This window comes from Thermithiobacillus plumbiphilus (genome assembly GCF_038070005.1).
Lineage (GTDB): Bacteria > Pseudomonadota > Gammaproteobacteria > Acidithiobacillales > Thermithiobacillaceae > JBBPCO01.
The window spans coordinates 1-111467 of record NZ_JBBPCO010000002.1; the positions used below are offsets into that span (position 1 = coordinate 1).

Below are 111467 nucleotides of genomic sequence, written 5' to 3' on the forward strand. Positions count from 1 at the left end.
GGCCTTCAAGCCCTATAATATAGCGCGATTGAAAAGTGGGCCTTGTGCCCGCTTTTTTGTTTTAGCCCTGGAGAGGATCATGCGCACAGTCGAGAACGGCAATGACCTTGAAAATCTCTTTCGGCCTACTGTGGAGCGAATGGGTTACGAGCTGGTCGACATCGAATTCGTTCGCTCTGGCCGCCAGCCGCTACTGAGGCTCTATATTGGTTCTCCTCAAGGCATCACTGTGGATGACTGCGCGGCCGTAAGCCGGCAGATCGGAGCACTGCTTGATGTCGAAGATGTGATTTCGAGCGCTTATCTTCTTGAGGTATCGAGTCCTGGGCTGGATCGACCCTTGAAAAGACCGGAAGATTTCGAGCGGTTCGCTGGTCATCAGGTCAGTTTACGCTTGCACTTGCCCATGGATGGGCAGCGCCGGTTTGTTGGTGAGTTACTTGGCCTGCAACAGGACTGCGTGCTGCTGAAGGTGGATCAGGATATCAAGCGCTTTCCTCTGGCAGATGTTGCGAAAGCCCGGTTGGTGCCGGAGCTGTGACGGCGGGTCCGTTCAGGACAGGAGCATGAAATGAGTCGAGAAATACTGTTTGTGGCAGATGCGGTCGCCCGTGAGAAAGGGGTGGACAAGGAGGTCATCTTTCAAGCGCTGGAAGCCGCGCTGGTATCCGCTTCCAAGAAGAAATATGGTCAGGACCTTTCCATCCAGGTCAGTATCGACCGTAAAACCGGCGAGTATTGCACGGTCCGCACCTGGGATGTCGTGGCAGACGAGGATGCCGTTACACAGCCGGAGTCGCAGTTGACACTGGAGGAGGCGCAAAAGCGCAAACCCGGTGCCAGTGTTGGTGATGTGCTGCAGGAAACACTGCCTGCCGTGGATTTTGGACGCATTGCCGCGCAGACCGCCAAGCAGGTGATCGTTCAGAAAGTGAGAGAGGCGGAACGCGACCAGGTCGTGGCGGACTTCTCATTGCGTCGCGGCGAGCTCATCAGTGGCGTGGTCAAGCGCATGGAGCGCGGTAGTGCCATCATTGATCTTGGTCGTACCGAGGCCTTGCTGCCGCGTGAAGAAATGATTCCGCGCGAGTCGATCCGACCCGGCGATCGCATCCGCGCTTATCTGCAGGATGTCCGGCGTACCCAGCGTGGTCCGCAGCTCTTTCTTTCCCGCACCGCGCCAGAGTTCCTGCTCAAGCTCTTCACCCTGGAAGTTCCGGAAATTTCCAATGGCATGGTGGAGCTCAAGGGCGCCGCCCGTGATCCTGGCGTCAGGGCGAAGATCGCGGTCCGCTCAAACGAGTCAAAGATAGATCCGGTGGGGGCCTGTGTAGGCATGCGGGGCAGCCGCGTGCAGGCCATCACCAATGAACTGGCCGGCGAGCGCGTGGATATCGTGATCTGGGCTGCAGATCCTGCGACCTTTGTCATCAACGCGCTCTCTCCCGCAGAAGTCTCCAGCATTGTCGTGGATGAGGATCTGCACAGCATGGATGTCGTGGTGGATCCGGAACAGCTGTCCCAGGCCATTGGCCGCGGCGGGCAGAATGTCCGGCTGGCCAGTCAGCTGACCGGGTGGGAAATCAACATTCTCACCGAAACCGAAGCTGGCGAGAAGCGCGAGAAGGAACAGGCCACATACTGTCAGCTCTTCATCGATGAACTGGATGTGGATGAGGATCTTGCTGCGGTTCTCGTGCAGGAAGGTTTTACCAGCGTGGAAGAGGTCGCCTATGTGCCTGTCTCGGAAATGTTGCAGATCGAGGGCTTTGATGAGGATATCGTCAATGAGCTGCGACGCCGGGCGCGTGATGTGCTCCTGAATCGGGCAATCGCGCAGGAAGAACAGGTTGAACTGAGTGAGCCTGCCGCCGATCTGTTATCACTGGATGGCATGAATGAGCCGCTTGCACATCTCCTTGCCAGCAAGGGGGTGAAGACGGCCGAGGATCTGGCTGAGCTCGGCGTTGAGGAGTTGCAGGAACTGACAGAAATTGATGCAGAAAAGGCTAAAAGGCTTATTATGGCCGCTCGGGCCCCGTGGTTTGCGGAACCCGCCGAGTAACTGCTGGAGGATTGGTCATAGGACCAATCTGGTCCGGTTGAAGATGATGCAGGAGAGGGATATGTCTTTGGTAACAGTCGCAAGTTTTGCAGAAGAGCTAAGCATGTCTGCACCCAGGTTGCTGGAGCAGTTGCGGGCTGCTGGCGTAGAAAAACGCGCTGCGGAGGACCCCCTTTCTGAGGAAGACAAGCGGCAGCTCCTGAGCTTTCTCCGGAAAACCCATGGCGAATCCGCCGCGGCTGCAGGGCCCCGGAAAATCACCCTGAAACGTACCAGCACCACGCAGATCAAGCAGACCGGGGTTTCCGGCAAGGCCCGTACGGTCAAGGTGGAAGTCCGCAAGCAAAAGGTTTACGTCAAGCGTGATTCGGTCGTGGCGGATGAGGAAGTCAGGCCCGGCGAGGATCTACCGCAGGAAAACACTGCAGTGGAGACGGCTGGCGATGAAATGATGGCTGTTACCCATGAAGCAGCGCAGGGTGAAGCCACGGCGCAGGAGACGTCTGACGCCGTAATGGCTGATCAGACCACGCCGGAGTCCGCCGCAGAAAACGAGGCGGATGCTGTGACTGCTTCAGATACCGGAGATCTTCCTGCCGCAGCGGATGCCGCGTCGGCGGCGCAGAATCCGGAAGCTAAGGCAGCTGTTCAGGAAACCGCTGTTGCGCCTGCTGCGGCCCCAGCTGCTCCGCGCAGCGATGCGGGCGCCAGGACTGCCGGTGCCGCGCAGCGGCCGGCCGCTGCTCCTGCGCCGGCCAGCAAGGGTAAACCAAAGAAACCTGCGGGACGCAGCTTCGAGGAAGAGGAGCGCCTTCGCAAGGGGGGGAAGAAATTCGGCAGGTCTGCCGCGACGCTGGCTGACGATGCGAGCCAGATGCGCCGGCGCAAGGATGCCCGTAAGCGGGACCGTGACCGTGATCAGCTTCATGGTTTCGAAAGACCGACCAAGCCGATCATTCACGAGGTCGCCATCCCTGAAACCATCACCGTGGCAGAACTGGCCAGCCGTATGGCCGTGAAGGCAACCGAGGTCATCCGGCAGATGATGAAGCTCGGTACCATGGCGACCATCAATCAGGTCATCGATCAGGAAACGGCAGCCATCGTGGTCGAGGAGATGGGACATACCGCCCGCCTGGTTCAGGTGGAAACCCCTGAGGATATGTTGCTGGATCGGAATGGTGGCGAGATTGCCGGCAGCCCCCGGCCACCGGTCGTTACCGTGATGGGCCATGTCGATCATGGCAAGACCTCCTTGCTGGACCGGATCCGCGAGGCCCGTGTTGCTGCCGGTGAGGCGGGTGGCATCACCCAGCATATCGGTGCCTATCACGTGCAGACCGAGAAGGGTACCGTGACCTTCCTGGATACGCCCGGCCATGAGGCCTTTACCGCCATGCGGGCTCGTGGCGCCAAGGTCACCGACATCGTGATCCTTGTGGTCGCAGCCGATGATGGGGTCATGCCGCAGACCATCGAAGCAGTCAACCATGCCAAGGCGGCTGAGGTGCCTATCGTGGTGGCGGTCAACAAGATCGACAAGCCAGCCGCTGATCCTGACCGGGTCAAGCAGGAACTGAGCAACTATGGCGTCTTGGCCGAAGACTGGGGTGGTGATACGCAGTTCATTCCCGTATCCGCCAAGACCGGTGACCATATCGACGACTTGCTTGACGCCGTTCTGCTGCAGGCGGAAGTGATGGAGCTAAGGGCGCCGGAGCAGGGACCGGCGCATGGTGTGGTCATCGAGTCCCGGCTTGATCGTGGCCGCGGTCCGGTGGCAACCATTCTGGTCAAGACCGGCACCCTGAATCTGGGCGATGTCATCCTTGCCGGTGCGGAATTCGGTCGTGTTCGCGCCATGCACGATGACCGGGGGGCGGCCATCAAGTCCGCTGGCCCGAGTATTCCTGTGGAGGTCCTTGGTCTTTCCAATGCTCCGGCCGTGGGTGAAGAGGTCGTGGTGGTTGCGGATGAGCGCAAGGCCCGCGAGATTGCCCTGTTCAGACAGGGCAAGTTCCGCGAGGTCAAGCTTGCCAACAGCCAGAAGGCCAAGCTGGACCAGATGTTCGAGCAGATGCAGGAAGGGCAGGTCAATACCCTGAACCTGGTCATCAAGGCGGACGTACAAGGCTCGGCAGAAGCCTTGCGTGATTCGCTGGAACGTCTGTCCACGAGCGAGGTCCGAGTACATGTGATTCACAGCGGTGTCGGTGGCATCACGGAAACGGACGTGAATCTGGCCAGCGCTTCGCAGGCTGTCGTCATTGGATTCAATGTCCGGGCCGATGCATCCGCCCGTCGTCTGGTCGAGCAGGAAGGCGTGGATGTTCATTATTACAATGTCATCTACGATGCCGTCAACGAGATCAAGGCCGCCATGAGCGGCATGCTGGCCCCCGAGATCCGGGAAAATGTGCTTGGCCATGCCCAGATCCGGCAGGTGTTCAGGGTTCCCAAGGCGGGCGCCATTGCCGGTTGTATGATCACCGATGGCGTGATCAGGCGCGGTGCCCATGCCCGGGTGCTCCGGGATTCGGTGGTGATATTCTCGGGAGACTTCGACTCCCTGCGCCGCTTCAAGGATGACGTCCGCGAGGTGCGCGAAGGATTCGAGTGTGGTATCGGCCTGAAGAATTTCAACGATATCAAGGAGGGCGATGTGATCGAAGCTTATGAAACGGTAGAGGTCGCTCGCACAATCTGACATGCCCAAGGAATTTAGCCGTTCACGGCGGGTTGGCCACCTGCTGCAGCAGGAGATTGCCGCGATACTGCCCGAGGTCCGTGATGTACGGGCCGGACAGGGCATTCTCCCCACCATCAGTGGCGTGGATCTGTCACCGGACATGAAGTCGGCCCGCATCTTCTTCAGCGTGATGACGGGACCGGAGCACGCAGAGGATGTGCGCCAGGCCCTGCAGAATGCCAGTGGATACATACGCCACCAGCTCGGCAGGCGGCTTGATCTGCGCCGCATTCCAAACCTTGTCTTTGCCTATGACACGAGCTTCGACGAGGGCGCGCATATGTCGCGCCTGCTGCATGATGCCCGGCGGATGTCAGACCAGGATGAGGTGGATGAGTGAGTCCGTACTATCTGGCGGGTGAGGCAGGGGCTTTGTCCCGTGGCGTTCCCGGCCTGATTCGATGGACATGGCGTTGGCGCCGGAGCAGGTTGTGAAGGACGGTATCCTGCTGCTGGACAAGCCGCTGGGCATCAGTTCCAACCGGGCATTGCAGCAGGCCAAGCGCCTTCTGGGGCTGAAGAAGGCCGGGCACACCGGCAGTCTCGATCCGCTGGCCAGTGGTCTGTTGCCCCTGTGTTTTGGTGAGGCGACCAAGTTCTCGCAGTTTCTGCTGGACGCCGACAAGGTGTACCGGGCCACATTCAGGCTTGGTGTGTCCACCACTACCGGGGATGCCGAAGGTGAGGTGCTGAACACCCGTTCGGTGCGACTGGTCGAGGATGTTCTGCACCGGGCCATGGCCAGCCTGCGAGGGGAAATCCTGCAGGTACCGCCGATGTATTCCGCCCTGAAGCATCAGGGACGGCCCTTGTACGAGCTGGCCCGCGAGGGCATCGAGATCATTCGTGAGCCGCGCCGGGTGCGAATTCACCGCTTCGACCTGCTTGCCATGGGCGAGGATACCCTCGACGTGGAAGTGGCCTGTTCCAAGGGAACCTATATCCGCAGCCTTGCTGTGGATCTGGGCGAAATCCTCGGTTGTGGCGCTCATGTCAGCGCCTTGCGGCGTCTGGCCTCCGGTCCTTTCCGGATCGAGCAGGCGCTGACGCTGGATGAGCTGGCCCTGGCAGGACCCGCTGCGGCGGGCATGCTGCTGGCAGTTGATCAGGTGCTTTCGCATCTGCCGGCGGTGTTTCTTGACGAGGCGGAGGCCAGGGCCATCGTGCTCGGTCAGAAGCTACGCCAGCCCGGTGGCGAAACGTTTTCAGGCGCCGTCCGGCTTTATGGTCCGGACAAGGTCTTTCTGGGCCTTGGAGAGGCTGCCGGGGAGGGTCGGATCGCGCCGCGGCGCCTGCTGCAGCAAATAAGCTGTTGTGGGAACAAGGGGCCGCACGTACAATAACAATTTGCATTCGAGTTTGCTTAAAGGAGATGTAGCATGGCGATGAGCGCCGAAACCAAAGCTGGCGTGGTACAGAATTATCAGACGCATCCGGGCGATACCGGATCTCCGGAAGTGCAGGTTGCCCTGTTGACCGCGCGGATCGAGGATCTGTCGGGTCATTTCAAGGCCCATAGCCATGATCATCATTCCCGTCAGGGCTTGTTGAAAATGGTTGGCCAGCGTCGCAAGCTGCTCGATTATCTTCGGCGTACGGATGTGAATCGCTATCGTAGCCTGATCGAGCGTCTGGGCCTGCGCAAATAAAAGGGGAAAGAGCTTGACCGTATATCGCCAAAGCATTTCCTTGGGGGGAAGGACCCTCACCCTAGAGACTGGTCGCATGGCTCGCCAGGCCGATGGCGCAGTATTGGTCAGCCTGGATGACACGGTCGTGCTGGTCACGGCAGTTGGCCGCAAGGAGGTCAAGCCTGGCCAGGATTTCTTTCCTCTGACCGTGAACTACCAGGAAAAGAGCTTTGCAGCCGGCAAGATCCCGGGCGGTTTCTTCAAGCGCGAAGGTCGGCCGAGCGAGAAGGAAACCCTGACCTCGCGCCTGACGGATCGTCCGCTGCGTCCGCTCTTCCCCAAGGGATTCCTCAACGAGGTGCAGGTCATCGCGACGGTGTTGTCCGTGGATCAGAACAATGATCCGGACATTCCCGCGATGATAGGCGCTTCCGCTGCGCTGGCGATCTCCGGTCTGCCCTTCGATGGTCCCATCGGCGCTGCCCGCGTGGGATACGTGAATGACGAATTCGTCCTGAATCCCACCTATGCGCAACTGGCCGATTCCCGGATGGACCTGGTAGTGGCAGGCACGCGTGATGCCGTGATCATGGTGGAATCCGAGGCCAGCGAGTTACCGGAAGACCTCATGCTGGAGGCGATTCTCTTCGGGCACCGGGAAATGCAGTCGGTGATCGAGCTGATCCAGCAGCTGGCGGCGGAAGCTGGCAAACCGCGCTGGGAATGGCAGCCTGCCCCGAAGGATGAGAGTCTGCAGGCCGAGCTGGTTGCCCGAGCCAGTGCGGCCGTGACCGAGGCCTATGGCATTCGCGAGAAGCAGGCCCGTCATGCGCGTCTCGAGCAGATCCGTGAGGAGCTCGTTGCGGAACTGGCGCCAGAGGATGCCGCGCGCGCGGAGGCCGTCCGCAAGGAATTCCACAGCCTGGAGAAGTCCGTGGTCCGGGGCCGCATCCTGGCCGGCCAGCCGCGCATCGATGGGCGCGATACCCGCACGGTGCGGCCGATCAGCATCGACGTTGGCGTGCTGCCGCGCACGCATGGTTCCGCACTCTTTACCCGCGGCGAGACTCAGGCCATGGTGGTGGCGACTCTCGGAACCAAGCACGATCAGCAGATCATCGATGCGCTGCAGGGGGAAATGCGTGAGCGGTTCATGCTGCACTACAATTTCCCGCCCTATTCCACCGGTGAAACGGGCATGGTGGGTAGCCCGAAACGGCGCGAAATCGGTCATGGTCGTCTGGCCAAGCGCGCGGTGGCCCAGGTCCTGCCCTCTGAATCCGAGTTTCCCTATGCGATGCGCGTCGTCTCGGAGATCCTGGAATCCAATGGATCGTCCAGCATGGCAAGCGTCTGCGGCGCCTCGCTGGCGCTGATGGATGCCGCGGTACCCATCAAGGCGCCGGTGGCGGGTATTGCCATGGGCCTGATCAAGGATGGTGACAAGTTCGCTGTCCTGACAGACATCCTGGGTGATGAAGATCATCTCGGTGACATGGATTTCAAGGTGGCCGGGACCGCCCGGGGCGTGACCGCCTTGCAGATGGACATCAAGATCCAGGGCATTACCCGCGAGATCCTGTCCCAGGCCCTGGCCCAGGCCCAGGAAGGCCGCATGCATATCCTGGGCAAGATGAATGAAGCCCTGCCGCATGCCCGCACGGACCTGTCCATGCATGCCCCACGCATCATCTCGATGCGCATCAACCCGGAAAAGATCCGCGACGTGATCGGGCCTGGCGGCAAGATCATCCGCGGGATCATCGAGGAAACCGGGGCATCCATCGATATCCAGGATGATGGCACCGTGCAGATTGCGTCGGTGGATGGGGAGGCTGGCATGGCTGCCCGCCGCCGCATCGAGCTGATCACGGCCGATGTCGAGGTTGGACGCATCTACGAAGGCAAGGTCGTGAAGATCATGGATTTCGGTGCCTTTGTGAATATCCTGCCTGGTCGAGATGGCCTGGTGCATATCTCTGAAATCAGCAATGAGCGCGTGGCCAACGTCCAGGATCACCTCAAGGAAGGTGACATGATCCGCGTCAAGGTGCTGGAAGTGGATCGCCAGGGCAAGATCAAGCTGAGCTTGAAGCGGGTGGATGCCTGAATCTGGGATTTCCGCCTAAAAGGCGTCGGGTTCGCCCGGCGCCTTTTTATTTTGGGTCGAGGTGAGTGGGGAATGAGTGCGGAGTTGTATGAAGAATTGCCCTATGAACGGACGATTCTGGAAAATGGCGTTGAGGTCCTCTCGATGCCGGTACCACATGCGCGAAGCGTGGTGCTGGGCTTCTGGCTTGAAAACGGCAGCCGGTATCAATCCCCTGAGGAGGATGGCTTTGCGCATCTGTTGGAGCACATGCTTTTCAAGGGCGGCGATCATCTCGATGCGGCGGCTCTGAGCGACGCCATGGAACCGCTGGGGGGCAACATCAATGCCTACACGGACCGGGAGCTCACGGTATATCACGCCACCGTGCTGAGTGAGGATCTGCCGGCCGCCTTTGGCATCCTGCAGGAGCTGGTGGTGCATGCCTCGCTGCCGGCCAGTGAGCTGGCGCTGGAAAAGCGGGTGGTGGCCCAGGAGGCCGCCATGGTGGCCGAAGATCCCGAGGAATGGGTGCAGGAGGAACTGAGCCGGCGCATGTGGGGCGGTCATCCCCTGGGCTGGCCCATTCTGGGACGCAGCAGCATCATTCGGCGCGCCAGCCGGGCCCGGCTGCTGGATTATTACCGCCGTCACTATGTTGGAAAGCGACTGAAGGTGGTTGCGGCCGGTCAGGTGGATCATGCGACACTGCTGGCACTGGCACAACAGGGTCTCAATGCCTTGGCAGCTGGAGATCCGGTGCCCGGTACCGAGCAGCCGCGCTTCATGCCCGGGCGATATCGTCTGAAACGCCAGACCCTGCAGGCGCATCTGGCCTGGGCCGCTGCGGGCTTTGCCGTGGATGCGCCCGAATATTATGTGGCGAGCATGGCCAATCTGATTCTGGGCGGAAGCAGTGGCAGCCGGCTGTTTCGCGAGATCCGCGAGCGTCTGGGGCTGGCCTACTCGGTATACTCCCAGTTGGAGTTCTACCGGGATTCGGGTGAGTGGCGGATTTATGCGGGAGCCAATGCCAGTGACTGGCAGCGATGCGAGCAGGCAGTTGGGGCCGTATTGCAGACGCTCATTCAGGAGGGGCCGACGCCAGATGAGATGGAGCGCTCCCGGCGTCATCTGCGTGCCCAGCTCCTCATGAGCCTGGAGGATGTCGAGGCGCGGATGTCGCGCCTGGCGCGTCAGCGCATTTATCTTGGCAGGACCGTGCCGGTGACCGAATCACTGGCGCAACTCGATGCGGTGCGGCCGGAGCAGATCAGCACTCTCCTGCGGGCACAATGGGCGAACCTCTGTCAGATCGTTTGCCTGCCAGTCAGTCGCCGCGAGAGCTAGAACTGATCCTTCCAGCGGCGCAGGGCGGCAAAGACGGCGACAGGGTCAGTGATGTCGCATGACGGATCAAAGGTCCGGGCGGCTTTCTGAACCGCTGCAATCCGGGTGCGCAGGAACGGATTGCCGTCTTGCTCGATGTCCATGCGGGAAGGGATGCTGGGCAGGCCGGCCTTGCGTATCGAGCTGACTTCTCGCTCGCGGTCCAAAAGCGCGGCATTGTCTGGCTCGACATGCCGGGCGAATCGTAGATTGGACAATGTATATTCGTGGGCACAGTACACTCGGGTATCGCCTGGCAGGCTGCCGAGGCGTTCGAGGCTGTCGTGCATCTGCGCCGGCGTGCCTTCGAAGAGCCGGCCACAGCCGGCGGAGAACAGGGTGTCGCCGCAGAACAGGGCATCCTCGACCAGGTAAGCCACATGATCCAGGGTATGGCCGGGTACCGCGATGACCTCCATGGGGATGCCTTCGATGAGCTGTCTGCCTGCCGAGAGGGGATGGGTCAGTCCTGGGGTCCGTTGGCGTGGACCATAAACCGGGATAGCATAGTGAGCAGCAAGCTCACGCACGCCGCCCACGTGATCGGCATGGTGATGCGTGACAAGAATGGCCGCGGGTGCATGTCCGGTCTTTTGCAGATAGTCATGTACCGGACCGGCATCGCCGGGATCGACGATGAATACACCCGAACCGCCGGCCCGAAAGCAAAAGATGTAGTTGTCCGCAAAAGCGGGCAGTAGATCGACATTTACCATGATAGTGCCTCCAGGGGATGCTTACGCCGAAATTTCTGGTGCCGCAGCTAAACAGTATGTCAGTGACGGACTGGTGGCAAACACCGACCGGCAGGGGGCTCGCTATCGCCAGCCATCGCGCGCTGTCCCCCTGGATCAAGCGCCTGGCCCCGTCCCGGGTGATGCAGCTCGGCCTCCCGCTCCTGTGGGATGCGCGCATGCCGGTGGAAGACTTCTGGCTGCTCTGTGACCCTGACTATCCAGCGCTGAGCCGGGTGGGCCTGCCTGTGCTGAAAGTCGCCGCCGATCCCTGCCGGCTCCCCTTCGACGCCGGAAGTTTCGATCTGTTGGTGCTGCCTTACCTGCTGGAGCGCAATGTGGATCCCTATCAGGTCTTGAAGGAGTGCTATCGTGTCCTGGCACCCGAGGGATATCTGGTGGTGCTGGCCTTCAATCCGCACAGTCTGTTCAGCCTGATGCGTCACTGGCAGTTATGGCGGGGCAATCTGCGCTGGCCCTGGCAGCAGCCCTTCATGCCCGTCGGCCAGGTGCGGCGCCTGCTGATGGAGCTTGGCTTTGAAATGCGCTCGGGCAAGTACTTCCAGTATCGTCTGCCGCTTTTGCCGCTGCATCTGCAGGCACGCAGCCAATGGCTGGAATTTGCCGGGGATCGCTGGTGGCCGACAGGGGCCAACGCCTTCATGCTGCTCGCCCAACGCCGCGAGCCTGGCTGGATACCGCCGGGTCTGTTGAAGAATGGGCTGGTGCCCGGCCTGGCTGGCGCGAAATGGAGCCCGGCGCCGGTGCGCGGCCTGTGCCGGGACAGCGATGATGAAGTCTTGCTCAGCGTGGAGAAAAAGCTTGGCTGCAAACCTCGTTGAAATCTTTACCGATGGCGCCTGTCGGGGCAATCCGGGGCCTGGAGGGTGGGGGGCGCTGTTGCGCTGGTCCGATCAGGAAAGGGAGTTGTCCGGCTATGAAGCAATGACCACCAACAACCGGATGGAGCTGATGGGGCCGATCCAGGCGCTGGAGGCGCTTAAGCGCCCCTGTCAGGTAAGTCTGACCTCGGACAGCCAGTATCTGCGCAATGGCATCATGACCTGGATTCATGGCTGGAAGCGCCGTGGCTGGCGCACGGCAGACAACAAGCCGGTCAAGAATCAGGACCTCTGGGAGCGTCTCGATGCCGCGGCGCAGCGCCACCAGGTGGAATGGCACTGGGTCAGGGGACACAACGGGCATCCTGAAAATGAGCGGGCGGATCGTCTGGCGAATATGGCCATCGACAAGGCTTTCGCTATGGACAGAAAGGAGCGGGCGTGACAAGACAGGTGGTGCTGGATACGGAAACGACGGGCCTGGAGGTGCAAAAGGGCCACAGGATCATTGAGATCGGCTGCGTCGAGGTACTCAATCGCCGGATCGGCGAACGTCACTTTCATTGTTATCTGAACCCGGAGCGGGAGATCGATGAAGGGGCCATGCTGGTGCATGGCATCAGCAATGAAATGCTGCAGGACAAGCCGCGTTTCAGGGAGATAGCAGCCGATTTCCTGGCCTTTGTGGAGGGTGCCCAGCTCATCATCCACAATGCGGCCTTCGACATGGGTTTTCTGGATCGCGAGCTGTCGCTGATGGGCGAGAAAACGCTGTCCGAGCGCTGTGACGTGATCGATACCCTCAAGTTCGCGCGCGCCCGCCACCCCGGCCAGAAAAATGATCTGGACAGCCTGTGTCGCCGCTACAGCGTCGACAACAGCCGCCGCGACAAGCACGGCGCCTTGCTGGACGCCGAGATCCTCGCCCAGGTCTATCTGACAATGACGGGTGGGCAGGTCAGCATGCTGCTCGATGCGGATACGGCTCAGGATGCCAGGGGAGCGCCCTCGAAGGCGCAAATGGCGGCACGGTTGAACGATCGGCAGGTCGGGCCGCTGCGCATCCTGCAACCGAGTCCCGATGAGCTGGCTGCCCATGCCAGTTACCTGCAGGGACTTGACAAGGAGAGCAAGGGACAATGCGTCTGGCTGGCGGAGCGATGAAAATCAGGTCCTGAGGCAGGTGATGATTGATGGTGATCGTGATCATGGGTGTGGCGGGTTCCGGCAAGAGCACCATCGGACAGGCCCTGGCTCGGGATCTGGGCTGGGGTTTCATCGACGCGGATGACCTGCATCCGCCTGCAAACATCGAAAGGATGCGCGCCGGCCTGCCGCTGACGGATGCCGATCGGGCGCCCTGGCTGGCCGCACTGCGTGAGCTGATCGCCCGCTGTCTTGCCCAACAGCATCATGTCGTGCTTGCGGCTTCCCTGCTGAAGGCAGCATATCGGGAGGCGGTCGGGGTCGATCAGGATCAGGTACGGCTGGTCTTTCTGCATGCCGACCCCACCCTGATCCGGCAACGTCTCGAGAAGCGCCAGGGGCACTTCATGGCAGCAGTGATGCTGGACAGCCAGCTTGCCACGCTGGAAGTACCCGATACAGGTTTGAGGGTGGACGCCTCGCAACCACAAGCACAGATCGTGACAGCGATTCGCCGGGGAGTGTCACTCTAAGAACGGTCAGAAAGGGAAAGGCATGGACTTCGGAGCGCACGGCCTGTGGGCCTGGCTGGGGCTGGTATTTGCGCTGGGCTTGCGCCACGGCATCGACCCCGATCATCTGGCGAGCATCGATGCCCTGACCCGGCTTCATGCTGATACACGGCCGCGTCTGGCCCGGCGCGCAGGCTTGTACTTTGCACTGGGACACGGTCTGGTGGTCACGCTGGTGGCGGTCCTGGTCAGCACCCTGATGCAGCAGGCCCGCATACCTGGATGGTTCGAAGGACTGGGCATCTGGAGTTCGGTGATTCTGCTGACCGTGCTTGGCTCGGCCAATATCTGGAATGCCCGGCGAGGCGGGCAGCAAATCATCGGCTTGAAAAGCAGGTTGTTTGCTCCTCTGCTGCGGGTGCAGGGGCCGGGTGCGGTGATACTGGTGGGGGCCCTGTTCGCCCTGGCCTTTGATACCCTGAGCCAGACTGCAGTCTGGACACTGGCGGCCGGTTCCCATGGGCAGTGGGCGGCGGCGCTTCTGGGGCTGAGCTTTACTCTGGGCATGGTGTTGCCGGATGGCCTGAACGGTCGACTGCTGGCCGGGCTCCTGCGCCGCAATGGCTCGCCCGCCCGTGCCGCGGGCTTTGTCGTCGGCCTGATCAGCCTCGCGATGGCGGCATTTGAAGCCTATGGCTTCCTGCTGCCGCGGCAAGGGGCCTGGATGGCAGGAAGAGAATGGCTTCTTAGTTTGTTCCTGCTGCTGCTCCTGCCATTGCTCTTGCTGGGCAGGCGGTCGGAGAACAGTTGAGGTGTTTGGAATAGCAGTATGGCCATGCAGACGGGCCTGAATTCAAGCCCGTCCGGCACGGTTCTTGTCGATGATGGCAAACAGGATCAGCAGAAAGGCCATCAGTCGAAGAATGTAGAGTCCAGTGTAGTAAAACTCCTGCCCCTCATCCACGAACGCCAGTCCGATGCGATTGATGCCCAGGATGACAAAGGCCATGGCGAAGAACAGGAACAGCCGATCACTGCTTTTCTTCCAGAACTTGAGAAAAAACAGCCCCGCAGCCAGATGTGCCATGGCGATGGCGCCGGTCAGGAAACCATACATACTATGTCCCTTTTCCCGAGGTATAGCCGGAGAATGTGTTCATTCGGTGTCCCAGATCAATCCGTAGAGCAGAAAGGAAAGACCTATCAGGGCAGGCAATAGTCTCTCCAGACTGAAGTCGATAACATTGGGCAACATCACCATGTCGACATAAAGCAGTACATTGTTCAAGCCGAGGCCGACAAAGCAGAGGCTGCTCCACAAGAGAAGACGGGCACGGCTTTTCCAGTAACCGCGCAGCAGCAGGATGGCACAGGCCACGCTGGTAGCGGCACACAGCAGGTACACGATTTCGGCAGCACTCATTCAGGCTTGTCCTTTCGTAGCCGGAAGGCATCGGCAAAGACCCGGATATTGTCGATGGGCTTGGAGAAGATCAGGTTGATGACGCTCATGCGTCTTTCCGCATAGATGTGCGATAACCCTGCGACCTTGCGGTTCAGTTCCGTGTCGGATTCATTAAAGTAATAGTGGTGCTCATCATTCGAGCTGGTGCATGCCAGCATGCGCTGGGCACAGAGATCCTGCAGGCGGTTTTCTACCGATTGCCTGTCACCACGTAATTCCTGGGCAATTTCTATAGCGGTCCAGGATCGTCCGGTGTCGCGATGCAGCAGCAACAGTATCTCGAGCTGCTCGACGGAGTGGATGTGCTTTATGAGAAAATCGTTGATTTCTTGCGGAAAACCATCTGATGCCACTGGAGCTCCCCGGTTGCACCCAGTTCAATAGCCTCTGAGTTTTTTCGTCAGTCCAAGGTGGAGTATCAACCTTACACGATTTATCCTGAAAAGCCCACCCCGGAGTAGGCGGGGCAGCAGGACTGGACCCGGTCCCGAGTGCCGCTCTGGCAGGCAAGGCGCCGTATGTGCAGGTAGCTGAACAAATCAGAATTTTGCCCTCGTCTCGGGGTCTATTGTATTTATAGTGCATACTTCTGATCTGGGAAATTTCTCTCGCAGGATCGGAACAAGGAGCGGACATGAGCGAAAAACGCATTGATCTGCCCGTAGAGGGCATGACCTGCGGCGCCTGTGCGGTACGGGTCGAACGGCAATTGAATCGCTTGCCGGGCGTCGAGGCGGCGGTCAACTATGGCAACGAGCAGGCCAGCGTGCGCTTTGACCCGGCCCAGACCCAGCTTTCGGAGATGCTTGCGGCCATCGAGAAGGCGGGTTATGCCGTGCCGAACGCCCGGGCGCAACTGGCGATCGAGGGCATGACCTGCGCCACCTGCGCAGGCAGGGTGGAGCGCGCGCTCAAGCGTCTGCCAGGCGTGCAGTCCGCCGAGGTCAATCTCGCCAGCGAACAGGCCTTCGTGACCTATGTTCCCGGCGCGATCAGCGTCGATGAGATGATCCGCGCCGTAACCAACGCCGGCTACGGCGCTACGCTACTGGAAGGCGATGCCCAGGCCCAGGCCGAGGCGCGTCAGGCCGAAACCCTGCAGCGCGAGATGCGGCGCTTCGTGATCAGCGCCCTGCTGACCCTGCCCTTTGTGATCCAGATGCTCGCCATGCCCTTTGGCAATGCCTTCATGCTGCCGGGCTGGCTGCAGTTGCTGCTCGCCACGCCGGTGCAGTTCTGGGTGGGCTGGCGCTTTTACCGCGGCGGCTATCATGCCCTGCGCGGCGGCAGCGCCAACATGGATGTGCTGGTAGCACTCGGTACCAGTGCCGCCTATGCCTATAGCGCCGCGGTGCTGCTGGCTGGCACGGGCGGGCATCTCTATTTCGAGGCCAGCACCGCCATCATCACCCTGGTGTTGATGGGCAAGCTGCTCGAAGCCCGCGCCAAGCAGCAGACCACCGCTGCGATCCGCGCCCTGCTGGCGCTGCAGCCGGATACCGCCACCCGGCTGGAGGCGGATGGCCGCGAGGTGGCCGTGCCGGTGGCGCAGCTGCGCGAGGGGGATCGCTTCGTGGTGCGGCCCGGTGAGCGCATCGCGGTGGATGGCGCCGTGCTGGAGGGACAGGCTCGGGTGGACGAGTCCATGCTGACCGGCGAGAGCCTGCCGGTGAGCAAGCAGACTGGCGACAAGGTCTATGCCGCGACTACCAACCAGAATGGCCGTCTGGTGGTGCAGGCCACTGGTGTTGGCGAGCATACCGCGCTGGCTGCCATCGTCAGGCTGGTGCAGGCCGCCCAGGGCTCCAAGGCGCCGGTGCAGCGCCTGGCCGACCGCATCAGCGCGGTCTTCGTGCCGGTGGTGATCAGTATAGCCCTGCTGACCTTTGTCGGCTGGTTCTTCGTGGCCGGATTCACGCCGGCCCTGGTCAATGCCGTGGCCGTGCTGGTGATCGCCTGCCCCTGCGCGCTGGGGCTTGCCACGCCCACCGCCATCATGGTGGGGAGCGGCCAGGGCGCGCAAAGCGGCATCCTGATCAAGAATGCCGTGGCCCTGGAGCAGGCCAGCCACATTCAGACCCTGGTGTTCGACAAGACCGGCACCCTGACCGCCGGCAAGCCGGCAGTGGTGGACATGCTGGCGTTGGAGGGCGCCACGGAAGACGAGCTGCTCGTCTGGGCGGCCAGCGCCGAACAGGGTTCCGAGCATCCGCTCGGGCGCGCCATCCTGGCGGCGGCGCAGACGCGCGGCTTGGCCTTGCACCCGCTGACGCATTTCGAGGCGCTAGCGGGCAGGGGCCTGGCGGCGGAGATCGACGGACATCGGGTACAGGTCGGTTCCGCCCGGCTGGTACCCTTTCCCGCGGCGCAGCAGAGCAGGCTTCAGGATTGGGAAGGCCGGGCTCGCACCGTGGTCGGCGTGACCCTGGATGACCGGCTGCTTGGCTTCATTGCCATTGCCGATCCCTTGCGCCCCAGCGCCGCGCCCGCCGTGGCACGCCTGCGCGAGATGGGCCTGCGCGTGCTGATGCTTACTGGTGACAACACGCGCACGGCCGAGGCCATTGCCCGCGAACTGCAGCTCGATGGTTACTTTGCCGAGATGCTGCCGGCGGACAAGAGTGAAAAGATTGCCGCCCTGCGCGCCGAAGGCCAGATCGTCGGCATGGTTGGGGATGGCATCAACGACGCCCCGGCACTGGCGGGCGCGGATGTCGGCATTGCCATCGGCTCCGGCACGGATGTGGCCATGGCCGCTGCCGATCTGACGCTGATGCGCCCGGATCTCCTGAGCGTGGTCGATGCCCTGCGTCTGTCCCAGGCGACACTCGGGAAAATCCGGCAGAATCTTTTCTTTGCCTTCATCTATAATGTGCTGGGCATTCCGCTGGCGGCACTCGGGTTCCTCAATCCGGTGATCGCGGGCGCGGCCATGGCCATGAGTTCGGTTTCCGTGGTGAGCAATTCCCTGCTTCTGAAGCGCTGGCGCGCGATCAGCCAGGCAGGCGAACCGGACATCCAGACAATACATGAACCCCAGAGCAAAGGAGCCTGAAAATGGAAGAAGCCAATCTCAAGGTCAAGGGCATGACCTGCCAGCATTGCGTGCGCGCAGTCAAGAACGCTATCGAGCCCATGGCTGGCGTGAAAGCAGTCTTTGTCGACCTGCCCAATGGCGAGGTCAAGGTGCACTATGAACCCGGTCAGGCCGATCCTGCCGCCTTTCGGGCCGCCATCGAGGAAGAGGGCTACGAGGTCCTGCAATAGGTGGTCAGTGCGCTCGAAAATCGCGCGGCCCGGGCAGGGTTGCCGCCAGGCACCCTGCGGGGTCCGGAGCCAGCGCCGGCAAAACATCCGGAAATCAGCCTGATCCGTTACTCCCAGGGGCATTTTGAAGAGCAGAAACTGAGTGAGCTGCCAGATGACTGCATGAAGGTCGGCCAGGAGGGCGTGATCTGGCTCGATATCCAGGGCTCACCCGACACGGCACTGCTGGAATCCATTGGCCAGCACTGCGGCTTGCATCCTCTGGTGCTGGAGGACATCCAGAACCCGGTTCAGCGACCGAAGGCCGAGAACTATGAGCAGCAGGTCTTCATCGTGTTGCGGGCGCTGGTCTATATCGAGAAGAAGGACCGGGTCGCCAGTCATCAGATCAGTCTGGTGCTCGCGCCCGGTCTGGTGCTGAGCTTCCATGATGGCGACCGGCCGGTATTCGAGGCGGTGCGCCAGCGGCTGCGCAATAGTCGGGGTCGCTTCCGCTCGCTCGGTGCCGATTATCTGGTCTATGCCCTGATCGATGTGGCGGTGGACCAGTACTTTGCGGTATTGGAGCGCTTTGCCGGGCGGCTTGAGACCCTGGAAACGCGCGTGCTGCACCATGCCACACCACAGACCCTGCAAACCATCCAGCGACTCAAGCGCGATGCCATGGCGCTGCGCAAGACCGCCTGGCCCATGCGTGAGTTGCTGGCTGAGCTTGCACGCGGGGACTTCGAGCAGTTTCGGCCGGAAACCCTGGTCTATCTACGCGACGTCTATGATCATCTCGCGGAAATCATCGACAATATCGAGAATTATCGGGATATTCTCTCCGGCACCCTCGACATCTATCTGTCGAGTGTCAACAACCGCACCAACGAAGTCATGAAGGTGCTCACCATCATCGCCACGCTGTTTATCCCACTGACCTTCGTCACCGGCATTTTCGGTATGAATTTCAAGTACATGGCGATTCTGGACTATCCCTGGGCCTTTCCGGCGACACTCATCATCATGGGCGCGCTCGGGGTCTTGCTGCTCGGTTACTTCTGGCGCAAGGGCTGGCTGGGGGGAGGGGGCGCGCTACGCGAGCGGCGCTAGCTGGGTGGTTCCGGATTCTCCTGTAGCGTGATCAGACGCGCGCCGCGGCGGTAGGTGAAATAGGACCAGCCCCACTGAATCATCACCGAGAGCCGGTTTTCAAAGCCGATCAGAAAATAGATGTGCGCGATTAGCCACAGTATCCAGCCGAGGCGACCATCGAAGTGCAGGCGGCCGAAGTCGGCAATGGCGGCGGCCCGGCCGATAGTGGCGAGTTGGCCCTGGTCGCGGTACTGGAAATGCGGGAGCGCGGGCTGTCCCTGGATCAGCTGCTCGATCTGCTGCGCGACGTAGTGCCCCTGTTGTTTGGCCACCGGCGCGATGCCGGGCAGGTCCTGGTCACGGATGTGGGCGGTGTCGCCGATCACGAAGATCTCCGGGTGGTCCCGCAGGCTCAGGTCCGGTTCCACCCACACTCGCCCGGCACGATCGGTATCCGCCTCGAGCCAGCGCCCGGCCGCCGAGGCGGTCACGCCAGCCGCCCAGAATACGCTGCGGGAAGCGATTTTCTCGCCACTTTTCATCCGCACGCCGGTTTCATCGATGCAATCCACCTTCTCGCCCGTGCGCACTTCCACCCCGAGCCGCTTGAGATCGCGCAGGGCTTTCTCGATGAGATCGTCCGGAAAGCTCTGCAGGATCTTGTTGCTCGACTGGATCAGGATGATGCGCGCCGAGCGCGAATCAAAATGCCGGTACTCGCTCGGCAGGGCACTATAGGCAAGCTCCGCGATGGAGCCCGCCATTTCCACACCGGTCGGCCCGCCGCCAACCACCACGAAGGTCAGCAGCGCCTGACGGCGGGCCGGATCGTCCTCCAGTTCCGCGCCTTCGAAGGCCAGCAGCAACTTGTTGCGGATGGCACGGGCGTCTTCCAGGGTCTTCAGGCCCGGCGCGAAGCGCTCCCAGTCATCGCGGCCAAAGTAGCTGTGGCGGGCACCCGTGGCAATGATCAGATGATCGTAAGGGATGGGCGCATGGTCCCTCAGCATGACCTCGCGCCGAGCCTTGTCCACGCCGGTCACTTCACCCATCAGCACCTCGGCATTTTTCTGCCGGCGCAGGATGGCGCGTATCGGTTCGGCAATATCCGAGGACGACAGCGCGGCAGTGGCAACCTGATAAAGAAGGGGCTGAAAAAGATGGTGGGCATTGCGGTCGATCACCGTGATCCGCACTGGCGCCTTGCGCAGGGCCTGGGCGGCGCTGAGGCCGCCAAAGCCGCCACCGACGATGACAACATGAGGCTGTGATTGCGGGGCTGCATCCATCCCCGCATTATTCACGGCGGATACCGGGATGGTATCCGCCTTTTTGGCGGAAACCTTTTAGCGTTCCAGTTGCCGCACCGTTTCCTCGTTCTCCAGGGTCGAGGTGTCCTGGGTGATCTCCTCGCCGCGGGCGATGGCGCGCAGGAGACGACGCATGATCTTGCCGGAGCGGGTCTTGGGGAGATTGTCGGTGAAGCGGATCTCATCGGGCCTGGCGATCGGGCCAATGGCATCGGCCACATGCGCCCGCAACGTCTGCGCCAGCGCATCCATGTCCTCACCGGCGTGCGACTGGCGCAGGACGACAAAGGCGCAGATCGCCTCGCCCTTGATCTCATGCGGGCGTCCGACCACGGCGGCCTCGGCGACGGCCGGATGCGCGACCAGGGCCGACTCGATCTCCATGGTGCCGAGACGATGGCCGGACACATTCAGCACGTCATCGATGCGACCCATGATCCAGTAATAGCCGTCCATGTCGCGGTGAGCACTGTCGCCCGCCACATAAAAACGGTTGTTGAACTTGGCCCAGTAATTTTCGATATAGCGCGCCTCATCGCCCCAGACCGTGCGCAGCATGCCCGGCCAGGGGCGCGTCATCACCAGATAGCCACCCGCCTCGGTGCTCTGGATGATCTCGCCTTCCTCGTCGACGATATCGGGAAAAATGCCGGGCAGGGGCCTGGTGCAGGAGCCCGGCTTCAGCGGCGTAACGCCCGGCAGCGGGGAAATCATGTGGCCGCCGGTTTCGGTCTGCCACCAGGTATCGGCAATCGGGCAGCGTTCCTTGCCGATCACTTTGTAGTACCACATCCAGGCTTCCGGGTTGATCGGCTCACCCACGGTGCCGAGCAGGCGCAGTGATGAGAGATCATAGCGATTCGGCCACTCGTCACCGAGCTTCATCAGGGCGCGGATGGCTGTGGGGGCGGTATAGAAAACATTGACCCGATGATGTTCGATCATGTCCCAGAAGCGCCCGGCGTCCGGATAGGTCGGTGCCCCCTCGTACATGAATACCGTCGCGCCGAGCGCCAGCGGTCCATAGACCACATAGCTGTGCCCGGTGATCCAGCCGATGTCGGCGGTGCACCAGTAGACATCGGTGGGCTTGAGGTCAAAGACCCAGTGCGTGGTCAGCAGCGACCATAACAAATAGCCACCACTGCTATGCACGATGCCCTTGGGCTTGCCGGTGGAGCCGGAGGTATAGAGGATGAGCAGGGGATGCTCGGCATTGACTGCAAGGGGCGCGCAGTCCACTTGGGCCTTCGCCGCGAGATCATGCCACCAGAGGTCGCGCCCCGACTGCATGTTCACCTCCTCACCCGTGCGCTGGAACACGATCATGTGCTCGACGGCATGGCTGCTACGCGAGAGTGCCTGATCGGCATTGTGCTTGAGCGGCACCACCTTGCCAGCGCGATAGCCGCCGTCAGCGGTGATCAGGAGCCTGGCCTGGGTATCCTCGATGCGGTCCTTGAGTGCCTCGGCGGAAAAGCCACCGAACACCACGGTATGAATGGCACCAATACGGGCGCAGGCCAGCATCGCGATCACGGCCTCGGGGACCATCGGCATGTAGATGGCCACCCGGTCGCCCAGGTGAATGCCAAGGTCCTGCAGGGTTGCCGCGAAACGGCTGACTTCCCGATGCAACTGGGCATAGGTCAGGGTCACGACCTCACCCTGCTCGCTCTCCCAGATGATGGCCGCCTTGTTGCGGGTCGGGCTGTCGAGATGGCGGTCGAGGCAGTTGACTGATACGTTCAGTTCGCCGTCACTGAACCATTTGTAGAAGGGGGCCTGGCTGTCATCCAGTACCTGATTAAAGGGCTTGTCCCAGTGAAGGTGATCCCGCGCCAGCTTTCCCCAGAATTCGGCCGGGTTCTCGGCAGCCTGGCGGCACAGGGCCTCATACTGGGCTTGATCCATGTTGGCTTGCCGGGCAAATTCCTCGGGGACAGGAAAGGTCCGTGCCTCGGTCAGTATGGATTCGATCTGCGTGCCGCTCATGGTATCTCCTGCTTTATTGAGGTAGAGGGCAATGGTAGTGACTTGTGCTGGTTTCGCCAAGCCCCGTGCGCGGTCCAGCCGCTACCAAGGGTGGATAGGCTCATGATGCACATCGGCTAGAATGATGCGACAACTCAGGGAGGGGACGCATGGACAGGAAATCGCCGAGAATCAGCGTGGACATCATCATAGAGAAAGCGGATGACCCGGCGCGTCCGGTGCTGCTGATCGAACGGCATTTCGAACCATTGGGATACGCCATTCCGGGCGGCTTTGTCGATTATGGCGAAACCCTGGAGGCCGCGGCCTGCCGCGAGGCGCTGGAAGAAACCGGGCTGCGGGTGGAACTCGAACGCCTGCTGTACTGCTACTCCGATCCCGCTCGCGACCCCCGGGGCCATACCATCAGCGCGGTCTTTCTCGCCAGCGCCATCGGTGAGGCTCAGGCCGCGGATGATGCCAAGGCCCTGGCCTGGTATGCCCGCGGTGACTGGCCGGCGGATCTGGTCTTCGATCACCGCCGGATCCTGGAGGATTATCTGCGGTTCCGGGAAACCGGCATGCTGCCCGCGCCCGGAAGCTGTCCGGCCCTGAGCTGAAAGGGCTCAGGGGCCAGGGGATGGTTCAGGCTCAGGTGCTGGTCTGGGTCTGGATGGACTTCAGGCGGGCCACGAAATCCCCATACTTGGAATGAAAGCGTAATTCCACCGGCAGATGGCGTTCGTCCTGGCTGTAGCAGATGCTCGCCACGCGCTTTTTATCCGGGTTGTCCTGCTGGACATCGACCTGTTCGACGCAGCGCACCGCAAACTCACCGGCACTGGTGTGGATCCGGTTGACGCCGAGATCCTTGATCTGCAGGCGCTTGTTGCTCTTGCCGTCCACCACCATGAAGGGATCCTTCACGCTGGCAGGAAAAAAGCGTATCTGCTGGATCAGCGTGTTCGGGTCATAGGTGTCGCGGGTGATGGCCACGTCCTTGCTGCCATCCTTCTCGTTTTTCATGTGGGCCTGCATCTGTTCCCAGTCGAAGCGCACTTCCCGCGGAAAGGGCTCGCTGCCCTTGTTCTGGTGCGTGTAGCGCAGTACCTGCAGGCGATCCCCGGTCAGTCGGAACAGCGAGGTCTGATCACTGTCGAGCCGATAGAAGATGTTCACCGCCCGATTGGTGTTGGCGGTCACCGTCAACAGATAAGTGCCATTGGGCTGGCGCTTGAGGGTCTGCTGCAGGGTGCCGGCCGGCAGACCGTTCCAGCTCACCTGATATTCAAGCTGTTCGTAGACCGGCAGCTGGGTGCTTGCTGTCTGTCCGGCTGCTGCGCCGCCCATCAGCATCGTGAATGCCAGGCCGGTTGTCAGGAAGTACTTGAACAGATTCGCCATGAGTGGCTCCTTTTTGGGTGTCTTGGTGCTTAACGCATGGGCCGCCCAGCAGTTTACCCGGGCCAGATCATCGGTAGCGGAGGACTTTCAGCGCCATTGACCAGCACCCGGCCGTTTTCAAGGCGCAGGCGGCCCTCGCTGATCCATTGTAGCGCCATGGGATAGAGCCGGTGCTCCTGTGCCAGTACCCGAACGGCCAGTGTTTCCGGAGTATCATCCGCCAGCACCGGGATGGCGGCCTGGGCGATGATGGGGCCACCATCGGTCTCTTCATTGACGAAATGCACCGTCGCGCCGTGAATCCTGACCCCGGCTTCCAGGGCCCGCTCGTGTGGGCGCAGGCCGGGAAAGGCGGGCAGCAGGGATGGATGGATGTTGACCAGTCTGCCGGAAAAGCGCTGGACGAAACCGGGCGTGAGCAGACGCATGAAGCCCGCCAGCACCACCAGGTCCGCTTCGTGGGCGTCGATACAGCGGGTCAGTTCCGCGTCGAAGGCTTCCCGATCCGGGAAGTCTCGGTTCCTGACAACCTGGGTGGGAATGCCCTGGCTCTCAGCCCGTTGCAGCGCCGCAGCGCTGGCAACATTGCTGATGACAACACCGATTTCGGCGCTCAAGCGGCCACCTGCAATGGCGTCGATAATGGCCTGCAGATTGCTGCCGCGCCCGGATACCAGTGCCGCGATCCGCAGGGGCCGCCGAACTTCAGCCAAGGATTTCCACTCCGGCACCCGCGCGCGCTACGACCTCGCCGATGCGCCAGGCCTGCTCGCCGGCATCGGCAAGTACCTGCAGGGCCCGCTGGGCTTCGCTGGCCGCCAGGATCGCCACCATGCCGATGCCGCAGTTGAAGGTGCGGTACATCTCGCGACTGTCGATGTTGCCCTCGGTCTGCAGCCAGTCGAAGATCGGCGGGCGCTGCCAACTTCGTGCATCAATGCGGGCGGCGAGATTCTTGGGGAGAACCCGGGGCAGGTTTTCCGGCAGGCCGCCACCGGTGATGTGCGCCATGGCATGTATCTTCACCGCCTGGCCAAGGGCCTGCAGGGATCTTGCGTAGATGCGGGTGGGCGTGAGCAGCGTGGCGCCGAGCGTGCTGCCGCCAAAGGCGCTGTCGAGTGCCTGGCCGCTGCGTTCCAGCACCTTGCGCGCCAGCGAGAAGCCGTTGGAATGCAGGCCGCTCGATGCAATGCCGATTAGCACGTCGCCTTCGCTCACGGCGCTGCCGTCGATGATGGCGTCCTTTTCCACCACGCCCACCGCGAAACCCGCCAGATCGTAGTCCTCGGTGCCGTACATGCCCGGCATCTCGGCGGTCTCGCCACCGATCAGCGCGCACCCGGCCTGCTCGCAGCCCTTGCCGATGCCGGAAATGACCTTTTCGGCGGTATCCACGTCGAGCCGGCCGCAGGCAAAATAGTCCAGGAAATACAGCGGTTCGGCGCCGGTGACCAGCAGGTCGTTGACACACATGGCGACCAGATCGATTCCGATGCTATCATGAAGCTGCATTTGCTGGGCGAGCAGGAGCTTGGTACCCACGCCATCGGTGCCGGATACCAGCACCGGCTGGCGGTAGCGATCGACCGGGATCTCGAAAAAGCCGCCGAAGCCGCCCAGACCACCCATCACGCCGGGCCGCTGCGTGCGTCGGGCAATCGGCTTGATGCGCTCCACCAGCGCGTTGCCCGCGTCGATGTTGACACCGGCATCACGATAAGAAAGGGAGGATTTGTCTTCGGCCACGGGCTGCTCCTTACAAAGAACGGTTGCGCAATGGTAGGAGTCCGGCTAGCGTCTGTCAAAAGCCGCGACACGCCGGTGCCTGGCAGCCAGAGGATGCGGTACCCTGCGAGGCCTCCTCAAACATGAACCTACCTAATACGATTACCATTCTGCGTCTCCTGCTCGTGCCGGTAGTGGCTTACGCGCTGTTGATCGGGGATGTCGCCAAGGCGCTGATCCTCTTCCTGGTGGCGAGCATCAGTGACGGGCTGGATGGCTATCTGGCGCGACGCCTGAATCAGCGTACCCGGCTCGGTGCCATCCTTGACCCCCTGGCGGACAAGCTGCTGGTGGTGAGTGTCGTCATTCTGCTCACCTGGACCGGATTGCTGCCGCTCTGGCTCACAGCCCTGATCATCCTGCGCGACGTCATCATCGTCTCGGGTGCCCTGATCTATCATTACTGGATCGGTCCGGTCCAGATCGCGCCCAGCTATGTCAGCAAGGTCAATACCACGGCCCAGTTCATCCTGATCGTGCTGGTACTGGCGGTCGGCGCTGACTGGCTGGGCCTGACAGAGTTGCTGCCATATGCCTTCGCCATCGTTTTCGCGACAACGCTGCTGTCCGGAGTGGATTATGTACTGCACTGGAGCCGCCGGGCGGCGGAAAGCCGCAAGAGGAAAGCCTGTAAATGACGACACCCCGCGTAATTGTGCTGGTTCTGCTGGCAGCCGGCATCCTGGTCCTCTACTATCTGGGACCTCTGCTGTCACTTTTCGTTGGCTCGGCACTGCTGGCCTATCTGTTGCTGCCGCCCGTGGATTATCTGTCCCGCACCTTGCCCCGCTGGCTGGCGGTGGCCGCCGTTTTCGGCCTGTTCATTGCGATCCTGATCCTGGCAGGCATGTTGCTGGTGCCCCTGATCGGGGAACAGATCCAGGTATTTCTGGCCAACTGGCCACGCTATCAGGCCATCCTGCTGGAGCGCCTGAACGCGATATACCTGGCCCTGGGAAGCCCCGGGTCGCCAGAGGCCATACTGGCCAGTCTTCAGGGGCAGGTAGGCAAGGTGGGTGGCTGGTTCGCGACCGGGTTGGGTCATGTCTGGAATTCCAGCATGGCCTTTCTCGCCTGGACCCTGAACCTCGTTCTGGTGCCAGTGATCGCTTTCTATCTGCTGAAGGACTGGCACGGGATCCTCGCCAGGATCGATGAGCTGCTGCCGAGGCCACAGGCGCCGCGTCTGCGCGCCCTCTTTGCGGAGACCGACCAGGTACTGGGGGAGTTCCTGCGGGGACAGCTGCTCGTCATGCTGGGGCTGGGCAGCATGTATTCGCTGGGGCTGATGATCCTGGGCCTGAATCTGGCACTGCCCATCGGCATCTTTGCCGGTCTGGTCAGCTTCATTCCCTACCTTGGCTTGATACTGGGTGGCGGTATTGCCCTGGTGATGGCGGCGCTGCAGTTCCATGATGCCATACACCCCTTGTGGGTATTGGGTATCTTCGCCGGCGCACAGCTGATCGAATCGACCCTGCTGACGCCCTGGCTGGTGGGAGACCGTATCGGTATTCATCCGGTTGGGGTGATCTTCGCGGTACTCGCCGGGGAGCAGCTTTATGGCGTTACGGGCATGTTGCTGGCATTGCCTTTGGCGGCGATCCTGACCGTCTGGTGGCGACCGGTGCTGGGTCGCTATCGCCTGAGCCGCTTTTATCGGGGAACAGGTCCTGCGCCCACGCTCGCTGAACCATCCCCAGGGGACGGTGCGCCGTGAGCTTCAGCCCTTCCCTGCAATTGCCGCTGGATCTTGGCTTTCCTGATGAACTGCATTTCGAGGGCTATTACCGGTCAGCGGGCAATGCCGAGGCACTGGAAGCGGTCAGCACACTGGCCCGGGCGGAAGCACCGGTGCACAGCGTTTATCTCTGGGGGCCATCCGGTACGGGGAAAACGCACTTGTTGGTTGCCGCGGCGCGGCAGATGGCGGATGCCGGCTGGTCCCCGTATATCGACATGGTCGATTTTGCCGCCCAGATGCCCGCCGGGGAGCCTTCACAGTGGCTGGCGGGCCTGGAGCGCGCCTCTCTGGTCTGCTTTGACAGGATGGAGAGCATCGCCGGCGATATTCGCTGGGAAGAGGCGGTGTTTCACTGCTTCAATCGCCTGCAGGCGCAGGGTGGACGGCTGCTGATGGCAGGCCGCCAGGCGCCGGCAGCCACTTCCTGGGCCCTGGCGGACTGGGCCAGCCGTGCCAGTTGGGGGCTGGTACTAGGCCTGCCACCCTTGCAGGACCAGGACCGGCTGGGCATCCTGCAGCTGCGGGCAGCAGCGCGTGGTCTGGAGCTGCCCGGCGAAGTGGGAGAGTTCCTGTTGCAGCGTTATCCCCGCGATATCCGCCAGCTCAACCGCATTCTCGATGAACTGGACCGGGCCGCCCTGGCGGCAGCGCGCCGCCTGACCATCCCTTTTGTCAGGTCGGTACTGCGCTTCTGAGCCGTCTGGCCTTATGGCGCACATAGACATTGCAGCCGGCAAACATGGCGCTGGCGAGCAGGACCTCCAGCAATGCCGGCAGGCGCTGGGCGGCATCGGCATAGACGAGTACCACGCCTTCGGCCAGGTAGGCCAGCGACAGCATGCTTGCCCAGGCATAGGTGTAGATGCGGCCGTGCAGCATGCCCCGCAAGGGAAACAGCAGCGGCACGGCCTTGATGGCCAGCCACACCACCGGCGGGGCGTAGCTGGATGGGGCCCAGCGGGTTTCCCAGATCAGGGTGAGAATGATGAGACCGAAATAGCCGGTCAGGGCGGCGCCATGGGCGAGCCTTTCCATGGGGGAGGCTGATGTCACGGATAGTCCTTGCTGGGGTGTAAGGCTTAAGGAGTTGTCTGGGCGGCAGGCAGTATTTCAAGTACCTTTTCCGGCGGGCGGGCGATGACTGCCCGGGCATCATCCACCACCACGATGGGCCGCTCCAGCAAGGCAGGGCGCTGGATCAGGGCACGAATCAGGGTTTCCCGGACCAATCCCTGATCATCCAGATTGGCAATCTGATAGAGATCATCCTGAGTCCGCATGATCTGGCGTGGCTCCTTGCCAAGCAGATCAAGCAGCAGCTCGATCTCGGTCTCGCCGGGTGGTGTCTTCTGGTAATCGATCACGGTCGGTTCTATGCCGCGCTCGCGGATCAGGCGCAGGGCCTCGCGGGATTTGGAACAGCGTGGATTATGATAGATTCTGACCTGCATGGATGACCTCTGGCTGGCGACAGGCCGGCTTTTACAAGCTTCCGGCAGCGCGCCTATAATAATCACGAAATGCGCTTGCCGCAAAAGTAGTCACATGACCTTGGGAGTGTACTGGATGCAGAACTGGCGTGAAGCCGTGCTGGGCCTATGCCTGGCCTCCTCCATGGCGAGCATGGCGGGTTGCGCAAGCGCCCCCGTGCAGGAAATGAGTGATGCCCGCGCGGCGATTGCCGAGGCCCAGCGCAGCGGTGCCGCGGAGCACGCGCCACTCGGCTTGAGCACTGCGGAGTCCTTGCTGAATCGCGCCCAGATCGAGATCGAGGTGCAAAATTATTTGATGGCGCGGGAATATGCCAGACAGGCCAAGGATGCCGCTGTCCAGGCGCGCATCAAGGCCCAGGTGGGCCGGGCAGAGCCTGGCGAGGCCAGACCCTAGCGCCGGATCATCCTGCTGCTGTCTTGATGGGTACGTATTGCAAGAGCTGAAAATGACGGGTTCGGCGCCGGTTGAGGCCAAAATATACCCGCTGTCCTCGATCCAGCCCTGAAACCTCCTCCTCGATGCGACCAACACCCCCGGCGTCGATGTTCGGGCTTGCTGGCGCGATGATGCAGACCCGGCCCGCCGTACGCACCAGAATGACCTCCAGCGTCATCGGGGACTGGCTCTCCTCATTCAAATACAGTCTGGCAGCCTGACTTTCCTCACCCAGACGCTGCAATCCCATTTGCATGCCACCACGCATATTCTGCCTGATCCAGCGGACCTCGACGATGCTCAGGTCCGTGAGCCTCATCGCATCGGCAAGCTCAGGCGCCTGACCGGCGAACAACTCCCTGCTGCGGGCGTCCATCTGTATGGTCAGCAGCTGTCCGACCTCGATGCCGGATGTGCTGGCGTGATCGCAGACCAGACGCATGCCTGTCTGACTCAGATCCACCATGTGCCAGTCGCTGTGCGGCGCTTCCGCTGTCCTGTCTTCTGCCAGTGCGAGCGGGATCGAACCCTGATCGCCTGAGCGTCCGATATTCCGCCGGATGGCCTCAAAGCCCTGGACAATGTGTACCGGTGTGCTCCAGACATTTCTGCGCACCGAGGCACGGATCTCCGGCAGGAGTGCCGAGCCGATCTGCCGGAGCAGTTCCTGACGATCCGTGGCGGACAGCTGGGCCAGGGTTTCATGGATGAGTGCGGGATCGGCGCCCTCGTTGAGCAAGCGCAGGTGTTCCGGCAGGAGATCTTCCAGGGCGCGGGCATCCAGTACCAGGCAATCGGGCAGCATGGCTTCAGCTTCCGTGGCCGAGAGGTGCAGATGCCAGGGTGCCTGGGGCGGGCGATCACTGGAAAGGTCCACGAGGAACTGGGCTGGCAGGCTGTCGGCGCCTACCGGAATGGTACATTGGCGATAGGGCAGCAGGGGCAGGGCTGCGGCATAGCGGTGTAGATAGGCGGCGATCCAGGGCAGCAGGCCGGGCGCCTGTCGGTAGGCATCGATGGCGCCCATCAGCAACAGCTGGGTAAATACCTGCTGGATGCAGACCGTTTCTCCACTACTGTCCTGCTGTGCCCGCAGGGTCAGGCTGAAGCGCTGGGCAATGCGAAACAGTCTGTAGCTTTCCTGCCAGAGCTGGCCCGGAATTTCCTGATATCTTTCCAGTAACAGACGCATGATCAGGACGTGCAAGCGCAGGGCCTGCAGGATGGCGTCAGCGAGCTGGGCCCTGCCAGACACCGAGTCATCTTCAGCAACCTGCTCGACTACCCCCCGAAAGGCGCGGGTGAGCTCTTCCAGAGAGCGCAGCAGGTCCCAGCGGCCTTCGTGCTGACCCTGGCTTTCCAGGCGGCTGGCGTGCTCTTGCCAGTGGGCCAGTCGTGATTCAAACCATTGCTGAAAATGCCTGGCGACCTCCAGGCGGTGGGTTGGACGCAGACGCGTCTGATTGAGCCTCGTTACCAGATCGAGAAAGCGCGCCAGATCCCCGGAGAAGGGGGGCGAGCCGCCCGGATGCTTGTGCAGGAAATTCTGCATGTGCACCCGGCTGCTTATCCAGCCCCCATATTGCAAGGAAAATGATTTGCGGGAATACGAGGTCATGGCTTCTTGCCTGAAAGTTTTCCTGCAGTATAGGAAATATTTCCAAAAGCGCATAGCAATGCTATTGGGCCTGCCAAAGAGTTGTTATGATCCTCCGGAATCCGGGCCGTGGGTATTCAGTGCAGCGGGGAGACAGCATGGAAGCACAGGCAGAACAGCAGTTTCGCATTCTGGTGGTCGAGGATGAGGCAGGCATTCAGGAGCTGGTGCGCGTCAATCTTGCAAGGCAGGGTTATGAAGCGCGTTGCGCCTCCAGTACCGAAGCTGCAGCGGCCCTGCTGGCGGAATGGCAGCCGCACCTGCTGCTGCTTGACTGGATGCTGCCCGGAGAGAGCGGGCTGGACTGGTGCCGCCGCCTGCGCCGCCAGGAGATGACGCGCCATCTTCCCATCGTGCTGTTGACCGCGCGTGGTGAGGAGGGCGACCGTGTCCGCGGGCTGGACTACGGTGCCGATGACTACATCAGCAAGCCCTTTTCCATCAAGGAGCTGCTGGCCCGCATCAAGGCCCTGCTGCGCCGCTCCTACCCCGAAGGCGAACAGGCAGTGATTGCTGCCGGTCCGCTGCGGCTGGATCAGAAATCCCACCGCGTGCACGCCAATGGCAGCGAGGTCCGGCTCGGCCCCACCGAGTTCAGGCTGTTGCGCTTTCTGATGCTGCATCCCGAGCGTGTCTTTTCCCGCGAAACGCTGCTGGACCGGGTCTGGGGACAGCAGGTCTATGTCGAGGAGCGTACCGTGGACGTGCACATCCGGCGCCTGCGCAAGGCCCTGGAGCCCTTTGGCTGCGAGGATTATATCGAAACCGTGCGCGGCGCGGGCTACCGTCTGCGCTCCCAGGCCCCCCAGTTGCAGGATGAGGCTGATGGTGCTTCCAGCTAGCCTTGCCGGGCCGCTGGGATTTGCCCTGCTGGGCATTTTGCCTGCTGCACTGGGCTGTACGAATCCTGTCTGCCGCGGCCTGGAGATCCTGGTCTTTCTCCTGCTGGTATTCTGGATCGGCTGGCACCGAAGCCAGGTCATCAAGCTGCAGCACTGGTTCGCCGCCCCGGATAACGTGCTGCCACCTGAAGCGAGCGGGCAATGGGAGGAGCTGTTCTCCATCGGTTATCGCTGGCGCAAGGGGGAGGAGCAGCAGCGTCACAGGCTGCGCCAGACTTTGGAGCAGCTCCAGCAAGCCATGGATGCCCTGCCGGATGCCCTGCTGCTGCTGGATGCGCGCGGCGAAATGCTCTGGGGCAACCGCAGCACGGCCACACTGCTCGGGCTGCAATGGCCCATGGATCGCGGGCAGTCCTTGGATCATCTGGTCCGCCATCCGCGTTTTCGGGCCTTCATTGAGCAGGGAGAGGCTGGTACCCTGCAGATTCCGTCTCCCGTGGCACCGCAGAAGACCCTGGAAGTCAGTCGCTTTCCGCTGCCCCAAGGCGATAGCCTCATGGCCTTTCGCGATGTCAGCCGGTTGCTGCAACTGGAACAGATGCGGCGGGATTTCGTGGCCAATGTCTCCCATGAGCTGCGCAGCCCCATCACCGTGCTGAGCGGTTTCATCGAAACCCTTCAGGAGACTCCCGGCTGCAATGATGGTGAGGCGGCCTCCTATCTGGACCTGATGGCACAACAGACCACCCGCATGCAGTCCCTGGTGGCAAACCTTCTGATACTGGCAAGGCTGGAAAGCGAGGCATTGCCCCGCCATCATGAGCCTGTCCTCCTGTCGGGCCTGATCCGCCAGACCCTGGGTGCCCTTCAGGAACAGTCGCAGTCAAAGGCCCTGAGAATCGAACTTGAGCTCGATGATAGTCTCTATATCTGTGCCGAACTTGTGGATCTCACGAGTATCGTTCGTAATCTGATCGAAAACGCGATCAGCTATACGCCCGCCGGTGAGCGCATCAGGATTTCCTGGACGCGCAATCCCGAGGGGGCGCTGTTCATCGTCGAAGATAGCGGGTCAGGCATTGCGCCGGAGCACTTGCCCCGCTTGACTGAGCGGTTCTATCGGGTGGACGAGGGCAGAGCCCGGGGTAGTGGCGGCACCGGTCTTGGGCTTTCCATTGTCAAGCACGCCGCCGCCCGTTACGATGCGCGCTTACAAATCGAAAGCCAGCCAGGGCTTGGCAGTACATTTCGCGTACATTTTCCCAAGGCACATCTCTGTCGTGGCGAAGTGCCGGATTGAGCGCATTGTCGGGCTGTTTCATTCTGCAAGAAGAGATCATGAAAAACATTGTATTCGGGGTCTCGATTTTCGCATTCACATTGGAACTGTCTGGCTGTAGCAAGCAGGTAGACAGACCAGATCAATGGGGCTGGTTCGACGGCCATTTATCGTGACAGAGGGGGGTGCTGAGCATCAGCCAGCCGAGCACGCCTAGTTGGTAATGCCATGCTGCAAGGCCATCACGCAGCGCGCTACCCTTGGGAAAAATCCTTTGAGCTCCATGGCGGCATACGCGGCAGCGATCAGCATGGCCATCAGCCAGTGCAATCCCACAGACAGCGGTCCGTAACCGCGCTGCGTGGTGGAGCTTAGTTGCTCACGTCAGTCTTGATGCGGTCACGTTTTGGCGAGAAAATATTGCCTGGCGGACCAAGCCTGGGCAGCCACCTGCACCGGGTCCCACGGGCTGCTGAACGGTGGCGTATAGCTGAGGTCCAAGTCGTTGAGCTGCTCGACGCTCGCATTCTGGAAAAGCGCCGCGGCAACGATGTCGATCCGCTTGGAGATCTCCGCCTTTCGGTGTCCGAGGATCTGCGCGCCAAGCAGCCGGCCGGTCTGGCAATCGCCCGTCATGCGGATATGGAGCGTCACCGCGCCCGGGTAGTAAGCCTTGTGGTCGTTGGCTTGCGTTGGCACGGTCGATGGATCAAAACCGCCGCCACGGGCTTCGTGATCCAGGAGGCCCGTTCGGGCGATCGCAAGGTCGAAAACCTTGAGACTCTGGCTGCCGAGCGCGCCAGCGAACTCCCGGTTGCCGCCGACCGCGTTCTCGCCCGCAATCCGGCCTTGCTTGTGTGCGATCGTACCCAGCGAGATATAAGCCGGCTTGTCGAGCAGGCGATGATAGGTCTCCCCACAGTCGCCGGCGGCGAGCACATCGGGCAGGCTTGTTTGCATCCGCCGCGTGACCGCGATGGCACCGCGTACCCCGAGTTCTGCGCCCGCTCGGCCGGCCAGATCGCTGGCTGGCCGCGCACCGACCGCCAGGATCACCATATCCGCGGGGTGCTGGGTGCCCGCTGAGTCCGTCACCCACAAGCGCGAACTCGCGCTGTCCCCGGACCGTTGTTCGATCTGCGTGGCGCTGAGGCCGGTCAGGACACGCACTCCATGCCGCTGCAACGCGTCCTTGACCAAATCGCCAAGCGCTGGGTCGACCGTCGGAAGCACCGTTTCAGGGCGGCTGAGCAGGGTTACGGCAATACCGCGCTGGGTGAGCGCGTCGGCCATCTCGAGCCCGATGTAACCGGCGCCGACGAGCACCGCGGTCCGCGGCTCCCGCTCCGTCAGGTGCTTGTGAACCGCGAAGCTGTCATTCATCGTGTGCAGCAGGAACACGCCGTCCAGCTCGCTTCCCGGCAGCTCGGGGCGCATCGGCGCCGCCCCCGTTGCCACGATCAGGCGATCATACCGGATCGTCTGCTCCGTTCCCGCGTGCTCGACCAAAACCGCTTTCCCCCGCGCGTCGATCGACCGTGCCGTATGCCGGCGCAAGATTCGTATTCCGGGAAACTCGGTGCGATGAGCGAGTTGACGCCAATCAGGCGTTTCTCCGCTGAGATAATAAGGCAGTCCGCAGATGCTAAAGTTAGGATAGTCGTCCGCCAGCATGAGCGTTATTTCGACGCCCGGATTGAGTTCGTGGGCGCGCAGCGCCGCACTAATGCCGGCATCGCTGCCGCCAATTATCAGTAGGTGCATGGTGCCTCCTCCAGCAGTGGCTTGGCCAATGAGATGCTCCTCTAGATGAGCTTTGGATATGGGCGGTGACCATGAAAACGCAATTTTGTTAGATTGCAGTTAGCCTTTGGGGGGTTCCACTGGCTTTTGACTCAGTATCCATTCGGCCATGGCCTTGGTTTGCCCTTGTGTAAGCTGCGGATGGGCCGGCATGGGTATTCCTCCGGTTAGGTCATTCCAATTGCCTGCGCCGCCAACTTTGATTTTATCGGCCAATTTATCCACTGCCGTGCTATCACCCTTGTAACGATATGCAACCCAGGCATAGGCAGGACCTACCATCTTCCGGTCTACCGCATGGCAGCTCATGCAATCCGACTTTTGCATAATAGCCTGTCCGCTTTCAGCCGTAGACATACTGCTTTCTTTGTTTTTCCCGTCGGGAATGTCGATATTGCCTGGCCTTCCCGCAACGTTGATGCTTTCAGAATCTGCCGGCTTCGGCCCACTATCTACTGGGCCCGCAGCACCGCGTACATCTGCATTTGGTGACGCGTTAGTTTTACTTGCTTTCTCCGCTGGCGATATCGCTGGTGGAGGTGTATTCGCTTCATTTTCTTCCTGCTTTCCGCAACCTGCAGCCAAACTAAAACTGACTCCTAGCAACACGCAAGTCGCCAAATATTGAAAACTCGTCTTATTCTGCATGGCAGATTTCCTCTTATCACTAATCTCGGATTGGTATTTCATTTTGCCACATGACTTCTTTGAACAACCAAAGCTTTCTCAGCACTGTTCCCATGGCAGCCCCAAGAATCGCCAGCCTCCTAGCGTGCTACGGTGATTCTGCCCGTCCAAATCGCCTTCGAATCCCTCAGCGATATTGTAAACTTGTGTAAAACCCGCTTCACACAAAGCGAGCCCGGCTTCCATGGAGCGATGACCACTGCGGCAAATAAGCAAAACAGCAATATCTTGTCGCCCTTGTGCCCGGGAAAGCACATCAGCAACAAAGTTTGGATTGATTTCCCAATCCGGATCATCTCGCCACGCGATGTTTATCGCGCCCACCGAATGTCCTACGAAGAGAAATTCCACACAGGAACGCACATCTACTAGAATCGCTTTGGAATTTGCTTTCTGAAATTCCCAGGCCTCATGGGGAGTAAATGTATTCACTAGCTTATTCTCCATCTTCGCTGGCCTTTCCTGAACAGAACAGGGGCCCTCATACATCAAGGAGGTAGCCATTCCATCCTCCTGCACGGCTTTTCGAAATATATTGATGACACCGCTCAGGTGGCTTCCCTGATGGCGCAGTTTTTTTTGTACCGAAGAGCATAATCACGATCAGCAAGATAATCACCCCGTGTCCTATACTCAAAGCGACCATAGCAACTCCCCAAATTTCACTCTCCCGATAACGGCGGCCCGCAAGGCTTTATACGGGCCTAGCTCAAGCAGGCGTGAACTCAAAATTCAGCCTGGAGTCGGCTAAATAGGGCAAGTTTGTTCCTGTTTACGCCCACGCCCTGATTAAATTCACCAGCTGCTCCCTGGAAATAACCGCTGTCACTGTCCTTGACCTTGGCGTAGTCCGCACCGAAATTCAAAGCTAGCACCTTTGTGAATCGATACGTCCCCATGGCGAGCACGTCGGTGCCCACTGTCCCGCTACGACCAGCAGCCTTGGAGCCGCCGAGCCAACCCGCGCCCAGATACCCGCTCAAATTACTGGTGATTGGGAAACTGTACTTGGCTTGCACTGTGGCCAGGCCGTAACCATTATTCGAGATGTTGACGGTATCCCCATCGAAGCCGGTGTCAGTGGGCCCTTGAACGGTGAGAATACCGGTATAGCCCCAATACCCATTGGTTTTGGCCAGTGCCATCACGGGCTGGAAGCCTGTCCCGTTGGATTTACCCGTTGCATAGGTGCCCATTAGTCCAAAATCGCCCGCTCCGGCGTGACCAGTCAACTCCAGCTTGGCTGCAAGACCGCTGGCATCATTATTAGTGCCCAAGAGGTCTTTGTCGGTCTTCGATCCTTGTAAAAATCCGTTCAAAAGGAGCCCCTCAGTAAGAGAAAAGCGGGCACCGACCCCATAATTTAATTGCGTTCGCCGGGGGTTGCTCTGGTCATCCGAAGCTGCTATCTGGGCCAGGCTCCCACCTACGTTCACTTGATTGTTGCCGCCCAGTGGCAGTACGTAATCTGCCGTGTAAAGGGAAAAGTCTCCCGGCACGCGGCTGGTTTCAGCACCTTGCGCGAGGTTCGCGGCTCCCAGACGCAAGTTACCGCTGCCGGCGGGCAGATACAGCAAACCCGCCAAAGGGTTGAAGTCCCAATCTGCCGAGTACTGGGTATCCCCGAACTTGTCGCTGAGCGGAACCAGTCCGGCCTCACCAGTTATCCCATTCTTGAACTTGTAGGTCATTTCGGCATGGCGTACCCGAAGGGGATTGGAGGTAGTTATTATATTGTCCCGGGTATGCCCCAACTCGAATTGTAAATGGGTGCTGAAGTTTTCATCGAACTTCAGGTCGATGTTCTGACGGATTCGTAAGCGACTGGCCGCCGCATCCTCAAAGGTCCCATCCGGCGCCACATTACTATTCTGGACGTAGTAACTATTAATGCGGTATTGCCCGCCAAAGGCTGCTTCAACTGCGGCCGCGTTCTGCGCCACGAGAGCTGTCGTTAACACCAAGGCAGCTGAAATAGACTGAGCCAGGATACCCCGACCTTGCACTGCAAGGTGTTTTGAAAGACAGATCATGTAAATCCCCTTTTAAGTAGTTGCCAATAGATGATCGCAGGTGCAGCAAAGCTGCCTGTAGCAAGTGCAAAGCAAGTCGCATGCCGTTTTAGCAAGCAAAGTAAAGTATTGCTTTTAAAGGGTAATCTGCCTTTTGCCGGCTAGTGCATGTTGCAAAACGGAAACATGGCTACCGCTCGGTTACCTTATGGTAACAAGACAGAACGGGTCATCGGTTCCAGCGCTCCCGCGCGGTCTGGTCATTTTTCTGGGCGCTGACCCAGCGGGGGCCTTGGGGGGTCTGTTCCCGCTTCCAGAAAGGTGCTTCGGTTTTGAGGTGGTCGATAATGAAGTCACAAGCGGCAAAGGCATCCCGGCGATGTTCGCTGATGGTGGCCACCAGAACAATTTGCTCTCCAGCCAGCAACTCGCCTGTTCGGTGGATAACCAATACCTCCTGTAGGCTCCAGCGCTGATGTGCCGCTGCCTCGATGCCGTGCAATACTTTTTCCGTCATCCCTGGATAGTGTTCTAAGCGCATCGCGTGGACCTGAGCATTAGCACTAAAATCCCGCACCGTGCCTAGAAAGGCCACGATGGCTCCTGCAGCAGCGTTGTGCTGACGCAACGTTGAGATTTCTGCATCCAGATCGAAATTGGTTTGCTGAATCCGAATCATGCCTTTAGCCTCCGGTGACTGGTGGAAAAAAGGCGATTTCGTCGCCAACGGCCACAGTGCCTTGTCCTGCCACCATGGCGTGATTTACGGCAACGCATACGACCGCGTCCGCACCGAAAACTTCTGTCCAGTTTCCGCCTCGGCCCCTCAGGTAGGCCAGGAGAGTTTCGACGGTATGGACATGTCTTGGTAATTGAATCTGTTCACTGTCTATCCCCAACTGCTCCCTGAATTGTGCAAAATACAAAATTTTGATCATGTCATTCTCCGCATACAGGACACGCTTGATCCTTTCTCATCCGGATCCGATGACTGCTGTTATTTAGAGCATCGAACAGCAAAAGCTCCTCCTGAAGACGGGATGATAGCGCCAGGATCTGCTTGAGAGTCTCCAGGGCTTGCCAGCACCCCAAAAGCCCTGCCATCGGTCCTAAAATACCCCCCTCCACGCATCCCTGTGTGGCATCACGGTTGGGCAATCGTGCGACCAAGCATTGGTAACAAGCGTCGCCCGGCCGGAATACCGCCAACTGTCCTGTAAAGCGCGACAGTGCACCGGATATGAGTGTTTTTTTCTGACGAGCACAAATGGCGTTGAGTAGGTAACGTGTCTGGAAGTTGTCACTGCCGTCCACGATCCAGTCGTAAGCCTCAATGACTGCACTGGCATTTTCGGGCGTCAGCCGCGGGTGCGTCATGATTTGCACCTCAGGATTGTTGTCCAGGATGCGGGCCTCGAGCCGCTGTACTTTCGAGTAGCCGATATCTAACTCACTGTAGATGACTTGACGCGGCAAATTGGTACGGTCCACCAGATCACTGTCGGCAAGGCCGAGCATACCGATGCCGGCCGCGCCCAGATAACTGGCCACGGGCACGCCCAGTCCACCGGCGCCCACTACCAGAACCTTGGCCGCCAACAGCCGGGCCTGCCCCGATTCCCCGACCTCCTCCAGCAGGATCTGCCGGGCATAGCGAACGAGTTGCGCATTACCCAAGGGAGTTGAGACTGTAACCACTTTTGCCTCCTCGTTTCTCCAGCAGATGCAGGTTGGCGATCACCATACCCCGGTCCACTGCCTTACACATGTCGTCATACACGGTAAGTGCGGCAGCGGATGCAGCTGTCAGGGCTTGCATTTCGACGCCGGTTTGACCAGCGACCCGACAAGTCGCAAAATTGCAGACTGCCCGTTGTCAACGGCAATCCAAACTTGCCTCCAATCCATCGCGCTGTTATCCATTGGCGGAACAGCCACGGGTGCCGTTTGCGGCAGAGCAAGCACTCTGTCACAAGCCTCATTCAAGGCCACGCAATCGATATCCCCAATGGGTTGGGCATCGTCCAACAACACGGCAATGGCGGTATCCACAGAAAGCTAAAGACATATTGCTACTGTCACAATGGGATGTCATATCCATCTATTCCGCTCGTGGCATGAAATTCGCATGGCCAATTCAGCGTTCCTGCATGCGGGGCAGGATTTCGATCAGATTGCACGGCTGATGGCGGTGATCCAGTTGGTGTCGGATTATGTGATCCCAGGCGGTACGGCATGCACCTGTCGAACCCGGTAGGCAAAACAGGATGGTGCCATTGGCTACCCCGGCTACTGCACGGGACTGGATGGTAGAGGTCTTTATTTCCTGATAAGAAAGGCTGCGAAAGACTTCTCCAAAGCCATCGATGGATTTGTCTAGTAATGGCAAAACAGCCTCTGGAGTACTGTCACGGCCAGTCAACCCAGTCCCACCCGTACTAATGATCACCTGAATTGATGGGTCGGCGATCCAGCGCGAGATGATCGCGCGAATTTGATAGATGTTATCGGGAATAATCTTCTTCTCGGCGAGACGGTGTCCGGCTTCCTGCAACAACTCCACCAAAATGCATCCTGAGGTATCAGTTGCCTCATTGCGCGTATCCGATACGGTAAGAACGGCGATTTTGACTGAAATAAATGTGTTTTTTGCATGCAGGCTCATAGTTGCCCCATAAATTACCGATTGCTTCGAACTTGAGAAAGGGGTGCCCATTGCGGGCACCTCAATACAGAAACACAGGGAAGAGATTAGATGAAACGCCTGCTCTTGAAACTGACCGACTTTTTGTACTCATCCATGCTGCCAACTCGGCGAATGCTGGCCCACGCTCCCTTGTAATAGGGCACCACGTTCCGGTCGACGGCTTCAGTAACGACATTTCCTTGAACGCCATTGTCATAACCAAACATCATGAAGGCTTGGTGGGGCTTGATGTCAGATTCCACATAGGCCATGGCAAAGGTGGAACCGTAATCGTTATAGATCTCCACAATATCTCCAGAACTGATCCCGAGCTTTTTTGCGTCATCAGGATTCAGCTCGATGGGCGCCATCGGGTAGCGCCCGCGCACAAAAGGCGTGTATTTATCGTGATAAGCCGACTGCCATACCAGATTGGTGCGTCCATTGTTGATCCAGAATGGATATTTGGCCTTCTGCGCAGCAACGGACTTGAGCATGCCGGCCCAAGGGGAAGGCTGGAAATAGGCCTTGCCGCTCGGGGTATCGAACTTGCCATCCAAGTACATCATCTCGGTACCGATGAGCTTGCCGTCCTTGTACTCCTTTATCGGTAACTGCACGCCATTGTTGCCGGCAGCCACCAAGCGAGCATAAGTGACCAAATACCCCGTATCTCCGCCTTGGCTATCAATTGGACCCGCATCCGGTCTACCCGCCTGGCGGAAGCCATCATTGAATGCATCTTCCTCCGATTTCCAATCGAAGCCGGCGAAACGTTGCGCCTTCTCGTGCTTACCTTCTTTCTCGTAGAGCTGCTTGAGGGTGTTGGCAATGTCGGCGGCAATTAAGCAATCCGGTTTGGCGCTGCCCGGGCCCTGCATGAACTTCTGGGACAGACGCATGCGCCGCTCACCATTCATGGAAGTCAGGTTCATCTCGCCGGGTTGGGTAGCGGGGAGCAGCAGGTGCGCAGCTTCCGCAAACTTGGTGGGGTAAAGATCGATATCCGCCACGAACAAGCCGCCTTTGTTGCTAACGGCGTCATAGATGATGTCCACCAGTTCCGCCGTGGAGGCGCCGCGCGCTTTCGCAATCGCCGCCTTGACGATGTTGCTGCGTCGGTAGACTGCCTCCCGATATTGCTCCGCATTGATGGTCGTCTGGAAAGCATTGCAGGCCCAGACAGTGAGCATCTTGCCCTTGCCATGAATGATCTCTTGATCGATATAGGGAGCAGGACGCGGGCCCGGATAAGGCGGGCGAGCGTAGCCCTCCTGATGACCGCCCATGCGAACCACGCCTGTGCCGCGTCGTCCCACGTTGTGAGTGGCCAGTACCAGATTGACCAGTGCGGACTGGATACGATAGTTGTCATTCCCCCAAATGATGCCCTTTTCATAGGCATGCATGCTGCGGGGGCGGCTGCCATCGGCCTTGGGCTTGTACGCCCACTCTGCCGCCTGCTTGAGCTTGGCGACCGGAATGCCAGTTATTTGGCTGCTTTCTTCAAGGCTCACGCGGTTTTCTTTGAACGTCTCTTTAAACCCCTTGGTATGCTGCTCAATGAATGCCTTATCATGCCACCCCTGATCGACCACATAGGTGAATAATCCATTAAAGAGCGCCGTATCTGTCCCTGGCTGGATATCCAGATGCAGGACCCGCTCTGGACCCGCCACCTGCTCCGCAATGGCGATAGAGGGGGTACGGCGCGGATCCACAAAAATGATCCGGCCCTGGTCTACGCTTTCTTTCGGAAACCACTCCTTCTTCTTATCAACGGTAGAGCCCTGCAGATTGGGCACCCAATGGACGAGAAAGTAATTGGACTGGGCTTCGTAGGGACTGTTACCGATGGAAATGAGGGTGTCGGCAAGTTCGGCGTCCTCATAGGAGTTGTTCAGCTCCCCGATCCCCATATCCCGGGTGGCGTGGCACTCGGAATTGTAGGCCGGCCGATTGTGCACGCGGACCATCTTGGTTTTCAAGCCAGAAAATATCAACTTGCCCGTCGCCCAGGTGTTTTCGAACCCACCGCCAGCGCCGCCATGATCGAAAAGGTTGAACATGAGCTGATCAGGACCATCCTTATCCAGGATCTTTTTGGTCAATCCGGCATAGAGGGCCATGGCCTGAGGCCACGTGGTATCCATCCAGTCATCCCCCAGGAAAATTCGTGGATGGTGCAGACGGGCCTTGCCCACACCGTCGGGGGTATACATGACAGATGCCATCCGACCCCCCCGCGTCGACGACAGCCCCTGGTTGACGACACACTGTTTGTCGGGCAACACCATGATGTTGTACTGTCTGCCATTGCTATCGGTAATCACGTTATGCATGGCAGGCGTCATCGTCAAGGCAAAAGGCGGGACCTGCTGGCGAAAATCCAAGCCCAAAGCGTTTTGATTGGGCGCGCGACCTCCCTCCTTATTTTCGGGCCATTTATACACGTGGTATCCACAACCCACGATACAGAAATGACAGGTCATATTGGTCTTCTGAGCATTTACCGGCGGCAGCGGCAAGCGATCATCATTTCCACTCATTGCAACTTCTCCTTTAGCTGAACTGATTGCTACAGCAGATTGGCCTGTCGACCATAAATTAGGCCATTCACCGCAACTGCCCTCACCATATCGTTTTTCTCGTCATACTCGAGTTCGATCTGAGGTAAATTCTCAGTGGCTTGGCCGATGATCATCTGCCCGCCCTTGCTAGGATCAAACATGCTGAAGTGACAACCGCACTTAAAGCGCGCCTGCTTCGCATCATAGGCCAAAGGGCATCCCATGTGCGTACAAAGCGTGCTGTAGGCCACGATGTCTTTATCCGGCCCCACTCCACCTATAACGGGCTCCCCCATTTTCAGCAACGTGCAAGGGGAGGACGCATCAGGGTAGTTAAAAGTAACAGGGGTGCCGGCCTTTAAGGCTTGAGCCTTAGTCACTGGCGTGCTCGGATAAGGCAAGGTAGCAGCCCCCACGGGAGACTGGTTGACTGGGGCCTGGTTGGCTGGGGGCTGATTTTTGTCCTTTTCCAAAGCCTGATCTGGCATGCTCCTCCCAGTACACGCGACCAATCCTGCTCCGGCCGTGACCCCCCCAATCTTCAGGAAGTTTCTACGCGACATTTTGTTGCTCATACTCTTGCTCCTTTGCGCTTGACGCGACGTGACATGGGTTTCGGGCAATCATTACCAGGGCCTACCCTGGTAATAGCAATAATTATGCCAAACTTTTATCTGTGTTTCTGGCCCTTAAACCAGCCGCCCGCGCGCGGTTTTCCCATCTATGGGGGTAGCCAGTAGATGCGGCGTGCACGTTACCATTTGTGCCCATTCCACTCAGATCCGGACTTGTTTTGTTACCAATGGGTAACATTCTCATTTCTCATCGCCCTCCACTTATATTCAGGATTCAGGCTCGATTCTTGCTAGCTGTCTTGTCGCAGCCCGCATGCGGGCATTCACCACAACCGCCATATCCTAGTACAAGGTATATTGTCCATGTCTGAAAGAGCAATGCTTGTTGATGGTTTTGGCCGCCGCATCGAATACCTCCGCCTTTCCGTCACAGACCGCTGTGATCTACGCTGCACGTACTGCATTCCCGAGGGGTTCAAAGACTTCGAGGAACCAGATCATTGGTTAAATTTCGACGAGATCGAGCAACTGGTAGGAGCCTTCGTGCGCTTGGGTGTCAACAAGATCCGGCTCACCGGAGGGGAGCCGTTGCTGCGCCGCAATTTAACTGAGCTTGTGGCCAGGCTTGCCGCACTGCCCGGCATCGGGGATCTTTCTCTGAGTACAAACGCCACTCAACTGGCCAAACATGCAGCGGAACTAAAAGCCCTCGGCCTGAATCGAATTAATGTAAGTCTTGATTCTCTTGATCCTGGCAAGTTACAGCGCATTGCTGGGCGGGATTGTCTGGGTAAGGTCCTGTCCGGCTTGATGGCGGCAAAGGCAGCAGGCTTTGCGCAGATCAAGATCAACACCGTCGTAATGCGCGGTGTGAATGATGATGAGATTGATGCTTTATTGGCTTTTTGCTGGGGACATGGCTTTACCTTGCGGCTCATTGAAACCATGCCGATGGGCGATACTGGACGAAACGCCCAGTATGTCGATCTGCAACCTATAAGACAGCGTCTGCGTACTCAGTATGGGTTGATTGAGGGCTTGGTCGCTGGCGGTGGCCCCGCCCAATACCTGACAAGCCCGGATGGTGCCTTCAGCGTTGGGTTCATCACCCCTATTTCCCAGCATTTTTGTACAAGTTGCAACCGTATTCGTTTGACTGTGGACGGAACCTTGTACCTGTGTTTAGGCCAAGACGAGAAATTTGAATTTCGCACCTTGCTTCGCGCCGGCGCTTTACAGTCAGATCTTGAGCGTCACATTCGCGAAGCGATCGCGCTGAAGCCCGAACGACATGAATTCAAGGAATCCCCCCATAAAATCATTCGCGTCATGGCCAAAACGGGAGGCTAGTCCACCAGGCAATCGCCGGCTTGCTAGCCCTTGTTCGCTTGACAATAGTCGAAAAAATCATGGATAAACGCAGGTTTTTGCACCATCTAGTCGGAACATCTTCCCTGCTGGTCCTTGCGCCAGGTTCAGCTTTTGCACAGGTTTCGCTTTCCAAAGCCTTAACGCCATTGCGCATTGGGTTAACGCCTGTTTTCCTTGAGGACCAAACCGCGCTGCTCCAAGCCACTCAGGCGTATCTGGAGTATCGGCTTGGTAGAACGATCCAGTTAGTCCAGCGTTCAAGCTACGGAGAGATCTTAAGTTTGCTCTTTCAGAATAAGTTGGATTTTGCCTGGATATGCGGCTACCCTTTTGTCCACTGGCGTGAGTATATGCGCTTGCTGGCTGTACCCTTGTTTCATGGACAACCGCTGTATCAATCCTACTTTATCGTTTCCAGCGAGAATCGCACAACGCAGTCCCTCCTGGATTTGCGTGGGAAACTCTTCGCCTACTCTGACCCGAACTCCAATTCCGGTTATCTGGTGCCCCAATATAAGCTCTGGGCGCGCCAAGAGGATCCGCGCTTCTTTTTTAAAAAGGCTATTTTCACGTGGGCACACCGTGCGGTCGTGGAGGCGGTGGCAGCAGGGCTGGTGGACGGCGGGGCAGTGGATGGATATGTATACGATACACTAGCTCTCCTCAATCCCGATCTCGTACATCGTACCCGGGTCGTCACCAAATCCGAAAAGTTCGGCTTTCCACCCATAGTAGCCAGCACTCATGTCAATCACGGTGATTTCCTCAGCTTGCAAAATGCGCTACTTGCGATGCATCGTGATCCACATGGCATCGCCATTTTACGCCAGTTTAACCTGGATGGTTTTATCGTGGGCTCAGACCGGCTTTACAATAGCATTAATCATATGATGCGATTCGTCAACAGCAAAATCCATGCTGCGTAATATTTCTTTTAGCACCATTGTGCCCTTGCGTGTCAGCGTATTGATTGTTGCAAGCGCAGTGATTGTGACACTCTCCTTAAGTTTCAAGACTTATGTTGACCTCCGTAGGGATCTTTTGCTAAATGTCTATAGCCTCGGAAATATTCTGATTAGTACACTCATTCCCGATTTGCAGCACGATGAAGTCTGGCATGCATTTGAAACCATCAACTGGCCAATTAAAAACATTCCCAAGGGCAATATCTGGGCCCCGGCTCTGGTAGTCGTTCTCGATGCTGACCACAGAGTTTTCGTCTCGACCGACCCCAAGAAATATCCCATGCTGGCGCGTTTTGACCATGGGCCAAATATGTCAATCCCTGCGATCAGTGCGAGCCTGTTATCCAATACTTCCCCGTTTGAATTTGCGGGCCACGAATTTGGTGACAGCATATATTACGCAGCTCCTATCATTTCCGACAGCGTCAGAATTGGGACTCTGCTGCTGGTATATAGAAAACAGGACCTTTGGCGACGCATTGAATCGAGTTTGATCATTGGTGTTATCATTACATTCTTGATTCTGATCATTCTCATACCGCTTGGCTGGTATTGGGGACGACGGTTCGCTAAGCCGCTCGCTGACTTGGCCGCTTGTCTGGGTCATGTGGGCCATGTTCCCCCGGATCAGATCTCTTGCGAACTCTACGAAGGGCAGGATGAAATCGGCCGCTTGGCCGCACAGTTCAAAAAAATGTTAGAGGTGCTGCAAGAAAGTGAGGCATTAAAGCAGCATCTCGTCGTATCCGAACGCCTGACTGCCATCGGTCGCCTGAGCGCCGGGATTGCCCATGAAATTAACAATCCCTTAGGCGGCATGCTCAATGCAATCAGTACCCTCAAGCGCCATGGCCATGTCGATCCATTGACTGAAAGGACCATCGCGCTTCTGGAGCGCGGCTTGCTGCAGATCAAGGACGCTATATCGGTTCTGCTGGTAGAGTCTCGCATCGAGCCTCGCTCGCTGACCTGGAAGGACCTGGATGACGTGCATGTCCTGGTGGCTCCAGAAGTTGCCAAAAAGCAGATTCGGCTGGATTGGCAAAATCGGGTCCAGGATAATCTACCACTTCCCGCTACCCCCATTCGCCAAGTGCTCATCAACTTACTGTTGAATGCTATTCGCGCGGCGGATTTGGGGGGGCAAATACGTTGTATTTTATTGCTGAACCAAGATACGTTTACTATCACCGTTGAAAACGACGGCCAATATATCGAGGCTGAGCAAATGAAACACATTTTCGAGCCATTCGTGGGTTATGACCAAGCTGGCCATGGCTTGGGACTGTGGGTTACTTATCAGGTCATCACCCAGTTGCACGGGGAGATCCAAGTTAGCAGCATCCCCGGACATACCTCCTTCTACATTGTGTTGCCTATAGAGTCTTGAGCATGCGAAACATTAAAGTATGTTTGGTTGAGGACGATGAGATCATGGGAGCTTCCCTATGCGATCGTTTTGCCTTGGAGGGGATTGACTGTGCATGGTATCGGGATGGCGAAAGTGCCTTTGAAGCGATTCGCCATTGCCGCTACAGCCTGGTCATTTGCGATATTCGCCTGCCGGATTGCGACGGCGGCGAGATGTTTCGACGCATCAAGGAAACCCTTTCGACAATACCCCCTTTTATTTTCATCACCGGTTACGGTTCCATCGATCGTGCGGTCCAACTACTGAAACTGGGCGCAGCCGATTACGTTTCAAAGCCGTTCGACTTGGGTCAACTCATCGAGAAAATCCACCTGCTTTGCCGCAACGATGTGAGTACCTGCGAAACGATCTCTGCGGTACGCGGCACCGCCCTTGGGATTTCTGCCGCAATGCGACGGATTGAAGACATGCTCCCCCGCCTTGCTCAACGTGCCCAGACCGTGCTCATTACCGGAGAGTCCGGTGTAGGCAAAGAACATGTTACATACGCCCTGCATCTGGCAGGAAACGGAGAGCGACGGCCGTTTGTGGCCGTGAACTGCGGGGCCCTCCCCGAGAACCTCTACGAGGCCGAATTATTCGGCTATGAGAAAGGAGCATTCACCAACGCCTTGCGCATGAAGAAGGGGTATTTTGAACAAGCCAATGGGGGCATGCTGTTTCTGGATGAAGTCGGCGAGATGCCGTTAGCCATGCAGGTCAAACTGCTAAGAGCTGTGCAAGAGCGGTCTATACGGCGCGTGGGTGGTGAAAAGCCCATCCCGCTGGATTTTAAACTTATCTGTGCAACCAATCGGGACTTGAAAGATATGGTCGAGCGAGGCGAGTTTCGCGAAGACCTATTCTATCGAATTAATGTGGTTCACTTGAAGGTTCCACCACTGCGCGAGCGCAAAGAAGATACTTTGTGGTTCGCTGATCGGTTTCTGCGAGAGTACGCTGACCATCACATGGAGCCCCAAAAAGACCTTCAACCGTCAGCGCGACAGGCGCTCGTCAGTTACGCATGGCCCGGCAATATACGTGAATTGAAGAACGTTATTGAACGTGCTTGCATATTATCCAGTAGTCCAGCACTCACGATGGAGGATCTCTTTCCAGAATCCAACCATCTAGTCGGCGATATAGATCCACGCCTCTCCTCAAACGATCTCAATGAGTATTTGGAAGGGCAGGAAAAAGAATTCTTGCTGTCAGCGCTGGAGCGGCATGACTGGAAAATCGGCGATACCGCGCAATCTGTGGGCATCTCGCGGAAGAATTTATGGCAGAAAATGCGCAAGCTCGACATCCAAGTGCAAGAGGCCAATGAGTCGCCGCCGGTTTCCTAGAACTTATCCCACAAATCCGGATCTGATAACTATGAGATCGGAGTGGAGGGGTGAAGTGCCAATCCCGGACCGAGTGCAGGAAGACCGGCGAGCGGTGCTGATAGCGCTTTGGCGCCAGCAAGACCGCTTGCAACACCAGCTCGTGAGTCTGGCTGGACTCATCGACCATCGGACGCTCGCCAGAACCACATGCATCAACCGAGACTCAGGCGCAGTGCCAGTGCTGCCAGGGTCGCCGCCAATACGGGGACGGTCAGCACAATGCCCACCTTGAAGTAATACCCCCATGTGATCGTCATACCCTTGCGCGCCAGCACATGCAGCCAAAGCAGCGTCGCCAGCGAGCCGATCGGCGTGATCTTCGGCCCCAGGTCACTGCCGATCACATTGGCGTAGATCATCGCGTCCTTGACCACACCGGTTGCACTCGTGGCATCAATGGACAGGGCGCCCACCAGTACCGTAGGCATGTTGTTCATCGCCGAGGACAGCAGCGCTGTGAGGAAGCCAGTGCCAAAGGCGGCGCCCCATACACCGCCTTGTGCGAAGTAATCCAGCAGCCTTGCGATATGCTCCGTCAGGCCCTGGTTACGCAACCCATAGACCACGAGATACATGCCCAGCGAGAAAACGACAATTTGCCAGGGCGCTTCACGGATCACTTTGCGGGTGCTGATGACATGCCCGCGCGCAGCGACTGCGAGCAACAGCAGGGCGCCTGCGGCAGCCACGGCGCTAACCGGCACGCCCAGCGGCTCAAGGCCGAAGAATCCGACCAGCAGCAGCACCAGAACCACCCAGCCGAAACGAAAGGTGGCCACATCGCGAATGGCCTCATTCGGCTGTTTCAACTGATTCACGTCGTAGCGTGCCGGGATGCTGCGGCGGAAATAGACCGACAGCACGGCCAGAGAGGCCATGATGGCGACAATATTCACCGGAATCATCACCGCAGCGTAGTCATTGAACCCGATCTTGAAAAAGTCGGCAGAGACGATGTTGACCAGGTTGGATACGACTAGCGGCAGGCTGGCGGCATCTGCGATGAAACCGGCCGCCATGACGAAGGCGAGCGTTGCCGCTGGACTGAACCCCAGTGCCAACAACATGGCCATAACGATGGGCGTGAGAATCAGGGCTGCGCCATCGTTGGCGAAAAGCGCGGCGACAGCTGCACCCAGCAGGATGATCAGCGCAAACAGCAGACGTCCTTTTCCGCCACCCCAGCGTGTGACGTGCAAGGCCGCCCATTCGAAAAAACCAGCCTCATCGAGCAACAGGCTAATGATGATGATGGCAATGAAGGTGGCCGTGGCGTTCCAGACGATCTGCCAGACGACAGGAATGTCACCGAGGTGAACGACACCGGACAGTAACGCCACGACAGCGCCAAGCGTCGCACTCCAGCCAATGCCCAGCCCGCGCGGCTGCCAGATCACCAGGACGATAGTGGCAAGAAAAATCAGTAGGGCGGCAATCACGTCAATTCTCTCTTTTCAGCGGGTTTTCGAGTTCATCAAGAAGGCTCAAGAGGTCAATCCGGGAGATGACGCCGATCACTTTGCCATCTTCCACGACAGGAAGGGACGTCACGTGATGATCCACCATCAGCCGGGCTGCAACGGACGGATGCATGTCAGGCGCGACGCTGTGCACTTCCGTGGTCATCACCTCTGCGGCGGTACGCCCCTCAGCCTTGTCGCGCTGTGTCCCCTTTGGGCCAAGGAAGGAAACCCAGAAGTTCTCCTTCCAAGCCGTTTCACCGGGTTCAAGCCGTTCGTCCGCGCCCCGGTGAATCAAGTCCTCCCCAGTCACAACGCCGATCAGCCGACCCGCGCCGTTGACCACCGGTACGCCGTTGATGCGATGAGCCAGCAGCAGTCTTGCGATGTCCTCAACCGGAGTTTCAGGTTGAACGGTTACCGGATCGGGCGTCATGAAATTCCGGATCAACATGGTCAATCTCCTTGGTTTGGTGCTCAGATTGCTCGGTTTGCCCATCGAGCAGGAATACCGGCTCCTTGTCCGCAGGCATTTCTGCGAGTTCTTCATCGGTCAAGCGGGCGTAGACCTCGATGAGGTAACCGGTGGGGTCGCGCAGCCACAGCTCGTGCAGCGGGATGCCGCGCCAAGTCGTGCGCGGCGGCTTGACGATCTCGGCGCCCACCGCCACGGCGGCGTGATAGGCGGCGAGCATTTCGGCTTTTCCGGCCACACCCAAGCCCAGGTGGTAGAGGCTGTAGGTGTCGAGTGCCTCGTCGCGATCATTGACCAGCAACACCAGGTTGAGTCGCAGATGCGGCACGATGAAGGTGCTGTACCGCGCCGTGCTGTCTTTGGGCGAGACACCCAGAAAGGCGCTGTAAAAGCGGGTGCTGCGACCCAGATCGGCGACGCGCAAACTGAGGTGGAATTCCCCGGCTGCGGGGAATTCAGGGGTGACAGTAGAAGGCATCATTTGACGTTCACCTTGACAAGCGCACGCAGTCGTTCTGCGCCGATCGGTTCTTCCTTCAGAAGCGGAACAACCGCGTAACGGTTCGCGTGCTGATTGGCCACGGCGCTGATTTCGCGCAGTTCGTTGGCCGCACGCTGACGCAGTAAGGGCGACCTGGCCGAAGCCGCCGCCACACTGGTGTTGATGATCCAGGCCCACGGCTCGATTCCGGCACGGCGCAAATCGGCTTGCAGGTGGGTAGCCTCCAGTACCGGCGTCGTTTCCGCCAGCGTGACGACGAGGACTTTCGTTTGCTTCGGGTCCTGCAATTGCATCATCGGCGTTGTGAAGCTCACGCCGCTCTTGCCCGCCTGTCGCGTCACCTCGCGGTGATACGCGCCCGTCGCGTCGAGCAGGAGCAAGGTGTGCCCGGTCGGCGCCGTGTCCATCACCACGAACTTTTTACCGGCCTCGCGGATGACGCGCGAGAACGCCTGGAAGACCGCAATCTCTTCCGTGCAGGGCGAGCGCAGGTCTTCTTCCAGCATGGCACGGCCTTCGGCATCGAGATCCTTGCCTTTGGTTTCGAGCACATGCTGGCGATAGCGCTCGGTCTCGGCATGCGGATCGATCCGGCTCACCGTGAGATTGTCGAGCGAGGCGGCCAGGGTTTCGCCCAGATGGGCTGCCGGATCGGACGTGGTCAGATGCACCGGCAAGCCCCGATCAGCGAGTTCGACGGCGATGGCGGCGGCTAGCGTCGTCTTGCCCACGCCCCCTTTGCCCATCAACATGACCAGCCCGTGTCCATCCGCCGCAATGCCGTCGATCAGGTCGGCCACGCCGGGTTCGGCGAGTTCGATCGGGGAATCGACGGCGACGGGAGCTTGCGGTGGCAGGTCGGTCAGCAACTGCCGCAGCGCATCGAGGCCGACGAGATTGAAGGGCTTGAGTTCTACATGGTCACGCGGAAGCGCTGTCAACGCAGCCGGGAGCTTATTCAGCGCCTTTTGTTCGCGTTCGTGGATGGCTGCGGCCAGCGGGTCAGTGGCGGCTTCGATGTGCGGCAGGATGCCGTTGATGACGAGATGTTGCTGTTTGAGACCAATGGCGGCCAGTTCTTCATGGGTGCGGGCCACTTCGCGCAAGGTCGCCTGCTGGGCGCGAGCGACCAGCACCAGACGGGTTTGCAGCGGATCGGCCAAGGCTTCAACCGCCGCCTTGTACTGGGTACGCTGCTTTTCCAGACCGGCCAGTGGGCCGAGGCACGAGGCATCGCCCTTGCCGGCTTCCAGAAAGCCGCTCCATGCGCCGGGCAGTTGCAGTAAGCGGATAGTGTGGCCAGTGGGCGCCGTATCAAAGATGATGTGCTCGTAATCAGCCGTGAGCGCCGCGTCGGTCAGTAGCGCGGTGAACTCGTCGAAGGCGGCGATTTCGGTGGTGCACGCGCCGGACAACGATTCTTCGACGCCCTTCACCACATCATCAGGAAGCACGCCGCGTACCGGGCCGACCAGGCGCTCCCGATAGGCACTGGCCGCTGCCTCGGGATCGATTTCAAGGGCAGAAAGACGTGGAACCGCCGGAATCGGTGTGACGCGATTGCCGATGTCAACACCAAATACCTGCCCGACGTTGGAGGCCGGATCGGTACTGACCAGGAGGACGCGCTTTCCGGCTTCAGCCAGCTGAATGGCCGTGGCGCAGGCCATCGAGGTCTTGCCGACACCGCCCTTGCCGGTGAAAAAGAGGTAGCGGGGAGGCTGTTGCAGGAATTTCATCATCATTTTCTCCATATTGTCATTTTCTCCATGGTGTTCAGCAGCAGCCACGCGGGCCGGAGCCGCAACCGCCCGTTGTCGGCTTGGCGGCGTCTGCCGGTTGATCAATGCCGATCCAGAGGGCCAATTCAGCCCGCTTCGGATAACGCCCCGCGAGAGCCACTTCACCATCGACCAGGATTAGTGGCAGCGCGTCCTGACCGGAGCGCTGCAAAAACCCTCTGACGGTCGCGTTGTCGGCAAACGTCTGTGGTTGCTGCGCCAGGTTGTAGCGCTCGATGTGCGCGCCGTTCTGCTTCGCCCAATCGACATCGGCGGCAAAAGTCACCAAAGCCTGGTCAATATCCACGCCGCATACCCCGGTGCTGCAGCACAATGACGGGTCAAACACTTCGATCTTTTTCATTTCAAATCTCCATCAAGTATTCAAATGTCAGACAAAAAAACTACGCCGAAAGCGCCCCAATCCGATCCAGTTCCGCCTTCAAGCGTGTCCGGTCGTGTTCGAGCTGCGCCAAGGGCAACGCGAGAAAGGCTTCGATACGATGCCGCAAGATACGGTAGGCCGTCGTGAACGCGGCTTCGATTTCCGCTTCGGTCCCTGTGGCATGTGCGGGATCGTCAACACCCCAATGCGCCCGCACAACTGGGCCCAGGTAAGCCGGACAGGTTTCTCCTGCGGCGTTCGAGCAGACAGTGATGACCGCATCCGGTACCAGCGGCAGGTTATCCCAGGATTTGCTGTGCAATCCGTCCGTAGCAATACCTTCACGCGCCAGGAGCGCCAGGGAACGCGGATGGACCGTCCCGGTCGGCTGACTGCCTGCGCTCATCGCTTTCCAGCCTGTCGGCGCCAAGTGGTTGAAGGTCGCTTCCGCCAAGATGGAACGGCAGGAATTACCGGTACAAAGAAACAGAATATTCATGTCGTTGCTTTCCTTGTGGTGGGGGCTAGGGGCAAGAGTTCCTCTGAACATTTAGAGGTGGTACGCAGTTCAAGGCATTGATCGGGACTACCCGAACAGCATTCTTCGGTGAGGTATGCGATCAAATCCAACATCAACGGGATGTCCGCCCGGTAACGCTGGAAACGGCCCTCCTGCTCAACGGTCACCAAGCGAGCTTGCGACAGCGCCTTGAGGTGAAAGGAGAGGTTGGCCGGCGGTACATCCAGCGCGTTAGCAATCTCGCCTGCCACCATGCCGTCCGGTCCCTTCTTGACCAACAGCCTGAATACGTCCAAGCGCAGGCCCGATGAGAGGGATTCGAAGATCGATGTTGCGGCTTGCTTTTCCATGTTTAAATGCTACTACAACTATCAAAACGATGCAAGCGCGTTACTCTGGCCGCTTAGACTATACGGTTTTGTCCTTGGGCACAGCCTTGTAGAATTCGGCCATATTTTCGGGGCTGAACTACTTTTGCGTGGCGCCCTCGGTCGCGTCCAAGCTGACGAGGTTGAGCGCCCCAAGTATGTGGCCGCCCTGCACGGAATGGCGGATGAGCTTACCGGTATAGACGAATGTGTGTGACGAGGTTCAGCAGCACTTGCCGCCGCTACAGCAACCGCCGCTCGCGGGCGCAGCTTGCGGGCGCAGCTTGCGGCGCGCTGAGCGAACCGGCCAGCCAGCCGGCGATCTTGTCGCGGCTGGGCACGCCGCCGGCATGCACGACCTTGCCGTCGATGACCACGCCCGGCGTCGACATCACACCGTAGCCCATGATCGCCTGGATGTCCTCGATCTTTTCGAGTTGCACCTCGACGCCTTTTTCGGCAGCGACGTCCTCGATCAGCTTGAGGGTGGTTTTGCAGTTGGCACAGCCGGTGCCGAGTACTTTGATTTGGGTGCTCATGGTGTTCTCCAGAAAGTAAAAAATCAGCAGCAGGACTGACCCGCGGCGGTGGGCGTGCAGCAGGCCTCGCCCTCGGCTGCGGCGGCGGGCGCAACGATGCCCGCCATCGCCTGATCGAAACTGAAATTGAGCTTCTCGCCCGCTTCGTCGCGGATGTGGCGGGCGATGTCGACGACCGGGTCGATGTGCGCCTGCGATAGCCCGGGTTGCCGTAGACGGTCGACCTGACACAGGCCTTGTTTGGGGTAGTTAACCGCGATGTTCGCCGCCAGCGACACCAGGGCCACGATGGAAGGGTGCAAGGGTGCTTCGCTCATGCTGTCATCCTCATCCTAGCTGCCGCAGCAGGTGCCGGATTTCCTGCCTTCGCCCAGCATCCTGCTGGCCGGGCAGAAACCGGTGAAGGTGGCCTGGAGGGCCATGAGGCCGACGAAGGCCGCCAGCCACAGCCAGGTAGGGGCGAGCAGGTTTATCTGCCCGGTGAAGTGGGTCAGCGCCAGCGCGATCAGGATCATGGCGGATATCATGCGAACGGTTTTGTTACCTTTCATTGCTGCGACTCCTTGTGTGGAAAATCAAATCAATACGTTGAACACATAGCCCACCAGCAAAATGCCGGCGGCGACGACCCCAACGAATGTGGCGATCAGCCGGGGCTTGAGCACCTTGCGCAGGATGATCATTTCCGGCGCCGAGAGGGCGATCACGCTCATCATAAATGCCAGAACCGTGCCGAGTGCCGCGCCTTTGGCGAGCAACGCCTGGACGATGGGGATCACGCCCGCCGCGTTGGTGTACATCGGCACGCCGATCAGCACGGCGGCAGGCAGCGACCACCACGGCGCATTCTTGCCCATGATCGAGGCCATGAAATCCTCCGGCACGTAGCCGTGGATACCGGCGCCCAATGCCACGCCAAGCACGATGTAGATCCACACCTTGGCGACGATCTCGCGCACATGGTGGAAACCGTTTTCGATGCGCTCGCCCCAACTCATCGTGCCTTCGACGGCGGCGGACGGAACCTGCGAGTTCTGCATGGCGCGTACCCAGTCTTCCAGGTGGTGCTCCATGTGAAGCTCGCCGATGACGATGCCGGAGACGATGGCGACGGCCAGCCCCATCAGCAGGTACAGCGCAGCGATCTTCCAGCCGAACAGGCCGAACAGCATCGCCAGCGCGATTTCGTTCACCATGGGGGCGGAGATCAGGAAAGAAAAGGTTACCCCCAGCGGCACGCCGGCCTGCAGAAAGCCGATGAAGAGCGGCACCGCCGAGCAGGAGCAGAACGGCGTGACGATGCCGAGACTGGCCGCCATGACGTTGCCCACGCCGCGCCGTCGCCCGGAAAGCAGCGCACGGGTGCGTTCCGGGGAGACAAAGGTATGCACGATGCCCATGACGAAGACGATGCCGGTCAACAACAGCAGCACCTTGGGGGTGTCGTACAGGAAGAATTGCAGCGCGCCGCCCAGATGGCTGTCGCGTTCGACCGGCAGCGCAGCGACCAGCGCTTCGGACGCCGGGATCAGCGCCTGATAGAGGGCGAACCAGATCGCGGCGGCCACGACCAGGAACAGGATCGGCTGCCGGCTGGGCCAGCGTTTAAGCTGAAGGGCGAATGCGTGCATGGGCGACTTCCGTTTATGTCTTCAACAAGAAGACGAATAAACAAGAAGACGAATAACCTGGCAAAAGGATGCAGGGCTATGACAATAAAAACGAAATCAGGTTTTGGCGTCGCGCGGGACGAAGCAGCAGGCCTTGCCCGCGTCGTCGAATTTCACTTGGCAGGCATCGCTCAGGTGTTCGCGCAGACGCTTGCGGGCTCGCTGCACGCGCGACTTGGCACCAGGCAGGGTGAGGTCCTTGAGACGCGCATAATCCTCCTGACTCATGCCGTCGAGGTCGCAACGGGTGATGGCGTCGCGGTCTTCCTCCGATAGTTCGGACAGCGCGCGCGGCAGGCAGGCGGCAAGCGACTCGATGGCGGGCGTTTCTTCCAGTTCGGCCGCCAGATCGTCCGGCAGTTCCACCTGTTCCTTCTTCATGCGCAGGCGATCAGCCACCGCATTCCTGACCACCTCGAACAGCCAAGCGCGGGCATTGGCGATTTCGCAGAATTTCTCGTCCTGGCGCATGGCCTTGAGAAACAGATCCTGCAGCATGTCCTCGGTATCGTGCGGATTGCCCAGCCGGCTGCGTAGCCAGCCGCGCAGTTCGCGTTCGTGCTTGTCCCAGGCGCTCATCAAGCAGTTCATCTTCAGTCTCCCGCGCTTGGGTTCAGGTTGGCTCGATCAGACGTAGCCAGATTATTCCTGATACCTAAGCTGCGGGCACACCTGCAACTGGCGTATGCATCGAACATTATTGCGACTCGAACTGGGTGAATGCGCGGTTCATGTTGGCGCGGTGCAGGTCACTGTAGTTCTTCAGGTGGCGGAACGCAGGCACGTCGGCGTAGCGGTCGAGCGTGGCATCCATCGGCTCCATCTCGCGCGCGGCGGTGCCGACTTTCTCGGCCAGGAAGTCGTAGTAGTCGCCGGTCTCACGCTGCGCCTGCGCCAGGTCGCACACGCGGCCGTGGCCGGGCACGATGCGCATGGGCTTGAGCGCGGCGAGCGCCTTGAACGCCTTCTGGCCGTTCTTCACGCTGGACCAGGGCAATACGGCCAGCAGACGGTCCACATAGACCAGATCACCGCTGAACATGACACGCTGCTTGGGTAACCACACCCTGGCGTCGCCCGGGTAGTGGGTGTCGGTGTAGGCGAGTTCGAGCTTTATGCCGCCGAGGGTGAGCGTGGCGTGGTCGCCCGCCAGCGTCTTGGTGGCGGGCAAGGGCTTCGTGCCGGCGAGCCGCGCGCCGAGGAAGCGTTCGAGACCCTGCATCTGCTGGGTTGCATCTTCCGCCTGGGTGGCCGCAGTACGCTGCATGGCGACGACCTCGGCGCCCTGTGCCGCGAAGTAGTCGTTGCCGAGCCAGCGGTGGTCCTGGCTGCCGGTGTTGATAACCCAACGCACCGGCTGCTCGGTCACCTTGCGCACGGCGGCTTCGAGTTTCTGCGCGCCCAGCCGGCTTGGACCGGAGTCGATTAGGATCACGCCTTCACGCGTGACGATGAAGCCGTAGTTGGCGTTGAGGCCGTCGTTCTCCGCGCTGCGCTGGCCCAGCGGGCCGACGATCGCGTAGACGTTGTTGATGACCTTTTCCGCGTGTGGATGGTATTTGGCGCCCAGTGCGGCGTCGGCGTGCGCGGCCAGCGCAGTCAAGGCCATGAAGGCACCGAGGAGGATCGATAGGGTTTGTCGGAACATAATTTTTCCTTAATTTGATTTCGGCGTACAGGCAGACCGGTTTCCTACCAGCCCCTGCTTGGGCATGATCCGCGTCCTTGCGATACTGTATTTTTGTACATTCTATCATTTTTGTACATTCTATCGCATGAGCGGGATGTCGAAGCTGGACAGCCCCAATCAAGAATCGACACTTGGCGGCTCAAACCTGGGGCAGCGCCTGGTCCTGTAGCCGCGCACGCCTGCGCCGCAACCAGCCCCGGAAGCCGAACACGAAATGGGTCGCCAGGGCCAGCCCGGCGACAACGAACAGCCACCGCCCGGCAAGCCCGAGGATTTCGCCGGTATGCGCGAACAAGGACAGCGCACGCAGTTGTTGCGCGCCGGAGGCGGCGAGCCAGCCTTGGCGGCCGATCACCGCACCATCGGTGGCGGCGAGATAGATACGCTCGTCGGGCCGCTGCCACGTTCCTTGAGCGGCGTGCCGCAGTTCGACACGGTAGCGGCCGTCGCCCGCTTCATGACGGATTACGCGTGGCCGATACTGCGTGGCCTCGACGCCCAGCGCTATTTGCGCGCGCTGCGCCGCCGCATCGAAGCCGATTGCCTGAGCGGCCCGGGTGTCGGCAGGGTAGCGGATGTCGCCGAAAACCTCGTCGTCGAACACCATCAGCACGGTCGTCGCGGCCAATATGAGCGCGAAGGCCGACAGCCATAGCCCGCTTGCGCGATGCGCGTCGGTGTCGACGTTGCGGATGGCCCACATGCGCTTCCACCGGGCCCACGCGAAGCGCCGCGGCAGGGTGATGAACACGCCCGCCGCCGCCAGCGGCAGCCACAGCGCTGCCACGACCGCCAGCAGACTCTGCGCTGCTTCGCCGCTCAAGAGTTCGGTGTGCAGGTCATTGAGCGTGGGCATCAGATGCAGCCGGTCGAGGCCGCGCGCGTCGTGGTCGCGCCAGCCATGAACCGCGCCGCTGACAGGATCGACGAAGACCTCGATCTCGCGCGGCTCGGCCGTGGCCGATTCCATACGCACCATCGTGACCGACTCGGCGGGCACGCCGGGAATCACCCGCGTAGCGACATAGCCCGCCGCTTGCGCCGTCGTCGTGCCGATACCGAGCTGTGCGGCGCGCGTGGCCTGAGTCTCAAGCGCAAGCGCTGTGCCCGGCGTGGCGGCGCGCATAACCTCCGGCAGGATGAAGCGCTCGATGTCCGATCCGAACTGGATCAGCACGCCGCTGGCGCACTGCAGCGTCAGCAGCGCAAACAGCGCCAGCCCTAGCCAGCGGTGCAACCGCAATATCCAGGCACGTATCGCCATCGCTTAGAAACTCCAGTTCAGCCGCGCGTAGATGGCGCGGTAGGTCGGCTCGGACGTACGCGCCAGCGACTGCGGGCTGCCTGCGGCGTCGAACACGCGGTCCTCGCGCTCCTCGGTCTCGCCCAGCAGGTTGGTCAGGCTGAGCGAAAAAACCGCGGCGCGCGATATCTCGGTGCGCATCGTCAGGTCCACGCGGGTACGCGCGTCAATGTCGCTGTCGAGGCGGCCGCCGCCGGACAGACGTTGTGCCTGGTCGATGGGCGCGGTCCAGTTCACCGCGAACCCGAACACCGTCCGCCATGCCGGCACCTGATAGTCAACGCCGAGGTTGGCGACCACATCAGGCTGATCGAGGAAAGGCCGGCCGGCGCCGCCGCTCTCGTCGACGCGGGAGCGGGTGTAGACCGCGTTGCCCCACAGCGTCACCGCATCCAGCCCGATGCCGTCGAGCGGCACGCGGCCGGTCGCTTCGAGCCCGGTAGCGCGCCCCTTGCCGACGTTCTCCGGGATCGACACGAAGCGCCCTGCCTCGTTGCGCACGACGTCCTCGATCTTGTCCGAGAAGCGGCGCGCGAAGGCATTCAGCGACACTTGGCCGCGCTGTTGCGCGAAGTAGTGATACAAACCCGTGTCGACCCCCCACACCGATTCGGGACGCTGGTCGGGATTGCCCTGGCGGTCCGGGTCGGCCGCCGTGCCGGCGTTCGATTCGGTGGCCGGCGACAGCGTGCGCAGGTCAGGCCGGCGTAGCGTGCGCGCGACGCCGAAGCGCAAGTCGGTCGAGGGCTGAAGGGCATACACCAGATTCATCGATGGAAGCAAGAAGCTTGCATCTCGCCGCCGCTTGTCGCCGAAGAAATCCTCGGTCGTGGTCTCCGAGCGCTCGTGGCGCAGGCCGTAGTTGGCCCGCAGACGATCGCCAACCTGCCAATCGTCTTCGGCCCACGCGGCCAGACGCTGCTCCTCGATCGCGAAGATTCGGTCGGCGCGTGGCGCCGCGGGCACGCCGTTGGTGACTTCACCGTTGTTTTCGTCGTGGGTCTCGCGGCTACCTTCGACACCGAAGCGCATCGCATGGTCGCCCCGGCGCAGCGACAGCACCGCCTCGGGGCGCAACGACGTCATCTCGATCAGTTCGAAGCGCTGACGCTCGCGGTTGATCGTGCTGTTGGTATTGAATCGCACCTCGTCGCGGTCGGTGTCGACCTTGGCGCGCTGCGCGTCGAGGCCGACCAGAAAGTCGGAGCGGTCGCCCAGCTTGTGCTCGACCGCCGTATAGATGCCATAGGTCTGGCGCGCGCGTTCGAGCCGTTCGGCGGTGACGCGGTCATGGGTGACCAGGTCAGCCTTGAGCGGCGTATCGATATCATCGTCCCACGTCTCCTGGATGCGCGTGTAGATCGGCTCGAAGCGCAAGCGTGTATCGTCGCTCACGGCCAGGCTCAGGCGCGGCGCGAACGTCACCTGGTCGAAGTGGCGCTGGTTTTCGTTCAGTGTCGCGCCGGTTGGGGCGCCGTCGCCGTCGTACTCGTAGACATTCTTGCTTTCCGAACGACGGAAGCGCTGTGCGTTGAAGGCCAGCGAGTATTCGAGTGCGCCCCTGGCGCCGCCCGTGACCAGACCCGCTTCGCCCTGTGCGCCGTTGCTCTCCAGATGACCAGCACCGACCGTGATCTGCGTCGGCAACTGGGCCCCGTCCTTGAGCACGATGTTGATGGTGCCGGCTACGCCTTGGGCGTCCATGCTTGCGCGCGGCGCGCGGATCACCTCGACGCGCTCGACCAGTCCGGTCGGGATACGGTCGAGCTCGACGGTGCGGCGTGAATTGCCGTCGAGCAGACGTCGCCCGTTGATCAGCACCTGCGTGTATTGACTGGGCAGGCCGCGCAGACGCACTTCGCGCGCCCGGTTGGCGCCGTCGAAGGTCACGCCCGGCACGCGGCGCAGGGCGTCGCCGAGCGACTGCTCCCCGTACTGCGCGAGTTGCTTCGAACCGATCACCGACATCGCGTTGGCCGAATCGACCTCGACGTTCGCCGCACGTTGCGCGGAGTTCTCGATGGTGGCGGTGACGATGACGGGTTCGAGCGTGACCTCCGAAGCATGAGCCTGTGAGTGCGCGACCCATAACGGCAGCGCTGAAAGGATAAACGAGATGGTGGCGGATTGACAAAAGAACTGCTTTATTAATTGGGTTTCCATTTATTGGTTACCTGTAAACAGAAGGGGCATGGGTCATCCCCAACCCGCTGCGACGGCGAGGTGATACACGATGAAACACGCGAGCCAGGCCATGCCGAACAGATAGCCGGCCATGAGAAGCGGCATTTTCCAGCCGCCGGTTTCGCGCTTGACGGTGGCGAGCGTGGACAGGCACTGCGGTGCGAAGACGAACCAGGTCAGCAGCGACAGCGCGGTGGCGAGGCTCCAACTGTGCGCGATCAGCGGTGTCAGGGCTTGTGCGGTGTCGTCGCCGCTGGCCGACAGCGCGTAGACGGTGCCGAGCGCGCTGACCGCGACTTCGCGCGCGGCCATGCCCGGCACCAGTGCCACGCTGATCTGCCAGTTGAAGCCGATGGGCTCAAATATCGTGGCGAGGCCTTGGCCGAGCGTGCCGGCGAGGCTGTATTCGATCGCCGGTCCGGTCGCGCCGGCGGGCGGCGCGGGGAAGCTGGCGAGGAACCACATGACAACTGTGAGTGCCAGGATGATGCCGCCGACGCGCTTGAGGAAGATGGACGCGCGCTGCCACAGGCCGATGGCGACGTTGCGCGGCGTCGGCCAATGGTAGGTCGGCAGTTCCATCATCAGCGGCCGTGGCAGGCCGCGGGTGGTGAGGCGCTTGGCCAGCCAGGCGATGCCCATCGCGCTGAGCACGCCGGCGACGTAGAGGCCGAACAGCACCAGGCCCTGCAACTTGAACAGGCCGGCCACGTCGCGCTTGGGGATGAAGGCGCCGATCAGCAGCGCATACACCGGCAGCCGCGCCGAGCAGGTCATCAGCGGCGCGATCATGATGGTGACCAGGCGGTCGCGCGGGCTGGCGATGGTGCGCGCGGCCATGATGCCGGGGATCGCGCAGGCGAAGCTGGACAGCAGCGGGATGAACGAACGGCCCGACAGGCCCACGCTGCCCATCAGGCGGTCGAGCATGAAGGCGGCGCGCGGCAGGTAGCCCGACTCCTCCAGGATCAGGATGAAGAAGAACAGGATGAGGATCTGCGGCAGGAACACCAGCACCCCGCCCGCGCCCGCGATGATCCCGTCGACGAGCAGGCTGCGCAACCAGCCGTCGGGCAGCGCGGCGGTGACGCCGTCAGCCACCCATGTGGTGGCAGATTCGATCCAGCCCATCGGCGCCTCGGCCCAGCTGAACACGGCCTGGAACATCAGAAACAACACCACCATGAGCAGCGCCATGCCGATGACCGGGTGCAGCACCACGCGGTCAATCCGGTCAGATAGCGTGTGCGGCGCGTGCACGTCGAGGCCGAGGCTGACGAGGATGCGCTGCACCGTGTCGTGGTCTGCTTCCACCGTGACGACCGGGGCGTCGGTTTCCGATGCGGGCAAGTGCGCGGCATCGCCGCGCCAGGCCTCGGCCGGCGCATCGAGCAGCGTACGCAGGGCGGTTGCGCCGCCCTTCCTGACCGCGACGGTCTTGACCACGGGCACGCCGAGCTCGAGGGACAGTTTGTCCACATCCACGTGGATGCCGCGCCGCGCCGCCAGGTCGGTCATGTTGAGCGCCACCACACAGGGCAGGCCGAGGCGTTTCATGGCTAGGACGAGGCGGAGATTGCGCCGCAGGTTGGTGGCGTCGACCACGCAGATCACGCGGTCCGGGCGTTTTTCGCCGCGCGCGCGACCCATCAGCACGTCGACCGTCACCTGCTCGTCGGGCGAACGCGGGTTGAGGCTGTAGGTGCCCGGCAAGTCGAGCACGCGCAGCGCCTTGCCCGCCGTCGTGAGATAGCGGCCTTCCTTGCGTTCGACGGTGACGCCGGCGTAGTTCGCCACCTTCTGCCGGCCACCCGTCAGGACGTTGAACAACGCGGTCTTGCCGCAGTTGGGGTTGCCCACCAGTGCCACCAGCGGCCCGCCGCGATGTACATGAACGACGGCGGATTGCGCGTGGTCGCGGTTGCCCGAATCGTGGCAGGCGCTCATGCAGCCCCCAGCGCGTTATCCAGCAGCGTGACTTCGATGCAGGCGGCCTCGGCGCAGCGCAGGGCGAAGGTGGACGAGCCGACGCGTACCACCAGCGGATCACCGCCCGGCTGCGCGCGCGCCATCAGCATCACTTTCTCGCCGGGGATGAAGCCCAACTCCTGTAGCCAGTTGTGCCATTCCGGCGCGTGCTCAGGCGTGTGGATGCGCTCGATGCGGTAAAGCTGGAAATCGTCCGAGCGGTCAAGGGTGAACATGTCTGAGAATCCCGGAACGGTTCAATGGGCAGCGGTTTTCGGCTCGGTGACGAACCCGATCTGCGCGGTTGAAGATGTTGTAGGCAAGCACGGCTGGGATGGCGACCGCCAGGCCGAGCGCGGTCATGATCAGCGCCTCAACCACCGGTTCATGCGCCAGTTGGCGATGCTCTTGGACACGATGAAGTACCAGGTGATCACCGAGCCGTCCGGGTTGACCAGGACATTCAGCCACACGACGCCTTCCTCGCCGAGTCGCTTCGACAGCGCCGGATAGGGGAGTGCGGCAGCCGCGAAACGCACTGCGTTCCGCAGATCGGCTTTCACGGCAGAAGGGGCGGTCAACGAGGCTGTCATCCCGGATAAATTCAATTCATGAGTGCGGACGAGGGAGGGCATCCCTGACGGGCAGCGAGTTTGCAAGCGCATACCTGCCCTCCCCAATGTTGGGTTACTTCACGACGGTAACATTGATAATAATGATAATAGTTCGCATTATGTAAGTCAATTAATCAGTTTCGACTACTGTCTGCGCTAGCCGTCGATGTCGCGCACCCGTAGCCACCTCGCTACCGCAGGCCGCAGCCGTAGCAGCTCTGGAGCAGCATCCGGTGCTTGGGGTTCGAACACGCCAAGATGCGCCGCGCCTCGTTGCGCGTCAGCAAACTCGGGAATGCGCTGGGCACGCTTCGGTACCACGAACAGCACGTCGAACAACGGCCACTTCAGCACCTGCACATAGAGAGAACGCACCGCGAGATGAATCCGGCACGTCGAAGCGGACAGCGAGCGATCAAGCGCCAGATGCCTGAACCAGGCCTCATGCGGTGCGTGGTGAATGAATCGCCTCGGGAATGAACTGACCCCCAAGAGCTGGACGGATAGCGTTAGCGGCATACTGCCTGTAGTCGATACTTCACTGGGCGCACTACGCCCGTGATGGCAGGTATCTACTGCCGATCAGCAGGTTGGTAAAGGCTGCCAGCCAGTACAGCCGGTGGGTGTTCCGGTCCGGACTGGTTCCTGGTGGAACTGGGAGCGGCAATGATGCTGGCATCCAGGATGCTGCCCTCGCGCAGCATCAGACCGTGCTGCGCCAGATGCTGGTTCACCGCAGCAAACACGACCTGACCCAGGCCATGGCGCTCCAGGAAATGCCGAAAGTTGAGGATGGTGGTCTCATCGGGCAAGGGATCGGACAGGCTCAGCCCGGCGAAGCGGCGCATGGAGGCAATCTCGTACAGGGCATCTTCCATGGCCGGGTCGCTGAGATTGTAAAAGAGCTGCAGACAGTGCACCCGGAGCATGACGGACAAGCGATACGGTGGCCGGCCCTGACGCCCCTGGGGATAGTGGCGTGCGATCTGGGCTTCCAGCGCGGCCCAGGGAATCAGCTGCTCCATCCGCGCCAGAAACACCTCCCGGCGGGTCCGCCGCTTCTTGCTCTAGTACTCGGCTTCGGCAAAACTCAGCTGATCCATGACTCACCTCCACGCTACGCTGGCCAATGACATCATTATCCACTATACGGCGAGTTTTTCAGAGTCTCCCTAACCGAAAAACAATCGGTACTACGGTAATCCTCCCCTTTTTAGGGGTCCGCGCAAGTAGAGGTTATGCCACGAAGGCCAACTTTTGTTGAGGGGTAATACCGCCGATGGCCATGTTCGGGCGTTCGTGGTTGTAGGTCCAGAGCCATCGGGTGGCGAAGTCCTGGACTTGTGCAATGGATCAAACAGATGCTGGTTCAACCAGTCATAGCGCACGGTGCGGTTGTAGCGCTCGACATAGGCGTTCTGTTGCGGCTTGCCGGGCTGGATATGGGTAATGGTAACACCCTGAGCCTTGGCCCAATCGGTGAGCAACTGGCTGATGTATTCGGGACCATTGTCACAGCGGATCACCAAAGGCTTTCCACGCCAGGCAATCAGGTGATCGAGGGCCTCGGTGACGATCTCGGCCTACAATCGTTCTTCGGCATACATCTTCTTCAGTCGCCGGTTCTCGTCCTCCAGTTCCTTGAGCCGCGCCATCAGCGACGCATCCATGCCGCCGTACCGGGCGCGCCACTTGTAAAAGGTCGCATTGCTCATGCCGTGCTCACGGCACAGGGTCGGAACCGGTGTGCCACCCTCCGCCTGCTTCAATATGCCCAGGATCTGGCTGTCAGTGTAGCGGGACTTCTTCATGCACAATCTCCTCAGGTCTTCAGTCTATGAGAAAATTCTACTTACAAAAACCGCTGATTTGTGGGGGGATTACCCCCTAACCTTATGGTTTTCAGAAGGTCTCTGTCATCAAACTGTAACAATCCTTTAGTAGGATGGGGCTACATGAAATCCGATTCAACGTTGTCTGTTCCTCAAAGGAGAAAAAGATGTCCCTAGCTAAGAATTACATTATGCGTGGTCTCTGTGCCGGCGTCATGGCCGTCGGTTTTGCTGGCTTCACGGCCACGGCCCAGGCCGCCCAAATTACCGGTGCGGGTTCCACTTTTGTGTACCCTGTCATTTCCAAGTGGGCCGAGGCCTACAAGGCCAAGACCGGCAATTCTGTCAACTACCAGTCTATCGGCTCTGGGGGCGGTATCGCTCAGATCAAGGCGGGTACTGTGGATTTTGGTGCATCAGACATGCCGCTGGCTCCCCAAGAGCTGGACAAGCAGAAACTGGCGCAATTCCCCGCTGTAATGGGTGGCGTTGTGCCGGTGGTGAACCTGCCTGGCATTAAACCCGGCCAGATTCGCTTTAATGGCAAGGTGTTGGCGGATATTTATCTGGGTAAGATAACCAAGTGGAATGACCCAGCCATCAAGACCCTGAATCCCCGTCTGAACCTGCCCAACTCGCGGATTGTTGTTGTGCATCGTTCCGATGGTTCCGGTACCACCTTCAACTTCGTCAATTATCTTTCCAAGGTCAGCCCCGAGTGGAAGACAAAAGTGGGTGAGGGTACGTCTGTGGCATGGCCAACAGGTGTGGGGGGCAAAGGCAATGAGGGTGTGTCTGCCTACGTGGGTCGGCTAAAGGGGTCCATCGGTTATGTGGAGTACGCTTATGCCCACCAGAACAGGTTGGTATATGGTGCAATGCAGAGTCGCGATGGCACCTGGGTACTGCCCAGCGATGATACTTTCCAGGCCGCTGCGGCGAATGCCGACTGGGCCAAGACCCGGGATTTCTATCTGATCCTGACCAATCAGCCGGGCGCCCAGAGCTGGCCGATTACGGGGACAAGCTGGTTGCTGGTGCGCAAGGACGCCGCCCCTCAGAAGAACAAGTCGGTCATGGACTTCGCCACTTGGTTCCTGAACAATGGCCAGCAGATTGCCAAGCAGCTTGACTATGTACCGATGCCGGCTGCCACGGTCAAGCAGATCATGAATTACAGCAAGGCCGAGCTAAAGATGTAATAATCACCCCCCTTGTAGCCGCATCGGCAAATCTTGGGGTACACTTGCGGGGCCTTTGGACCCCGCTTTTATTTGGATATTTTCGCGCACAGGAGCAAGCGTGCAGACAGTCAGCCGCAGCGATCCACCTCGAGCCGCCATGGGCGACAAGCTCTTCAGGGCGCTTACCAGTACTACGGCATATTTTGTCTTTACACTGCTGATTCTGATTGCCGCATCACTGGTCTGGGGGGGGTGGCAGGCGCTGGACCGCTTTGGCTGGGGCTTTTTGGTCAGCCGCGAATGGGATCCGGTCCAGCAGCAGTTTGGAGCCCTGGTTCCCATCTATGGCACCCTCGTCAGTTCGCTGCTGGCCTTGCTGGTCGCGGTACCGGTCAGTTTCGGCATTGCAATATTCATCACCGAGATGGCGCCACGCTGGCTGCGCCAGCCTATCGGCTCGGCCATCGAGTTGCTGGCGGCTATCCCCAGCATCATCTATGGCATGTGGGGATTGTTCGTATTCGCGCCCTTCTTCGCAGATCACGTGGAGCCGTGGGTGGATGAGCACCTGGGGGCACTGCCGGGCATTGGCTTCCTGTTTCAGGGGCCACCCTTTGGCATTGGCATGCTGACTACGGGCCTGATTCTTGGCATCATGATCATCCCCTTCATCACTGCCATCATGCGCGATGTCTTTCTGGTGGTCCCGCCCATGCTCAAGGAGTCGGCCACAGGGCTTGGCGGCACCACTTGGGAAGTGGTCTGGAATGTGGTGCTGCCCTATACCCGCACGGCTGTTATCGGCGGCATTTTTCTGGGGTTGGGACGGGCACTGGGTGAAACCATGGCGGTGACCTTCGTCATCGGCAATGCCCATGATCTGGATTTTTCGCTGCTGATGCCGGGTAACTCGATTGCCTCGGCGCTGGCCAATGAGTTTGCCGAGGCCGATTCGGAACTTTATCTCTCGGCGCTGATTGCGCTGGGTTTCGTATTATTCGTCATCACCTTCATCGTTCTCGCCCTGGCCAAGCTGCTGCTGATGCGTCTTGACCGGCGGGAAGGTGAACAGAGCTAGGCGGAGTCATGGACTGGTTATATCTTCGCAGGCGGGCGGTCAACGCCTTCAATTTGATGGTTTCCGCACTATCGACAATCTTTGGTCTCTTCTGGCTGGTGTGGATTCTTTGGACCACCATCGACTTTGGCATGGATGCCATCAACTGGCGCCTCGTTAGCGAGATCACGCCGCCGCCCGGCAGTTCCGGAGGGCTTGCCAATGCCTTCGTCGGCAGCCTGATGATGCTTGGACTGGCCCTTGTGATTGGCACGCCCATCGGCATTCTGGCAGGTACCTTCCTCGGCGAGTTCGCCATCAAGAGCCGGATGGGTGGGGTGATCCGCTTTGTCAATGACATCCTGCTCAGCGCGCCATCGATCATCATTGGACTATTCGTGTATGAGATGGTCGTGCGCCCGCTGGGACATTTTTCCGGTTTGGCTGGCGGCTTGGCGCTGGCGGTCATTCTCATCCCGGTGGTCTTGCGCACTACTGATGAAATGCTGCGTCTGGTGCCCGGTACCATGCGCGAGGCGGCGTTGGCCCTGGGGGCGCCTTACTGGAAAGTCATCACCCAGGTGACCTACCGGGCCGCGCTGTCGGGTATCCTGACAGGAATCATTCTGGCCCTGGCCCGTATCAGCGGGGAAACCGCGCCGCTGCTGTTCACGGCCCTGAGTAATCAGTTCTGGAGTACGGACATGCTCGCGCCACTAGCCAATGTGCCGGTGGTCATTTTCCAGTTCGCCATGAGCCCCTATGAAGACTGGCATGCCCTGGCCTGGGCCGGCGCGCTGGTAATGACAATGGTGGTTCTCTTCTTGAGCATCGTTTCCCGCATGATCATCAGCAGAGGTAAGATTTAGCATGGATATGGCTGTGACCGACCCCAAGCTCAGTATCCGGGACCTGAATTTTCACTACGGCAAGTTCCATTCGCTCAAGCACATCAACCTGGATGTCCCACCCGGCAAGGTCACGGCCTTCATCGGGCCATCCGGCTGTGGCAAATCGACCCTGCTGCGGGTCTTCAACCGCATGTATTCCCTTTATCCGGGACAAAAAGCTACTGGCGAAGTGCTGCTGGATGGCCAGAATATTCTGGACCCCAAGCTCGATGCGAACCGCTTGCGTGCACGGGTGGGCATGGTGTTTCAGAAGCCCACACCTTTTCCGATGTCGATCTATGACAATGTGGCCTTTGGCATCAAGCTTTATGAGCGCCTGCGCCGGGCGGAAATGGATGAACGGGTGGAGCAGGCGCTGCGTCAGGCCGCACTCTGGGACGAAGTCAAGGACATCCTCAAGCGCAGCGGCCTGAGTATTTCGGGTGGCCAGCAGCAGCGGCTCTGCATTGCCCGCGCGATTGCCGTGCAACCCGAGATCATCCTGCTCGATGAACCGACCTCCGCACTCGATCCGATTGCGACCCTGCGCATCGAGGAACTGATTGCCGACCTGCGCGAAAAATTCACTATTCTTATAGTGACGCACAACATGCAGCAGGCGGCGCGGGTGTCGGATTACACGGCGTTCATGTATCTGGGAGAACTGGTGGAGTTTGGAGAGACCAATGCGATCTTCACCAATCCGACAAAAAAACAGACGGAAGATTATATCACCGGCCGTTACGGCTAAGGAGGTAATGCCATGCCTGTAAGCGGAAGTGAGCACATTTCTCACCGGTTCGACCAGGAGCTGGCCGAGATCCGCCGTCTGATCCTGGAAATGGGTGGGCTCGTAGAGGAGCAGATCACGTTTGCAGTGAAGGCCCTGACCGACAATGATCTTGATCTGGCCAGCGAGGTCATGGGTCGCGATCACGAGGTCAATGCGCTGGAAGTGCGTATCGACGAGGAGTGCACCACCCTGCTGGCACGGCGCCAGCCCATCGCCAGCGATCTGCGGCTGATCATGGCCGTCATCAAGACCATCACCGATCTCGAGCGCATCGGCGATGAAGCGGAAAAGATCGCGCGTATGACGCTGCACCTGAGTGAGCAGTCCTACAGCCGCATGAATTCTGAAATCATGCGCGATGTGGTGGTCATGGGCGACCTAGCCCGGAACATGGTGCGTGGCGCCCTGGATGCCTTCGCGCGTCTGAGCGTGGCGGATGCGGTGGAGGTGGCAAAACTTGATGATACCCTGGATTCCAGTTTCCGTGCGGCGATGCGTCATCTGGTGACCTACATGATGGAGGACCCCCGCACCATCAGTCTCGCCATCGACATGCTGTTCGTGGTCAAGGCCCTGGAGCGCATCGGGGATCACGCCAAGAACATGTCCGAGTATGTGATCTATCTGGTCAAGGGCAAGGACGTCCGGCACGTCACGCTCGACCGCCTGACCCATGAGGCCCTGGACGAGGACTGACCATGCCAGCTCAGTCCCCGCTGAACCTGGCTGCGGTGGATCTCGGTTCCAATTCCTTTCACATGGTCCTCGCGGTGGAGACACCCGAGGGCTTCAAACTGCTGGACCGCCTCCGTGAGGGGGTGCGCCTGGCGGAAGGGATCACCGCCGAAGGCGGCCTGCGTGCGGAGGTGGAGGCACGGGCACTGGCCTGCCTTGGCCGTTTTGGCCAGCGTTTGCGCGGCCTGAACCGGGAGCGCGTGCGTGTGGTTGGTACCAATACGCTTCGGGTCGCTGGCCAGGCCCGCGATTTCCTGGCGGCCGCGGAAAAGGCACTGGGTTTTCCCATCGAGATCATCAGCGGTCGTGAGGAAGGTCGCCTGATCTATCTGGGCGTGGCGCACAGTCTGGGTCTGAAGCCTGATGCAAAGCGTCTGGTGGTGGATATCGGCGGTGGCAGTACCGAGGTCATGGTCGGTCAGGGATCCCTGCCGCTTGAGGTGGAAAGCTTTCATCTCGGCTGCGTCAGTTCCAGCCGTCAGTTCTTTCCTGATGCGCAGATCAGTCCGAGTTCCCTGCAGGCCCTGGAGGATCAGGTCAGGGTAACTGTCGAGCCGTTTCTGCCACAGCTGCGTTCCCCAGGCTGGGACGAGGCCGTTGGCGCCTCGGGTACGGTGCGCGCCATCCAGCGCGTACTGGAAGCCAATGACTTCGGGCCAGTCATTACCCGACCTGGCATGGACTGGCTGCGGGCACGGCTGCTGGCGCTCAAACGTTTTGAACGTTTTGCGGATCTCAAGGGACTCAAACCTGATCGCATTCCGGTGCTTGCCGGTGGATTCGCCATTCTCAATGCTCTGATGTCACTGCTGGCGCTGCATGACATGGCTGCTGCCGACGGCGCCTTGCGGGAAGGTGTCCTGCTCGACCTGATCGGACGCATTCATCATGAAGATGCCCGCGAAAGCAGTATCCGCCAGTTGCAGACACGATTTCGGGCCAATGCCTCGCGGGCTGAAACGGTGATCCGGACTGCCCGGGGTTTCTTCGAGGATGTCCAGGCGGCCTGGAAGCTCAAGGGCAATCACTGGGACTGGCTACGCTGGGCCATCATGACCCATGACATCGGCCTGGACATTGCGCATTCCGGTTATCATCGCCATGGTGAATACATCCTGCGCCATGCCGATCTGCCCGGCTTCTCGAAACGCGAGCAGGACATCCTGGCGCGACTGGTCCGTCTGCAACGCAAGCTGATGCCCGCCCTCGACGGTGAAGCCTTTGCCGGACTGCCCGCGCCAGAGGCCCTGACCTTGCAACGCCTGGCCGTGCTCCTGCGTTTGAGCCTCCTGTTTCATCGCGGCCAGCTCGCCTTGCCCGCGCAGGCACGGCTTCTGGCAAAGGGCAAACGCCAGATCCTGCTGATCCTTCCAGAAAACTGGCTGGTGCATCTGCCCCTGCTGGAAGCCGATCTGGCCGAGGAAAGGACCCTGCTGCATCCGCATTTTCAGTTACGCTGGCAGGCGAGTGTCAGCCCGGACGAACTTTCGTCATAAAACTGTCTTCCTCATGCGCTACAATCCGGAGGCGGGGTGCCCAGCGTTCTTCATCTCACCATCGGCCGATGGCGGCCAAGGTCTGGTGGCGGTATGTCTAGGAAAGCGGGCCTGCAAAGCAGGGAAACATCAGAAACATGAGGGCCGGCCGGGTTCTTTCCGGTGGTGATCAAGGTCGGGCGCCATTTCGCGTCTGCCGAAAAACCATAATATCTGCCAGAGGGGGGTAATGCATGCGCTTGACCCTGGTCACCGAGACTTTTCCACCTGAGGTCAATGGGGTGGCCATGACACTGGGACGCTGGCTCGCTGCCTTCGAGGCGCGTGGGCATGAGGTCCAGGTGATCCGTCCACGTCAGCCTGGTGAGGTGGCGGCCCCGGATCGCGTCAGTGGCTGGTCCCTGCCGTTCTATCAGGAAGTCCGCATCGGCTACGCCAGGGCTGGCCAGATCCAAAAGATCCTGCTGGATTCCGCCACCGATCTGGTCCATGTCGCCACCGAGGGCCCGCTGGGCTGGGCGGCCCTGCGCGCGGCGCGCAATCTCGGCCTGCCGGTGGCGAGCAGCTTTCACACCAATTTCGATTACTATGCCGGGCATTATCATCTGGGCCTTTTCGAAAAACTGGCCCGGGCCTATCTGCGCCAGTTCCATAATCGCTGTGCCGTGACCCTGGTGCCCAGCGAGGGTACCCGCCAGCGCCTGCGCGAACAGGGTTTCGAGCGGGTAGAGATCTGGTCGCGCGGTGTGGATGCCGATCTTTTCAGTCCGGACAAGCGCAATGAGATCTTGCGCCAGTCGCTCGGGCTGGCGGAGGACGATCTGCTTCTGCTGTATGTCGGTCGCCTGGCGCAGGAGAAAAACCTGCCGGTTTTGGTCGAGGCCTTTGCGCGTTTCCGGCTGCAGTTCGAGGCCACCGGGCGCAAGGTGCGCCTGGCCCTGGTGGGCGGGGGACCGCTGGAAGGCAGCCTGCGTCAGCAACAGCCTGCCGGAATCTACCTGGCGGGTGTGCAAAGGGGTGAGGATCTGGCCCGCTGGTATGCCAGTGCCGATCTTTTCGCCTTTCCTTCCTGCAGTGAAACCTTCGGCAACGTCGTCCTGGAGGCCCAGGCAAGTGGCCTGCCGGTAGTGGCCTACAACTGTCCGGGCGTCAATGAGCGGGTCCGTCCTGGCGAGGATGGCCTGCTGGTGCCGGCAGAAAGCGACTTCGCCCAGCCGCTCGCCTTTCTGGCCCAATCCGGGGAGATGCGCCAGAGAATGGGGCGGATGGCCAGGCAACGCGCCGCCGAACAAGGGTGGGACAGGATCTTCGATGCGCTGGAGCGGCGCTACATCCAGCTTTTCAATACCCAGCCGGCACAGCTGGCTCCTGCACGGGGCATGACGAAATGAGCGTCCTGAGTGAAACGCTTGCCGCCCAGGAATGCCGCCTGCTGCGCTGGCTCAATCAGTGCCTGGACCGTGATCTCTTTTGCAATACCATGATCTTCGCCAGCCGGGTGGGTGATGGCGTGGCCTGGTACACCCTGGTGATCTTTGTCCTGTGGTGGCAGGGCATCAATGGCTGGCGTGGCATTCTGGCGGCAGCCATTGCGACAGGGTTGTGCATTGGTCTGTTCAAATACATGAAGCATCGCACCTCAAGGCCCCGGCCCTTCGAAGTAATGAAGGATCTGCGCACGGCGCTGGCGCCACTGGACGAGTGGTCATTTCCCTCGGGCCACGCCATGAATGCCTTCAGTGCGGCGGTGGTGGTGCAGATGTATTTCCCGGCGCTTGGTCTGGTGATCTGGCCGCTGGCCGTTCTGGTGGCGATCTCTCGGGTGGCGCTCGGCCTGCATTACCCCACCGACGTGCTTGCCGGTGCCGTGCTGGGGGCGCTGATTGCCTGGAGCAGCAGTGTAGCCGTGCTCTACTTGTTTCCTTACTGATGTCGCTTTCCCGGTGTAAACTGGCGTTTTTCCGAAAAACCGGGAGCCTCTCATGAAAGCTGGCCTCTGGGGTCTGGCAGCCCTGTTGTCCTATCTCGTCCTGCTTGGACTGAATCTCGCCCTGGGTGCATACCTGCCTTCAGCCTGGCCGCGCATGTTCGAATACATGCTGCTGTCCGTGGCCACCTTGGGTTTCCTGGCGCGCTGGCGCCCTGATGTCGGGCCCTATGTCTGGCGTCCGGTGATGCTGCTGCTGGGGTCCGCGCTGGCGGCCGCCGAAGTGGCGGCCTGGTCGCGCAAGCTTGGGCTCGAGTTCGTGATCGATGAATGGATGGCAGGCCTGATCGGCGTGGCCATCATCTCCATCCTTGCCCGCCTGTTGCCAGCGGGTCTGCGTCTGGCCTGGCTCGGTCAGGCCGGCAAGGGGCGGGAATCAGTCGGGGGAAAACGCTGATGGAACTGATCTTCATGCGTCATGGCAAGGCCGAGGACCACGCGTTGCGGCCCTCGGATTTCGAGCGGGAACTGACCGAGGAAGGCAGAAGCCGCACGCTGACTGTCGCCGCCGGCCTGCAACAGTGCCTCGGGGAACAGAAACCGCGAATCTGGTGCAGCCCCTTGGTGCGTACCCGCCAGACCGCGGAGATTGTCGCCGGCGTGCTGGGCGGGCTGGAAATCGAATTGAACGAGGATATCCCTGACGGGCACTTGCACCGGCTGGCGCGTGGCTGGTCAGCCCTGAATGAGGATGAAAGCCTGCTGATCGTGGGTCACGAGCCGCATCTGAGTCGCTGGATCGCGCACTTGAGCGGGGTGGTGTTGCCGATGAAGCCGGCCTGTGTGGCGGGCCTGATCGTTCATCCCGACAAGCCCACGCAGGGCAAGCTGCGCTGGTTCGCGCATCCCGATGTGCTCGGCCGGGTCGGCACTTCAACCCAGATGGCGTGACAGGGCCCAGGCGACGTGTTCGCGCACCAGGGGCGAAGGGTGCTCGGCGCGCGCCTGCAGTGCCTCGATAATCAGGGGCGAACTCGGCGCATTGCCAAGCCCGATGGCGAGATTGCGCAGCCAGCGCTCATGGCCGATGCGGTGGATGGCGCTGCCGGCCAGCTTCTGGTGGAACTCCTCCTCGGTCCATAGAAAAAGCTCCCGCAGGCTGGCCTTGTCGAGCCCGTGGCGCACAGCAAAATCCATTTCCGCGCTGTCCTGGGCGAACTTGTTCCAGGGACAGACGAGCTGGCAGTCGTCGCAGCCGTAGATGCGGTTGCCGATCAATGGCCGCAATGCCTCGGGAATGCTGCCCTTGTGCTCGATGGTGAGATAGGAGATGCAGCGCCGGGCATCGAGTTCATAGGGCGCGACGATGGCCTGGGTGGGGCAGATGTCGATGCAGCGCTGACAGCTGCCGCAGTAACTGCCGCCAGGCGGGTCGATGGGCAGGGGCAGATCGGTGAAGAGCTCGCCGAGAAAGAACCAGGAGCCGCTCTCGCGGTTGAGCAGTAAAGTGTGCTTGCCGCGCCAGCCGAGTCCCGCCTTCTGGGCCAGTTCGACCTCCATGACCGGGGCACTGTCGGTGAAGGCCCGGTAGCTGAAGGGTCCGACGGCTATCTGGATGCGATTGGCAAGCTGCTGTAGGCGCTTTCTGAGCACCTTGTGATAATCGCGGCCCAGGGCATAGCGGGCGATATGAGCGGTTTCGGGCTCATCGAGCACCGCCCAACTATCCCGGGCCTGCGGCGGGCGGTAGTTCATGCGCACGCTGATGATGCGCAGGGTGCCCGGATGCAGTTCGGCCGGACGGGCGCGCAGGCTGGCATGGCGGGCCATGAAGTCCATGTCGCCATGATAGCCCTTGCCGAGCCAGTCGAGCAGGCGCGCCTCGGCCTCTCCAAGCTCGGTGTCGCTGATGGCCACGCCCTGAAAGCCGAGTTCCTGGCCCCAGGCCTTGATCTGGCGGGCCAGCATATTCATATCCGGCATCTCGCCCGCTGCGCTGAAATCCTTCATCCGCCCATGATACTCGCTTGCGCCCTCGAGCGCGCAAGCTAGCCAGTCTTCATCCGCACCTCGGCGCCGAGATGTTCGGACAGGCCCTCGGCACCCCAGCGCATGATCAGGTCATGGTTCCAGCGAATGAGCGGGCTGGCGACGGGTGAGATCAGATTCATCCATAGTCTGGTCGTATCCACCTGCCAGGAATAGCGTATTTCGGTGATGTTGCCATCGCGCAGAAACTCCCAGACACCCACGCCCCTGACGTCACCATCGACGCACGCTTCGATCAGATTCAGCAGCTCAATGCGGGTGGTCTCGGCGTCAAATTCGATGGTATAGGGCAGCCTGCCTTTCCAGCGATAGCGGATGATTCCACCGAGCTCGTCCTGCCCGGGGGGCTTCAGGGGCTGGGCGCTTTCCACGCCTTTCCACCACTCGGGCCATTGGTGGGTTGCATGGATAGCGTCCCAGACCGCTTCCAGCGGGGCCAGGGTGCGCCAGATGGTGAGAAAATCATAGTGGGCCATGGACTCGGAACATTTGGGGCCGCGACACCCTGGGCAGGGGCGCGGCAGTCGGAATGGCCTTAGTGTCCGCGAAGCCGGGAGCTGACGCCATCGGGCGTGGGCAGGATTGGCGACGAGGAATGCCTCAGGGCAGGATGTGCGCGTCTTCCTCGCCGGCGAGCACTGCCTTGCAGCGCACCAGGAGCTGGTCTTCAAGACCGGCGTTTTCGGGGCGCTTGAGCAGGCTGTCCCAAACCGGATAGAGCTGGTTTTCCTTGCGCGCCTCGTGCTTGGCCAGCGAGCCTGAGAGTAGAGCGAAAAAGGGCGTCACCTCCCAGGCCTCCGGCAGGACATCCTCATCGAAACTCGCCTCGATGGCGATCCATTCTTCCAGCAGTTTGGGATATTCGGCGCGCAGGGCCGCGAGCGCGGCACGGATACGCGGATCCCCGGGCAGCGGGATGGCGTCGGGCAGGAATTTCGATTCCAGATAGTGGAAGCGCCGATAACCCACGCCATATTCCCGCACGAAAGGCGGCGCGAGCGCCACATTGCCGGCATTGCAGGCGTGCATGGCATTGGCGAAGGCGCGATCATTGCTTTCCTGGGCTTGGCGCAGGGTATCGATGAGCGACAGGCTTTCCACGTCATCCCGGTGCCTGACCCGGATCAGCCAGCCTTCCTCGCTGACGCTGACGATTTCCCAGAGCATGCGGTGGCGCAGTTGCAGGGCCGTGCTTTCCAGGGAAATGGTGGGATCCTCGCGGGTCAGGAGCTCCAGCGATTGCCCGGGCGACAGGTCTTCCAGTAGATAGTAGATGCTGCTTTGCGCCTTGGCAGGCTCCTTGCGCAGGTCATGCCGGCCCAGAAATTCTGCCATCTCGTTCTCTCCTTCATTCCTGCATGTGCATGCCGTTTCCGGCTAGAGCGCAGCCAGCCAGTAGCGCGAGGCCTTTTTGAAGCGTTTCCAGTCCTTCTTCAGGGTCTTGGGCAGCAGGGTGCTTTCGCGTGCTTCCCAGCCGAGCAAAAGCCCCATGCCCTCGTGCGCTGCCCGGCTGGCGCGTGGCCCGAGCAATTCCCGCAGATAGATTGCCGAGGTCCGGGTGTCCTGCCGCTGTCCGAGGCTGTCCTGCAGGCGCTTCAGGGCCTTGTGCAGGTCGCCGCTTTCTTCGCCGGGCAGCAAGGGATGCAGAACCTCCAGGGCATAGCGCAGCTTCTTGACGCGGATGCGCAGCTTGTGGCTGCGTCCGGATTCGAGTTCCTCGATGGCTTTGCCCTTGCGCCGTAGGGACTCGATCCAGCCGGTCAGGCGTTCAACACTGTAGCTGGAGAGGTCGCGGTCGATCTCCGCGGACCAGTGGCCCTCCAGCAGCCATATCCAGAGTCTCAGGGCGGTGGCCGTATGGGCGCCGCTGCCAAGCTGCTTGCAGATCCGCGACTGCAGTTGCACCCGCCGTTGCTTCAGCACCGTTTCCAGGGGCGGCGGATCGAACGGTAAGGCACCGGATTCGAGGATTCTCGCCCAGGTACTGATCAGCACATCGGTTTCACGCAGGTTGCCGAGCTCGTTGCCCCAGTTTCTCAGGGCTTCCTGCTGGCCGGTATAGCTGGCATCCGCCACCAGTGGCCTGGCAAAACCGAGCAGGGCACGCAAGCGGCGCAGGCTGACCCGCAGCCGGTGCAGGGTTTCAGGCTCATCCGGGTCCTTGAGAAAGGCCGCCTGGGCGGAGAGCACGGCAAACAGCCCCTGCAGCAGGACGCGGCTGAAGGATGCGCCCACGGTCTCGCCGGGTGGCACGTTAACCGGCGGTGGCGGCGAGGCCTCGTCCGGAGTCAGCCCCGCGAGGATCAGGCCGCGATGCAGCTTGCTGCGCTCTTCCAGGAGCAGGGGAAAGTCCTCGGCCAGCCTTGCCGCCAGTTGCAGGACACCCAGGGTCTGGCCGGCCTTGAGTTCGAGTTCCAGCTCGAGGATCGGTGCTTCCAGGGTTCCGGCGCGAATCTCGCCACGATCGGCGGCAAACTCGACCTCGCTGCCGTCGGGCAGCTTCAGATCCAGAAGATGCCGCTCGAAGCGGGTGCTGACCACCGGTACCAGCATCTGGTCGCCGATCGCCTCGATGAGCGCTGCATGAATTTCTGTATCGGCAAAGACGCTGATGTCCGGTTCGATGCTGCTTACCACGGCATTCCATTCCGGGCGCTGATGCAGGCCGCCAAGCGTGGCGCTGTCGGCCTTGACCGTGGCAATGAGCTGCGCGTCCTCGCGACGAACGCGATACCCGATACGGGCCTGCTGCAGCCGGTGGTCGGGCGTGTCGAAATAGATCGCCTCCATGTCCACCCGCCTGGGGGGCTGGCCGCCGGCATATTCCTGCAGGAGGGGCGCATTGAGCACGCCAGACCAGGCGCGCGCGTTGGCAACGGTCAGTTTCAGCTCGGTTTCCATGAAGGCTTCCCTTGTGTTTTCAAGATGTTTTCAGGGGGCGGACTGGGCCGCCTCCAGCACCATGCGGTCGAAGTCCTCGGCGCGCATCAGGTCTTTTTCCACGACGATGTCCCGCACCGGTCGGCCACTCTGCTGCGAGGTCTTGGCGATCTCTGCGGCCTGGGCATAGCCGATGGCGCGATTGAGCAGGGTGGCCAGACCGACGCTGTCATGCGCATAGGCGCGGCAACGTTCGCGATCGACGCTCAGGCCGATGAGCCCTTTTTGCGTGGCGGCCTCGATGGCATTGCCGAGCCAGTCCATGGCATCGAAAAGGGCCGAGCCCATGGCCGGCATCATCACATTGAGCTCCATCTGCCCGGCCCCCGCCATCTGCGTGGCAGCGTGATCCTGTCCGAGCACCTGATAGGCCACCTGGTTGAGCATCTCGAACATCACCGGATTGACCTTGCCGGGCATGATGCTGGAACCCGGCTGCACGGCTGGCAGGGTGATCTCGGCCAGTCCCGTGCGCGGCCCCGAGGCGAGCAGGCGCATGTCATTGCTGATGCGGGTGACCTCGATGGTCAGGGTGCGCAGCATGCCGGAAAAGGCGGCGATGTCGCTCATGCTCTGCATCTGGGCGATGATGTTGCCGGCCGGTTCGATGGGTTCGCCGGTCAGCTCGGCGAGCGCCTTGGCTGCGCGCTGTCTGTAACCCGGCGCGGTGTTGAGCCCGGTGCCAACCGCCGATCCGCCCAGCCCGGTCTGGCAAAGATAGGGCTTTTGCGCGGCGAGCATGGCGGCGACCCGGCGCAGGGTCCAGGCGTAAGCGCCAAACTCCGCGCCTAGCGTGGTCGGCACGGCGTCCTGCAGATGGGTGCGGCCACTCTTGACCGTGTCCCTTTCCTGTTCGGCGAGATCTGAAAAGGCCTGGGCCATGCCTTCGACCGCAGCCAGCAGGCGCGGCAGTTTGGCCAGCAGGGTCAGGCGGATGGCGGTGGGGATGACGTCATTGGTGCTCTGGCCCATGTTGACGTGATCATTGGGATTGACCGGGTCGTAGTGGCCGCGCCGGCCGCCGAGACTAACATTGGCGAGATTGGCGATGACCTCGTTGGCATTCATGTTGTGGCTGGTGCCGGCGCCGGCCTGGAATCGATCCACCACGAACTGGTCCTGGTGCTCGCCGGCAAGGATGCGCTCGCAGGCGGCGCGAATGGCGGTGTAAGGCCTCTCGTCGAGCCAGCCGGCGGCGTGGTTGGCGATGGCTGCCGCGAGCTTGATGCGCACCGTGGCGATGATGAAGTCCGCGTCCGGACGGCGACCGGAGATCGGGAAATTGGCCACCGCGCGCGCGGTCTGGACGCCATACCAGGCGTCTTTGGGCACCCATAGGGTACCGAGGCTGTCACGTTCTTCGCGAACGGCGCTGTCATCCATCATGAGGCAGGTTTCCTGTCAATTTTTCGAGTAATTCCGCCTGCGCCGCGCGGCAGGGCTCGTCGGGCCCGGGCTGGCGCATGATGTAGCTGCCTTCGGGCTGCATGTCCCAGGCGCTGCAGTTGTCATCGAGATAGGTCTGCAGGGTTTCCTGAAAGACGCGTTTGGCCAGCTCACGGTGCGTGATCGGGAAGGCGATTTCCACGCGCCGGAAGAAGTTGCGGTTGGACCAGTCCGCGCTGGATACCCAGAGTTTCGGATCTTCACCGTTGCCGAAATAAAACACCCGGCTGTGTTCGAGAAAGCGGCCCAGCACCGACATGACCCGGATATTGTCCGAAACGCCCGGCAATCCGGGTCGCAGGACGCACACACCGCGCACGATCAGATCGATCTGCACGCCGGCCTGCGAGGCCTCATAGAGCTGGCGGATGATGGCCGGCTCGACCAGCGCGTTCATGCGGGCGATGATGCGCCCCGGCTGCCCGGCGCGGGCCAGGGCCGTTTCATGGCGGATGGCCGCAAGAATGGCATCATGCAGCTGAAAGGGCGCCTGCAGCAGCTTGCGCAGTTTCGGTACGCTGCCGACCCCGGTCAGGTGCATGAAAAGATCATTCATGTCCTGGGTGATCTCGGGGTCGGCGGTCAGCATCCCGATATCGGTGTAAAGTCTGGCAGTGCGCGGGTGGTAGTTGCCGGAACCGAGATGGCCGTAAAGCCGGATGCCGGATTTCTCGCGGCGCACCACCAGGGCCATCTTGGCATGGGTCTTGTAGCCGACGATGCCATACACCACCTGCGCGCCGACCCGCTCCAGACGCTCGGCGAGCTGGATGTTGTTCGCCTCGTCAAAGCGAGCCTTGAGTTCGACCACCACGGTCACCTGCTTGCCGGCACTGGCGGCCTGGATCAGGGCATCGACGATGGGTGAGTCCGGCGTGGTGCGATAGAGCGTCTGCTTGATGGCCAGGACATTGGGATCGCGCGCGGCCGTGCTCAGGAAGTCCACCACCGGCGTGAAGCTCTGATAGGGGTGATGCAACAGGACCGGCCGGCGGCGCAACTGGGCGAAGAGGCTGCCCGGACGGTGCCCCGGCTTGGCCTGGTCCGGGGTGAAGGGCGGATAGAGCAGGTCTGGACGGTTGGCGAGGTCCGCCACCGCCATCAGCCGGGCCAGGTTCACCGGGCCGGCTACCTGGAACAGATCCGTGCGGTCGAGCTTGAAGTGGCGCAGCAGGAATTCCACCACTTCCCCGGGGCAGGTGTCGGCCACCTCCAGTCTCACCTCCTCGCCGAACTGGCGCCGCGGCAGCTCGCCGGCCAGGGCTGCCAGCAGGTTATCCACCTCTTCCTCATCGACGAAGAGCTCGCTGTTGCGGGTGACCCGAAATTGATGAAAGCCGGTGACGGTCAGCCCTGGAAACAGCCGGTCGACATTGTCGTGGATGACCGAGGACAGGAACACGAAGTTGATGCCACGCCCGCACTTGGGTGGCATTTTGATGATGCGCGGCAGCACGCGCGCGGCCTGGACGATGGCGAAGGGGCTGCTGCGGCCATAGGCGTCCATGCCTTCCAGCGTCACCGCGAAATTCAGGCCCTTGTTCTGGACCTTGGGAAAGGGGTGGGCCGGATCCAGGCTCATGGGCGAGAGCACCGGCAGTACCTCGCGCTCGAAATAATCCCGCACCCATGATCGCTGGGTCTTGGTCCAGCGCGAGCGCCGCAGGAAGCGGATGCCCTCGCGGGCCAGGGCCGGCAGCAGGCACTCATTCAGGCAGCGATACTGGTCGGCAATCAGGCGGTGGGCCTCGGCGGCCACCATTTCAAGCTGGGTTTCCGGGAGCATGCCATCAGGCCCGGTCTGGGTGGAGCCAAAGGCGATCTGCTGGATCAGGCCTGCGACGCGCACCTCGAAGAATTCATCGAGATTGTTCGAAAGAATGGCAAGGAACTTCAGCCGCTCCAGCAATGGCACCCGTTCATCCTGGGCCAGCGCCAGCACTCGCCGGTTGAACTGGAGTAGACTCAGCTCCCGGTTGAAGTATAGGCTAGGGTGATCTAGAGGCAGGGAAGATTGCGGCCTGGGATCCATCGCTTCAACGTTTTGCATGGTTGGACGTTATCTGTCGGGAAGCGGCGCAAAGTTTGCTTTTCAAGCATAGCACAGGGACCAGAAAGAGTATATTCAAGGAGACTCGCATGTATCGCATTTTATCAATGGGAGCGCTATCGGGCGTTCTCCTGCTGGGCAGCGGCATTGCCCAGGCCAAGCTGGCGGGGGACCCGGTGGCCGGACAGAAGATCTATCAGGCCAACTGCCTGAGCTGTCATGGCTCGGAAGTCTTCACAAGGGCGGATAGGCGCGCCAAGAATCAGCGCGATATCCTCGTCTTCGTCCAGCAGAATTGCAACCGGGCCGTCAAGAAACCGCTTAACATGAAGGATCTAGAGAATGTCGCGACTTTCCTCAACAACAAATATTACAAGTTCCCCAACTAAGAAAGGCCTGTCCCTGCGTGGTCTGGGGCTTGCAGGCGCCTTGCTGTTCTTTGCTGGCGCCGCCCAGGCGCAGCAGGCACCTGACTTCAAGCTGCCCAGCGTCAGCGGCAAGGAGTTGCAGCTTTCGGATTATCGCGGCAAACCGGTGATCCTCAACTTCTGGGCGACCTGGTGTCCGCCCTGCCGCAAGGAGATCCCGGACCTGACCGCTTTCCAGACGAAGTACGGCGACCAGGCCACGGTGATCGGCGTGGCGCTGGATGATCCCGGCGAGGTCAAGGAGTTCGTGCGGATGTTCGAGGTGAACTACCCGGTGGCCTACGGCAACCAGGTGGTCTCGCGTAAATACGGCAAGGTACGCGGGCTGCCCACCACCTTCTTCATCGATGCCAAGGGCCGGATCGTGGGCGATCAGATCGGCATCGTCACCCCGGCCCAGCTCGAACAGTTTGTGCAGAAAGGCACAGTGGCGCGTCGCTAGCTGGTCCACGCGGACCAGGTTTTCCTGTCCCCATCAGCCCGCCCCCTCAGGGAGGCGGGCTTTTTCGTGACTGGCCACTGGCATGCAATCTGCTATGTTAAATAAAAAACCTGGAGGGGTCCGTCATGCGTCAGCACGTTCCTACGTTTCTATCCGGTCGCGCCCTGCTGTCTTTCGCATTTCTGGGTATGTTTCTCGCCAGTAATGCCATTGAGGCAGAGACTCAGGTTCCACGCAGCCCGGAAAGGTATTTCTTTCAGCAGGGTTTTGGGGATTACCAGGAAGAGCTTGCCACGGCGCTCAAGGAGGGCCGGAAAGGCGTACTCATCATGTTCGTGCAGGATGAGTGTCCCTTCTGCGCGAAGATGGAGGCGCGGGTGTTGAACCAGCCTGCCGTGCAGGACTATTTCCGCAAGAACTTCCGGATCTTTCAGGTGGATATCTATGCCAGCCAGGACGTAACGGACTTCAGCGGCCGGGAACTGCCGCAACGCAAGTTCGCGCTGAACTATCGGGCGCGCCTCACGCCCACCTTTGTTTTCATAGGTCCGGACGGACAGGAACTGACCCGCTTCGTGGGCTTCGCCGATGAGGACACCTTTCTGAAGCTCGGGCAGTTCGTCGCCAGCGGTGCCTACAAAGAGACCAACTTCATGCAGTACAAGCGCGCTCAGGGCCAGAAATCCTGAGATGCGCAGGAAGCTGCTGCACCAGTCCCTGGCCCTTCTTTGCCTGCTTGCCCCGCTGCCTGACGCCTTCGCGGCCGGGCTGCCCGAGCCCCTGACCCTGGAAGTCTGTCTGGCCCTGGCGGACCAGCAGGCCCCAATGCTGGCAGCCGCCGAGTCACGGGTGGCCGCGAGCCGGGCCGAGCAGGATCTGGCGCGCAGCGCCCTGCTGCCCGAGTTAAGACTGCAGGGCCAGCTTGCCTATACCAAACCCACCGCACCCTCAGTCAACGAAACCGGCGACTGGACTGCCGACAACCGGGCGGGACTGGTGCTGCGCCAGTCGCTGATCGACTTTGGCCGGCGCGGCAGCCTGCTGGCCGCGGCACGGGCCCGGCGCTCCGCCAGCGAACTGGCCCTGACCGATCTGCGCAACCAGCAGCGCATCGAGATCATGGCCCGCTACTTCGAGGTGCTGCTGGCGGACCGGCGCAATGAGGTGGCCAATGAGGCCATGGCAGTGGCCTTCGTGCGCTTCCGCGATGGCGGGGACCGCAAGGAAGTGGGCGACATCTCGGAGCTTGAGCTGGCGCGGCTGGAGGATGTTTTCCGCACCCTGCGCAGCCGCTATGTCGAGACCCAGCAGGCCCAGCGCGAAAGCCGCCTGCGCCTGGCCACCGCCCTGGGGGTCGAGGATGCCATCCCGTCCGAGCTGGTGCCGCCCGCCGACTTGCCTGCGGGCGTCAGTACGGAGGAATTCGAGTCCCTCTTCAAGCAGGCCCTGGCCGGCAATCCCGCCCTGCGGGCCCTGGGTGCCAGCCTGAAGGCGCGGGAGAGCGAGTTTCAGGCCAGCCGGCGCAATATCCTGCCCAGTATCGGTGCCGAGGCCCAGACCAACTATTACAGCCGGGAGCTGGCCACGCGCGAGCGCTGGTTCGTCGGGCTGAAGCTGGACTGGCCGCTCTATGAAGGCGGCGCGCAGGGGGCTGCACGCAGTCGGGCCCTGGCACGCCTGAACGAAGGCCGGGCGGAGCTGGCCGACCGGCGCCTGCGCCTGCGCGAGGCCTTGATGAATGTGCTGAGCGACATGGAAACCCTGCGCGAGCGCCAGAAGGCAGCGGAGGCCCGCCTGAAATATCGCAACAAGGCCCTGGACCTGGGGCGGTCGCTCTACGAGCTGGAGCTGAAATCGGATCTGGGCAATGCCATGGTGGACTTCACCGATGCCGAACTCTTTCAGGCCGAGGTGCGTTATGCCATGGCCCTGAACGCCGCCCGCCTGCAGGCCCTGCTCGGGCAGCCCGTCCATTTCCCCGCGCAGGACAGCAAAGCCGTCAAGGAGACTTCCAATGCGCAACGCCCTTAATCCTGTCCTGGTCTGTCTGTGCCTGGCCTGCGCCATGCCTGCGACATCTGCCCTGGCCGCCGAAGTCAATGGTGTGCTCAGCGTCAACCGGGCCGCGACGATCTCGACCCAGCTCTCGGGTGAGCTCGTCGAGGTGCGGGTCCGCGGCGGACAACTGGTGCGGCCTGCCGAGACCCTGGCCCGGCTGGATGCGCGCCTGGCCAGCGCCAATGTGCAGGCGGCCCGGGCCCGGGCCGGGGATCTCGGCCATCAGCTGGAACGTACCAAGACGCTCTATGAGCGCGGCGTCATTGCCGATCGCGATCTGGAGATCGCCCAGCGTGATTTCGATCTGGCCGATGCCGAGCTGCAACGGCTGCAGGCGCAACTGGATCTGACCGAGATCCGCGCGCCCTTTTCCGGGCGTATCCTGCGCCGCTATGTGAATCCTGGTGAAACGGTGGTGTCCAGCCTCAAGGCGGCCAGGCTGTTTTCCCTGATACCAGACGGAAACAGCCTGGGGTTCAGCGTCGAAGTGCCCCGCCAGCCAGACATGCGCATCGGTGAGCAGCTCCCGGTGCGGGTCGCTGGCCGCCAGCGGACCGGCGTACTGACCCAGGTCCAGCCGCTTCCCGGCCCGGATCGACGCCAGTTGCTGGTGTTGCAGGTCGATAACCGGGATGGTCGCCTGCGTGCGGGTGACAAGGCAGTGCTGGTCCTGCCGGACCAGAAGCCGGCAGGCGAGACGGGAAATTCAAAGACAGCGGCCGAGCAGGCGGCTGATGAATGAGCGGTAACAGCCGCGGCTTCAGACGTGTGCTTCGGCGGCCTCGACGGTGTTCTGCAGCAGGGTGGCCACCGTCATCGGTCCGACACCGCCCGGCACGGGCGTGATCCAGCCGGCGCGCTCAGTGGCGGGGGCAAACTCGACATCACCTGTCAGCCTGCCATCCTGGGTACGATTGATGCCGACATCGATGACCACGCTGCCGGGCTTGATCCAGCGACCCTTGATCAGGTCAGGCTTGCCGGCGGCTGCAACCAGGATGTCCGCCCGGCCAACATGTTCGGCCAGATCCGGGGTGAAGCGGTGGGTCACGGTGACGGTCGCGCCGGCCAGCAACAATTCCAGGGCCATGGGCCGGCCAACGATGTTGGAGGCGCCGACGACCACCGCGTGGCGGCCCTTGGGGGATACACCGATCTGCGCCAGCAGGTGCATGATACCCTTTGGGGTGCAGGGCCGCAGGGCCGGCAGGCGCACGGCCAGACGTCCGACATTGTAAGGGTGAAAACCATCCACGTCCTTGTCCACCCGGATGCTCTCGATCACGGTTTCGGCATTGATGTGGGCGGGCAGGGGTAATTGCACCAGGATGCCATCCACCCGCGCATCCTGATTCAGGGCCTCGATGAGCGCCAGTAGCTCGGTCTGGCTGGTGGTGTCGGGCAGGTCATGTGAAAACGAGACAATGTTTGCCTTCTCGCAGCTCTCACGCTTGCTGCGCACATAGACCTCGGAAGCCGGATTGTTGCCGACCAGTATGACCGCAAGCCCCGGCGCGCGACCGTGCGCTGCCATGAAATCCGCAGCCCGTGACGCAACATCCGCTTTCAGTGCCGCTGCGATGCCCTTGCCGTCGATGATTCGCGCTGCCATGCCGTCCTCTCACCTTGATCAAGGCGGCTATTTTTGCATGGCGGGCCGGGCCTCGCCAAGCGCATATGCACTTTCCGCCCCTTTTTCCAGCCCCGTTACTGCAGTAGTCTGTAATCTGCCTGCCAGGGGTCTGGATTCCTGGCGGGCTGGGACAGGAACCGGGGATTTATGGAAATCATCCTTGCCAGGCATGGGAGACCACGGGTCTATCAGCCGTCTAACATCAGGCAGAATGCCGCGGAATGGCTGGCGCAGTATGATGTGGTCGGCATCCGTGAGGATTCCCTGCCCATGCAGGATCTCCTGGCTGAGGGGCCAAACCTGGTGCTGGCGAGCTCGCTACCGCGCAGCGTGGAGTCGGCCCGGCGCCTGGTCGGCGAATCCCGGCTCCTGGTCGACCCGCTGTTTCGGGAGGTGGGCTTTGGGATTGCCTATCTGGGCGGCCTGCGTTTTCCGGCCGGGATCTGGTCCCTGATCGCACCGCTGTTCTGGCTGCTGGGCTGGTGTCGCGGCGCCGAATCCCGCCAGGCGGTCAGAGCGCGCGCTGCCCGGAGTGCCGACCTGCTGATTGCCCATGCTGGAGTCTGTGGACGGGTGATGCTGGTGGGGCATCTCTTTTTCAACTGGTTTCTGGCGCGGGAGCTGCGCCGGCGCGGCTGGCGGCGCTCCGGCCTGCCCCGCCTGGGGTACTGGAAAAGTACGCGCTATCTCGCACCAGAGGCGACGAATGGCGAGATGGCGGGTGGTCGTTCCTGATAAGGAGAATCGGAAACCCTGATTGCCTTTCGGGTTTACTCCCGCCATGATCTGGAATCCCTGTTTACCATCGGTGACGATTGAACCGGCCCGGTGCCGGTCTGGAGAAATGATGAAAACCCTGGAAGATTATCCCGTGGATGAGCTGAAGCTGGTCTATCGCCTCCTGCACGCCCAGTTGACCACGCACCTGGCATTGCTGGAAGGCGATTTCCTGCATGATCTGCAGGGCTATCTGCAGCAGCAGGCCCGTTCGGCGGGCGTGGATCTGTCGGATCACGGCCAGTGGGATGCCTGGCTTGGCAATACCTATGTGTCCTGCGAAGAGCGGATGAAAGACCGCGAGATTTTGCGCTGAATGATGGGTATGGAAGATTACCAGACCCTGAGCGAGCGCACCCTGGCGGACTACGAGGCCCGCGCCGCGGCGTTCTGGGAGGGTACCCGTGACCATGACGTCAGCCAGAATATGAACTGTCTGCTCGATGCGCTCGGGCCCGGCCGGCATCGTATCCTCGATTTTGGCTGTGGTCCCGGACGGGATCTGAAGGTATTCCGAGACGCCGGGCACGAGGCTGTCGGGCTCGATGCCTGCCCGAGCTTCGTCGACCATGCGCGCGACTACAGTGGCTGCGAGGTGCTGCAGCAGAACTTTCTGCAACTCGATCTGCCGCAAGGGGGCTTCGACGGCATCTTCGCCAATGCCTCATTTTTCCATGTGCCTTCTGCCCAAATGCCTGCCGTGCTGGACGCCTTCCATCACTCCCTGCGCCCCGGCGGCCATCTTTTCATGTCCAACCCGCGCGGCGCGGGTGAAGGCTTCAACGGGCGCAGCTATGTCACCTTCCTGGAGCTCGAGGACTACGCGCGATTACTGCAGCAGGCGGGATTCGAACTGCTGACGCATTACTACCGGCCACCCGGTCTGCCGCGCGACCAACAGCCCTGGCTGGCCCTGCTGGCGCATCGTAATATTCCAAGTGCCGGAAATTGAGTCTTGATAGCTGCCAAGTCTTTCCCGGCTTGAAAGCCGTCTGTCATGGGGGAGGGGATGATTGCAAGAGCACTGGCAAGCCTGTTTGGTTCGGTATGGAAACTCAGAGAGAAATGTCAGGAAGGACAGCCTGCCTGGCTGGCAAAAATCGCAAGAACCGTGTATCAGCTCTACCAGTATGAAAACAACAGCTCGATTGCGTGGAATGCCCGGATAGCCGGCGAGCCTTGTTTTCCGCATGGCATGAAAAGCATCTTTGTTTCCGGTGGCGCGCGCATTGGCGTGAATGCCGTCATTTTCCAGCAGGTCACGATTGGGTCAAACACCCTGTCCGATGCCAAGCGCGTCGGCTCTCCTCAGATCGGGGACAATTGCTACATCGGTGCCGGCGCGAAGATCATCGGCGGCATCAGGATCGGCAACAATGTCCGGATCGGGGCCAATGCGGTGGTATACAGGGATGTGCCAGACAATGCCGTGGTGGTGTCCGGCGAGCAGATCACCATGGTTCGCGAGAAACCCATGGACAATCGCTTCTATACTTATCATGGCCGCTATGTTTACTACGACCAGGGCCGCTGGTTTCCTGTCACGGATAAAGTGGTTCTGGCTAATCTGACAGGCGGACCCGTGCCTCTGGATCCGGATCTTGAACGTACGGGATGATGCGGGGGGACTTCAGTTGAAGACGCTCATCCTTGGTGGTGCCTCCTCCGGCAAGAGCGTCTACGCGGAACGGCTTGCCGCTTCGAGCAATCTTTCGGTGCACTACCTTGCCACGGCCACCGCAGGTGACGAGGAGATGGCGCGGCGCATCGCCCGTCACCGGGAACGCCGGCCCGCGAGCTGGGCACTGGTGGAGGAACCGCTCTATCTTGCCGAAACCCTGTGGGCGCTGGCGACGCCCGATACCTGCCTGTTGGTGGACTGCCTGACCCTGTGGCTGAGCAATCTGATATGCGCCGAGGATGACGGGCTGCTGGCGCGCGAGCAGGCCCATCTGCTGGAAACCCTGCCCGATTTGCCGGGCCGGATCATCCTCGTCAGCAATGAACTGGGCATGGGCATCGTGCCCATGGGCGATTTGAGCCGTCGCTTCGTCGAAACCGCCGGTCAGTTCAACCAGAATCTCGCCACGCTCTGTGATCAGGTCACGCTGGTGGCGGCGGGCCTGCCCCTGCAACTCAAGACTTCCTGAACCTGCTGCTGGCCGAAGGTCTTTGGAAGCATCGGCTTGTGATGGCTATGCTGTTTGCAGTTGCCTTTTCTGGGAGCGCCGATGATCGAATCGCTGGGGTTCTGGACGGGTCTGCTGGCCATTGTGGTGCTGGTGAGCTTTGTCGCGGAGAGGGTGCGCATGCCTTCGCCGCTGCTGCTCGTGCTGATCGGGGTTGCCCTGAGCCTGGTGCCGAATGCTCCCAGCGTTTCACTGCATCCCGAGCTGGTGCTCCAGATCGTGTTGCCCCTGTTGATCTACACCAGCGCGGTGGCCATCCCCTGGCGCGAGTTTCGCGCGAACCTGCGTCCCATCCTGTTTCTTTCCATCGGACTGGTGATCTTCACCACCTTCACGGTGGGCTGGCTGGCGCAGTTCATGGTGCCGGAAATGGCCTTTGCCACGGCGCTGGTGCTGGGCGCAGTGATCTCTCCAACCGATGATGTCGCTGCTGCCGCGGTGGTACGCAAGTTACCGATCCCGCATCGCATCCTGCACATCCTGGAAGGCGAGAGCCTGCTCAATGATGCCACGGCCCTGACCTTGTTTCCCTTTGCCCTGATGGGCGTGATCAGCGGTTCGCTGTCGGCCTGGCAGGTACCTACCCTCCTGACGGCCACCATCATCGGCGGCACGGCCTATGGCCTGCTGATTGGCTGGATTTCACTGAAGATCCGCCAGAAACTGCGCGACACCTCTCTGGAAATCACGGTTTCCCTGATTACGCCCTTCGCGGCCTATCTGTTGCCCGAGCACTTCGGCGTGACCGGCATTCCGGCCGTGGCCGCTGCCGGGCTCCTGGTCAGCGCCCAGTCCGCCAGCCGGATTCCAGCCGCGACCCGGCTGCAGGTCCATGCGCTCTGGCGGCTGGTGAGTTTCTGGCTCAATGGCCTGCTCTTTCTGCTGCTTGGCCTGCAACTGAAAGGGTTGCTCGACGCGCTCGCGGGTGATGCGCTGGTGGATGCGATTCAGCTGGGGCTCATGTTCAGCCTGCTGGTCATCCTGCTGCGCTTTGCCTGGATGTTTTCCGTGCCGTATGTGACGCGGCTACTGCTTCCCGCCTGGTATGTGCATGAGCCTGTGCCTCCTCGACGACAGCTCTTTCTGCTCGGTTACACGGGCATGCGCGGCGCGATCTCGATGGCGGCGGCACTCGCCATTCCGCTGACCCTGCCCTCAGGAGAGGCCTTTCCGCAACGCGAGTTGATCGTGTTCATCACCTACTGCGTCATTCTGGTGACCCTGGTGGGGCAAGGGCTGTTGTTGCCGGTCCTGATCAAGCCGCTGGGCATCAGGGCCGACTGGATCCACGAGCGGGAAAGCGAAGGCCGCATGATTCTCAATGCCCGGGCCGAGCTGGTGCGGGCTGGAATCGCGCACTTGGATGCCCTGCAACGTAGCGGCATGCCCGCCACCCTGATCGAACCCCTGCGTCAGGCGCGATATCATTATCTCAAGCAATTGGGCCACCACCTTGGTGGACATGCCGATGAAAGACTGGAAAGGGTTGCCGTGCAGGATCTGGAGATCCATCACGAGGTACTCGCGGCCGAGCGCCAGGCACTCCTGAAGATGCGCCACGAGGGGCGCATCAGCGACAGCGTGTTGATGCAGGCCGAGCGGGATCTCGATCTGCAGGAAGCGCGCCTGCAGGAACATGCGCTACCCTTTGGTGAGCCCGAAAAGGGCGAGGGCATGCCCTGAAGAGGGCGGCAATCAGGCCAGCCTGAGCATGCTTTTGATCCTGTTCATGTCCAGGTGCTCGGCCATGCTGTCGGCCAACCGGTCGATGTGGGCCTCGCGCAGGGCCTGGTAATCCGGCGAGGCCGGCGCCTCCAGACCAGCCCAGTGGAGCAGGGCATCGCAGGCGGGCGCATGATCGAATAGCCCGTGCAGATAGGTGCCGAGGATCTGGCCATCGGCTGACAGGGCACCATCCGGATCATCGCCCAGGATGAGGGCAGGATGCGCCAATGCCGGCCCCGAGCTGATCCCCTGATGAATCTCGTAGCCAGTGACTTCGGCCTGTTCCAGCAACAGTCGTCCACGCACCTGACGCAGTTGCTTGTGCGCGGCCAGGGTGGTCTCCATGTCAAACAAGCCCAGGCCGGGGCTACTGCCAATCGGGCCTTCCAGCCCGAGCGGGTCCTGCAAGGTCCCCCCGAGCATCTGAAAGCCACCGCAGATGCCGATCAGCCTGCCGCCGTAGCGCAGGTGACGCAGGATGGCGGTTTCCCAACCCCGGGCGCGCAGCCAGGCAAGATCCTGGCGGACGTTCTTGCTGCCGGGTAGAATGATGAGGTCGGCTGGCGGGATGGGCTGGTCGGGACCGACCACGCTGAATGCGACCTGCGGATGCAGGCGCAGGGCATCGAAATCGGTATGATTGCTCAGGCGCGGCAGGGCCGGCACGATCACGCGCAGTTTCTCGATAGATGGATCATCAGGCGCCTGTTCGCGACTCAGGCTGTCCTCGGCCTCCAGATGCAGGCCGGGGAGAAAGGGCAGGACCCCGAGCACCGGCTTGTCGGTATGGGCCTCCAGCCAGTCCAGGCCCGGTTGCAATAGTTTGAGGTCGCCTCGGAAGCGATTGATGATCAGTCCCTGTACCCGCGCGCGTTCGCTGTCCGCAAGCAGGGCCAGGGTGCCGGCCAGGTGCGCGAAGACACCGCCGCGCTCGATGTCCCCGGCGAGGATCACCGGGCAGTCCACTGCCTCGGCGAAGCCCATGTTGGCGATATCACCGGCGCGCAGATTGATCTCGGCCGGGCTGCCTGCGCCTTCCACGATGATGCAGTCGAAGCGCTCGCGCAGGCGGGCATGCGAGGCCAGTACCGCGCGCATGGCCTCGGGCTTGAAGGCGTGATAATCACATGCCTGCATGTTGCCGATCGCGCGTCCGTGGATGATGACCTGGGCGCCGAGTTCACTGCTGGGCTTGAGCAGCACCGGGTTCATGTCGGTGTGGGGCTGCAGTCCGCAGGCCTGTGCCTGCACTGCCTGGGCGCGGCCGATCTCGCCGCCATCCACAGTTACCGCGCTGTTGAGTGCCATGTTCTGCGGCTTGAAGGGCGCGACTCGCAGACCCTCGCGGGCGAGCAGACGGCACAGGCCGGTGACGAGCGTGCTCTTGCCCGCGTCCGAGGTGGTGCCCTGGATCATGAGGGTGCTGGCTGGCATGGCGATGATTCCGGCTGATTTCGGGCTTGTGTTAGGATGAGCAATTTAGCATGAACCGGGCTGCCTTTGATCTCCTCGCTGATTTTGCTGGTTGCTGTGCTGATGGACCAGGCGCTGGGCGAACCACGCCGCTGGCACCCGCTGGTGGGCTTCGGCCGGCTGGCGAGCTGGCTGGAGATGCGGCTGCATCCGGGTCAGGGTAGGTCCGCACGCCTGCGCGGCATGATCGGGCTCATGGTCCTGGTACTGCCACCAACCCTGCTCGCAGCCTGGCTGGCGGCCTTGCCTGGCATTGGGCAGTTGCTGTCCGTCCTGATGCTGTATCTCGCCATCGGTGCCCGAAGCCTTGCGGAACATGCCGAGGCGGTCGCCAAGGCCCTGGGGGCGGGCGATCTGCCGCTCGCGCGGGAGCGGGTCGGCCGGATCGTCAGCCGCGACACAGCGCAGCTCGATGGGCGCGCCATCGCCCGCGCCACAGTCGAATCCGTGCTGGAGAACGGCAGCGATGCGGTGTTTGCGGCGATCTTCTGGTTCCTGCTGCTCGGCGCCCCGGGCGTGGTGCTCTATCGGCTGGCCAATACCCTGGATGCCATGTGGGGCTATCGCACTGCGCGCTACCGGGATTTCGGCTGGGCGGCAGCGCGTTTCGATGATGTCCTGAATTTCATTCCCGCGCGCCTGACGGCCCTGAGCTATGCCCTGCTCGGGAAAACCCGCTCTGCCCTGCATTGCTGGCGTGCACAGGCGCAACACTGGTACAGCCCCAATGCCGGTCCAGTCATGGCCGCGGGCGCCGGGGCCCTGGAGGTCCGGCTCGGTGGTCCCGCACCCTATCATGGACAGATGAAGGCGCGTCCGGAGCTGGGCCTGGGGCGGGTGCCCATGGCGGAAGATATCCGTCGCGCCGTGCAACTGGTGCAACGGGGGACCTGGCTCTGGGTGCTGCTGGCACTGGTCTGGGGAGTGCTCCATGCTTGAACATGGCGGCGGCATCCTGGCGGCCTCGCGTCGCTTTGGCATTGCGCCCGGCGACTGGCTGGATCTTTCGACCGGCATCAACCCGCTGGGCTGGCCGGTGCCTGCGATTCCAGCTCCGGCTTGGCAGCGCCTGCCCGAGCATGAGGACGGGCTGCTTGAAGCGACGGCGGCGTATTTCGGCACGGATCTGCTCCTGCCAGTTGCGGGGTCGCAGGCCGCCATCCAGATCCTGCCACAGTTGCGCCCGCCGGCGCAGATCGGAGTGCTGACGCCAGCTTACGCCGAACACGCCCGAGCCTGGCAGCGGCAAGGCCACACGCTCCATTTGCTGAGCGCGGCGGAAATCGGTCCCAGAATCGATGGACTGGATGTGCTGGTGCTCTGCAATCCCAACAATCCCACCGGCCATCTGTTCGATCGGACCCAGCTCCTGCACTGGCACCAGCGACTTGCCGCGCATGGCGGCTGGCTGGTGGTGGATGAGGCCTTCATGGATGCCACGCCAGAACACAGTTTGCTGTCCCATGTCGGCGCACCGGGCCTGATCGTGCTGCGCTCGCTCGGCAAGTTCTTTGGGCTGGCTGGCGCCAGGGTTGGCTTTGCGGCTGCCTGGCCCGAGTTGCTGGAAGCACTGGCTGAAACGCTGGGGCCCTGGCCTCTGAGCGGACCCGCGCGCTGGGTCTCGATGAGGGCTTTGTCTGATTCGGTGTGGCAGGTTCAGGCACGCGACCGGCTCAGGATCGACGCGGCGCGTCTGGCCATGCTCCTGGTGCGAGCTGGTTTGCAGCCGAGCGGCGGTACGGCCCTGTTTCAATGGGTGAAAACCGGTCGCGCCGCGAGCTTGCACGAATCACTTGCCCGACAGGGCATCCTGACCCGCCATTTCCCATCCCCAATGAGCCTGCGCTTTGGCCTGCCTGGCCATGAGACAGAATGGATCAGGCTTGGTGTCGCGCTCGCGGATTGCAGGCCTTGAGAAAAGCAAAGAGAAAAGCAAAAAACCCCGGATCAGGCGACCCGGGGCTTGGGATGGCTTTTGACGAGATTATTTGTATAAATCGCGGATGACCAGCAATACGCCATCTTTCGGCTGCAAGGTGACGGTTGTCACCCATCTGCCATTGTTGACGGTGGGCGCTTGCTTACCCAGGAAATGGCGGTACTTGTCACCTACATTCACGGTCACGGCAGCAGCAGTCGGGTTGACCAATGCCACGCCTTTCTCGAACACCCGACGATAAACGCCATTCTGCCAGGGCTTGGTCTGGATGCCTTCCAGAGGCCGGCCGAGAGGGACGTTGTATTCATCGAACCAGGGCACGCTGCTGTAACCTTTGGATAAATCGGTGAAGGAGAAGTAACCATCATTCATCAGCGTGGAGGCAAGTCCAAAGCGCATGAGTCGGTAATCCGTCGGGCTGCCCTGGATATCGAAACCAACCAGTTTGGGCGCAATGGTATTTGCCATGGCGCCGTGATAACGGGCCATCATCTTGTCCCAGCCACCCCAGGTATAGATTGACCAGGACTTGCCCATCTGGCCTTCCAGGAAGCCGCCATTGAGCTTGTTCCTGTATTCCGGCATGGAAACGTCATGATCGGTGTTGCCGATCAGTTTGAGACTCGAGCGGAGCTGGCGTACCCGGTTCCACTCTGCAACATGGCCTTGCCGGTGGGCTGAAATCATGGCGGAGTTACTGTTCCATTCATCCCTCCTGTCGAGATTCCAGTCGGCAGACCTGATCCGGTTGCGCTCGAATACGTTATCAAAATACTGGATGTCAAACTCTGGAACCGGCTTGAAAAACTTGGCGTAATCCCGCTCGGCCAGCCACTGCGGCCAGCGTTTGCCCTGATTATCGGCACGTGTATGGCTGGTGAAATTGATATCGTAGGCGCTGAAGGCGTTCGTCCAGCTTGTCTGCGAACCAGCCGCCGTATGCAGCCACCAGTTCATTTGGTCCAGCTTCCGTGCCTTATCCGCATTGGCAGCATTGCTGGTGTTACTGGATGACGGAGATTCGTTCAATATAGTATATTGCCCGACCAGTAACCTGGGGTTCTTGGTCTTGAGGGCTTTCACGGCTGCCCGGATGCCGGTATAGCCGCCAAAGGAATAACTGGATTTCCAGCCAGGGTAGAATCCCAGAATTACCATGTCCAGCCGGCTCATCTGCTGCTGGTATGCTGGATCGTCGTAGTTCTTCGCACCGATGTTCATGCCCATCAGGCGGGGGAAGTCCGGGCCTGTCAGTGCCCCTGCATCGACGGGGATGGTGGCTGTGGTGGCCGCCTGGACAGGTGATATCATCAAAAAGCCAAAGGTTGCAATAATTGCAGGAAAAAGCCCAAAAATATTGGGTTTTCCAGAAACTGCCGACTGCTCGCTCACCGATTCATTCCTTCAACGTTGTTTTTAACATGACCACCTTCCCGGACATGCCTGGAGTTGGTCGAGATATTGACGCAGGAAGACAGTAAGCAATATGGATGCCAAAAGGTTAAGTCTTTGAAGTAGAAAGTATATTTTTGTTTATGCATTCAAATGCTGACGAAATTTGTCATCTGTTTGCGCTGGTGCTGCAGGGAGGGTACGCAGCGCTGTCAATCCGGGCATGAAACTGACATGTCGAGTCGGGAGGGGAGAATGTTCCGGACTTTGAGGAAATTTGAAAGTTGGCGGAAACCCGGGCGGCAAGAAAATAGACGGTTATTGGTCTTTTTCTGTTGAATTTTGGTTTGAATGCTGGTAGCTCCAGCAAATACTCGAAATTTCACCGTGGCCCACAGGGATCTCGAAAGCCCTGTCCAGCGGCAGGCTCCGTGCATGGGCCAGCACCGCGCGGATCACACCGGCGTGGGTGACCAGCAGGACGTCCTGGTCCTCGGGCAGGGCCACCAGGAAATCCAGGCAGCGCGCCTGCAGTTGCGCAAAGGACTCCCCCCCCGGCGGGGCCCGATGAACGAAATCCGCCGCCCAGTGATCCAGGGCTACGCGGTCGATGGCGTCCCAGGGCTGCCCCTCCCACTCCCCGAAATTCAGCTCCATCAGCCGCGCATCACAGTGTACACGGCCGGGCGCGAGGGCTTCGGCCAGCAGGCGACAGCGCTGCAGCGGGCTGGCGTAGATCGTCATGCCCGACAGGTCCGGCAGCTTGGCCCGGATGGTAGCGAGATCATGCGCGAAATCGGGTGGCAGCCCGATATCGGTCTGGCCATGGCAGATGCTGGCTTCGATGACAGTTCGGGTGTGACGCAGCAGATAGAGATTCACGCCAGGGCCAGAATGACGAGATACACGAGTACTTCGCTGAGCTGCTGGGCCGCACCCAGACAATCGCCGGTGTAGCCGCCGAGGCGCCGTGCGAAGTATCGCCCGAGCAGCCAGCGTGCGAAGAGAAGCACCAGAACAATCCCCAGCGCTTTCGTCGGTGAGATGAGAAGGAGCGGGGCAAGCCCGATGATGACAGCCAGCAGCAGGCTGCCTGGCGCGAGTTTGCGGGCGACATCGCCGGACTTGCCGCTGCCGTCCACCCGCACATAGACATGGGTCTGCATGAAGCTGATGGCAAACAGGCGGCTCAGGCTATGTGCAGCGATCAGGGCCAGGGGCAGGGCGGTCGCGGGCAGGCCGCTCAGGGAGAGTACCTTGAGTCCCAGCAGCATGAATAGCCCGATGGCGCCAAAGGCGCCGATGCGCGAGTCCTGCAGGATGCCCAGGATCTGTTCGCGGGTCCAGCCGCCGCCAAAGCCGTCACAGCTATCGGCGAAACCATCCTCGTGGATGGCGCCGGTCAGCAGCAGCGTGGCCAAGAGACTCAGCAGCACGGCAACCGGCTGCGGAAACACCAGCCCCGCCAGCCAGACCACCAGCGCCGCCGCGCCGCCGACCAGCCAGCCGACCAGGGGCAGGTACTTCGCGGCATCCTGCAGGTCGCTGGCGACCGGCCCGAAGTTGCGGGGGCAGGGAATGCGCGTGAAGAAACCCAGAGCCGCGCAAAGACGCCGCAGTTCCCGGTGGATCATTGGCGGTTGCTGACCCCAGCGGACTCGAAGGAGGCCATCTCATTGAGGAAGGCGACACTGGCGGCAAGCAGGGGATAGGCCAGTACTGCGCCGGTCCCTTCGCCCAGGCGCAGTTCGAGATCGAGCAGGGGCTCGGCCTGCAGATAATCCAGCAGGCGCGCATGGCCGGTTTCGCGCGAGCGGTGGGAAAAGACGCAATATTCAAGGATCGACGGCGCCAGCCTGCTCGCCACCAGCAGGGCCGCGGAGACAATGAAGCCGTCAATGAGAAGAATCATGCCCTTTTCCGCAGCGCCCAGCATGGCGCCCGCCATCATGGCGATCTCGAACCCCCCGACTGCGGCGAGCACCTCCAGGGGATCGCTGATCCCGGCATGGTGGGCCGCGGCCTGCGTCAGCACGCTGCGCTTGTGTTGCAGGCCGGCATCATCCAGTCCGGTTCCGCGGCCTATGCACTCCGCCAGCGGCGCGCCACTGAGAAAGTGCATCAGTAGTGCTGCTGACGAGGTGTTGCCGATGCCCATCTCGCCAAAGCCGATGACATTGCTGCCGCTGGCGGCAATCTCCTGCGCCAGGGCCGCGCCGCGCTGGACCGCCGCCTGACATTGCTCCGGGCTCATCGCCGGCTCATGAAGAAAGTTGCGGGTGCCCTTGTCGATTCCTGCCGGAACCAAATCGGGGTGCGCTGGCAGATCGGCATTGACGCCGGCATCGACGACCTTCAGGCCAAAGCCGTTCTGGCGCGCAAAGACGTTGATGGCAGCGCCCCCGGCCAGGAAATTCAGCACCATCTGTGCGGTGACCGCCTGCGGAAAGGGGCTCACGCCCTCACGGGTAATCCCGTGGTCGCCCGCAAAGACCAGCATGACCGGGGCGCGCAACGCAGGGCTGAGCGTGTTCTGAATGCAGCCGATCTGCTTGGCGAGCCGTTCCAGCCGTCCGAGCGATCCCAGGGGCTTGGTCTTGCTGTCGATCCTGTGTTGCAGGGCGGGCGCGAGTGCCTGGGAGATCGGCTCGATGCGAAATGTGGGCATGAATCTGGCTCCTGTCTGGAAAGGTTTTTCTTCCACGCCCAGGCCGCTTGCCAGGACAACGGATCAGACCATGGACGGATCTGGAAGAACCCGGCATTATTTCAGTAATCAAAGGGTCGATCAAAGTTGGTTCTACTGTTTATACTTGCTCCAGATTTCGGGCTTGATAAAATTAGTATGCTAACATATTATCCATCGCTAATAATTCCCGACAAAGGGTATCTGCCTGCCAGGGTCTCCCCTGTCAGCTTTTTCTCTCCGGGTCACTGTTGTATGAGCCTCTGAAGTGGGCTTGTTCCTCTGGCTCTGGCCGGATCCCTGCTTCCTGAAACAAAGGACACCTTATGCGAACCAAGTCGGCGCAAACCGCATCCGCTCTGCTTTTGCTCGGAGTGCTCACGCTCTCGGGCTGCGGCAAGGAGGACAAGCCTGCCGGGCCGCCGAAGACCCAGCCGGAAGTCGGCGTGGTGCGGATTACCTCCCAGTCCGTGACGCTGACCACGGAGTTGCCAGGCCGTACAGTGGCCTACCGAATTGCCGAAGTGCGCCCGCAGGTGGGTGGCATTCTGCAGCGGCGCCTGTTCCGGGAGACCGCCGAGGTCAAGGCTGATCAGCCGCTCTATCAGATCGCTCCGGCACCCTTCGAAGCCGCGCTCAAGAGTGCACAGGCTACTCTTGCTCGCGCCGAAGCGACCCTGGCCTCGAACAGGCTCAAGGTGGATCGCTATCGCCAGCTGGTCAGTGTCAATGCCATCAGCAAGCAGGAATATGACGATGCCCGCGCCATTCTGCGCCAGAACGAGGCCGCCATCGGCGAGGCCCGCGCGGCGGTGCAGGCGGCCCGCATCAATGTCGGCTACACGCGCGTGACGGCGCCGATCAGCGGGCGCATCGGCCGTTCGCTGGTGACCGAGGGCGCACTGGTCACGGCCGATCAACCCACACCGCTGACCACCATCACCCAGCTCGACCCGATCTATGTGGATATCTCCCAGCCCGCCACCGAGCTGCTGCGCCTGCGCCGGGAGCTCGACAGTGGCAATTTGCAGCGCGTCGATGATGGCGCAGCCCGGGTGCAGCTACTGCTGGAGGATGGCAGCAACTATGAGCAGCCAGGGAAGATGGAGATCACCGAGGTCACAGTGGATCCCAGCACCGGCGCCGTGGCCCTGCGCGCGGTCTTCCCCAATCCTGATCGCATGTTGTTGCCGGGCATGTTCGTGCGTGCCCAGTTGCAGGAAGGTGTGCGCGAGAATGCCATTCTGGCCCCCCAGCAGGGCGTCACGCGCAATCCCCAGGGGCAGCCAACCGCGCTGGTGGTCGGGCCCGGCAACAAGGTGGAGCAGCGCGTGCTCAAGACCGAGCGTGCCGTCGGCAATCAGTGGCTGGTCAGCGAAGGGCTCAAGCCGGGTGACCAGATCATTACCGAAGGTTTGCAATTCATCCATCCGGGCGATGTCGTCCGGGTGAAACCTGCGACCAATGTCGGTGGGTCGGCGGCGAAACAGCCCAGCCCTGCCGCTTCCACATCCGGCAAGGCCCAGTAAGGGGACAATTTCTTCATGTCGAATTTCTTCATCGACCGGCCCATCTTTGCCTGGGTGATCGCGATCCTGATCATGCTGGCCGGGGCACTCGCTGTTTTCACCCTGCCGATCAACCAGTATCCCAACATCGCGCCACCGGCGATTGCCATCTCCGGCATTTATCCCGGTGCCTCGGCCCAGACCGTGCAGGATACCGTGGTGCAGATCATCGAACAGCAGATGAACGGCATCGATGGCCTGCGCTACATGTCCTCGGAAAGCAATTCCGATGGCAGCCTGAACATCATGGTTACCTTCAATCAGGGGGTCGATCCGGACATTGCCCAGGTACAGGTGCAGAACAAGCTGCAGCTCGCCACGCCGATGCTGCCCCAGGCCGTGCAGCAGCAGGGCCTGCGGGTGGCCAAGTACCAGCGCAACTTCTTCATGGTAATCGGCCTGATCTCGACCGATGGCAGCATGAACCGGCAGGATCTATCCGATTACGTGGCGTCGGTCATGCGTGATCCGCTGGCCCGCACGCCTGGCGTGGGTGACTTTCAAGTGTTCGGCACCCAGTACGCCATGCGCATCTGGCTCGATCCCGCGCGCCTGAATAAGTATCAACTCACAGCCACCGATGTGGCCGCGGCCATCCAGGCCCAGAACGTGCAGGTTTCCACCGGCCAACTGGGTGGTCTGCCGGCCGTACCGGGTCAGCAACTCAATGCCACCATCATCGGCAAGACCCTGCTCAACACCCCCGAGGAATTCGGCAAGATCCTGCTGAAGGTCAATCCCGACGGCTCGCAGGTGCGGCTCAATGATGTCGCCGAGGTGAGCCTGGGTGGCGAGAGCTACGCTGTCGACGCGCAGTATAACGGCCAGCCTTCCTCCGGCATGGCCCTGCGTCTGGCTACCGGCGCCAATGTCCTGGATACCGCCAAGGCGGTGCAGGCCACCATCGCCAATCTGAAAAAAGCACTGCCGCCGGGGGCGGAGATCATCATTCCCTATGACACCACGCCGGTGGTGAGCGCCTCGATCCATGAGGTGGTCAAGACCCTGCTGGAAGCCATCGTGCTGGTCTTCCTGGTGATGTTCCTGTTCCTGCAGAGCTTCCGGGCGACCATCATCCCGACCATCGCCGTGCCGGTGGTGCTCCTGGGCACCTTCGGCGTGCTGGCGGCCTTCGGCTATACCATCAATACCCTGACCATGTTCGCCATGGTGCTGGCCATCGGTCTGCTGGTGGACGATGCCATCGTCGTGGTGGAGAACGTCGAGCGCGTGATGCAGGAGGAAAAGCTCTCGGCGCGCGAGGCCACCCGCAAGTCCATGGGGCAGATTCAGGGCGCCCTGGTGGGCATCGCCGTGGTGCTCTCGGCGGTGTTCCTGCCTATGGCCTTCTTCGGCGGCTCGGCTGGCACCATCTACCGGCAGTTCTCGATCACCATCATCTCGGCCATGGTGCTCTCGGTCATCGTGGCGCTGGTCTTCACCCCTGCCCTGACTGCCACCCTGTTGCGCCCGGGTGATGCCGAACATCAGGAAAAGCGTGGTTTCTTTGGCTGGTTCAACCGCCAGTTTCATCATGGCATGAACCGCTACGAGAGTAGTGTTGGCGGCATCCTGCGCCATCGCGCGATTTTCATGGTGATATACCTGCTCATCGTGGGCGCGGTCGTCTTCGTGTATAACCGCGTTCCCCAGGCCTTCCTGCCCGCCGAGGACCAAGGCGTGATCTTCGCCCAGGTGACCACACCCTCCGGCTCCACGGCCGAGCGTACCCAGACGGTCATGGACCAGGTGCGCCAGTATTTCATGAGCAAGGAGGCCGATAACATCAAGGGTATGTTTACCGTCAACGGCTTCAATTTCTCCGGACGTGGCCAGAGTGCTGGCATGGCCTTCATCCAGCTGAAACCCTGGGAAGAACGCCCCGGCGAGGTGAACGGTGCCGCGGCCATCGCCAACCGGGCCATGATGGCCTTGCGCAGCATCAAGGACGCCATGGTGTTCGCGGTGGTGCCGCCGGCGGTGCTGGAGCTGGGCAATGCCACCGGTTTCGACTTCTATCTGCAGGATCAGGTGGGGCTTGGCCATGATGCCCTGATGGCCGCGCGCAATCAGTTTCTCATGCAGGCCTCGCAAAGCCCGGATCTGGTGCGCGTGCGTCCCAATGGTCTGAACGACGAGCCGCAGTACCAGCTGGTCTTCGATGACGAAAAACTGCGCAGCTTCGGTGTCTCGGAGGCCGATCTCAACCAGACCCTGTCGATGGCCTGGGGTTCGAGCTATGTCAATGACTTCATTGACCGCGGTCGGGTCAAGCGGGTCTATGTGCAGGGCGATGCCGATTCGCGCATGAATCCCGAAGATTTCGGCAAATGGTATGTGCGCAACAACCAGGGAGAGATGATCTCGCTGGCGAGCCTGGTCAGCGGCGAGTGGGGCTATGGCTCGCCCAAGCTGGAACGCTTCAACGGGCTTCCATCAGTGGAAATCCTCGGTGAGCCGGCGCCGGGCTTCAGTAGCGGCCAGGCCATGGATCGGGTGCTGCAGATTGCCAGCCAACTCCCGGCCGGGGTGAATGTCGCCTGGACCGGGGTATCCTACGAGGAACTCAGCAGTGGCTCGCAGGCGCCACTTTTGTATGGCCTGTCGCTGCTGGTGATCTTTCTGGCCCTGGCTGCGCTCTATGAAAGCTGGGCGATTCCCTTCGCGGTCATGCTGGCGGTACCGCTCGGCGTGCTCGGCGTGTTCCTGGCGGTCTGGCTGCGCGGCATGTCCAACGACATCTATCTGCAGATCGCGCTGCTGATCACGGTGGGCCTGACCGCCAAGAACGCCATCCTGATCGTGGAGTTCGCCCGCAACCTGCATGAAAAAGAGGGGCGGAGCCTGGTCGAGGCCGCATTGGAGGCCGCCCGCCTGCGCTTGCGCCCGATCATCATGACCTCGCTGGCTTTTGTTCTGGGTGTGGTGCCGCTGGCCATCGCCACCGGCGCGGGTGCGGGCAGTCAGCGTGACATCGGTACCGGCGTGGTGGGTGGCATGATCACGGCCACCTTCCTGGTGATTTTCTGGATCCCGCTGTTCTATGTCCTCGTCAGCCGGAGCATCGACAAGCACAAGGCGAAGCATCCACACGCCGAGGGAGAGGGCACATGAAAAAATCGGCATTATCCTTGAGCCTGGCGACAATTGTGCTGTCCGGCTGCTCCATGATCCCGGCCTACGAACGCCCGCAGGCACCCGTGAGCCAGAACTGGCCGCAGGAGCCGGCTTATGCGGCAAGCGATACCGACGTGGGCGGCGTGCCGGCGGCGCAACTGGGCTGGCGCGAGTTCTTCACTGATCCGCGCCTGCAGCAACTGATCCAGACAGCGCTGCAAAACAACCGCAATCTGCGCGAGGCCGCGCTGAACGTGCAACTGTACCAGGCGACCTATCGCATCCAGCGCGCCGAGCTGTTTCCGGCCATCAGCGCCGATGCCCAGGGCCAGCGCCAGCGTCTGCCGTCCGGTTATTCGCCGTTTGGGGGAAGCGTGGGGGGCGGCAGCGGATACACCTATAGCCAGTACACGGCAACGCTGGGCCTGACCGCCTATGAACTGGATTTCTTTGGCAGGGTGCGCAGTCTGGAAGCCGCGGCATTACAGAACTATTTTGCCACCCGTGAGGCGCAACGCAGTGCCCAGATCAGCCTGATCGCATCTGTCGCCAATGCCTATCTGACCTGGCAGACCGATCAGCAGTTGCTGCAGGTGACCCGCGATACCCTGGCCGCCTTTCAGAAATCCTATGATCTGACCGAGAAGAGCTTCCAGGTCGGTGTGGTCTCGGCCATGGATGTGCGCCAGTCGCAGACTGCCCTGGAGGCTGCGCGGGCAAACCTGGCGTTGTATACCCGTCAGGTCGCCGAGGACCTCAATGCGCTGACCCTGCTGCTTGGCGCGCCGGTACCCGCCGATCTGCCGCCCGGGCGCGATCTCGCCCAGGATGAGCTGCTGCGCGCATTGCCAACTGGGCTGCCGGCCGACGTATTGCAACAGCGTCCGGACATCCTGCAGGCGGAATACACGCTCAGAGCAGCCAACGCCAATATCGGCGCGGCGCGCGCGGCCTTTTTCCCGCGCATCAGCCTCACAGCGGCAGGGGGTACGGCTAGCAGCGATCTGTCCGGCCTGTTTGACAGCAATGCCGGTTACTGGACCTTCGCGCCACGGATCAGCGTGCCGATCTTCACCGCCGGCAGCCTGCGCGCCAGCCTGGATTCCGCAAGGATTCAGAAGGATATCAATGTGGTCCGGTATGAGCGCGCCATTCAGAGCGCCTTTCGCGAGGTATCCGATGGTCTTGCGGCGCGCGCGACCTACACCCAGCAGCTAAAGGCCCAGCAGGCACTGGTCAACAGCAGCCAGGATTACTACCGGCTGGCGGAGCTGCGCTATCAGCAGGGTATCAGCAGCTATCTCACGGTCCTCGATGCCCAACGCTCGCTGTACACTGCGCAACAAGGTCTTCTCAACATCCGGCTCGGCCAGCTGGCGAGTCAGGTCAATCTCTACAAGGCGCTTGGGGGTGGCTGGTTTGAGCATACCCAGGCAGGGAGTGCAGATCAGCCTGTGGGGTAAGGCGTTGATTCGGAGACTCTGCTCAGAGCAGGAACAGCCTGGCGGCAGCCTCCGGATTTGACGGGAAGTAGAGGTGCAGATAGCTCGCCAGGATGTTGCCGTGTCTGTATACGGCCTCACCCGCTTCGCCCTTACTGGCCTGGCGGCCCTGTGTCACTGGCTGAAGCGACGTTTCCAGGCGCGAATAGTGAAAGGTGTGCCCGCGCAGCTCGCCGCCGTCCAGCGTCACCGATTGCATCCCGAGTGCCGCGAGCCGGGGTTGCATCCGGGCTTCCCCCGGCAAGAGGCCGGCCATCCTGACGCCATGCCCCTGGGCGTCCGTGAGTGATTCCAGCAGATAGAGCAGGCCACCGCACTCGGCGTAGATGGCCTTGCCAGCCTCAACGTGGGCGCGCAGGACGTCAATCATGCCTTGATTGGCCGCGAGCGTCTCCAGATGCAGTTCGGGATAGCCACCGGGCAGGTAAACGGCATCGGCGGATGGCAGGGTGGTATCAGCCAGGGGTGAGAAAAAACAGAGTTCCGCGCCCATGCCTTCAAGCAGTTCCAGATTGGCAGGATAGATGAAATTGAAGGCAGCGTCGCGGGCAATGGTAATGCGCCGGCCAGCAAGCAGTTGCGGCAGGGGAGTGGGGGGGGCGGCCTGAAAATGCACCGGCGGCGGCAGCTCTGTCAGATCGGTAGCAGCAATCAGCGCAGCGGCGGCTTCCAGTTTTGCCTCAAGATCCACAAGCTCGTCGGCCTGCACCAGCCCCAGATGCCGGGCCGGCAGGATGACTTCACTGGCGCGCGGGATCAAGCCCAGACAGGGGATCTGCGCCGGTAAAAGCTCAGTCAGCATGGCTGCGTGTCGTGGGCTGGCCACACGGTTGGCGAGCACCCCATGAAAGGGCAGCGTGGGCCGGAAGCTCGCCAGCCCCTGAGCGACGGCGGCAAAACTTTGGGCCATCCCCGTGGCATCGATCACCATCAGCACCGGGATGCCGAAGGCCTCTGCAAGATCGGCACTGGAGGGATTGCCATCATAGAGCCCCATCACGCCTTCCACCAGGATGAGATCGGCCTCGCTGGCGGCCTGCGCTAGGCGCTGACAACAGTCGGCTTCACCCGTCATCCATAGGTCCAGCGTATGCACCGGATGCCCGCTGGCGCGTTCCAGCAGCATGGGATCGAGAAAATCCGGGCCGGCCTTGAACACCCGCACGCGCCGACCCTGATTGCGGTGATAACGGGCAATGCCCGCCGTCAGCGTGGTCTTGCCCTGGTTTGAGGCCGGTGCGCTGATGAAAAGGGCAGGGCAGGCATGGGGCAATGCTGTCTTGTGCGGCGGCGGGGGTATCACCTCGGCGCATCCCGGAGTAGGCGCAATTGCGGCAAGAGCGCTGGAATATCCGTTTCAAGGATTACCTGCTCGGCGAAAGCAATCATGTCCTCCAGGTAAAAGCGCCACTCACGCTGCATCGGCTCAGACACGCACCGCCTCTTGCTCGATAAAGGGCCGAAGCTCGGGGCGCAGTGCCTTTTCAGTCACCAGGTCGACCGGGCAGCCAAACAGATCCTCCAGATAAAACTGCACACCAAAGTAACGTTCCGAGGTGGCCGGGCCGTCGAATGCAATCAGGATGTCGACATCACTATCTATTCGGGCGCAATTGCGCGCGGTCGATCCGAAAAGCGCGAGCTTGGTGACGCCATAGCGGTCCACCAGCAGGGGTTTGCTCTGTCTGAGCAGTTCAAGGGCGCGCGAGCGATCCATATGCATTCCTCAGGAGAGCGAATACTGTCGAACCAGGATTCCAGACTAACATATTACCCAGGATGCCAGTAAAACCATTACTTATGATGGCTTATCGAGATCAAAACTCAACCCCCTGTTGCGCCTTGACGCCCTGCTCGCGGTAGGGATGCTTGACCAGCCGCATCTCGGTCACGAGGTCCGCGGCCTCAATCAATGCCTCCGGGGCATGACGGCCGGTGATCACCACGTGCACCATGGGCGGGCGCCGCGCGATCACCTCCAGCACTTCATTAAGATCAAGATATTCGTACTTGAGCACAATGTTGAGTTCATCGAGGATGACCATGCGATAGTCGCCGCTCTCGATCATGCGCTGGGCCTCGGCCCAGGCTTTCTGGGCGGTGGCGATGTCGGCGGCGCGGTCCTGGGTGTTCCAGGTGTAGCCCTCGCCCATGGTCAGGAAGTCGCAGTTGGGGAGGCTGCCCAGGAGATCGCGCTCGGCGGTGTGCAGGGCGCCCTTGATGAATTGCACCACGCCCAGACGCAGGCCATGTCCGACCACGCGCAGGCCCATGCCGAAGGCAGCACTGCTCTTGCCCTTGCCGGTGCCGGTATGGACGATCAAAAGGCCCTTTTCCAGGGTGGCCTCGGCGCGTTTCTTCTCGAAGCCGGCCTTGCGCCGCTCGCTCATGCGTTTATGGGAGGCGTCGTCGGTTTTCATGGGTTCCTAATGCCAGTCATGGCCGGTCAGTTCCTGCAGGTGCGCCAGGGTTCGGGCGCGGTTCGGGTGATAGCCGATCACAACGATTCGGGTATCGGCCAGGGACGACTTGCCGGGCTGCCAGACGGCCTCGATGCGGCTGCGCACCCCCTGGACCAGCAGAGGCGCGTCGGCATCCGCTATGGCGGCGAAGCCCTTGATCCGCAGGATGGGCTCGCTGCGCGCCAGTTGCCGCAGGGCATCGAGTAAGGATACTTGTTGCAATGGCGTCTGGCAGCGGACCATGAAGGACTGCCAGCCCGGATCGTGCTCGTGAAAGTGCTTGTGGGTCTGCAGGCCGTGGCGGTGCGCTCCAAGCCCGCTGTGGCTGTGGCCATCGAGCAGGTGCTGGTTGGCCAGCGGCCGCAGGCCGAGACCGGGCATGTTCTGGATCGGGCCATAATGATGCCCCTGCGCTTCGGCGGCGGCCTCGTGCAGGCGCAAGCCGAGCGTCAGCCGGGTATCGAGCCGGGCGCCGTAGGCGAGCTCGATGAAGCGCACCCCCGGCGCGAGACGGCGCACCCGCGCCTCGGCGGCCAGCAGCTCGTCCTCGCTCAGATCATTGATCTTGTTGAGCACGACGATGTCGGCGTTTTCGAGCTGCAGGGCAAAGAGTTCGGCCACCGAGGCATCGGTCTCAGGATCAAGGCCGCTGGCGACGGGCGCCGGATCGAGCTGACCCGCGAGCAGCAGCGGGGTGTCCACCACCGCCAGCACGGCGTCGAGCACGAAGTCCGCCGCCAGTTCCTCGCTTTGCAGGCGCTCCATGGCGGCGGTGGGCAGGGCCAGGCCCGAGGTCTCGATCAGGACATGATCGATGAGCTGACGCCGTGCGCGTATCTCGCGCAGGATGGGCAGGAATTCACTGTCCTCGCCATAGGCCACCAGACCTTGGGCCAGATCGTGGATCTCGACGGCTTCGCCGCGCTCGTGTTCGCGCAGCAACGCCCCATCAATCGAGACCTCGCCGAATTCATTGACCAGCACCGCCAGGCGCAGTTGCCGCGTTTGCTCCAGGATCTGCGCGAGCAGGGTGGTCTTGCCGGCGCCGAGAAATCCGGTCACCAGCGTGACGGGAATGCGCGGGCTCATGCGGATAGCCCCATTTCTTGCAGCAGCATCTGTAAGACCTCAGGATTCCCGGCGAGTACCGGGTATTCAAGGACAGGGCGGCGGATGACGATGAGCGGGATGCCGAGTGCTTCAGCCGCAGCCGCCTTGGCCGGAAAGCCGCCCGCCACGCCGGAAGCCTTGCTGATCACGCAATCGATGTCCCAGTCACGCCAGAGTGCTTGATTAAAGGTTTGCGAAAAGGGGCCCTGCATAGCGCAGATATGGTCCTGCGGGATGCCAAGCGCCAGGGCGCGCTCGATCTGCACCGGGTCAGGCGGCAGGCGCAGGAACCAGTCGCGCTGCCCGGCGCCTGGGCTGTTCAGGATGCCCGGCAGGTCCTTCGAGCCGCTGGCAAGAAAGATCCGCCGGCCAGTTTCGATGGCGCGTTCGGCCGCTTGCGCCATGCTGTCGCAGACGATAGCCGATGCCGGCAAGGGCGTGTCGGGCCGTTCGAAGCGCAGGTAGGGCAGATTGAGTTCGTCGGCCAGTTGCATGAGCTGGCGCGACATGTCCGTGGCATAGGGATGGGTGGCATCGATGATCGCCCGCGCCTGATTCGCCGCGAGTAGTTGCCGGCGTCGCTCAAGCCCCATGCGACCCGAGACCAGGGGCAGGTCCGGGTAGTCCTGACGGAGCTGCGCGGCGCCATAGGCGCTGGCGGTGGAGACCAGCACGCGATGGCCCTGATCCGCCAGTTGCCGGGCCAGGGCATTGCCGTCGCGGGTGCCGGAAAAAACCCAGAGCGCCTGGGCCGGCAGATCTTCCCGGAGTGCTGGCGCTTCTGCGTCGTCCCAGTTGCCGTAACCGCGCGGGGTGTAGATCCAGTCGCGCCGGCGACGGGTGAAGCGGTTGCCGATCACCAGCGTGGTCAGCATGTCGAAGGGGCGGCTCGGCAGCTCCGCAAGGGTGCAGATCTCCACCGATTGCTCGGGCCGATAGGCGTTGCGCACGATGCCGCACAGGGTCTGCGGGCGCTTGTGTGCCTGCAGGATCTCGAGGATGCGATAGACGCCCTGCTGACGCTGACGGCTCTGCACGTTGTAGAGCACCAGCGCCAGATCGGCCTCGGCAATGTGACGGGCGCGCTGTTCGATCCAGCCCCAGGGGCAGAGCAGATCCGAGAGGCTCAGGGTCGCGAAGTCATGCGACAGCGGCGCGCCGAGCAGGGCGGCGCAGGCATTGGCGGCGCTGATGCCGGGCACGACCTGCACATCAAAGGCATCGTCCTCGCGCATCAGCTCAAAAGCGAGCGTGGCCATGGCGTAGATGCCGATGTCACCGCTGGAGACAAGCGCCACCTGCCGCCCGGCGCGCGCGGCATCCACCGCCATCTGCGCCCGTTCGCGCTCCTGGGTCAGGGGCGGGCTATGGATTTCCTTGCCCTCGATCCAGGGCTGGATCCAGCGCAGATAAAGCTCATAACCAACGATGATCTCGCTCGCCTCAAGTGCTGCGATGGCCTGCGGCGGGATGAGCCCGGCCTCGCCCGGACCCACGGAAACCAGATGCAGCCTGCCTGTCATTTGCCCAGTCCTTCCAGAAAGTCATCCGCCACCAGGGCCACGGCCACGCCGTTCAAGGTAGTCTTGGGTACCAGCATCCGCCCGCGCGGGCTGGCCATCAGAGCGCAGGGCTCGCAGACGCCATCGGCGCCGATCTGCTGGCGCACCCAGTCCGAGGGCTGGCTGACCCAGGCGCGGGCGGCGACATCCGCCTGGGCAAATACCCGCAGGGGCAGCGCAAATTTTGCGCAAAATTCGAGCAGCCCCGGCTCCGCGGCCTTGAGATCGATGGTCGCCACTTCGCGGATATCTACCAGTGATCGATCCCCCAGCGCCAGATGCAAGGCGGCCTCGATCTGCGCGCTGGAGGCGCCCTTGCGACAGCCAACACCCGCCACCAGCGGCTTTGTCGACTCAGTGGCGGTGCTCACCACCGGTGTGGCGCCGAAGGCCGCTGCGACCTGATAGGCCAGCGCGTTGGCCCCGCCCTCATGCCCGCTCAGGAGTGCGATGGCATGGCGCGCGCCCTCATCCAGCACCACCACGGCCGGATCGCGATGCTTGTCCTGTACCAGGCCGTCGAGAAAGCGCACGGCAATGCCCGTGGCCATCACCAACACCCACTGGGCGCGCTCATGAAAGCGGGCGCGGAACTGGTCGATCTGATTTGTGTGCGGGTCTTCCCAGGGCTGGATGAGCTCGCTGCCGAGCCGCGATTGCAAGTGCCTGCCCAAAGGCAGCGCCTCCGGGCGCACCAGCCAGATGCCCATCGCACTAAGCATCCGTCGAGTCCTCGCTGCTGCCGCGCCGGAAAATATGGGTGTAGTGCGCGGCATAGAGGCTCGATTCCGCGCCCTCGGTGTGGGCCAGGGCCGCGCCCACCAGCAGCAGCGAGGTCAGGTTCCAGTCCATGACCTTGATCTCGGAAAGCAGCCGCCCGAGCGTGCTGCGATGACTGCGCTGGTCCGGCCAGCTCGCCCGGTGCACCAGCGCCACCGGGGTCTCGGGCGGATAGTGCCTGGCAAGATCAGCAATGATTTGTTTGAGATGCGGGCCGGACAGGAAGATGCACATGCTGGCCTGATGCCGGGCCAGTTCATCGATGGATTCGAGCGCCGGCACCGCCGAGGCGCGGCCTGAAACGCGGGTGAGAATGATGCTCTGCGACACGCCGGGCCGGGTCAGCTCGCTGCCGATCAGCGCCGCCGCTGCGGTAAAGGACGACACGCCCGGCACGATCTC

The 111467-nt window shown here is 61.1% G+C and carries 116 protein-coding genes and 3 pseudogenes (1 of these 119 running past the window's edge); 53 read left to right on the top strand and 66 right to left on the bottom strand.

All coding sequences use genetic code 11. From position 1 onward, the window contains the following. The 8 genes from rimP to WOB96_RS01990 all read left to right on the top strand — a co-directional run. Positions 1-541: ribosome maturation factor RimP (rimP, locus tag WOB96_RS01955; RefSeq protein ID WP_341369586.1), on the top strand; the 541-nt coding region annotated here is incomplete at its 5' end. A 30-nt stretch (positions 542-571) separates the two neighbouring features. Next, complete coding sequence (nusA, locus tag WOB96_RS01960; protein WP_341369587.1) at positions 572-2065, top strand: transcription termination factor NusA; 1494 nt, start codon at positions 572-574, stop codon at positions 2063-2065. A 61-nt stretch (positions 2066-2126) separates the two neighbouring features. After that, on the top strand, positions 2127-4772 hold the full coding sequence (gene infB / locus WOB96_RS01965; RefSeq protein WP_341369588.1) for a translation initiation factor IF-2: 2646 nt from the start codon (positions 2127-2129) through the stop codon (positions 4770-4772). Position 4773: 1 nt separating this feature from the next. Beyond that, positions 4774-5154: a 30S ribosome-binding factor RbfA gene (gene rbfA, locus WOB96_RS01970; RefSeq protein WP_341369589.1), complete on the top strand. Its 381-nt coding sequence runs from the start codon at positions 4774-4776 to the stop codon at positions 5152-5154. Positions 5155-5215: 61 nt separating this feature from the next. Then, positions 5216-6157 (top strand): tRNA pseudouridine(55) synthase TruB, encoded by a 942-nt coding sequence (gene truB / locus WOB96_RS01975; protein ID WP_341369590.1) that lies wholly within the window; start codon positions 5216-5218, stop codon positions 6155-6157. A 36-nt stretch (positions 6158-6193) separates the two neighbouring features. Further along, complete coding sequence (rpsO, locus tag WOB96_RS01980) at positions 6194-6463, top strand: 30S ribosomal protein S15 (protein ID WP_341369591.1); 270 nt, start codon at positions 6194-6196, stop codon at positions 6461-6463. A 76-nt stretch (positions 6464-6539) separates the two neighbouring features. Continuing rightward, positions 6540-8555 carry a polyribonucleotide nucleotidyltransferase gene (pnp, locus tag WOB96_RS01985; protein WP_423229714.1) on the top strand — a complete coding sequence of 672 codons (2016 nt, stop codon included), beginning with the start codon at positions 6540-6542 and terminating at the stop codon, positions 8553-8555. A 72-nt stretch (positions 8556-8627) separates the two neighbouring features. Further along, the gene (locus tag WOB96_RS01990) at positions 8628-9884 is read left to right on the top strand and encodes a M16 family metallopeptidase (protein WP_341369593.1); all 1257 of its coding nucleotides are present in this window, start codon (positions 8628-8630) and stop codon (positions 9882-9884) included. On the opposite strand, the gene gloB is transcribed toward WOB96_RS01990, so the two are convergent. After that, complete coding sequence (gloB, locus tag WOB96_RS01995; protein WP_341369594.1) at positions 9881-10639, bottom strand: hydroxyacylglutathione hydrolase; 759 nt, start codon at positions 10637-10639, stop codon at positions 9881-9883. The genes WOB96_RS01990 and gloB overlap by 4 nt on opposite strands. Positions 10640-10695: 56 nt before the next feature. Between gloB and WOB96_RS02000 the strand changes: the two genes are divergently transcribed. Genes WOB96_RS02000 through WOB96_RS02020 form a run of 5 tightly spaced genes read left to right on the top strand, consistent with a single transcriptional unit; the run spans position 10696 to position 13968 of the window. Next, positions 10696-11499, top strand: a complete 804-nt coding sequence (locus WOB96_RS02000) for a class I SAM-dependent methyltransferase (RefSeq protein ID WP_341369595.1) — start codon at positions 10696-10698, stop codon at positions 11497-11499. Next, the gene (gene rnhA, locus WOB96_RS02005) at positions 11480-11944 is read left to right on the top strand and encodes a ribonuclease HI (RefSeq protein ID WP_341369596.1); all 465 of its coding nucleotides are present in this window, start codon (positions 11480-11482) and stop codon (positions 11942-11944) included. Before WOB96_RS02000 ends, rnhA begins: the two co-directional genes overlap by 20 nt. Next, positions 11941-12663 carry a DNA polymerase III subunit epsilon gene (dnaQ, locus tag WOB96_RS02010; RefSeq protein ID WP_341369597.1) on the top strand — a complete coding sequence of 241 codons (723 nt, stop codon included), beginning with the start codon at positions 11941-11943 and terminating at the stop codon, positions 12661-12663. The genes rnhA and dnaQ overlap by 4 nt, the downstream gene beginning before the upstream one ends. 29 nt (positions 12664-12692) lie before the next feature. Beyond that, positions 12693-13178, top strand: a complete 486-nt coding sequence (locus WOB96_RS02015; RefSeq protein ID WP_341369598.1) for a gluconokinase — start codon at positions 12693-12695, stop codon at positions 13176-13178. Between the two features lie 22 nt (positions 13179-13200). Continuing rightward, positions 13201-13968, top strand: a complete 768-nt coding sequence (locus WOB96_RS02020) for a HoxN/HupN/NixA family nickel/cobalt transporter (protein WP_341369599.1) — start codon at positions 13201-13203, stop codon at positions 13966-13968. A gap of 42 nt (positions 13969-14010) precedes the next feature. On the opposite strand, the gene WOB96_RS02025 is transcribed toward WOB96_RS02020, so the two are convergent. From WOB96_RS02025 to WOB96_RS02035, 3 genes are read right to left on the bottom strand one after another with little or no spacing between them, the layout of a single operon-like run. Further along, entirely contained in the window at positions 14011-14274 is a 264-nt protein-coding gene (locus WOB96_RS02025) for a DUF5985 family protein (RefSeq protein ID WP_341369600.1), read from the bottom strand. 39 nt (positions 14275-14313) lie between these two features. Then, on the bottom strand, positions 14314-14580 hold the full coding sequence (locus tag WOB96_RS02030; protein WP_341369601.1) for a DUF5985 family protein: 267 nt from the start codon (positions 14578-14580) through the stop codon (positions 14314-14316). Beyond that, positions 14577-14975 carry a hypothetical protein gene (locus tag WOB96_RS02035; RefSeq protein ID WP_341369602.1) on the bottom strand — a complete coding sequence of 133 codons (399 nt, stop codon included), beginning with the start codon at positions 14973-14975 and terminating at the stop codon, positions 14577-14579. The genes WOB96_RS02030 and WOB96_RS02035 overlap by 4 nt, the downstream gene beginning before the upstream one ends. Before the next feature lie 281 nt (positions 14976-15256). On the opposite strand from WOB96_RS02035, the gene WOB96_RS02040 reads away from it, so the two are divergent. The 3 genes from WOB96_RS02040 (at position 15257) to corA (ending at position 18984) form a co-directional block, all read left to right on the top strand. Next, entirely contained in the window at positions 15257-17677 is a 2421-nt protein-coding gene (locus WOB96_RS02040) for a heavy metal translocating P-type ATPase (RefSeq protein ID WP_341369603.1), read from the top strand. Between the two features lie 2 nt (positions 17678-17679). Continuing rightward, a complete protein-coding gene (locus WOB96_RS02045; RefSeq protein WP_341369604.1) occupies positions 17680-17889 on the top strand; it encodes a heavy-metal-associated domain-containing protein in 210 nt (69 codons plus the stop codon). Positions 17890-18051: 162 nt separating this feature from the next. Beyond that, on the top strand, positions 18052-18984 hold the full coding sequence (corA, locus tag WOB96_RS02050; RefSeq protein WP_341369605.1) for a magnesium/cobalt transporter CorA: 933 nt from the start codon (positions 18052-18054) through the stop codon (positions 18982-18984). Here corA and WOB96_RS02055 read toward each other — a convergent pair. Continuing rightward, positions 18981-20270: an NAD(P)/FAD-dependent oxidoreductase gene (locus WOB96_RS02055; protein WP_341369606.1), complete on the bottom strand. Its 1290-nt coding sequence runs from the start codon at positions 20268-20270 to the stop codon at positions 18981-18983. The genes corA and WOB96_RS02055 overlap by 4 nt on opposite strands. Before the next feature lie 42 nt (positions 20271-20312). Further along, positions 20313-22271 (bottom strand): acetate--CoA ligase, encoded by a 1959-nt coding sequence (gene acs, locus WOB96_RS02060; protein WP_341369607.1) that lies wholly within the window; start codon positions 22269-22271, stop codon positions 20313-20315. A gap of 149 nt (positions 22272-22420) precedes the next feature. On the opposite strand from acs, the gene WOB96_RS02065 reads away from it, so the two are divergent. Beyond that, positions 22421-22870, top strand: coding sequence for an NUDIX domain-containing protein (locus WOB96_RS02065; RefSeq protein ID WP_341369608.1), 450 nt, complete (start codon positions 22421-22423; stop codon positions 22868-22870). Positions 22871-22901: 31 nt separating this feature from the next. On the opposite strand, the gene WOB96_RS02070 is transcribed toward WOB96_RS02065, so the two are convergent. From WOB96_RS02070 to purM, 3 genes are read right to left on the bottom strand one after another with little or no spacing between them, the layout of a single operon-like run. Beyond that, a complete protein-coding gene (locus tag WOB96_RS02070) occupies positions 22902-23654 on the bottom strand; it encodes a DUF3108 domain-containing protein (protein WP_341369609.1) in 753 nt (250 codons plus the stop codon). 53 nt (positions 23655-23707) lie between these two features. Continuing rightward, positions 23708-24367: a phosphoribosylglycinamide formyltransferase gene (gene purN, locus WOB96_RS02075; protein WP_341369610.1), complete on the bottom strand. Its 660-nt coding sequence runs from the start codon at positions 24365-24367 to the stop codon at positions 23708-23710. Continuing rightward, a complete protein-coding gene (gene purM / locus WOB96_RS02080; protein ID WP_341369611.1) occupies positions 24360-25400 on the bottom strand; it encodes a phosphoribosylformylglycinamidine cyclo-ligase in 1041 nt (346 codons plus the stop codon). The genes purN and purM overlap by 8 nt, the downstream gene beginning before the upstream one ends. Before the next feature lie 122 nt (positions 25401-25522). Here purM and pgsA point away from each other — a divergent pair, with 122 nt between their 5' ends. Genes pgsA through hda form a run of 3 tightly spaced genes read left to right on the top strand, consistent with a single transcriptional unit; the run spans position 25523 to position 27878 of the window. Beyond that, the gene (gene pgsA / locus WOB96_RS02085; protein WP_341369612.1) at positions 25523-26077 is read left to right on the top strand and encodes a CDP-diacylglycerol--glycerol-3-phosphate 3-phosphatidyltransferase; all 555 of its coding nucleotides are present in this window, start codon (positions 25523-25525) and stop codon (positions 26075-26077) included. Then, a complete protein-coding gene (locus WOB96_RS02090; RefSeq protein ID WP_341369613.1) occupies positions 26074-27159 on the top strand; it encodes an AI-2E family transporter in 1086 nt (361 codons plus the stop codon). Before pgsA ends, WOB96_RS02090 begins: the two co-directional genes overlap by 4 nt. Next, positions 27156-27878, top strand: a complete 723-nt coding sequence (gene hda, locus WOB96_RS02095; protein ID WP_341369614.1) for a DnaA regulatory inactivator Hda — start codon at positions 27156-27158, stop codon at positions 27876-27878. Before WOB96_RS02090 ends, hda begins: the two co-directional genes overlap by 4 nt. On the opposite strand, the gene WOB96_RS02100 is transcribed toward hda, so the two are convergent. Beyond that, complete coding sequence (locus WOB96_RS02100; protein ID WP_341369615.1) at positions 27856-28236, bottom strand: DUF2069 domain-containing protein; 381 nt, start codon at positions 28234-28236, stop codon at positions 27856-27858. The genes hda and WOB96_RS02100 overlap by 23 nt on opposite strands. Positions 28237-28262: 26 nt before the next feature. After that, entirely contained in the window at positions 28263-28634 is a 372-nt protein-coding gene (gene arsC, locus WOB96_RS02105) for an arsenate reductase (glutaredoxin) (RefSeq protein ID WP_341369616.1), read from the bottom strand. A 94-nt stretch (positions 28635-28728) separates the two neighbouring features. Between arsC and WOB96_RS02110 the strand changes: the two genes are divergently transcribed. Next, positions 28729-29070, top strand: coding sequence for a DUF4398 domain-containing protein (locus WOB96_RS02110; RefSeq protein WP_341369617.1), 342 nt, complete (start codon positions 28729-28731; stop codon positions 29068-29070). Between the two features lie 7 nt (positions 29071-29077). Here the strand turns inward: WOB96_RS02110 and WOB96_RS02115 are convergent, their stop codons facing one another. Continuing rightward, entirely contained in the window at positions 29078-30730 is a 1653-nt protein-coding gene (locus WOB96_RS02115) for a hypothetical protein (RefSeq protein WP_341369618.1), read from the bottom strand. A gap of 137 nt (positions 30731-30867) precedes the next feature. Between WOB96_RS02115 and phoB the strand changes: the two genes are divergently transcribed. Next, the gene (gene phoB / locus WOB96_RS02120) at positions 30868-31611 is read left to right on the top strand and encodes a phosphate regulon transcriptional regulator PhoB (protein ID WP_341369619.1); all 744 of its coding nucleotides are present in this window, start codon (positions 30868-30870) and stop codon (positions 31609-31611) included. Continuing rightward, the gene (gene phoR / locus WOB96_RS02125) at positions 31595-32911 is read left to right on the top strand and encodes a phosphate regulon sensor histidine kinase PhoR (protein WP_341369620.1); all 1317 of its coding nucleotides are present in this window, start codon (positions 31595-31597) and stop codon (positions 32909-32911) included. The genes phoB and phoR overlap by 17 nt, the downstream gene beginning before the upstream one ends. Before the next feature lie 378 nt (positions 32912-33289). Here the strand turns inward: phoR and WOB96_RS02130 are convergent, their stop codons facing one another. The 12 genes and pseudogenes from WOB96_RS02130 to WOB96_RS02180 form a co-directional block, all read right to left on the bottom strand. Beyond that, on the bottom strand, positions 33290-34654 hold the full coding sequence (locus WOB96_RS02130) for an FAD-dependent oxidoreductase (RefSeq protein WP_341369621.1): 1365 nt from the start codon (positions 34652-34654) through the stop codon (positions 33290-33292). Positions 34655-34753: 99 nt separating this feature from the next. Next, entirely contained in the window at positions 34754-35341 is a 588-nt protein-coding gene (locus tag WOB96_RS02135) for a c-type cytochrome (RefSeq protein WP_341369622.1), read from the bottom strand. A 78-nt stretch (positions 35342-35419) separates the two neighbouring features. Next, a complete protein-coding gene (locus tag WOB96_RS02140) occupies positions 35420-35884 on the bottom strand; it encodes a rhodanese-like domain-containing protein (RefSeq protein WP_341369623.1) in 465 nt (154 codons plus the stop codon). A gap of 221 nt (positions 35885-36105) precedes the next feature. Continuing rightward, a complete protein-coding gene (locus WOB96_RS02145) occupies positions 36106-37413 on the bottom strand; it encodes a hypothetical protein (protein ID WP_341369624.1) in 1308 nt (435 codons plus the stop codon). 208 nt (positions 37414-37621) lie between these two features. Then, positions 37622-38071, bottom strand: coding sequence for a molybdenum cofactor biosynthesis protein MoaE (locus WOB96_RS02150; RefSeq protein WP_341369625.1), 450 nt, complete (start codon positions 38069-38071; stop codon positions 37622-37624). Positions 38072-38075: 4 nt separating this feature from the next. Beyond that, positions 38076-38330 (bottom strand): molybdopterin converting factor subunit 1, encoded by a 255-nt coding sequence (gene moaD, locus WOB96_RS02155; protein ID WP_341369626.1) that lies wholly within the window; start codon positions 38328-38330, stop codon positions 38076-38078. Between the two features lies 1 nt (position 38331). After that, positions 38332-39090: a HesA/MoeB/ThiF family protein gene (locus WOB96_RS02160; protein WP_341369627.1), complete on the bottom strand. Its 759-nt coding sequence runs from the start codon at positions 39088-39090 to the stop codon at positions 38332-38334. Beyond that, a pseudogene (locus WOB96_RS02165) lies at positions 39062-39238 on the bottom strand (cyclic pyranopterin monophosphate synthase MoaC); the annotation flags it as partial. The pseudogene WOB96_RS02165 and the gene WOB96_RS02160, both read right to left, overlap by 29 nt. Then, positions 39199-39444: a hypothetical protein gene (locus WOB96_RS14440; protein WP_423229715.1), complete on the bottom strand. Its 246-nt coding sequence runs from the start codon at positions 39442-39444 to the stop codon at positions 39199-39201. The pseudogene WOB96_RS02165 and the gene WOB96_RS14440, both read right to left, overlap by 40 nt. An 85-nt stretch (positions 39445-39529) precedes the next feature. Then, positions 39530-40057, bottom strand: coding sequence for a molybdenum cofactor biosynthesis protein B (gene moaB, locus WOB96_RS02170; protein ID WP_341369628.1), 528 nt, complete (start codon positions 40055-40057; stop codon positions 39530-39532). A gap of 86 nt (positions 40058-40143) precedes the next feature. Then, positions 40144-42627 carry an arsenate reductase (azurin) large subunit gene (locus WOB96_RS02175; RefSeq protein ID WP_341369629.1) on the bottom strand — a complete coding sequence of 828 codons (2484 nt, stop codon included), beginning with the start codon at positions 42625-42627 and terminating at the stop codon, positions 40144-40146. A 29-nt stretch (positions 42628-42656) separates the two neighbouring features. Further along, the gene (locus WOB96_RS02180; protein WP_341369630.1) at positions 42657-43223 is read right to left on the bottom strand and encodes an arsenate reductase (azurin) small subunit; all 567 of its coding nucleotides are present in this window, start codon (positions 43221-43223) and stop codon (positions 42657-42659) included. 363 nt (positions 43224-43586) lie between these two features. On the opposite strand from WOB96_RS02180, the gene moaA reads away from it, so the two are divergent. From moaA to WOB96_RS02200, 4 genes are read left to right on the top strand one after another with little or no spacing between them, the layout of a single operon-like run. Further along, positions 43587-44573: a GTP 3',8-cyclase MoaA gene (moaA, locus tag WOB96_RS02185; protein ID WP_341369631.1), complete on the top strand. Its 987-nt coding sequence runs from the start codon at positions 43587-43589 to the stop codon at positions 44571-44573. A 59-nt stretch (positions 44574-44632) separates the two neighbouring features. Then, positions 44633-45520: a substrate-binding domain-containing protein gene (locus WOB96_RS02190; RefSeq protein WP_341369632.1), complete on the top strand. Its 888-nt coding sequence runs from the start codon at positions 44633-44635 to the stop codon at positions 45518-45520. After that, entirely contained in the window at positions 45510-46949 is a 1440-nt protein-coding gene (locus tag WOB96_RS02195) for a sensor histidine kinase (RefSeq protein WP_341369633.1), read from the top strand. The genes WOB96_RS02190 and WOB96_RS02195 overlap by 11 nt, the downstream gene beginning before the upstream one ends. Positions 46950-46951: 2 nt before the next feature. Beyond that, positions 46952-48322, top strand: a complete 1371-nt coding sequence (locus WOB96_RS02200) for a sigma-54-dependent transcriptional regulator (protein ID WP_341369634.1) — start codon at positions 46952-46954, stop codon at positions 48320-48322. Positions 48323-48516: 194 nt separating this feature from the next. Here the strand turns inward: WOB96_RS02200 and WOB96_RS02205 are convergent, their stop codons facing one another. The 22 genes and pseudogenes from WOB96_RS02205 to WOB96_RS02310 all read right to left on the bottom strand — a co-directional run bounded on the left by WOB96_RS02205 (position 48517) and on the right by WOB96_RS02310 (position 65634). Beyond that, on the bottom strand, positions 48517-49803 hold the full coding sequence (locus tag WOB96_RS02205) for an arsenic transporter (protein WP_341369635.1): 1287 nt from the start codon (positions 49801-49803) through the stop codon (positions 48517-48519). A 1-nt stretch (position 49804) separates the two neighbouring features. Further along, entirely contained in the window at positions 49805-50278 is a 474-nt protein-coding gene (locus tag WOB96_RS02210; RefSeq protein WP_341369636.1) for a CBS domain-containing protein, read from the bottom strand. Further along, a complete protein-coding gene (locus WOB96_RS02215) occupies positions 50229-50780 on the bottom strand; it encodes a VOC family protein (protein ID WP_341369637.1) in 552 nt (183 codons plus the stop codon). Before WOB96_RS02215 ends, WOB96_RS02210 begins: the two co-directional genes overlap by 50 nt. Next, positions 50777-52555, bottom strand: a complete 1779-nt coding sequence (arsA, locus tag WOB96_RS02220; protein ID WP_479725475.1) for an arsenical pump-driving ATPase — start codon at positions 52553-52555, stop codon at positions 50777-50779. The genes WOB96_RS02215 and arsA overlap by 4 nt, the downstream gene beginning before the upstream one ends. Before the next feature lie 22 nt (positions 52556-52577). Beyond that, the gene (arsD, locus tag WOB96_RS02225; protein ID WP_341369638.1) at positions 52578-52946 is read right to left on the bottom strand and encodes an arsenite efflux transporter metallochaperone ArsD; all 369 of its coding nucleotides are present in this window, start codon (positions 52944-52946) and stop codon (positions 52578-52580) included. A 40-nt stretch (positions 52947-52986) separates the two neighbouring features. Beyond that, positions 52987-53466, bottom strand: a complete 480-nt coding sequence (locus WOB96_RS02230) for an arsenate reductase ArsC (RefSeq protein WP_341369639.1) — start codon at positions 53464-53466, stop codon at positions 52987-52989. Continuing rightward, positions 53463-53837, bottom strand: a complete 375-nt coding sequence (locus WOB96_RS02235; RefSeq protein WP_341369640.1) for an ArsR/SmtB family transcription factor — start codon at positions 53835-53837, stop codon at positions 53463-53465. Before WOB96_RS02235 ends, WOB96_RS02230 begins: the two co-directional genes overlap by 4 nt. A gap of 260 nt (positions 53838-54097) precedes the next feature. After that, entirely contained in the window at positions 54098-54394 is a 297-nt protein-coding gene (locus WOB96_RS02240) for a thioredoxin family protein (RefSeq protein WP_341369641.1), read from the bottom strand. Between the two features lie 23 nt (positions 54395-54417). After that, positions 54418-54711 (bottom strand): hypothetical protein, encoded by a 294-nt coding sequence (locus WOB96_RS02245; RefSeq protein WP_341369642.1) that lies wholly within the window; start codon positions 54709-54711, stop codon positions 54418-54420. A 15-nt stretch (positions 54712-54726) separates the two neighbouring features. Then, a complete protein-coding gene (locus WOB96_RS02250; RefSeq protein WP_341369643.1) occupies positions 54727-54945 on the bottom strand; it encodes a YgaP family membrane protein in 219 nt (72 codons plus the stop codon). A gap of 24 nt (positions 54946-54969) precedes the next feature. Continuing rightward, complete coding sequence (locus WOB96_RS02255; protein WP_341369644.1) at positions 54970-56025, bottom strand: permease; 1056 nt, start codon at positions 56023-56025, stop codon at positions 54970-54972. Between the two features lie 96 nt (positions 56026-56121). Further along, the gene (locus WOB96_RS02260) at positions 56122-56655 is read right to left on the bottom strand and encodes a sigma-70 family RNA polymerase sigma factor (protein WP_341369645.1); all 534 of its coding nucleotides are present in this window, start codon (positions 56653-56655) and stop codon (positions 56122-56124) included. Positions 56656-56761: 106 nt separating this feature from the next. Beyond that, entirely contained in the window at positions 56762-57712 is a 951-nt protein-coding gene (locus tag WOB96_RS02265) for an MBL fold metallo-hydrolase (RefSeq protein ID WP_341369646.1), read from the bottom strand. A gap of 181 nt (positions 57713-57893) precedes the next feature. Further along, positions 57894-59018: a PepSY-associated TM helix domain-containing protein gene (locus WOB96_RS02270; protein ID WP_341369647.1), complete on the bottom strand. Its 1125-nt coding sequence runs from the start codon at positions 59016-59018 to the stop codon at positions 57894-57896. Between the two features lie 3 nt (positions 59019-59021). Next, on the bottom strand, positions 59022-61220 hold the full coding sequence (locus WOB96_RS02275) for a TonB-dependent receptor plug domain-containing protein (protein ID WP_341369648.1): 2199 nt from the start codon (positions 61218-61220) through the stop codon (positions 59022-59024). 33 nt (positions 61221-61253) lie between these two features. Further along, positions 61254-63188: a ferrous iron transporter B gene (feoB, locus tag WOB96_RS02280; RefSeq protein WP_341369649.1), complete on the bottom strand. Its 1935-nt coding sequence runs from the start codon at positions 63186-63188 to the stop codon at positions 61254-61256. Next, positions 63185-63445, bottom strand: coding sequence for a FeoA family protein (locus WOB96_RS02285; RefSeq protein WP_341369650.1), 261 nt, complete (start codon positions 63443-63445; stop codon positions 63185-63187). Before WOB96_RS02285 ends, feoB begins: the two co-directional genes overlap by 4 nt. Next, on the bottom strand, positions 63432-63572 hold the full coding sequence (locus WOB96_RS02290; protein ID WP_341369651.1) for a MotA/TolQ/ExbB proton channel family protein: 141 nt from the start codon (positions 63570-63572) through the stop codon (positions 63432-63434). Before WOB96_RS02290 ends, WOB96_RS02285 begins: the two co-directional genes overlap by 14 nt. Before the next feature lie 2 nt (positions 63573-63574). Then, the gene (locus WOB96_RS02295) at positions 63575-63802 is read right to left on the bottom strand and encodes a hypothetical protein (protein ID WP_341369652.1); all 228 of its coding nucleotides are present in this window, start codon (positions 63800-63802) and stop codon (positions 63575-63577) included. A 177-nt stretch (positions 63803-63979) separates the two neighbouring features. After that, positions 63980-64342, bottom strand: a complete 363-nt coding sequence (locus WOB96_RS02300) for a hypothetical protein (RefSeq protein ID WP_341369653.1) — start codon at positions 64340-64342, stop codon at positions 63980-63982. 53 nt (positions 64343-64395) lie between these two features. Further along, positions 64396-64866: pseudogene (locus WOB96_RS02305) on the bottom strand (IS5 family transposase); the annotation flags it as partial. Positions 64867-65059: 193 nt separating this feature from the next. Next, a pseudogene (locus WOB96_RS02310) lies at positions 65060-65634 on the bottom strand (transposase). A 188-nt stretch (positions 65635-65822) separates the two neighbouring features. Between WOB96_RS02310 and pstS the strand changes: the two are divergent. From pstS to sixA, 10 genes are all read left to right on the top strand, one after another. Continuing rightward, a complete protein-coding gene (gene pstS / locus WOB96_RS02315) occupies positions 65823-66857 on the top strand; it encodes a phosphate ABC transporter substrate-binding protein PstS (protein WP_341369655.1) in 1035 nt (344 codons plus the stop codon). Positions 66858-66957: 100 nt separating this feature from the next. Next, positions 66958-67917 (top strand): phosphate ABC transporter permease subunit PstC, encoded by a 960-nt coding sequence (pstC, locus tag WOB96_RS02320; protein WP_341369656.1) that lies wholly within the window; start codon positions 66958-66960, stop codon positions 67915-67917. Positions 67918-67925: 8 nt separating this feature from the next. After that, a complete protein-coding gene (pstA, locus tag WOB96_RS02325; protein WP_341369657.1) occupies positions 67926-68765 on the top strand; it encodes a phosphate ABC transporter permease PstA in 840 nt (279 codons plus the stop codon). A gap of 1 nt (position 68766) precedes the next feature. Then, positions 68767-69537, top strand: coding sequence for a phosphate ABC transporter ATP-binding protein PstB (pstB, locus tag WOB96_RS02330; protein ID WP_341369658.1), 771 nt, complete (start codon positions 68767-68769; stop codon positions 69535-69537). A 12-nt stretch (positions 69538-69549) separates the two neighbouring features. Beyond that, positions 69550-70275: a phosphate signaling complex protein PhoU gene (gene phoU, locus WOB96_RS02335; protein ID WP_341369659.1), complete on the top strand. Its 726-nt coding sequence runs from the start codon at positions 69550-69552 to the stop codon at positions 70273-70275. Between the two features lie 2 nt (positions 70276-70277). Beyond that, positions 70278-71810 (top strand): Ppx/GppA phosphatase family protein, encoded by a 1533-nt coding sequence (locus tag WOB96_RS02340; protein WP_341369660.1) that lies wholly within the window; start codon positions 70278-70280, stop codon positions 71808-71810. 233 nt (positions 71811-72043) lie between these two features. Beyond that, complete coding sequence (locus tag WOB96_RS02345) at positions 72044-73201, top strand: glycosyltransferase family 4 protein (protein WP_341369661.1); 1158 nt, start codon at positions 72044-72046, stop codon at positions 73199-73201. After that, positions 73198-73740: a phosphatase PAP2 family protein gene (locus tag WOB96_RS02350; RefSeq protein ID WP_341369662.1), complete on the top strand. Its 543-nt coding sequence runs from the start codon at positions 73198-73200 to the stop codon at positions 73738-73740. The genes WOB96_RS02345 and WOB96_RS02350 overlap by 4 nt, the downstream gene beginning before the upstream one ends. 52 nt (positions 73741-73792) lie before the next feature. Further along, positions 73793-74194, top strand: coding sequence for a hypothetical protein (locus WOB96_RS02355; RefSeq protein ID WP_341369663.1), 402 nt, complete (start codon positions 73793-73795; stop codon positions 74192-74194). Beyond that, positions 74194-74688 (top strand): phosphohistidine phosphatase SixA, encoded by a 495-nt coding sequence (gene sixA / locus WOB96_RS02360; RefSeq protein ID WP_341369664.1) that lies wholly within the window; start codon positions 74194-74196, stop codon positions 74686-74688. Before WOB96_RS02355 ends, sixA begins: the two co-directional genes overlap by 1 nt. Here sixA and queG read toward each other — a convergent pair. The 6 genes from queG to ppk1 all read right to left on the bottom strand — a co-directional run bounded on the left by queG (position 74671) and on the right by ppk1 (position 82222). After that, positions 74671-75747 carry a tRNA epoxyqueuosine(34) reductase QueG gene (gene queG, locus WOB96_RS02365; protein ID WP_341369665.1) on the bottom strand — a complete coding sequence of 359 codons (1077 nt, stop codon included), beginning with the start codon at positions 75745-75747 and terminating at the stop codon, positions 74671-74673. The two genes, sixA and queG, sit on opposite strands and share 18 nt — an antisense overlap. Positions 75748-75785: 38 nt before the next feature. Next, positions 75786-76262: an SRPBCC family protein gene (locus tag WOB96_RS02370; RefSeq protein WP_341369666.1), complete on the bottom strand. Its 477-nt coding sequence runs from the start codon at positions 76260-76262 to the stop codon at positions 75786-75788. Positions 76263-76386: 124 nt separating this feature from the next. Next, the gene (locus tag WOB96_RS02375; protein WP_341369667.1) at positions 76387-77121 is read right to left on the bottom strand and encodes a hypothetical protein; all 735 of its coding nucleotides are present in this window, start codon (positions 77119-77121) and stop codon (positions 76387-76389) included. A 42-nt stretch (positions 77122-77163) separates the two neighbouring features. Continuing rightward, positions 77164-78687 (bottom strand): CYTH and CHAD domain-containing protein, encoded by a 1524-nt coding sequence (locus WOB96_RS02380; protein ID WP_341369668.1) that lies wholly within the window; start codon positions 78685-78687, stop codon positions 77164-77166. Positions 78688-78717: 30 nt separating this feature from the next. Continuing rightward, positions 78718-80112: an aspartate ammonia-lyase gene (locus WOB96_RS02385; RefSeq protein WP_341369669.1), complete on the bottom strand. Its 1395-nt coding sequence runs from the start codon at positions 80110-80112 to the stop codon at positions 78718-78720. Next, positions 80102-82222, bottom strand: a complete 2121-nt coding sequence (gene ppk1, locus WOB96_RS02390) for a polyphosphate kinase 1 (RefSeq protein WP_341369670.1) — start codon at positions 82220-82222, stop codon at positions 80102-80104. Before ppk1 ends, WOB96_RS02385 begins: the two co-directional genes overlap by 11 nt. A gap of 89 nt (positions 82223-82311) precedes the next feature. On the opposite strand from ppk1, the gene WOB96_RS02395 reads away from it, so the two are divergent. The 5 genes from WOB96_RS02395 to WOB96_RS02415 all read left to right on the top strand — a co-directional run bounded on the left by WOB96_RS02395 (position 82312) and on the right by WOB96_RS02415 (position 85892). Further along, a complete protein-coding gene (locus tag WOB96_RS02395) occupies positions 82312-82611 on the top strand; it encodes a c-type cytochrome (RefSeq protein WP_341369671.1) in 300 nt (99 codons plus the stop codon). A gap of 40 nt (positions 82612-82651) precedes the next feature. Beyond that, positions 82652-83092 (top strand): TlpA family protein disulfide reductase, encoded by a 441-nt coding sequence (locus WOB96_RS02400; RefSeq protein WP_341369672.1) that lies wholly within the window; start codon positions 82652-82654, stop codon positions 83090-83092. Positions 83093-83217: 125 nt separating this feature from the next. Beyond that, positions 83218-83781, top strand: a complete 564-nt coding sequence (locus tag WOB96_RS02405; protein ID WP_341369673.1) for a thioredoxin family protein — start codon at positions 83218-83220, stop codon at positions 83779-83781. Position 83782: 1 nt separating this feature from the next. Beyond that, complete coding sequence (locus WOB96_RS02410; protein ID WP_341369674.1) at positions 83783-85123, top strand: TolC family protein; 1341 nt, start codon at positions 83783-83785, stop codon at positions 85121-85123. Continuing rightward, complete coding sequence (locus WOB96_RS02415) at positions 85107-85892, top strand: efflux RND transporter periplasmic adaptor subunit (protein ID WP_341369675.1); 786 nt, start codon at positions 85107-85109, stop codon at positions 85890-85892. Before WOB96_RS02410 ends, WOB96_RS02415 begins: the two co-directional genes overlap by 17 nt. Before the next feature lie 18 nt (positions 85893-85910). Here the strand turns inward: WOB96_RS02415 and folD are convergent, their stop codons facing one another. After that, on the bottom strand, positions 85911-86762 hold the full coding sequence (gene folD, locus WOB96_RS02420; protein ID WP_341369676.1) for a bifunctional methylenetetrahydrofolate dehydrogenase/methenyltetrahydrofolate cyclohydrolase FolD: 852 nt from the start codon (positions 86760-86762) through the stop codon (positions 85911-85913). 168 nt (positions 86763-86930) lie between these two features. Between folD and WOB96_RS02425 the strand changes: the two genes are divergently transcribed. From WOB96_RS02425 to WOB96_RS02450, 6 genes are all read left to right on the top strand, one after another. Further along, positions 86931-87518: a hypothetical protein gene (locus tag WOB96_RS02425; protein ID WP_341369677.1), complete on the top strand. Its 588-nt coding sequence runs from the start codon at positions 86931-86933 to the stop codon at positions 87516-87518. 112 nt (positions 87519-87630) lie between these two features. Continuing rightward, the gene (locus tag WOB96_RS02430) at positions 87631-87876 is read left to right on the top strand and encodes a hypothetical protein (protein WP_341369678.1); all 246 of its coding nucleotides are present in this window, start codon (positions 87631-87633) and stop codon (positions 87874-87876) included. 9 nt (positions 87877-87885) lie between these two features. Further along, positions 87886-88512 carry a class I SAM-dependent methyltransferase gene (locus WOB96_RS02435; protein WP_341369679.1) on the top strand — a complete coding sequence of 209 codons (627 nt, stop codon included), beginning with the start codon at positions 87886-87888 and terminating at the stop codon, positions 88510-88512. 243 nt (positions 88513-88755) lie between these two features. After that, on the top strand, positions 88756-89178 hold the full coding sequence (locus tag WOB96_RS02440) for a DapH/DapD/GlmU-related protein (RefSeq protein ID WP_341369680.1): 423 nt from the start codon (positions 88756-88758) through the stop codon (positions 89176-89178). After that, positions 89162-89710 carry a bifunctional adenosylcobinamide kinase/adenosylcobinamide-phosphate guanylyltransferase gene (cobU, locus tag WOB96_RS02445; protein ID WP_341369681.1) on the top strand — a complete coding sequence of 183 codons (549 nt, stop codon included), beginning with the start codon at positions 89162-89164 and terminating at the stop codon, positions 89708-89710. The genes WOB96_RS02440 and cobU overlap by 17 nt, the downstream gene beginning before the upstream one ends. A gap of 81 nt (positions 89711-89791) precedes the next feature. Then, positions 89792-91432, top strand: coding sequence for a Na+/H+ antiporter (locus WOB96_RS02450; protein ID WP_341369682.1), 1641 nt, complete (start codon positions 89792-89794; stop codon positions 91430-91432). A 12-nt stretch (positions 91433-91444) separates the two neighbouring features. Here the strand turns inward: WOB96_RS02450 and WOB96_RS02455 are convergent, their stop codons facing one another. Further along, on the bottom strand, positions 91445-92908 hold the full coding sequence (locus WOB96_RS02455; protein ID WP_341369683.1) for a cobyric acid synthase: 1464 nt from the start codon (positions 92906-92908) through the stop codon (positions 91445-91447). A gap of 66 nt (positions 92909-92974) precedes the next feature. Between WOB96_RS02455 and cbiB the strand changes: the two genes are divergently transcribed. Then, a complete protein-coding gene (gene cbiB, locus WOB96_RS02460) occupies positions 92975-93886 on the top strand; it encodes an adenosylcobinamide-phosphate synthase CbiB (RefSeq protein ID WP_341369684.1) in 912 nt (303 codons plus the stop codon). Next, positions 93879-94862 (top strand): threonine-phosphate decarboxylase CobD, encoded by a 984-nt coding sequence (cobD, locus tag WOB96_RS02465; RefSeq protein WP_341369685.1) that lies wholly within the window; start codon positions 93879-93881, stop codon positions 94860-94862. The genes cbiB and cobD overlap by 8 nt, the downstream gene beginning before the upstream one ends. 69 nt (positions 94863-94931) lie before the next feature. Here cobD and WOB96_RS02470 read toward each other — a convergent pair whose 3' ends face one another. From WOB96_RS02470 to cobT, 4 genes are all read right to left on the bottom strand, one after another. Beyond that, positions 94932-96278: a putative glycoside hydrolase gene (locus tag WOB96_RS02470; RefSeq protein ID WP_341369686.1), complete on the bottom strand. Its 1347-nt coding sequence runs from the start codon at positions 96276-96278 to the stop codon at positions 94932-94934. A gap of 318 nt (positions 96279-96596) precedes the next feature. Then, on the bottom strand, positions 96597-97160 hold the full coding sequence (gene cobC / locus WOB96_RS02475) for an alpha-ribazole phosphatase (protein ID WP_341369687.1): 564 nt from the start codon (positions 97158-97160) through the stop codon (positions 96597-96599). Then, positions 97157-97912 carry an adenosylcobinamide-GDP ribazoletransferase gene (locus tag WOB96_RS02480; RefSeq protein WP_341369688.1) on the bottom strand — a complete coding sequence of 252 codons (756 nt, stop codon included), beginning with the start codon at positions 97910-97912 and terminating at the stop codon, positions 97157-97159. The genes cobC and WOB96_RS02480 overlap by 4 nt, the downstream gene beginning before the upstream one ends. Then, positions 97909-98946 carry a nicotinate-nucleotide--dimethylbenzimidazole phosphoribosyltransferase gene (gene cobT, locus WOB96_RS02485; RefSeq protein ID WP_341369689.1) on the bottom strand — a complete coding sequence of 346 codons (1038 nt, stop codon included), beginning with the start codon at positions 98944-98946 and terminating at the stop codon, positions 97909-97911. Before cobT ends, WOB96_RS02480 begins: the two co-directional genes overlap by 4 nt. Before the next feature lie 344 nt (positions 98947-99290). Between cobT and WOB96_RS02490 the strand changes: the two genes are divergently transcribed. The 3 genes from WOB96_RS02490 to adeC are packed head-to-tail and all read left to right on the top strand — an operon-like array spanning position 99291 to position 105112. Beyond that, a complete protein-coding gene (locus WOB96_RS02490; protein ID WP_341369690.1) occupies positions 99291-100493 on the top strand; it encodes an efflux RND transporter periplasmic adaptor subunit in 1203 nt (400 codons plus the stop codon). 15 nt (positions 100494-100508) lie between these two features. Then, the gene (locus WOB96_RS02495) at positions 100509-103646 is read left to right on the top strand and encodes an efflux RND transporter permease subunit (RefSeq protein WP_341369691.1); all 3138 of its coding nucleotides are present in this window, start codon (positions 100509-100511) and stop codon (positions 103644-103646) included. After that, positions 103643-105112 carry an AdeC/AdeK/OprM family multidrug efflux complex outer membrane factor gene (gene adeC, locus WOB96_RS02500; RefSeq protein ID WP_341369692.1) on the top strand — a complete coding sequence of 490 codons (1470 nt, stop codon included), beginning with the start codon at positions 103643-103645 and terminating at the stop codon, positions 105110-105112. Before WOB96_RS02495 ends, adeC begins: the two co-directional genes overlap by 4 nt. 22 nt (positions 105113-105134) lie before the next feature. Here the strand turns inward: adeC and WOB96_RS02505 are convergent, their stop codons facing one another. The 8 genes from WOB96_RS02505 to cobM form a co-directional block, all read right to left on the bottom strand. Then, positions 105135-106454: a cobyrinic acid a,c-diamide synthase CobB gene (locus WOB96_RS02505; RefSeq protein ID WP_341369693.1), complete on the bottom strand. Its 1320-nt coding sequence runs from the start codon at positions 106452-106454 to the stop codon at positions 105135-105137. Then, complete coding sequence (locus WOB96_RS02510) at positions 106451-106585, bottom strand: hypothetical protein (RefSeq protein WP_341369694.1); 135 nt, start codon at positions 106583-106585, stop codon at positions 106451-106453. Before WOB96_RS02510 ends, WOB96_RS02505 begins: the two co-directional genes overlap by 4 nt. Next, positions 106578-106868, bottom strand: a complete 291-nt coding sequence (locus tag WOB96_RS02515) for a nucleotidyltransferase family protein (protein ID WP_341369695.1) — start codon at positions 106866-106868, stop codon at positions 106578-106580. The genes WOB96_RS02510 and WOB96_RS02515 overlap by 8 nt, the downstream gene beginning before the upstream one ends. A gap of 100 nt (positions 106869-106968) precedes the next feature. Then, positions 106969-107571: a cob(I)yrinic acid a,c-diamide adenosyltransferase gene (cobO, locus tag WOB96_RS02520; protein WP_341369696.1), complete on the bottom strand. Its 603-nt coding sequence runs from the start codon at positions 107569-107571 to the stop codon at positions 106969-106971. 6 nt (positions 107572-107577) lie between these two features. Further along, positions 107578-108702 carry a CobW family GTP-binding protein gene (locus WOB96_RS02525; protein WP_341369697.1) on the bottom strand — a complete coding sequence of 375 codons (1125 nt, stop codon included), beginning with the start codon at positions 108700-108702 and terminating at the stop codon, positions 107578-107580. Then, positions 108699-110246 (bottom strand): precorrin-3B C(17)-methyltransferase, encoded by a 1548-nt coding sequence (cobJ, locus tag WOB96_RS02530; RefSeq protein WP_341369698.1) that lies wholly within the window; start codon positions 110244-110246, stop codon positions 108699-108701. The genes WOB96_RS02525 and cobJ overlap by 4 nt, the downstream gene beginning before the upstream one ends. After that, positions 110243-111007 carry a cobalamin biosynthesis protein gene (locus WOB96_RS02535; protein WP_341369699.1) on the bottom strand — a complete coding sequence of 255 codons (765 nt, stop codon included), beginning with the start codon at positions 111005-111007 and terminating at the stop codon, positions 110243-110245. Before WOB96_RS02535 ends, cobJ begins: the two co-directional genes overlap by 4 nt. After that, positions 111000-111467, bottom strand: the 3' portion of a protein-coding gene (cobM, locus tag WOB96_RS02540; RefSeq protein WP_341369700.1) for a precorrin-4 C(11)-methyltransferase. Its footprint extends 312 nt past the window's final position; the window shows 468 of its 780 coding nt (coding positions 313-780); its start codon lies off the right edge, out of view; it ends in the stop codon at positions 111000-111002. Before cobM ends, WOB96_RS02535 begins: the two co-directional genes overlap by 8 nt.

What these genes read in the sequence shown, in the direction of transcription:
- nusA (WP_341369587.1), top strand. Translation starts at nt 572, where the DNA reads ATGAGTCGAGAAATACTGTTTGTGGCAGATGCGGTCGCCCGTGAGAAA.
- infB (WP_341369588.1), top strand. Translation starts at nt 2,127, where the DNA reads ATGTCTTTGGTAACAGTCGCAAGTTTTGCAGAAGAGCTAAGCATGTCT.
- rbfA (WP_341369589.1), top strand. Translation starts at nt 4,774, where the DNA reads ATGCCCAAGGAATTTAGCCGTTCACGGCGGGTTGGCCACCTGCTGCAG.
- truB (WP_341369590.1), top strand. Translation starts at nt 5,216, where the DNA reads ATGGACATGGCGTTGGCGCCGGAGCAGGTTGTGAAGGACGGTATCCTG.
- rpsO (WP_341369591.1), top strand. Translation starts at nt 6,194, where the DNA reads ATGGCGATGAGCGCCGAAACCAAAGCTGGCGTGGTACAGAATTATCAG.
- pnp (WP_423229714.1), top strand. Translation starts at nt 6,540, where the DNA reads ATGGCTCGCCAGGCCGATGGCGCAGTATTGGTCAGCCTGGATGACACG.
- WOB96_RS01990 (WP_341369593.1), top strand. Translation starts at nt 8,628, where the DNA reads ATGAGTGCGGAGTTGTATGAAGAATTGCCCTATGAACGGACGATTCTG.
- gloB (WP_341369594.1), bottom strand. Translation starts at nt 10,639, where the DNA reads ATGGTAAATGTCGATCTACTGCCCGCTTTTGCGGACAACTACATCTTT.
- WOB96_RS02000 (WP_341369595.1), top strand. Translation starts at nt 10,696, where the DNA reads ATGTCAGTGACGGACTGGTGGCAAACACCGACCGGCAGGGGGCTCGCT.
- WOB96_RS02015 (WP_341369598.1), top strand. Translation starts at nt 12,693, where the DNA reads ATGGTGATCGTGATCATGGGTGTGGCGGGTTCCGGCAAGAGCACCATC.
- WOB96_RS02020 (WP_341369599.1), top strand. Translation starts at nt 13,201, where the DNA reads ATGGACTTCGGAGCGCACGGCCTGTGGGCCTGGCTGGGGCTGGTATTT.
- WOB96_RS02025 (WP_341369600.1), bottom strand. Translation starts at nt 14,274, where the DNA reads ATGTATGGTTTCCTGACCGGCGCCATCGCCATGGCACATCTGGCTGCG.
- WOB96_RS02030 (WP_341369601.1), bottom strand. Translation starts at nt 14,580, where the DNA reads ATGAGTGCTGCCGAAATCGTGTACCTGCTGTGTGCCGCTACCAGCGTG.
- WOB96_RS02040 (WP_341369603.1), top strand. Translation starts at nt 15,257, where the DNA reads ATGAGCGAAAAACGCATTGATCTGCCCGTAGAGGGCATGACCTGCGGC.
- WOB96_RS02045 (WP_341369604.1), top strand. Translation starts at nt 17,680, where the DNA reads ATGGAAGAAGCCAATCTCAAGGTCAAGGGCATGACCTGCCAGCATTGC.
- corA (WP_341369605.1), top strand. Translation starts at nt 18,052, where the DNA reads ATGAAGGTCGGCCAGGAGGGCGTGATCTGGCTCGATATCCAGGGCTCA.
- acs (WP_341369607.1), bottom strand. Translation starts at nt 22,271, where the DNA reads ATGAGCGGCACGCAGATCGAATCCATACTGACCGAGGCACGGACCTTT.
- WOB96_RS02065 (WP_341369608.1), top strand. Translation starts at nt 22,421, where the DNA reads ATGGACAGGAAATCGCCGAGAATCAGCGTGGACATCATCATAGAGAAA.
- WOB96_RS02070 (WP_341369609.1), bottom strand. Translation starts at nt 23,654, where the DNA reads ATGGCGAATCTGTTCAAGTACTTCCTGACAACCGGCCTGGCATTCACG.
- pgsA (WP_341369612.1), top strand. Translation starts at nt 25,523, where the DNA reads ATGAACCTACCTAATACGATTACCATTCTGCGTCTCCTGCTCGTGCCG.
- WOB96_RS02090 (WP_341369613.1), top strand. Translation starts at nt 26,074, where the DNA reads ATGACGACACCCCGCGTAATTGTGCTGGTTCTGCTGGCAGCCGGCATC.
- arsC (WP_341369616.1), bottom strand. Translation starts at nt 28,634, where the DNA reads ATGCAGGTCAGAATCTATCATAATCCACGCTGTTCCAAATCCCGCGAG.
- WOB96_RS02110 (WP_341369617.1), top strand. Translation starts at nt 28,729, where the DNA reads ATGACCTTGGGAGTGTACTGGATGCAGAACTGGCGTGAAGCCGTGCTG.
- WOB96_RS02115 (WP_341369618.1), bottom strand. Translation starts at nt 30,730, where the DNA reads ATGACCTCGTATTCCCGCAAATCATTTTCCTTGCAATATGGGGGCTGG.
- phoB (WP_341369619.1), top strand. Translation starts at nt 30,868, where the DNA reads ATGGAAGCACAGGCAGAACAGCAGTTTCGCATTCTGGTGGTCGAGGAT.
- phoR (WP_341369620.1), top strand. Translation starts at nt 31,595, where the DNA reads ATGGTGCTTCCAGCTAGCCTTGCCGGGCCGCTGGGATTTGCCCTGCTG.
- WOB96_RS02130 (WP_341369621.1), bottom strand. Translation starts at nt 34,654, where the DNA reads ATGCACCTACTGATAATTGGCGGCAGCGATGCCGGCATTAGTGCGGCG.
- WOB96_RS02135 (WP_341369622.1), bottom strand. Translation starts at nt 35,341, where the DNA reads ATGCAGAATAAGACGAGTTTTCAATATTTGGCGACTTGCGTGTTGCTA.
- WOB96_RS02140 (WP_341369623.1), bottom strand. Translation starts at nt 35,884, where the DNA reads ATGGCTACCTCCTTGATGTATGAGGGCCCCTGTTCTGTTCAGGAAAGG.
- WOB96_RS02145 (WP_341369624.1), bottom strand. Translation starts at nt 37,413, where the DNA reads ATGATCTGTCTTTCAAAACACCTTGCAGTGCAAGGTCGGGGTATCCTG.
- WOB96_RS02150 (WP_341369625.1), bottom strand. Translation starts at nt 38,071, where the DNA reads ATGATTCGGATTCAGCAAACCAATTTCGATCTGGATGCAGAAATCTCA.
- moaD (WP_341369626.1), bottom strand. Translation starts at nt 38,330, where the DNA reads ATGATCAAAATTTTGTATTTTGCACAATTCAGGGAGCAGTTGGGGATA.
- moaB (WP_341369628.1), bottom strand. Translation starts at nt 40,057, where the DNA reads ATGAGCCTGCATGCAAAAAACACATTTATTTCAGTCAAAATCGCCGTT.
- WOB96_RS02175 (WP_341369629.1), bottom strand. Translation starts at nt 42,627, where the DNA reads ATGAGTGGAAATGATGATCGCTTGCCGCTGCCGCCGGTAAATGCTCAG.
- WOB96_RS02180 (WP_341369630.1), bottom strand. Translation starts at nt 43,223, where the DNA reads ATGAGCAACAAAATGTCGCGTAGAAACTTCCTGAAGATTGGGGGGGTC.
- moaA (WP_341369631.1), top strand. Translation starts at nt 43,587, where the DNA reads ATGTCTGAAAGAGCAATGCTTGTTGATGGTTTTGGCCGCCGCATCGAA.
- WOB96_RS02190 (WP_341369632.1), top strand. Translation starts at nt 44,633, where the DNA reads ATGGATAAACGCAGGTTTTTGCACCATCTAGTCGGAACATCTTCCCTG.
- WOB96_RS02195 (WP_341369633.1), top strand. Translation starts at nt 45,510, where the DNA reads ATGCTGCGTAATATTTCTTTTAGCACCATTGTGCCCTTGCGTGTCAGC.
- WOB96_RS02200 (WP_341369634.1), top strand. Translation starts at nt 46,952, where the DNA reads ATGCGAAACATTAAAGTATGTTTGGTTGAGGACGATGAGATCATGGGA.
- WOB96_RS02210 (WP_341369636.1), bottom strand. Translation starts at nt 50,278, where the DNA reads ATGTTGATCCGGAATTTCATGACGCCCGATCCGGTAACCGTTCAACCT.
- WOB96_RS02215 (WP_341369637.1), bottom strand. Translation starts at nt 50,780, where the DNA reads ATGATGCCTTCTACTGTCACCCCTGAATTCCCCGCAGCCGGGGAATTC.
- arsA (WP_479725475.1), bottom strand. Translation starts at nt 52,555, where the DNA reads ATGGAGAAAATGATGATGAAATTCCTGCAACAGCCTCCCCGCTACCTC.
- arsD (WP_341369638.1), bottom strand. Translation starts at nt 52,946, where the DNA reads ATGAAAAAGATCGAAGTGTTTGACCCGTCATTGTGCTGCAGCACCGGG.
- WOB96_RS02230 (WP_341369639.1), bottom strand. Translation starts at nt 53,466, where the DNA reads ATGAATATTCTGTTTCTTTGTACCGGTAATTCCTGCCGTTCCATCTTG.
- WOB96_RS02235 (WP_341369640.1), bottom strand. Translation starts at nt 53,837, where the DNA reads ATGGAAAAGCAAGCCGCAACATCGATCTTCGAATCCCTCTCATCGGGC.
- WOB96_RS02240 (WP_341369641.1), bottom strand. Translation starts at nt 54,394, where the DNA reads ATGAGCACCCAAATCAAAGTACTCGGCACCGGCTGTGCCAACTGCAAA.
- WOB96_RS02245 (WP_341369642.1), bottom strand. Translation starts at nt 54,711, where the DNA reads ATGAGCGAAGCACCCTTGCACCCTTCCATCGTGGCCCTGGTGTCGCTG.
- WOB96_RS02250 (WP_341369643.1), bottom strand. Translation starts at nt 54,945, where the DNA reads ATGAAAGGTAACAAAACCGTTCGCATGATATCCGCCATGATCCTGATC.
- WOB96_RS02255 (WP_341369644.1), bottom strand. Translation starts at nt 56,025, where the DNA reads ATGCACGCATTCGCCCTTCAGCTTAAACGCTGGCCCAGCCGGCAGCCG.
- WOB96_RS02260 (WP_341369645.1), bottom strand. Translation starts at nt 56,655, where the DNA reads ATGAACTGCTTGATGAGCGCCTGGGACAAGCACGAACGCGAACTGCGC.
- WOB96_RS02265 (WP_341369646.1), bottom strand. Translation starts at nt 57,712, where the DNA reads ATGTTCCGACAAACCCTATCGATCCTCCTCGGTGCCTTCATGGCCTTG.
- WOB96_RS02270 (WP_341369647.1), bottom strand. Translation starts at nt 59,018, where the DNA reads ATGGCGATACGTGCCTGGATATTGCGGTTGCACCGCTGGCTAGGGCTG.
- WOB96_RS02275 (WP_341369648.1), bottom strand. Translation starts at nt 61,220, where the DNA reads ATGGAAACCCAATTAATAAAGCAGTTCTTTTGTCAATCCGCCACCATC.
- feoB (WP_341369649.1), bottom strand. Translation starts at nt 63,188, where the DNA reads ATGAGCGCCTGCCACGATTCGGGCAACCGCGACCACGCGCAATCCGCC.
- WOB96_RS02285 (WP_341369650.1), bottom strand. Translation starts at nt 63,445, where the DNA reads ATGTTCACCCTTGACCGCTCGGACGATTTCCAGCTTTACCGCATCGAG.
- WOB96_RS02290 (WP_341369651.1), bottom strand. Translation starts at nt 63,572, where the DNA reads ATGACCGCGCTCGGCCTGGCGGTCGCCATCCCAGCCGTGCTTGCCTAC.
- WOB96_RS02295 (WP_341369652.1), bottom strand. Translation starts at nt 63,802, where the DNA reads ATGACAGCCTCGTTGACCGCCCCTTCTGCCGTGAAAGCCGATCTGCGG.
- WOB96_RS02300 (WP_341369653.1), bottom strand. Translation starts at nt 64,342, where the DNA reads ATGCCGCTAACGCTATCCGTCCAGCTCTTGGGGGTCAGTTCATTCCCG.
- pstS (WP_341369655.1), top strand. Translation starts at nt 65,823, where the DNA reads ATGTCCCTAGCTAAGAATTACATTATGCGTGGTCTCTGTGCCGGCGTC.
- pstA (WP_341369657.1), top strand. Translation starts at nt 67,926, where the DNA reads ATGGACTGGTTATATCTTCGCAGGCGGGCGGTCAACGCCTTCAATTTG.
- pstB (WP_341369658.1), top strand. Translation starts at nt 68,767, where the DNA reads ATGGATATGGCTGTGACCGACCCCAAGCTCAGTATCCGGGACCTGAAT.
- phoU (WP_341369659.1), top strand. Translation starts at nt 69,550, where the DNA reads ATGCCTGTAAGCGGAAGTGAGCACATTTCTCACCGGTTCGACCAGGAG.
- WOB96_RS02340 (WP_341369660.1), top strand. Translation starts at nt 70,278, where the DNA reads ATGCCAGCTCAGTCCCCGCTGAACCTGGCTGCGGTGGATCTCGGTTCC.
- WOB96_RS02345 (WP_341369661.1), top strand. Translation starts at nt 72,044, where the DNA reads ATGCGCTTGACCCTGGTCACCGAGACTTTTCCACCTGAGGTCAATGGG.
- WOB96_RS02350 (WP_341369662.1), top strand. Translation starts at nt 73,198, where the DNA reads ATGAGCGTCCTGAGTGAAACGCTTGCCGCCCAGGAATGCCGCCTGCTG.
- WOB96_RS02355 (WP_341369663.1), top strand. Translation starts at nt 73,793, where the DNA reads ATGAAAGCTGGCCTCTGGGGTCTGGCAGCCCTGTTGTCCTATCTCGTC.
- sixA (WP_341369664.1), top strand. Translation starts at nt 74,194, where the DNA reads ATGGAACTGATCTTCATGCGTCATGGCAAGGCCGAGGACCACGCGTTG.
- queG (WP_341369665.1), bottom strand. Translation starts at nt 75,747, where the DNA reads ATGAAGGATTTCAGCGCAGCGGGCGAGATGCCGGATATGAATATGCTG.
- WOB96_RS02370 (WP_341369666.1), bottom strand. Translation starts at nt 76,262, where the DNA reads ATGGCCCACTATGATTTTCTCACCATCTGGCGCACCCTGGCCCCGCTG.
- WOB96_RS02375 (WP_341369667.1), bottom strand. Translation starts at nt 77,121, where the DNA reads ATGGCAGAATTTCTGGGCCGGCATGACCTGCGCAAGGAGCCTGCCAAG.
- WOB96_RS02380 (WP_341369668.1), bottom strand. Translation starts at nt 78,687, where the DNA reads ATGGAAACCGAGCTGAAACTGACCGTTGCCAACGCGCGCGCCTGGTCT.
- WOB96_RS02385 (WP_341369669.1), bottom strand. Translation starts at nt 80,112, where the DNA reads ATGATGGATGACAGCGCCGTTCGCGAAGAACGTGACAGCCTCGGTACC.
- ppk1 (WP_341369670.1), bottom strand. Translation starts at nt 82,222, where the DNA reads ATGCAAAACGTTGAAGCGATGGATCCCAGGCCGCAATCTTCCCTGCCT.
- WOB96_RS02395 (WP_341369671.1), top strand. Translation starts at nt 82,312, where the DNA reads ATGTATCGCATTTTATCAATGGGAGCGCTATCGGGCGTTCTCCTGCTG.
- WOB96_RS02405 (WP_341369673.1), top strand. Translation starts at nt 83,218, where the DNA reads ATGCGTCAGCACGTTCCTACGTTTCTATCCGGTCGCGCCCTGCTGTCT.
- WOB96_RS02410 (WP_341369674.1), top strand. Translation starts at nt 83,783, where the DNA reads ATGCGCAGGAAGCTGCTGCACCAGTCCCTGGCCCTTCTTTGCCTGCTT.
- WOB96_RS02415 (WP_341369675.1), top strand. Translation starts at nt 85,107, where the DNA reads ATGCGCAACGCCCTTAATCCTGTCCTGGTCTGTCTGTGCCTGGCCTGC.
- folD (WP_341369676.1), bottom strand. Translation starts at nt 86,762, where the DNA reads ATGGCAGCGCGAATCATCGACGGCAAGGGCATCGCAGCGGCACTGAAA.
- WOB96_RS02425 (WP_341369677.1), top strand. Translation starts at nt 86,931, where the DNA reads ATGGAAATCATCCTTGCCAGGCATGGGAGACCACGGGTCTATCAGCCG.
- WOB96_RS02430 (WP_341369678.1), top strand. Translation starts at nt 87,631, where the DNA reads ATGAAAACCCTGGAAGATTATCCCGTGGATGAGCTGAAGCTGGTCTAT.
- WOB96_RS02435 (WP_341369679.1), top strand. Translation starts at nt 87,886, where the DNA reads ATGGAAGATTACCAGACCCTGAGCGAGCGCACCCTGGCGGACTACGAG.
- WOB96_RS02440 (WP_341369680.1), top strand. Translation starts at nt 88,756, where the DNA reads ATGAAAAGCATCTTTGTTTCCGGTGGCGCGCGCATTGGCGTGAATGCC.
- WOB96_RS02450 (WP_341369682.1), top strand. Translation starts at nt 89,792, where the DNA reads ATGATCGAATCGCTGGGGTTCTGGACGGGTCTGCTGGCCATTGTGGTG.
- WOB96_RS02455 (WP_341369683.1), bottom strand. Translation starts at nt 92,908, where the DNA reads ATGCCAGCCAGCACCCTCATGATCCAGGGCACCACCTCGGACGCGGGC.
- cobD (WP_341369685.1), top strand. Translation starts at nt 93,879, where the DNA reads ATGCTTGAACATGGCGGCGGCATCCTGGCGGCCTCGCGTCGCTTTGGC.
- WOB96_RS02480 (WP_341369688.1), bottom strand. Translation starts at nt 97,912, where the DNA reads ATGATCCACCGGGAACTGCGGCGTCTTTGCGCGGCTCTGGGTTTCTTC.
- cobT (WP_341369689.1), bottom strand. Translation starts at nt 98,946, where the DNA reads ATGCCCACATTTCGCATCGAGCCGATCTCCCAGGCACTCGCGCCCGCC.
- WOB96_RS02490 (WP_341369690.1), top strand. Translation starts at nt 99,291, where the DNA reads ATGCGAACCAAGTCGGCGCAAACCGCATCCGCTCTGCTTTTGCTCGGA.
- WOB96_RS02495 (WP_341369691.1), top strand. Translation starts at nt 100,509, where the DNA reads ATGTCGAATTTCTTCATCGACCGGCCCATCTTTGCCTGGGTGATCGCG.
- adeC (WP_341369692.1), top strand. Translation starts at nt 103,643, where the DNA reads ATGAAAAAATCGGCATTATCCTTGAGCCTGGCGACAATTGTGCTGTCC.
- WOB96_RS02515 (WP_341369695.1), bottom strand. Translation starts at nt 106,868, where the DNA reads ATGGATCGCTCGCGCGCCCTTGAACTGCTCAGACAGAGCAAACCCCTG.
- cobO (WP_341369696.1), bottom strand. Translation starts at nt 107,571, where the DNA reads ATGAAAACCGACGACGCCTCCCATAAACGCATGAGCGAGCGGCGCAAG.
- WOB96_RS02525 (WP_341369697.1), bottom strand. Translation starts at nt 108,702, where the DNA reads ATGAGCCCGCGCATTCCCGTCACGCTGGTGACCGGATTTCTCGGCGCC.
- cobJ (WP_341369698.1), bottom strand. Translation starts at nt 110,246, where the DNA reads ATGACAGGCAGGCTGCATCTGGTTTCCGTGGGTCCGGGCGAGGCCGGG.
- WOB96_RS02535 (WP_341369699.1), bottom strand. Translation starts at nt 111,007, where the DNA reads ATGCTTAGTGCGATGGGCATCTGGCTGGTGCGCCCGGAGGCGCTGCCT.